Source organism: Falsiroseomonas tokyonensis (assembly GCF_019024325.1).
GTDB classification, from domain to species: Bacteria; Pseudomonadota; Alphaproteobacteria; order Acetobacterales; family Acetobacteraceae; genus Falsiroseomonas; species Falsiroseomonas tokyonensis.
Map to the genome: position 1 here is coordinate 1 of NZ_JAFNJS010000006.1, position 111,237 is coordinate 111,237.

Here is a 111,237-nt window from a genome sequence, read left to right on the forward strand (position 1 = left end):
TTGTCAGTGGTTGATGCCGTCCAAGCGCCCAATGCCGGACCAGGCGGGAAATCGAAGCTGGGTTTTGAGACAGGGCGGAGAGGGTGTTCACCGCGCGACGCGCGCCGCTGGCGAAGGCTGCGGAACCTTGGCTCTCTCCACTGCCAGGCCATCTCAGCGTTTCCCGTTTCCCGTTTCCCCCCTTTAGGGGGGGGGAAACACGGGAAACACGGAAACACCCGCATGAGCGTTTCCGGAAAACGGTCGGGAAACGGTCAGGAAACGCGGGAAACGCTTGGCCTGCGGCGGCTTCGCGGGCGGTCATGTCAGCCATGCCCATTCCCGGGTGAAACCGGCCAAAGACTTGGCTTTCAGCGCCTCCAACGCCTTGTGCTCGCGGGTCTGTCCGCGCCGCTCGATAGCGTTTCCCGGATCGGAAACGCCTTCGCGCAACTCGTCTGGGCGATACCAGGCGGCCTGCATGAGGGCCGCGCGCAGGGCCGGGCGCTTGACCGCGGCCACGCGAGGCATCCCTGGGACGGGAATGACGTGCTCCACATCGTCGCCAGCAACCACGTCTCGAAGCGCCCGCAGCAGCAGCCCGTTTGCATCGGACAGCCGGCGCTCGGCGTCGCGCGACTTGCCAGGCGCCACCGCCCCGCCACCCTCAACCGCGAGGCAGGTGGTGATGGCCGAGCCATCCGGCCGCTTGCCGATCTCCACCACCCGCAGGTCGAAGGCCAGGTCCGCGCCGTCCGCATCGTCCTTCGCGTAATCGACACGCGCGCCGCCCTTGGCGACCTTCACCACCAGATCGGCGGCGCCCAGCAATGCGCCCGATCCGCGCGGCGTCTTGGAGCTCTCGTCCTTCGCGCCGTGGTGGATGACGGCGACATGCGCGCCAGTTTCCTCGCGCAACACGTCCATGGCGGCGATGAACCCGCCCATGTCCATTGCGGCATCTTCGTTGCCGGCGCCAAAGGTGCGGGCCAAGGTGTCCACAACAACAAGGTCAGCCCGGTGCGCTTTCGCCGCGGCGATCACCTCCGCCAGGTCGGTGCTCGGCGGGCCGAGCTCCATGCGCTGTGCGATCACGGCGAAGGCGTCGCCCGCGTCGCCCATTTCGTCGTGCAGGGCGCGCAGCCGGTTGCCTATGCCGCCCTCGCCCTCGGCCGCCAGGTAGAGCACGCGCAGGGGGCGAGGGACGGCCCGGCCCCACATGCCCACGCCCAGCGCCAGCCCATAGGCCAGGCGCAGCAGCAGGAAGGATTTGCCGCACTTCGGTTGGCCCCAATGGACGGACAGCTCGCGCGGCGCCAGCAGCCCGTCCAGCAGGTAGGACCGCGGCGGCGCGTCCATGAGCGTGCGGGCCGACAGCACCCGGAGGCGCTTGCCAGGCCGCATCGCCGGCCCGTTCACCCGCGCGAGGATCGCGTCAACCGTCATGCGCTGCGCTCCGCTTCGACGCGGTGGTCGCGCACCAGGGCCATGATCTCGGCCGCGGCCAGATGCACCGGCATGTCAAAGCGCCAGGCCCACAGCTCATGCAGCCCGGTCCCGGCCGCTGTTCCATCCGCGGTGGACCATTTCCAGGTTTCGGCGTTCAGGTTGACGGTGCTGGGTTCGCCAATCGCGCGCAGCGCGTAACAGGGCGGGTCAACGAAAACGCGGGTCGCGGCGTTGAACATCTCGGCGAGAATGTCGGCCGCGCATGGCGCCAGCGCCGCGTCGGATGCGTAGAACCGTGCATGCTCGGCCCGCCAGGTCGCGCGCCGCGCCATGAAGCTGCGACCTCGCGTCACCGCCTCTTGCGAGGGGGAGCACAGGCCGGCGGTGCGGACCACGCGCAGTGCGGGCCGGGCCATCATCGGCTGCCCTCGCGCTTCGCCGGCTCGGCAAAGACCAGCGTGTGGCTATGGTCGCCCTCGGCGCCCTCGCGCTTCGGCAGGATCGTGACCTTCACCCCGCCCAGCCGGCCGGTCAGGTATTCCGTGCCGCGGTCCGACACCTTCCGCCACAGGCGGCAGGCTTCCAGCAGGCCGGAGTTCTGGAAATGGGTGGGGCCAGCCATCGCGGCGCGTCCTGCCGGGCCTGCGGTCAGGCGGCCTCACGCGCGGGCGGCAGGCTGTCGGCGTAGCGCCGGATGGATGCCATGGTGATCGGCGTCCGGCGCCCCATCCGGCGGGCATCAAGGCGCCCTTGGCGCACAAGCTCCCACAGCTTCGTCATGCCGCAGTTCAGGATTTTCGCTGCAATCTTCGGCTGAACGAAGATCGGCTCAGGGATTGGCAGTTGCTGTTCCATGGTGCCTCGTCTCGCCGCCCAATGCGGCTGCTGACGCACCGTGAAGAACCGAGCCGAACGAAGGAACGCAGAATGGCGACCGGTCCGACGATCCTGCCAAGCAAAAATGCACCCTATCGGCGCAACGCATTACCCAACGAAGCGTGGGGCAATCCGCTCCGGACACGACGCGAGAGAACACTGGCGCCCGTCGCGATACCAGCGGAGGGGGCAGTCAGGCTTTGCATTAGGCGGGCAGTGATCCGCATCGCCGCTGCCAAGCCTCCCCAGTGCCATTATCGCTCGCCGCGCATCTGCTCTCGCGAGCCACAGCGCGGCTGCATGGTAGGCAGGCATCTTCCGCCACAAGCGCACTGCCTCCCGGGTGACATCGGCCGGGCCGGCAATCCGGTGGATAGGGGCAAACGTGATGCGATATGCGACCGGAAAGCCATCCAGCCGGAGCGCTCCGAAGCGGACCTCGGCCTCCACTCCACGCCTCTGTTGTTCCGTCAGAAATTCCCACGGATCGTCACCGGCTTGCCATGTCAGCTTGCGCGGTCGCCCCCTCGGGGCGCCTGTCTTACGTCTCGGCATTGCACGCGCCTCCGCGCGTCTCCGATGAATAGCGGCGAGGCTGCGCGGTCGGAGGTCCGCGCGGGCTGGCCGGCCCTGCCCCGCCGAATGTCATCCTACCCGGCGGCGGCGGCTTCCGTCACTGGTTGACGCAGCGCCACCACCGCGGCCGGCGCCCTGGCGCAATGCTCGGCCCATGCATCCATCAGCACCCGCCGTTTCTGGAGCAAGTCGCCGCGCGCATAGGACGCTTCCACCTTGTCGCCCAGCTTGTGGGCCAGCGCCGCCTCCATGACCGCGTGCGGCGTGCTGGTCGCCTCTCCGGCCCAATCCCGGAACGTGCTGCGGAAGCCATGGGCCGTAATGGGGTCACCAGTGGTCGCGTCCTGCCAGCGGTGCCGCGTCTCCCCGCCATCGCCTTCCTCCGCAGGGTTCATGCGCCGCAGCAGCATCAACAGCGCCATCTGCGAAAGCGGCTCGCCCGGTTTGTCGCCGGGAAACACAGGGCTGCCCTTCCCACCGGCCTGTTCCTGCATCCGCTCCAGCACTGACACCGCGGCATCACTCAGGGGCACGCGATGCGGGCGCCGGCCCTTCATCCGCTCTGCCGGGATGGCCCACACGCGCCCCGCCAGGTCGATCTCGTGCCACCGCGCGCCTAGCGTCTCACCGGTGCGGGTGGCGGTCAGGGCCAGGAACTCCAGCGCCCGCGCTGCGGTGGCGTCGCGCTGGCGCAGCGCGGCCATGAAGGCGCCCATCTGCCCCCATGGCAGCGCGGGGTGGTGACCGTAGCCGGCGGCGCGCTTGAGCGCAGCAGACTTTGGCAGCAGCGTCCGCAAGGCCTCGTCTATGTCGGCGGCGCTGGCGCCGTTCGGGCGCTCGCCGGCCGCCGTGGCGTAGCGCAGCACTGCCAGCACCCGCATCTTCACCCGTGCCGCCGTCTCCGGCTTGGTGGCCCAGATCGGCCGCAGGACGCGCAGAATGTCGGCGGTGCCCAACGTCCCCACCGGCAGGTCCCCGATGACCGGGTAGGCGTAGGTCGCCAGCGTGTTGCGCCATTGCTGCCGGTGCTTCGGGTTGGACCATTCGGCCTCCTTCTCGGCCAGCATCGTCTCCGCGACCGTGCGGAATGTCGTCGGGGCGGCTGCGGCAGCCTTGGCGGCCTCGGCGGCGACCCGCTCCGCCTCGCGCTCGGCGTCGAGGGGATCGATCCCCTGTCGCAACATGTTCCGCAGGGCCGCAGCTCGCAGGCGCGCATCCGCCAGCGTCACGCCGGCTTTCCCTTCCTCCAGGGCCACGGCGCCCAGACCCATCTCCCGCATCTTCCCGCCAGGCGGTGTGTAGCGGAACAGCCAGAACCGGACCTTGGCGGAGCGCACCAGCAGATACAGCCCGTTGCCGTCGCCGTAGCGCCCCGGCGGCTTCGCCTTGATCCCCGCGACCGTCAACGGTTCCGCTCGCCTCGGCATCCTGCGCCCTCCGTAGAATGGGGGGCGATGCTCGCCCCGCGCCAATCCGTCCCCTAATCATGGGCGCGCTCGGCCACGTATTCAAGCGAACGGTAGCGATACGGATGCGCTCTATGTTGCGGGTCTTATTGACAGAAATTCGGGCGCCTCTCGCATAGGGCCGGCTCGCCACGAACGGCAGCGAATAGGGGGTATGGCGGCCACCCCATCCGCCACGCGCCTGGGGAGCTCGCGGATCGCCCACCGCTCGACGCTGGCGAGGCGCCCCCTTCCCTCGGCTCGAACGGCAGTCCCGGAAGCCTCCCGCCTCCGCGCGTAAGAATATGTCGCGGGAGCGCCGCGCGGCGCCATTCGCCGCCACCTGTAGGGCATTGGGCAATACCTCGGTGCTAGAGTTCCAGCGCAGCGCGCTTGGAGGCCATCGGGTTCTGGAACCGGCACTTGAAGGCCGCCGAGCGGCAGACCTCCGCACAATCGACCGAGGCCGGCGGCGGGGAGGCCGCGCTGCGCGAATCGCCAGACCAGGTGGTCGACGGCGTCGTCACAATCGATGCCCGAAACAACGTCGTCTACATGAACCCGGCTGCGTCGCGGCTGTGGGGATGGAACCCCAGGTGCTGGGGAAGAACGTCTCCATGCTGGTGCCAAGCCTTTCGCTGAGCAGCATCACTCTCTCGAACGGGCAAGCGAATCTACACGGCCATCATCCGCGACATGGACGCCGAGGTCCGGCGCCGCGAGCAGTTCAGGATCCTCTCGCTCGTGGCCAATGAGACGGACAACTCGGTCATCATCACCGACGCGCCGCGGCGCAGGGGGGGCAGATCGAGCGATCCGTCTCCATCCAGGCCAATGTCAACAGGACGAAGCAGGCCTCGCTGACCTTCGATGCTAAACTGCGAACCATCTCCGCCACCAACGTCCTGGCGGAATGGACAAGAGAGGGCGTGCCGATGAACGGCACCGCCCTGGCGCTCTCGACCATCCTGTCCAGGAATGCCGTATCGGCCATCGCGGCTGGCGAGTCCGTGCGGCGGGAAGTCAGCTTCACGGACGAGAGGGGACGGACGTTCTGGCTCGATGCCGTCTTCAGCAGCCAATTGGGCCTGGACGGAAAGCAGGAGAGCATCCTGTTGTGCGGCGCCGACGTGTCCGAGCGCCGGCAGGCCGTCCAGGATACCGAGGCCGCGGTTGGCGAGGCGGTGGAGCCCTTCACGACCGACGTCCGGTGAAGGGCGGCCAGACCCATCACAGCGACCGCGGGTCGCAATATGTCAGCATTCGGTACACGGAACGGCTGCTCGACGCCGGGATCGAGCCGTCCGTCGGGGGCGTCGGTGATTCCTACGACAACGCACGGGCCGAGACGGTGATCGGACTGTTCAAGACCGAGGTCATCCGCCGCCGCGGCCCGTGGCGGTCGTTGGAAGCCGTTGACTGCGCCACCCTCAAGTGGGTGGCCTAGTTCAACAGCCACCGCCTCCGCGAGCCCATCGGAAACGTCCCTGCCGCCGAAGCCGAGGCGCGTTACCATGCTGCGGGGGATGCACCAGCCCTGGGCCGCATAATCCAAACAGGCCAGCCTGCGGCCGACCCGGGGCGGTTCACCTCCGTCACCGTCCTACTGCGGCGCCTCGCCCGCTCCGTCTGAGTTCAGAGTTAGACACTTAGGCTCGGGTGAGGGCCGCTTGACCGCGCGGGGACGAACCTGTCTTCGGACCTCTTCGACGCTCGTACGGGGCAAGGGCCAGCTGCCTGCCGTGCGGCGCGGGCGCAATTCTCCTGGCCGAGCAAAAGGCAAAGGGACCAACGTGAGCAGGTCGCCGGGAAGTCAGCCAGACAGGCGAAATTTCTTGCGTGACTACAGACCACTCTGCCTATTGTCATCTCGACCTGCTTCCGAAGCGATCCGGCTTGCAGCAAGGGGTCTGGTGAACGATGGGATTCTGTCTCGCAGATTTTCATCCCCTGCTACCGTCCGAGCAGGAGATCATCGCCTCGCTTCGCAGCGGCGACTTCGACAGGCTCGGCAACGAGGCTGCCGGATCTTTGCCGGAGGTGAAGGATGCGAAGCGGGCGGTTCGCGCCGATCTTCTGCGGTTCCTGCTGCTCGGTGGCGAGGCGGGTGCGCGGCCCCATGAGAAGGGTATCCGAGTCCAGGGCGCGTGGGTTACCGGTACGCTCGATTTGGAAGGCTGCCGCATTCCCCGCGATATAGGGTTGAAGAAATGCCGCTTCGACGCCGCGCCGATCCTGCGTTCCGCAATACTCGACAGCGTATTCCTGGACGGCTCGATCCTGCCGGGCCTCCGCGCCGAACGGGTCGAGGCACGTGGAACGATCTCCCTGCGCGGCGCAGTGATTGCCGGCGAGGTGCTGGTGGAGGGAGGGCGTATCGGCGGCAACCTGGACTGCAACGGAATCGTTATCGATGCGACGGGGGATCACGCCATCCAGGCCGAGGATCTCGATGCGAGCAGCGTCCTGCTGCGCGGCGCCGTCATCACCGGAAGCATTCGCCTGTCAGGGGCAAGGCTCTCGGGAGACCTGGACGCTTTCAATCTTCGTGTTACCAGCGACGACAAGCCGGCAATCGATGCCGGCGCTGTCGAGACACGCGGTGATGTGGTGCTGCGGGCCGCGCGCGTCGAGGGCACGCTGCGCCTCGTCAGCGCCAGGATCGGCAGCGACCTCATCCTGCAGAACGCCCTACTGAGCAATCCTGCAAAGGTGGCGCTGGAGCTCAACAACACCGTGGTGATCGGTGTCTTTTTGTTGAACGGGAGGGCCAAGGTCTCAGGCGTGCTCGACCTGACCGGTGCCACGATCGGCACAATCCACGACGCCATCGCGGCGTGGCCGACAGCGGGCGATCTGCTGCTGAACCGCTGCCAGTACCAGGCAATTGTCGAAGGACCCGTTGATGCCGGGACCCGCATCGGCTGGCTGGCGCTGCAGGATCCGCAGCGATGGGGCGAGGATTTCTGGCCGCAGCCCTATGAGCAGCTGGCCAAGGTCTTCCGCGACCTCGGCCATGACGAGGATGCCCGCCGCGTTCTCATCGCCAAGGAGCGACTGCAGCGCAGTGCCCGGCGCCGGCGAGCGCCGAATCGCGCCTTGCGCTTCCTGCTCGGCGTCACCGATGGAGTTCTGGCCGTCACCTTGCTGTACGGGCGGCAGCCCCTGCTCGTCTTTGCCTGGCTGTTCTTCTTCTGGCTGATGGGCGTCGGCGCGTTCCAGCATGCCGAACGCATCCGGGCGATCATGCCGAACAGCCCGGTGGTGCTGCGCTCGCTGGAATGGACTCTATGCGGACTGGGTCACAGCGAGGCCCGCTTTCTCATCACGACTCGTCAGGAGATGAACGGGCTGGCGGCAGCGGGGCAGACGCAGCTCGACTGCTTCAAGGATCAGTTCGAGGCGTCCGGCTATCCCGCCTTCAACCCGTGGATGTTCTCGCTGGAGACGCTGTTTCCCGTTCTGGAGGTTGGCCAGAAGGCATATTGGCGGCCCGATTCATCGCAGCGCGGTGGCGCCGTGGTGATGGCCTTCTTCTACTTCCAGTCGCTGATCGGCTGGGCACTCAGCCTGCTCGCCGTCGCCGGCTTCTCCGGCCTGGTCAAGTCGCGCTGACCCAGCCTTGTTCGCCGGCGACGCGGGCCCGTAGGACACCGCGCTCCTTGGGGGCCGCCTCAGCGCTGCGCACGGCCCGCCTGGACACCCTCCTCGAAGGCCCGGTCACGCGCGCGGACGTGACGGTCGTAGACGAAGCCACCGCCGGCGCCGAGCCCGGCGCCGATCGCCGCGCCAAGCCCCGCATTTCCCGAGAAGGAGCCGATCAGTGCTCCAGCGCCGGCTCCGGCCAGGCCACCGGTCATGGTGCGCTGCGTGCTGGAATCGAGATCGGCGCAAGCCGTGAGGCCGAGGAGCGCGGCGGCGCCCAGCGCCAGGGGAAGCTTGCGGATCATCGTGGGCTCCTTCGTGAGGCGGGTTGCGGGACCGCGGGCGTCGGGCAGGGATAGGCTGCGGTGGCCCACCGCATCACGCCGTCGATCGCACGATCCCCCGCGTACTGCGGATTGGCGCGCGACCAGGCGACGAAGGCCGCCTGCGCCTGCTCCACCGTGGGCGTCGCTTCGCCGAGGCAGAAGATTGGCGTAAGGCCGCCGCGCGCAGTGCTGGCCTCGTGATACTGCCCGGCACCGACGAGGAAGCCACGACAATAGGCGACGGCCACCGCATCGGACGATGCGCAGAGTTCGGTCAGCGGGCCGGTTTGAACCGGCCCTGTCTGCGCGGCGCCAGCCCCTGCGACGGCTGACGCCAGCAGCAATCCCGCGGTCAAGCTCTTCATCGAAACCAGGTCCCCCGTCCCCCCAACGCTTGCCGTGGGCGGCGCGGCCACACTTCGCCGCATCACGCCCGCCGGCACATCGGCGGCATGTCGCGCGACTATGCCTGGCGTCCCTGTCGCAGCACTCAGAAACGTACCGCAAGACTGACCGATCCGAATTGCGATCCCTCGCGCTGCGTCTCGAACTCCTTGCTGCGCATCGTATAGGTGAAGGTGAGGCGCGCGCGTGGGAACAGCACCGCGAAGCCGAGGCTGGCATCACCGACCAGCACCTCGCGATCCACGCTGCGGCTGTCCCGCCAGGTGTTGCCATCCAGCGTGATGTCGCGGGCGACAGCCCTGCCCTCGATGGCCGCGAAGCCGTACCAGCCCAAGCGCTCATTCGGCAGGAAGAACACCGATCCGACCGAGACCGGCCGGGCGCGCGGTGGGCCGAAATCCGCATCCAGCTCCGTGCCGACGCGCAGCATCAGCCCTGCGGCGGCATAGGTCTGCACATTGCCGAGGCTCGCTGCAAGGCTCGGCACGAACCCATACTGAAGCCCGCTCGCGCCAAGTGGCTGGTTGAGCCGCCACTGCCGGTTCAGTACCAGGTTGAGGCCGGGCTCATCCTTGATCTGCGCGTCCCAGCCCAGGGCACGTTCGATGTTGAACAGATCATGCGTGTTGTTCTGCACCTGCTCGCCCAACGCGGCCGGCCCGACCATGCCAAGCTGCAACTCGAGGCTGCCGAACTCCCGAGGCGTGTAGGAGATCAACGTCACCGCACCATAGAGCCAGCCGGCATAGGGCCGATCGTCGGGATCAGGGTTGCGCGCCCGCGTGTCCTCCGGCGTGAACTTCTTCTGCCCGAAGGCGAGGCCCCAGCGGGCGGTGCCACCGGACGGGAACAGCAGTGAGGTACCCTCCGTCAGCCCCGCCAACCAGTCCGGCGGATTGTAGGATGGCGAGCCCCAGGCGAAGAGGAAGCCGTTCGTGTAGTAGCGATCCCGGCCCGAGAAGGTGTCGTTCTCGAGCAGGAAGACATAGGTGCCTGCCGGGTCGGCCGGGCGCGTCGGCGGCATCTGGGCCGCGGCCGGCAGGGCGACCACCGCAGCCGCAATGTGAAGGCCTGCCGGTGCGAAGCGTGCCATCGTTCAGAAGCGCCAGACGAGGGGAACGATGAAGACGCCCACGATGAAGAACCAGATCATCATCGGCAGGCCGAACTTCCAGTACTCGCCGAAGGCGTAGCCACCGGGCCGCATGACCATCAGGTTGGTCGGCGTGGCGATTGGTGTCAGGAAGGCGGCGGCGGCGGCCACCGCGATCGTCATCAGCACCGGCAATGGGGAGACGTCCATCGCGCTTGCAGCGGCGACGCCGACCGGAATGATGATCAGCGCGGTGGCCGTGTTGCTGATCAACTGGCCGAGCACCGCGGTCAGGATGAACAGTCCCGCGAGCAGAATGGTGGGGCTGCCGCCGGCGGCCATGGCCACCAGCCCGTCCGCCATCATCTCCGCAGCCCCGGTCTGCACCATGGCGGTAGACAGCGGCATCATCGCAGCCACCAGGATCACGGTGGTCCAGTCGATCACGCGGTAGCATTGCTCCACAGTCAGGATGCGCATCAGCACCAGTGCGAAGATGCCCAGAATGCCGGCAACCGCGGCCGGCAGCAGGCCGGTTGCGAGGAAGAAGACCATCGCGGCAAGCACGCCGATCGCACCCCAGGCCCCGATGCCGAGCGGCACGGCCTGACGGCGCACGAGTTCCGGCGAATTCACCACCAGCACCTGCGGATCCGCGAGGCGGACGTCGAGCGCCTTCCAGCTGCCCTGCAGCAGCATGGTGTCGCCCGCCTGCAGCGTCACCGGCTCCACCCCGGCATCCACGCCGCCACGCTGGATGGCGATGACGACAAGGTCGCCACTCTCGGTCACCATGCCCTGGAAGGCGGTCTGGCCGATCATCTCCGAGCGCGGCGGGATCATCACCTCGGCCAAGCCCGAGCTGCGGTTGAACAGGCTGTCGCGGAGTTCGACGTCACTATTCTCAAGCCAGAAGGCAAGGTGATGGGATGCTGCAAGCCGCGCCGCCTCCTCGCCATCGCCGGAGACCAGCAGGAAGTCGCCCTCTGCCAAGGTCTCGCGCTGCAGGCGCTCACCGCTCTCGCCATCATGGATCGCGACGAGGCGAAGGCCCTGCCAGGACGGCGCGTCGAGGGCCGTGGGTGGCTGGCCGACAAGTGGCGAGGTGGTGCGCAGGCGCAGCCGGAACAGGCCCTTCTGCAGACCGTACTGCTCGACCAGCGTGGTGGCATGACGGCCGAAATCCACGCTCATCGTTTCACCGGCGCGGTGCGGCAGAAGCCTCTCGCCGAACAGCACAGTGATCGCGATCGTGCCCAGCAGCAGGGGAATGCCGATGATGGTGAATTCGAAGAAGCCGATGGCACGCATCCCGGCATCGGCCGCCGCCTCGCTGACCAGGACGTTCACAGGCGTGCCGGTCAGCGCAAGCATCGAGCCGGCATGCGCCGAGAAGACCAGCGGCATCAGCAACTGCGACGGATTGCGCCGCAGCCGCAGCGCCATCACCATCACCACCGGCAGCAGCGCCGCAACCGCGCCGTTAACGCTGATCAGTGCGGTCAGCAGTGCCACCAGCAGGGCGATCAGCACCAGCAGCCTCGTGCGACTTTCCTCGCCGGCGCCGCGAATCAGCATCTGTCCGGCCCAGGCAGTCACCCCGGTGCGGTCCAGCGCGGCGCTGATGACGAACAGCGTGGCGATGAACATCACCGCCGGATCACCGAAGCCTGACAGGGCCTGATTCAACGTGACCAGCCCGGTCGCGTAGAGCGCGAGCCCGACGCCCATCGCCACGATGATGACCGGAATGCGGTTCCAGACGAAGAGGATGATGGCGGCCAGGATGATGGCCGCCATCAATGCGATGTCACTCATCGTCTACAGGCCCCACGGCAGGCCGAGGAGGTACCAGGCCGCCAACAGCATGGTCCAGACCACGGAGATGGCGATGACATAGGGCAGCATCAGCGCGATCACCGTGCCAACGCCGGCGTCCTTCTGATACCTGATTGCGAAGGTCACGATCATGGCGAAATAGGCGTTGAGCGGCGTGATGGAGTTCATCGGGCTATCGCCGACGCGATAGGCCGCCAGCACCGTCACCGGCTCAACGCCGAGCTGCATCAGCAGCGGCACGAAGACCGGCGCGAAGATAGCCCATTTCGCGACGGCAGCGGTGATGATGAGGTCGATGCCGAAGACGGCGATGACGAAGCCGACCAACAGCACCACGGTCGGCATGTTGAGCCCGCCGAGAAACTCGGCCAGGGAAACCGCCGCCAGCGTCGCCATGTTCGAGTAATTGAAGATGGCGATGAACTGGCTGATCACCAGAAGCAGCAGGATTAGCCCCGCCAGCGACCCGATGGATTTCTGGATTGCGGCGATCGCCTCTCCCGCGCTGCTCATGGTGCCCGCCGCGCGGCCGTAGGCGATACCGCAGACCAGGAAGATCAGCGCGATGGAGACGATCAGGCTGCCCATGAAGGGCGAAGCCCCGATGATGGCGCCGGTTTCCGGATTGCGCAGCGGAGCGCCGGGCGGCAGCACCAGCAACCCGATGAGCACCATCACGCCGATGAAGCCCAGGCCCGCGGCGCGCAGGCCCTTGTACTCGTCGTCCGACAGCACGTTCTCGCCCGGGACGTGGTAGTCGCCCACATAGGCGCCGAGGCGTGGCTCGATCACATACTCCGTCACCACCCCGATCAGCACCGTCAGCATGGCGACGGAGGCGATGGAGAACCAGACGTTCGACGCCAGGTCGATCGAGACATTCGGGTTCACCAGCCGCGCCGCATCGTTGGTGATCTCCGTCAGAATACCGTCGACGGGCACGATCAGGACATTCACCATGAAGGCCGAGGCGACGGCGGCGAAGCCCATGGAAAGGCCGGCCAGCGGATGCCGCCCGACACTGAGGAAGGCCGCCGCGGCAAGCGGGATCAGCACGAGGTATCCGGCATCGGCGGCAATGGAGGAGACGATGCCGACGAAGACAAGGATGTAGGTCAACGCCTTGGGCGGAGCGACGATCACCAGCTTGCGGATCAGCGCCTTGACCAGGCCGGCTTCCTCCGCAACGCCGACACCGACCATCGCCACGATGATGACGCCGACCGCGTTGAAGCCCATGAAGTTCGGCACCACCCCGGTGAACATGAAGCGGAGGCCGTCGATTGTCAGCAGGCTGCGTGCGGCCGTGGTCGCTGGCTCGATGTCACCCGTTGCGGGATTGTAGGCCTGGTAGGTGACCCGCGCGCCGAAGGCCGTCAGCAGCGCCGACAGGATCACCACGAAGACGATCAGGTAGACGAAGATCATCACCGGATGCGGCACGCGGTTGCCAATGCGCTCGACCGTGTCGAGCAGGCGCTGCATCACGGTCTTGTCCTCGAGCGTCGCCGGCGGCGGATGGATCGCGCTCATGACGACAATGCTCCCAGGATGCGCGCCCAGGACCGGATGCCCTTCTGGAAGCTGACCAGGTTGTATTTCTCGTTCGGGCTGTGGATGCGGTCATCCTCCAGCCCGAAGCCCGCCAGCACGACATCCATGCCGAGCGACGTCTTCAGCATATGCGTCACCGGTATGGAACCGCCGGAGCCGATGAACACCGCGGGCTTGCCCCATTCGTCGCTCAGTGCCTTGCGCGCCTTCGCGAAGGCTGGGTCCGTATCGGGGAAGCGGATCGCACGGCCAGAGCCGTGCTCGATGAACTCCGCGCGGCAATCAGCCGGCAGACGGGCGCGGACATGCGCGCGGAATGCCTCGCGGATCCTGTGCGGGTCCTGGTCGAACACCAGGCGGAAGGAGATCTTGGCGGAGGCCTGGGCGGGAATGACGGTCTTGAAGCCTTCGCCCTGGTAGCCACCGCCCATGCCGTTGATCTCGCAGGACGGGCGCGACCAGACCATCTCCAACGCGTCGCGGCCCTTCTCGCCGGCCGGCACGGACAGCCCGACGACACCCAGGAACTTCTCAGCCGTGAAGCCGAGCGTGCCCCATTGCTCACGCAGTTGCCCGGGCAGTTCCGGAACGCCGTCGTAGAAGCCAGGCAACGTGATGCGGCCCTGGTCGTCGTAGAGCTCCGCTAGGATCCTCGCGAGAATGCGGTTGGGGTTGGCTGCGGCCATGCCGTAGAAGCCCGAATGCAGGTCGCGATCGGCGCCGTGGATGATCACCTCCTCGCCGCACAGGCCGCGCAGCATGGTGACGATCGCCGGTGTCGTCGCATCCCACATGTTGGTGTCGCAGATCAGCCCGATATCGGCCTTCAGCTCGTCCTGATTGGCATGGAGAAAGCCCGGCAGGTTGACACCGCCGGATTCCTCCTCGCCTTCCAGCAGGATCGTCAGCGGGATCGGCAGCTTTCCCGTCACCGCCTTCCAGGCGCGACAGGCCTCGACGAAGGTCATCAGCTGCCCCTTGTCATCGGCGCTCCCCCGGCCGCGGATCACCTTCGTGCCGTCGGCCTGCGTCTCGACCACCGGATCAAATGGGTCGCGGTCCCACAGGTCCAGCGGGTCCACCGGCTGAACGTCGTAATGGCCGTAGAACAGCGCCGAGGGTCCGCTGGCGTTGCGGTCATGGGCGACGACGATCGGGTGCCCGGGCGTGGATCGCGCCGCAGCATCGAACCCGATCGAGCGAAGATCCGCGGCGTGCCATTCCGCATTCGCGGCGCAGTCGCCGGCGAAGGCGGGGTCCGTGGAGATGGATTTGATGCGCAGCACCGCGAACAGCCGTTCCTGGGCGCCGTCCATATCCCGGTCGATCTTCTCCAGCACGCGGTCGAGTTCGCTCATGGGTTTCCTGCCTGCCGTTGTGGCGGTCGGGCGCGCATGTCGCTGCACCAGGTCCTGCCGGTATAGCCATGTTAGAGACGGGCGCTGCGCGGTCCCACGGCGGCGCGTCCCGCCTCTGTGCACTCCGTCCGCTGCACCGGAACCTTGGCGCTCATGCCGCGCCGCGCTCGGCCTCCACGCCGCCGAGTGCCGTGCGCAGCATGTCTTCCTTCGTCTCGTCGAAGGAGCTGCTCATGATGCGCCCACCCATACCCTGCAGCCCCGCCATGACGCGGTCCGCCGTCATCTTCCGCACCAGCAGGAACAGCGCGGCCTCACCCGATTGCAGCGTCTGCGCCACTTCCTTCATGAAGGTGTCGTTGATGCCGACATCGCTCAACCCGCCGGCAACGGCACCCGTCGCCGCGCCAAGCGCGGCGCCTGCCAGCGGGTTGAGGAACAGCAGACCGATCAGCGAGCCCCAGAGCGCGCCGCTCGCCGCACCCGCTGCCGTCGGCTGCAGGATCTGGTTGAGCTTGATGCCACCATCGGGGCGCCGCAGCGCGACGGCGGCATCGCCGACCGCAATCAGGTATTCGCGCTGCATGGTCAGCACGCGCGAACGCGCCTCCTCCGCCTGCGCTTCGGTCGGGAAGGCGATGACGAGCAGGTCTGCCATGTGAATGCTCCTGTCGATGGCATGCGGGCGAAGGTGACCGCGGCGCGGTGAGAGGGGGGCACCCCGCGCCGCGGGCGGGCTCTACTCGGCGGCCGTAAGGTTCGCCGGGTTGAGCCGCGCTGTGCGCAGCGCGCCGCCGGGCGTCCTGTGGACGACCGTGGACTTCGGGATGTCCACCGCGACCACTTCGGCCGCCGGCAGCCGCAGCTGCAGATTGGTCAGCAGGATGGTCTCCGGCACGCCGCGTGGCGTCTTGGCGCCGGTTGCGCGGCACGCGACCTCAGCGCGCTCGCATTCGCGCGCGGGTTGCGCCACGGCGGCTGCAGCCAGGGCGATGCCAAGGCCGGCATCGGGTGTGATGGGGCGCGCCGCCCGCAAAGATTTCAGAGACATCATCTATACTCCCACGGGCCCGGACAGGGCCCTGCGGCCCGCGTCGCAAGCGGTACCAAGGCGCGTGGCGCAAGGGATGGGCGCGGCGTCCCCGCGCTGAACCTCGCGTTCCTTGGCGCGCGAGGAAGCTGGAACGCCCGGCGGCTTCGCGATAAGCCAGGGGCAGGCGCTGGCGAGAGTGAACCGCAGATATGCCCGACCCTGGCGCGACCGATCTGCGAGATCCGGTCCGGGGCGACGGTCCCGGCGCCGAACGGGCGGGGCGCTTCTCGGTGGATACGCGCGACCTGCCGCCGGCGATCCGCCTGGATGCATGGCGCGCCTTCTGGCAACCAGCGGTGCATGTGACGGCGAGGTGCGACGGTGCCGAGGGCTTCATCGGCCAGGCCACGCTGCGCCCGCTCGGCCGATACGTCCTGCTGGACATGCAGGCGGCACCCCCCAGCTATCGCAGGCCGCGCAGCCAGGGCCTACGGGATGGGCTGGACCATTGGGTGGTGGCGTTGCACATCGGCGAGGCGGAGCGCCCGACCGCGGCGATCTGGCTCGGCTCGCTTTCGCAGGGAATCGGGCTGCGCGATCTCGGCGGCCGATGGCTCGCCGTGTTCATCCAGCCGCAGTGCCTGCCGCAGCTCGCCTCAGCCTTCGCGGCGCCGCGCGCGGTGCCGGTGCTGAGCCCGGCGGCACGCATGCTGGCCGGAATGCTGCCGCGCATCACAGCCTCCGCGGACCAGTTCGCGGCCCGGGAGGCACCGCGCCTGGAAGCCGCGCTGTCCTCCATGCTCGCGGCATGCCTGCTCGACGATGAGATGCAGCCGACCTCCAACCGCCTGCAGCTCGCGGCCGCAAGGCGGGCGCGGGTGATCGCGCTCGTGGACGCCGCGCTGGGCGATCCGGAGCTGTCGCCGGCAAAGCTGGTGCGGCAAACCGGCATCTCACGCTCCGAGTTGTATCGCTGCTTTGCGCCGACCGGCGGCATCTCTCGCGTCATCCAGTTGCGCCGGCTGCGCCGGGCCTATGCCGAACTGGCGCGCGCAGATGGGCCGAGTTCGATCAGCCTGATCAAGGACGCGGTCGGGTTCATCGACGCCTCCAGCTTCGCCCGCGCCTTCCGCCGCGAATTCGGCTGCACCCCGCGTGAGGTGCTGGCCCGCCGCCCGCCGCCCGCAGCGCATCCCTGCCCCGGCCTGGCCGCAGCCCTCAGCCCTCGTTGACGGCCAGGACAGGGCTCGGTTCCGGCGCTGCGCCACGCCGCTCCAGCGCCGTCACATACAGCGCCGGCAGCACGATCAGCGTCAGCAGGGTGGCCACCAGCAGCCCCCCCATGATGGCGAAGGCCATCGGCCCCCAGAACACCGTCGGCGCGATCGGGATCAGGCCCAGCACGGTGGAAAGCGCCGTCAGCATCATCGGCCGCAGGCGCGACGTGGCGGCCGCCAGCACCGCATCCCGCAGGGCCATGCCATCGGCCCGGTCCTGGTCGATCTGCACGATCAGGATGACGCCGTTCTTGGCGATCATGCCCAGCAGGGCAAGGATGCCGAGGATGGCGACGAAGCCGAGCGGCCGGTTGAACACCAGCAGCGCCAGCACCACGCCGATCAAGCCGAGCGGCAGAATCGCGACCACCAGGGCAAGCCGCGCGAAGCTCTGCAACTGGAACATCAGCACGGTCAGCATCACGACGATCATGACCGGCACCACGGCGATGACGGAGTCGCGGCTCTTGGCGCTTTCCTCCGCAATGCCGCCGATCTCGATCCGGGTGCCGGCGGGCAGCCTCGCGTTGATCGCGGCGATGCGCGGCGTCACCTCCGCCACCACCGTCTCGGGCAGCACGCCGGGGCGCACATCTGCCTGCACGGTCAGGGCGGCAACACGGTCGCGGCGCCAGATCAGCGGATATTCCTGGCCGTGCTCGAAGGTGGCGAACTGGCCGAGGGCGACGGTGCGGCCTCCGGGGATCGGCACCTGCATGGTCTCCAGCGTATCCAGCGAGAGCCGCTCCGCGGCATTGGCACGTGCCCGCACGCTGACCAGGTAGATGTCGTCGCGGATCTGGGTGATGACCGTGCCGGTGATGGCTGCGTTCAAGGTGCCGGCGATCGCGGCCGAGGACAGGCCGAGCTGGCGCGCCTGTTCCTGATCCACGACGACGCGCAGCTGCCGGGCCGGCTCGATCCAGTCGAAGCTCACATTGCGCGTCCCGGCGCTGGCGGCCATTTCCTGCGCCACCTCCAGCGCCACAGCGCGGATGGTCTCGATGTCAGGGCCGACCACGCGGTATTGCACCGGCCAGCCGACCGGGGGCCCGAGCTCGAGTGGCGATACGCGGGCGATGGCTGTCGGGAACTGCTCGGCCAGCAGGGCTTCCAGCCGGCGCTGCAGCGCTTCGCGCACCTCCGGGTCCTTCGCCACCACGACGGCCTGGGCGAAGAAAGGATTCGGCAGCTGCGCATTCAATGGCAGGTAGAAGCGGATCGCGCCGCGGCCGACATAGCTGCTCCAACGCGCCACGTCCGGGTCCTTCGCCAGCGCCGCATCCAGCCGCTCCACCGCTGTCAGGCTGGCATGGATCGAGGCGTTCTGGGGCAGCGTCAGGTCCACCAGCAGCTCCGGCCTGTCGGAGGAAGGGAAGAACTGCTGCGGCACGAAGCGCAGGCCATAGAGCGAGGCGAGGAAGGCCGCGATGGCGACGGCGATGGTCACCCAGCGCAGCCGGATAGCCATGGTCAGGAAGGCCGCATAGCCGCGCAGCAAGGCGCCAGGCGGCGCTGCCGCCACGCCGGCCGCCTGCTTCGGCGCCTTCAGGATGGCCATGCCGAGCAGCGGCGCGAACATTACCGCGACAAGCCAGGAGACGACCAGCGCCAGGCCGACCACGGCGAAGATGGAAAAGGTGTACTCGCCCGCCGAACTGGCGGCGAAGCCGATCGGGATGAATCCCGCGATCGTCACCAGCGTGCCGGTCAGCATCGGTGCCGCCAGCGTGTTGTAGGCGAAGGTGGCCGCCTGCGCCTTGCCGTCGCCGAGCGAAAGCCGCCGGATCATGGCGTCGATGGTGGTCATCGCGTCATCGACCAGCAGGGTCAGAGCGATGATCAGCGCGCCGAGCGAGATGCGCTGCAGGTCGATGCCGGCCAGCAGCATCAGCGGGAAGACGATGGCAAGGGTCAGCGGGATGGAAAGCGCCACCACCGCGCCGGCCCGCATACCCAGCGCGACGAAGCTGACGGCCATGATGATCAGGATGGCTTGCCACAGGCTTTCCGTGAATTCGCCGATCGCGGTGTCCACCGTCTGGGCCTGATCCGCCACCAGGTAGGGCTCGATGCCGATGGGCAGGTCGGCCTGGATTGCCTGCATCTCGCGCCGCAGGTTTTCGCCCAGCGCCAGGATGTCGCCCCCCGTGCCCATTGCGATGGCGAGGCCTATGGCGGGCTGTCCGTTCACCCGGAACATCGGTTGCGGCGGATCGGCATAGGCGCGGCGGATTTCCGCGATATCGGTCAGCCGCACCAGGCGGTCGCCGGCGACGAAGGAAATCTTGGCAAGGTCCGCCTCGTCCTGGAAGGCACCGGAGACGCGCACCGAAAGCCTCTCGTCGCCGGTCTGCACCAGGCCGGCCGGCTGCACCGCATTCTGCGCCTGCAGCGCGGCGATCAACGACGGGTAGTTCAACCCAAGCCCGGCGAGCCGCTCCAGCGAGAATTCGACGAACACGACCTCATCCTGCGCGCCGAGGATCTCGACCTTGGTGACGTCCGGCACGCGCAGCAGGCGCGAGCGGATGGCCTCGACGTAGTCGCGCAACTCGCGTTGACTGAAGCCGTCTGCTGTGAAGCCGAAGATGATGCCGAAGGTGTCGCCGAAATCATCGTTGAAGCCGGGGCCGACCACGCCCTGCGGCAGGGTATGGCGCATGTCGCCGATGCGCTTGCGCACCTCGTACCACATGTCCGGCACCACCTCCGGCGGGGTGGAGCCTTTCAGCTCCACGAAGATCGTGGTCTGCCCCGCGACGGTGTAGCTGCGCAGCCGGTCGAGATTGGGAGTCTCCTGCAGGGTCCGCTCCAGCCGCTCCGTCACCTGGGCCAGCGTCTCCTCGATGGTGGCGCCGGGCCAAGCGGCCTGCACCACCATGGTGCGGAAGGTGAAGGCCGGGTCCTCGTTCCGGCCGAGGCGGAAGAACACGATGCTACCGGCGATGACGGCGACCAGCATGAAGTAGGCGAGAAGCTGCGGCCGCCGGATCGACCACTCGGACAGGTTCGGCCCGATCATGGTTGGACGTCCAGCAGCCGGACCTGCTGCCCAGGGCGCAGGACCTGCACGCCGGCGGTCACGACGACATCACCGGCTGCCAATCCCGAGCCGATGATGGCGCGTGCCGGGTCATGCCGCAAGATCTCCACGGGGCGCAGCGCGACCGTCCTGGTTGCCGTGTCTACCACCCATACGGCAGCGGCACTGCCCTGGCGGGTCAGGGCGCTGGCCGGGATGGCGTAGCCCGCTCCGCCCTGCAGTTGCATCCGGCCGGTGACGGTGGAACCAAGCCGCAGCCCGGCGGGCGGATCCTCCAGCCCGATGCGCACGCGGAAGGTGCCGGTCACCGGGTCGGCGCTGGGCGAGACTTCCCGCACGCGACCGGTCGCGCGGGTGACGGGGTCGAGCGTCAGCGCCACGGCGACGATCACCCCCGGCGGCGCGCGGTCCATGACCGCGGGCGGCACGTCGAACACCGCGTCCAGGCCATCCTGCCGGGCAAGGCGCACGATCATACGGCCGGGCGCCACCACCTCGCCCGCCTCCGCGCCGCGGGCGGTGACGGTTCCGGGCGCATCGGCCAGCAACTCGGAATAGCTCAGCCGGTTCTCGGCGATGTTCACCTGCGCCTGCGCCGAATCCACCGCACTGCGCGCGGTCTGCCGCTGCTGCGCCGCCTGGTCGTAGCGTTGCCTGGTGCCGAAGCCGCTGCGCAGCAATTCACGCGCACGATCGTAGTTCGCCTCCGTCTCCACCAGCTGCGCCTGCGCGGCCACCAGGGCCGCGCGCGCGGCGCGCAGCCCGTTCTCCTCGTTGGTGCGGTCAAGGCGGGCAATCACTTGCCCCGCCGTCACGCGGTCGCCAACATTCACCAGCCGCTCAATCATGCGCCCATCGATGCGAAATCCGAGATTGACCTCAGTCTGCGCCTGGATGGTGCCGGTCAGGCTGACGGTGGTGCTGTCGCCGCGCGATTCGACCGTGACAACGCGGACCGGCCGCGGATCGGGCGCGGCGGGCGGCGGCGCCTCGCCGCAGGCGGCCAGTGCCGCGAAGGCGAGCAACAGGCAGGGCCGCTTCGCCTCATCCGAGACACTCGACATGCTCGAAATCCCTGCACTGGTGGGAAGGGGAAAGCTAACGATCCGTCCGCCTTCCTTGATCAGCGGCACGTCCCGGCCATGCGCACTACGTCCCGAAGCCACGCCCGCGCGACCGCACGCGATGCCTAGACACCCGCGGGCATTGCATCCAGGTCGAGCGAGGATCGCACGCCAAGGGCTCGCGCATGGTCACGCAGGAATTCCCGATCCGCCACCCTGCAGGGCAAGGTCCACGAATGCGGGATCACGTCGAGGCATCACGCCCTCCGGCGCTCGGTGGTCACCGCGGCCCAGCCGGGACAACCCGCACAGAGGCCTGCGCGAGCCGACGCAGCAGGCGCAGGCGGCGCAGGATCGGGCGGCGGTCATGCAGCAGCATCTCGACCGGCTTCCACATCGCCACCCAGCCGAGGATACCGATGCTTTCGCGTGCGATGCGGGTCAGGGGCCGTTCGGGAAAGTCGGCGACGAGCAGCCAGGCGGTGGTCAGGCAGGCGGCGAGGATCGCCAAGCCGATGGCGAGGCTACGCCGCGCATCGGAAAGGTGCTCCTTCGCCGAGCGCTCCTGCGCCTCCGCTAGCAGGCCGAAATGCGTTGCGAGCGCATCACCCAGCCGCGCCTTGTCGGCACGGCCCATGGCATCGGGCGGCAGGCGCACGGTGACACGGAGTGGCACCTCCGTGGGCTGGCGGCGCGCCCATTCGATGATCTCGCTTTCCGCCGCAGCGCGAAGGCAGCCGGGATGCAGCGGCCAGGCGGCATCCACGGCGACCAGTTGCCCAATATCCATCAGGTCCAGGTCGAGATTCGAACCGGCGAGAGATGCGGCCGGCCTGGCGGTCGATAACGCGGTCATAACGACATCGGACATGACGCCCCCGGCTCCAGGATCCACCGACCTTAGGCCCGCGCCCGATGATGTTCATTATCCCGCCGTCCCGCCGCTTGCCCGCACGTCTCCGGAAGAACGCAAGTGCAAATACCCGACCCGCATCGGGCAAAAAACGCAGCCGAATAATTTATCGCGAAGTCCGAACCGTCTCAATAAACAATATATCACGACGAAGTTTCTTGTTGCGGAAGCGGGCAGTCCCCATTTAATGGACAGGCGAATGTTCATTGGTGGCGCCGATGTTTACAATAATTTCCGGCCAGCAGCAGTGTATTTTTCAACTTAAAGGTGATCCTCCAGTAGCAGGAAATGCGAGGCCTCGCCTGCTGAAGCCGCCGCGCCAGCCCGCGCGGAACCCGCCGGCGCGCCTTCAGTGCGACGCCTGGCGTGACATGAAGCTGGAGCTGGTCGATCCTGGCGCGCCCCGGCCCCTTCCCGATCGCTACAAAGTAAGCGCCGTCACCTTTCGCTTTGGTGGGCTGTCGCTGCCCGCGGCGGAGCCACCGGCCGAAACCTGCCAGCGCCCGGCAGGCAACCTGCGGCGCGACAGCAAGTGGTCCGGTCCGCTCGTGCTGCACACGCTGGGGCATCCTTGCGACGCGGCGCCCGCCCCTTCTGGCTCGCAAAATTTGCACCCGCCGCGCGAGGAGCTGCCCTCCACCCTCGTCTCCGAAGTAACGGGCTGCCAGGTTCTGGATACGCCGAGCGGACTTCTCCTACGGGATTACCTTCTGCTGCTGGCGGACCAGCTTCCCCGCATGACGATCGCGGATGGACTGCGTTTGGCGGAAGCCACCAGGGCCATGATCGCCCTTGCGGCAGCAGAAAGCCCGGCGCGGCGGGATGCGGCAGCGGCGCCCCTCGGGGCTGTGCAGCTGGCGCAGGTGCACAGCTTCATTCGCGCCAATCTCGGCTCGGCCAGGCTCGGGCCGATGCGGATTTGCCAGGTGGTCGGCATCGCGCGCTCGCAACTCTACCGGCTGTTCGAACCCTATGGCGGCGTGGCGCTGTTCATCCAGCGGGAGCGTCTAGACGCGGCCTACCGGGCGCTGACCGACCCGAGCGATACGCGCAGCATCGGCGAGATCGCAGAGGCGAGCGGGCTGTTCGATGCTTCGAGCTTCAGCCGCATGTTCCGCCGGGCCTTCGGCATTCGGCCGCGCGAGCTTCGCATGGCGCAGAGGATGCGCACGCTAGCACCCGCTCCCTGGCCGCCCGCTACAGGCTGAACCCGAAGACAGTCGCCAGGTGGCGCCGTCCTGAACGAGGTAGAGGAGGCGATTGTCGTCGAAGTCCGCCGGCGTACCCTGCTGCCACTCGACGACGTCCTGGCTGCCTCCGCGAAACCATCCCGACACTATCCCGCAGCGCCCTCCATCGCTGCCTCTTGCGGCACGGCATCTCCCGCCTGCCGCAAGCTGAGGAGAAGGCCTCGAAGCGCAAGCGCTTCGCCGAGACGATGATCGGCTATGTCCACATCGACGTCTGCGAGTTGCGCCTGGCTGAAGGCAAGCTCTTCATGTTCCTAACCATCGACCGGGTTTCGAAGTTCGTCCACGTCGCCTTCCTGGACGCCAACACCAAAATGAACGGCGCCGCCTTCTTGCGCGACGTCGTCGAGGCCTTGCCCCTACCGGATCCACACCGTGCTGAAAGACAATGGCGTGGCCTTCGCCAACCTGCCGAAGTACCGCAACGGGCCTACCGCACGCTGGATGGGCCACATCTTCTATCGCATCTGCCGCGAGCACGGCATCGAGCACCGCCTGACCAAACCCGGCCATCCTTGGACGAATGGCAAGGCAGAGAGGATGAATCGCACGGTCAGGGACGCCATGATCAAAGCCTTCCACGATCCCAGCCTTAATTCTCTGAAGGCGCACCTGCTCGTCTTCGTCCAGACCTACAACTTCGCCAAGCACCATAAAGCAATCAGGGGGCGCACCCACTTCCAGGCCGTCCGCGACGCCTGGGCCAGGAATCCATCCCTCTTCAAAATCAACCCGCGCCGCCTCATCCCGGGACCAAACACCTAGGACCGCAAGCATGGTGCGACCGGCGGCTGAATGCGGCGTTGGTGTCGTCCGAAGGGCCATCGGTGCGACCGGGGGGCGAGCATGTCGACCGACATGTCTATGCTGCGCGCGGCGTTGCAGCCGGCGGCCCTGAATGGCCGCCAGCGCATCAGCAGCCCCGGCACGTGCGTCCGTCCTATCCGCGTGCAGGTGGCACGGACCCTGCCCGCATCGCGACAGGCAAAAGCACTAGCGGATCAGCGGCGCGTCGATGGCGTGGATCACGCCGTTGGAGCACGGGATATCGGCGCGGGTGACGCGTGCCATCCTCTCGCCACCCACCAACACCGACAGCACGCCATTCTCCTGGCGGAGCTGCAGCGGCGTGCCGGCGTCCGTCATCAGCTCGCCGGCCCGGCCGAGCGCCGCGCTGTCATGGCGCCCCTGCACCACATGCGCCCGAAACGCGGCCGGTGCGAGAACCGGATCAGCCTCGCGATTCCCGTCCACCATGGGAAACAGCCGATCGATGATGACGCTGCGTGCCCCACCCGCCAGCGCATCATTGGTCGGCGCGAAGATGGTGATGGCATGGGCATTGCGAACATCGGCGACGGCATGAGCGCGGATCACACCGCTGATGAAGCGGGAGAACTCGTTCATTCCTGCAAGGACGTCGACACAGTTCCGCTGCTGCGCCGAGGCGCCCGGTGCGCTGACGGCGCCAATGGCAACAGCGATCGCAGAAAATGCGGCGAGGCGCAGTCTTGAGGATCGGAAGGTCATGGCATTCTCTCCTTGTGACGGGCCGAAGCCCCGCAGCGGGTTGGCGAGGGCCTCGGCCCCGATCGCCAGTCACGAACCTACGGCGGCGCTCCGGCGCGTGGTATGGGCGTGGGTCTCAGGCCTATGCCAACTGTCCCATCATCGGCCGGCGCACCCCCTGGCCAGGGGCCGAGCCGCGCGCGACAGCCTGCCTTCACGCGTCAGAGCCTGCGCCGTGTTGGAACATCCGGTGCATCGGACGGATGCGACGCCCATCACACGCCTGGCGCGGATCACTAGTCTTCCCGGCACGCGCCTGAGGAGCTTTCGATGGGACAGAGTTGTGCACCTCCCGCAGCTCGGTTTGCCGATGCGCGGCCATCATCCTTCTCGCCAGGGCGGGATCGGCGGAACGGGACAAGGCCTCGCGCCGCGAGGCTTGCTCTGCTGGTTGCAGCCGTGCTGGCCTTCGAATCCCCTGCCAGGGCGCAGACCGATCTCACGCCGCAGGCGATGCCGCCACCTTCGACAGCCGGCGGCGAATGGCGCGTCTCGGTTGGCGCGGGCGCCCTGCTTTCGCCTGACTATCTGGGTTCCGACAGCCACACCCTTTCGCCGCTCCTCAGCCCTGATATCAGCTGGCGGCAGGACACGCTGTTCCTATCCCTGCGCGATGGCCTGGGTGCCACGCTGCTGCGCCACGGTCCTGTCTCCATGGGCGTCGTGCTGAGGCCCCGCTTCGGGCGCGACCAGGACGACAACGATGCCTTGCGCGGCATGGGCGACATCCGCCCTGCCGGCGAGGGCGGCCTTTTCATGCGCTATGCCAACCCGAACTGGCGCGGCGCGCTGGAGCTGCGCCAGGGCTTCGGCGGCCATTCGGGTCTCGTCGCCGATGCCCGGCTCGACCGGGTGCTGCGCCTGCGACCGGATCTCATCCTGAATGCCGGCCCGCGGTTGAGTTGGGGCAGCGAGGATTTTGCCGAAACCTATTTCGGCGTCGATGCGGAGCAATCCAGGCGCAGCGGCCATCAGCGCTTCGCGCCGCAGGATTACTGGTTCGCAGGCGTTGCCGCGAGCCTGACCCTGCAGCTCGATACCCGCTGGAGCCTGACGGCGTTCGGGGAGGTCGGACAGATCCTGGGTGCCGCCGCCGACAGCCCGCTCGTCGATGGCCGCGGCAGCGCAACCCAGGCGCTGTTCGGCTTGACCCTCAACTGGCAGTTCCTGCCGTAACGCCGCCGCGCTGCGTCAGCGCCGCACATTCCAGAAGAGCGGCGGCCCACGCAGCACGCCCGTCAGCGATCGGCGGTAGGCGGTTGGCAGGAAGTACTGGCCGAGCGGAAGATAGGGCACCTCGGCAAAGGCCAGGCGCTGCATCTCGGCTGCGATGACCCGCTGCGCGGCAAGGTCGCCGGCGTCGAGCCATGCGTCGGCAAGCGCCTCCATGCGCGGAATGGAAGGCCATCCGAACCAGGCTCGCTCGCCGCTGCCCCGGACCAGCTGGTGAATGCCCGGATGCAGCAGGTCGAGCGTCGCGAAACCGGTGTAGAAGCAGGACCAGCCGCCGCGCTCGACAGGCTCGCGGCTGGCGCGCCGCTGCACCACGGCGGCCCAGTCCGTTGCGACATGGTCGAGGTTGAGCCCCAGGCGGCGGAACAGCTCGGCACCCACCTCACCCGCCGCCCTGCCCGCTGGAAAATCCGTCGAGACCAGCGAGACCACGCGCTCGCCGCGATAGCCGGCCTGGCGGATGGCCTCGCGGGCGCCTGCGATGTCACGCGGTGCGCGGATCGCCTCCATGCCTGCATCGCTCGCGAGCGTCGTGCCTGGCGGCCAGATGCCGACGCCATCCTGCCATGCGCCGGGCTCGGTGCCCGCAACCGCATTCATGAAGTCCGCCTGGTTCACCGCGCTCAGCACGGCGCGACGGATCGCCGGGTTGTCGAAGGGTGGATGCAGATGGTTCAGCCGGCAGATACTGACGCTGCCGAGTTGTGGCGTCGTCTCGATCATCAGGTCGCGGCTGCGGCGCAATACCGGCAGCAGATCGAAGTCGGGCCGCTCGACCCAGTCCACCTCACCGCGCAACAGCGCCGCCGCCGCGGTGGATGGGTCCGGGATGGTGTGCCACTCGACGCGGTCAAAATGCACGACCTTCGGCCCAGCCGTCCACTCCGGCGTTCCGCCCTCACGCGGGAGGTATCCGGCAAAGCGTTCGTAAACGGCGCGCGAGCCGACCACCCACTGGTCGCCGCGAAACCGAAAGGGGCCCGAGCCGACCACCTCCGCGACCACGCGCGAGGGCTCGGTCAGTGCAAGACGCTCGGGCATGATGGCGCAGATCGGTGACGCCAGCTTGCCAAGCGCATCGAGCATCGGCGCGAAGGGGCGGGAGAGGCGGATCACGAAGCTGCGGTCGTCGGTCGCCGCGATATCGTCCGTTCGCGCCGCCAGGAGTTGGCCCAGCGGGTCGCGCTGCGACCAGCGCCGGATCGAGGCAACGCAGTCCCGCGCGCGGACCGGTTCGCCGTCGTGGAACAGCAGGCCCTCGCGCAATCGGAAGGTCCAGCGCCGGCCCTCATTCTCGACCAGATGCTGCTCGACCATCTGCGGCGACGGCTTCAACGAAGCGTCGAGGCCATAGAGGGTATCGTAGACCATCAACGCATGGTTGCGCACGACATAGGCCGTGGTGAACAGCGGATCGAGCACCGCGAGGTCCGCCTGCGGCACGAAGCGCAGGCTTCGCGCGGTCGCGCCATGCACCGGGATGGCCGGCGCGGACAATGTCGTGGTTGCCGCGATGGCGGCCAGCAGGTGTCTGCGACTGGGCACGAAGTTGCTCCATCGATGTCAGGCGGCCGATCGGGTCCGATGCACAGCCATGCAGCCGGCAAGCAGCGTGGCGGAACACCGTGCCTTCACGTCGTCAGTGCCGGCGCCATGACCTCCAGTCGGGGACGGTGCTCAGGCGGCGCGACGCGCCGCAGTGCACCAGGTGCGTAGCCGAACTCCCTTCGGAAGGCGCGGCTGAAGGTCGTTGGCTCGAGGAAGCCGAGTTCCTCGCTGATCACCTGGATTGTGCGGCTATCGGTGGGATCGGCGATCGCCCGATGCGCCTGGCGCAGCCGCTCCCGCTGGATGTCGCGCACCACGCCGCCAACCGGCTCGAACAGGCGATAGAGGCGGGAACGCGAAATACCCACCAGCCGACACAGGAATTCGGGTGTGAGATCCGGTGACCGAAGGTGCTGGCGGATGATGGCGCGCACACGGGCCAGCCGCGCTGCCCGCACCACCGCGTCATCCACGAGCCCCGGCGTTGTGGCGGCCGAGACCGCCGCGCTCACCAGCGCCCGCGTTGCTTCAACGGCGCGCGGAATCTCGGCCTCCCGCATATTCGGCAATTCGGCGGCGATCCGCTGCAGGAAGCCGCCCAGGATACGGCCGGACGCAGAGGCAAGCGGCGCAACGCGGCAGCGTTCGATCGCCGGAGCGAGTTCGGGGCAGCTGTCGCGCGGCATGACGAGGCAAAGCCATTCGCCGCCGAAAAGCTCCGTCTCGAACGGCTCGCCGAGCGAGAGGATGACCGGTACGAGTGGCGGAACGGTGAGGCGGCTATCGCCGCCGCGCACGCCATGCATGCCCCGCGTCGCGACGCAGACAAGCCAGTCATCAAGAAGGTCGCGGCTGATCTGCGCGGCCGAGCGGCGATAGCGCGCGGCATGCGTGTCCACCCGGTAGAGCGCGAAACTGCCGAGCTTCCAGATGCCGTTGCCTGTTTCACCGTGCCCTGCGGGCGCGAGGTCTTCCAGCACCCCGGCCAGAGCCACTGCCGAAGTGCCATTCGCGGGCATGCCGGCATATCGCCTGTCGCGGCAGTCGTGCGGTTCCAACTCGATAGTTCGGGGAATGCCGTGCCCGGCAATCCGCTGCGGCCGCATCATCATGGTCTCCACCATGTCCACCTCCGCCATGCATCGCCGTACGGCGCAGCCGACCGGCACGCCACCATAAGCCAGGCCGCGCGCCGATGATCAGGAGCGATAGGCTGGGCACAGTCCTGGGACGCTCGGCACAAGGCGGAACGGTGCGCGTGTCGCGGCTGGCATATGCAGCGCAATGCGGGGACTCCGAACCCATCGCCGCGCAGTCGGCCATCGCTAGAGTGCGGGCGGCAGGCGTTGCTCCGCGCCGCATCGGCGGGCTCGCCGGCACCAGTGAAGGAGACGACTTCAACGGTTTTAACCCAGAGGAGAAGACCGCATGACGACGAACCTGCGACGCACATTGCAACGCCCGATGCTCGCGGCTGCCGCGCTTGCATCCGTGGCGGCGATGCCATTCCCGTCCCTGGCGCAGACCTCGATGGGCTCGCGCGAATTCCAGCAGGCCGAGCTCAGCGAATTGTCCCCCGCCCTTCGCAGCGAGGTGGAGCGGCGTGTCGCCCAGGCGCCAGGCAACACGCCACGCGGCGTCCTGGAGTCGATGCTGCTCAACGAACTCCAGATCCGCGAACCCGCCAGCCGGATCGTCGGGCTCGACCTGGGTCGCGGCGTGGTCGTGATCCAGCAGCCGTCCGGCGCGATGAAGGCCTACACCTTCAACAAGCAGGAGGGTCTGCGGGTCATCGGCGAGGTTTCGCTGGCCCGTTGACCGCGGCCGCTTCGCATCAGGTGAGGTGGCGGGCGCCAGGCAGGGAATTCCTGGCGCCCCGGACTTTCGGGACGACGAGCATGCGCTTGGGTCAAGGGAACCGCTTCTTTCCGCCCGGGCGGCCGCACGGCCCGGACGCGGTGCATGCCGTGCCTGCGCGCCCGGCCGCGATGGCGCAGGATCTGGTGCTGCCTGTCCACCGCGCCCTCCCGCCCCTGGCCGCGAGACCGCCAGGCATCGGGCCCGGCGCACCATCCCGGCCGGAGCAGGCCGGCGTCGTCCTCGCAGGCCGGCAGCCATGAGGCGTCCACGCCTGTTCATCATCTCGGTCGGTGGCGCGGAGACCGGAATGCCGCCGGAGGAGCTTGGCGCGGCACTGGGTTCCGTAGTCTTGCCGGCGACCGTCCCGGCCTTCGCCGCCATCGCGGATGTGGATTCATTCGCATTGTTGCACGTGCCGAGCGCTTCGCTCTCACCCGCCCATCTCGTGGACGTCGCGCAGCGGATCGAGGACGCGCTGTCCACGGGCTGCGACGGCGCGGTGGTGATTCATGGCGCGGACACCATCGAGGAATCGGCCTTCATCCTCGACCTTCTGATAGGCAGAGAGAACCCGGTCGTGGTCGCCGCCATGTGCTGCGGTGGCAATGGGCTCGCCGCGCGTCAGGCGGCGCGGCTGGCAGTCGCTGTCGCCGTGGCGGCCGCGCCCGAAGCCCGTGGCCTGGGCACGATGGTGGTGGCGAAGGATGAGATCCATGCCGCGCGCTTCGCCCAGCTTTCACACGTTCGGCAGGGCGCTGCATTCGTCTCCCCGCTGGCCGGGCCAATCGGCCTCATCGTCGAGGGACGCCCGCGATTCTGGGCGCGTGTATCGCGCCTGCCGTGCTTTCCGGCCTATGACGGGCCGCCTCGCCAGGTGGCCCTGCTGCGCTGGACGATGGGTGACGATGGGCGCTGGCTCAGGTCACTGCCGATGCTCGGCTATGCCGGCGCGGTCATCGAGGGCATGGGCGAAGGCAATGTGCCGATGGAGGCCATGCGACCGCTCGGCGAACTCGCAGCGCGCATGCCGGTGGTGCTCGCCTCACGTTCCACGACCGGGCTCGTCGTGGCGCGCGGGCGGCCCCGCGCGGATCTCGACCTGCTCCGCCTGGGCCTGATACCGGCAGGATGGCTGTCCGGGCTCAAGGCGCGCCTGCTGCTAGGCGTCGCGTTGCGCGGTGGCACCGGACACGCCGCGGCTGCCGCCGCCTTCGCGCATTACCAGTGACGGCGCACGCCGCAGTCCCGCAGCACGCCAGGCTGGCGCCATGGCAGGCAGGAAGCACGCCATGGTGATCGACCACGCGATGCGCACGATGATCGGCCTCTGCACGGCGATCCTGGTCGCAGCGGCACTGCGTGCCGCGGATGCGGTCTTCGTGCCCATCGCCGTCGCGCTCTTCGTCACCGCCATTTTGCGGCCGGTGCAGCGCGGCATTCGGTCCCGGGCCGGCGCGGCCGTTGCGGCACTGGCCACCATGGTCCTGGCGTTGGTCACCCTGGGCGTGCTCGCGCTGCTCAGCGCCTGGGCCTTTGGCAGGGTCGGCCAATGGATCATCGTCAATGCCGCCACGCTGCAGGCGCTCTACGCGCAGAAGGTCGCGCTGCTGCAGGACGCCGGCGTACCGTCGGAAACCCTGTCCGGCATGTTCGACATGCGCCTGATGGTGCGCCTGGCCCAGCAGGTCACCTCCCAGTTGCAAGGCATATTGAGCTTCACCGTGGTCACCCTGGTCTTCGTCATCCTCGCGCTGCTCGAAGTGGACGTCGCGCGCCGGCAGCTTGAGGCGCTGCGCGGTTCACCCGGCGCCGCCGCGCTGCTGCGCGCCGCAACACGAACCGGCACGAAGCTGCGTGCCTATATGGCCGTCCGCACCGTCATGAGCATCCTCACCGGCCTTGCCGTCTGGGCCTTCGCGAGCGCGATGGGTCTCGAACTGGCAGAGGAATGGGGTCTCATCGCCTTCGTGCTGAACTACATCCCCTTCATCGGGCCGTTCGTGGCCACGGTATTACCCGCGGCCTTCGCGGCGCTGCAGTTCGGCACCTGGCAGGTGGCCGCCACCGTCTTCGCCGCGCTGCAGGTGATCCAGTTCCTCTCGGGCAGCTATATCGAGCCGCGGCTGGCAGGGAGGCGGCTTGCGGTCTCGCCCTTCCTTGTGCTTGTCGCCGTGTTCCTTGTCGCGTTCCTGTGGGGCATCATTGGCGCTCTGGTCGGCGTCCCAATCCTGATAGCAATCCTGTGCATCTGCGAGGAATTCGAGCAGAGCCGCTGGGCTGCGCGGCTGCTGTCGGGCCTCGATGCCGATACCGCGGTGCCACCAGCGCCTCGCGAGGCCGGTTCGGCATAATTCAGCCGCTGCGCAGCATCATGCCGGGCGTCCCGCGACTTTGCCCGGCATCCCCGCCGGTGCCGCCAAGTAATCTTCGCGGTTTCCCAGAGAACCCGGAAGCGTAAGGGTTCTGCCGCGACCAAAGCTTCCTTCACAATCCTTACAGCGCGGGCAAACCTTGCCACATTCCTGTTATTGGGAGGAAGGATTCAAATAATGCTTTCAGCACCTCTCAACGAAGTTGCAGATCGTGTTCTAGCGCGGGAGATCATGGACGCAGCGGATGCGCCCGCTGCTCCGGCCGTTGCCAGGCCACCTGGGCGTCCCGGCTCTGGCGACAGCGATCAGGACATGGGCACGCCGGCCGGACCCGACGATGCGCGGGCCACAGCCCGCCCCAGACAACCGCTGACCTTCTCCACCCTGGACCTGCCGCCGGGGCAGCAATTCGACGCCTGGCAGGCTACCAGCGCCGGCACCATGGAGGTGATGCCCCTGGCCGATCCGGCCGCCGGCTTCCCCGCAGAGCGGGCGCTTTGGGCGCTTGGTCCCCTGGCGCTCATGACGATGCGGGCCCCGGCCGCTCGGCTTGTGCGCACGGCCGCTGCAGCTCGCCGAACTTTGCTGGACCATTGGATGATCAACGTCGCGCTGCGCGGCGAACGGCGGATATGCAACGACGTGACGAGCTCGACCATCCCTGCCGGCGTGGCAAGCATCGGTTCGATGAACGACGTCATGGAATCGGATCGAACGGACATCGACTGGCTCTGCCTGTTTCTGCCACGTGATCTTGCGCCCGAGATCGCCACGGCGCTGAGCGCCTCCCGCGGCAGTCCGCTCGATACCTCCATGGGTCGCATCCTCGCTTCCTTTCTCGTCCAACTCGCAGCCGAGGTGCCGTCGCTTGGCGAGGCAGAGCAGGCGCGGGTCGTCGAATCCGCCCGCGCAATTGTCGCGGCATCCATCGCACCGTCGGCCGAGGCAATGGCCGCCGCGCATGCGCAGATCGACCTCGTGCAACTCTCGCGCGTCAAGGTCATCATCCGGCAGCATCTGCGTTCCGCCATCCTTACCGCGGAACGCCTCAGCCGCCTGGCGGGCGTCTCACGCTCACAGCTCTATCGACTGTTCGAGCACCAGGGCGGTGTCGCGCATTACATCCAGTCGGAGCGGCTGCGGGCGGCATGCCGTGCGCTGGCAGCACCAGGGGGCGAGCGCGACATCTCGGCGATCGCAGAGGATGTCGGGTTCTTCGATCCCTCGGCCTTCAGCCGGTCGTTCCGGCGGGAGTTCGGATTGGCGCCGCGCGAGTTCCGGGCCGCGGCCCTGGCGGGGCAGGCGGTTGTGCTGCGGCGGGACCCCATGAAGCCAGCCACCACCGACCTCGCGGATTTTCTCGCCCGGCTGTAGCAGCCCGTGAGGTCAGAACCTGGCGATGCCGAAGGCGACCAGGCGGTTGGCAATGCCGTGCCCGACGCCGCCCGCCCCTACCGCCTGCGCGCCATCCTCCAGGTCGCGACGGCTGAAGAAGTACTCGGGCCCTAGGTGGAGCCAGCCGAAGGGTTGTCGGCTTGTCCTCCGGGCGGCGAAGGGACTCCAGCCCAGGTTCGCGATCGCCTGCTGCATCTCGCGGTTCAGTGAAAGCGCTCTGCTTGAGCCGGGCGCGAAGCCGACACCGCTCGGAAAATCCTGCCGCGCAAAGGCATAGGAGAGCGTGCTGCGCAGCGTGTCGCTCCAGAAGCGGCGATAGCCGAGGGTGCCGCCATAGCTCGGCACCAACTCCAGGCTGTAGCCGGTGCCGCCCGTCGCGGAGATGTCCGTCAGGGCCGCCTGGCCGAGGTACTGCCGGCGAAGTAGCGTCCGATGCCTTCGCCGTAGTGACACATCAGCAGTAGCTCGTCGCTCCCGAAGGACGTCATCCAGCGGCCGAGCGGCAGTCGCGCATGCGCGGCAAGTCCCCAGCCAATACTGCTCTCGGACCCGCCCGGACCAAGCACGGTGCCGTCCGCATCCAGCGCCAACCGACGCACCAGGCCGCGCAGCACATACTCCTCCGGCCCGTCGCCCCAGGTCACGCGCGCCAGCAGATCCGGCGCCCGGTCGAATACGAGGCTCGCGCCGCCATCGAGGCGTATGGGGCTGAAGATCGGCCCGCCCTGCATCGTGACGTCGCCATATGGCGCTTCGAGCGAAGCCTGCACCGTCCGGTTCGGGCCAAAGCGCCGCGGTGCGCGCAACTGCGCCTGACGGATGAAGGATTGGTTCGGGTTGGTGGCGGCGTGATAGGCCTCGATCAGCCCTGCGTTCCAGAGGCTGTTGGCCTGCCCTTCGAGGAAGCTCCAGTCGCCCTGCGATGGTTCCGCGAAGGCCACGCGCAGGCGCAGGGCGAGATCGCCACCCTGGGAGATCTCACCGCGGAAAGCCGCCTCCACCGTGGTGTCGAGCCGCCCCCAGCTGGTTTCGGTGCGCGTGTCGAAGCCGATGCGCGAATTGCGCGCGGTGACGCCGAAGCCACCGTTCTGGCGGGCCGCGGCGCTGCCGGTCAGCGGGATGCCCTGGACCGAGGCCGCATCCGTCGCATTGCGCCCGTTGAAGTCGGCCTAGCCGGTCAGACGGATGAAGCCTTAGGAGCCGGACGGAGGTTTCGGTATTCGGCACGCGCATCGCAAGCCCGTCGAGGCTGCCGCGCAGGGCCGGGTCAACCTCGGCGCGCACCACCTCCGGCGTTCGTCGTTGCGGCACGACGACGACCGCCGCGACGGAGGGCGCGGCACGAACGGCTGGCTGCACGGGCGCGGGCGCGCGCGCCGCAGGCCGGGGCGGGCTGCGTTCGAGCTGGTTCACCCGCTGCTGCAACGCCTCTATGCGGCGGATGAGTTCCGCGACATCGGGCTGTTGCGCCGCCACCGGCGTGACGAAGGCAAGGGTCAGGGCGCCGCCGCTTTCCAGATGCGCATCGCGCCAACTCCACCAACCATGCTGCGCAAGCATCGGAAGACGTGGCCAGAACTGGAAGCACGCCGTGTCTCGTCCGCTCGCCGGCTGTTCCGCGCGGCGCGTCGGTCTCAGCGAACCGCGCTGCGTGCTGGCAGCACGGCCTCGGCGGCGATCGCCTGCCCGATCCGCTCGGCCAGATAGGGGAAGAAGGGGTTGGAGGAGAGTCGGAGCAGCGCATCCGGTGCGATGGCCAGCACGCCGCGTTCGCCGCGTGGCGCGATGGCACCGAGTTGCACGCCGAAATCCTCCTCCGCGTCGGGCTCGAGGCCATACAGGCCATCCGTCACCGGGAAGGGCAGCGCGACATGGGAAAGCGAATACACCGCGCGCGGCCAGGCAAGCCCGATCGGCCGTACCTGCTCCTCCGTGGCGCCGGCCTCGATCGCTCGCTCCACAACCTCGGCGTGCTGCGGGCCCGCATTGGTGACGACGACGCTGCGCCAGGCGCGGGTAGCCGGCGGCAGCAGACGGTCCAGCACCGTCTCCGTCGCTGTCGTCAGCAGGGGCCCGATCTTGGCGTTGCGGTTGATGTCGAACAGCACCAGTTCGCTGCCCTGCAAGGGCAACTGATCGTAGAGCGCCGTGATGACCGCACGCGTGCTGACGGTGAAATCGACCACCGACTGAAAGGTCAGGATCGGCGGCAACGCGGCGAGGCGGCCCGGCGCGGCCAGGCGCCGCATCTGCCCCTGCAGTTCCATGGTCAGCCGATGCGACTGCCGCGCACCGTTGACGGGGAAGGAGTTGTACTTGAAGGGGATGAACTCCGGCACGATGCCGAGCCAGGCGGCCTTGGCAAAGCGCGGCAGGAGGGCCGGCAGCGCCGTCAGCCCGGCGAAGCGGGCAAAGGCGGTAATACCGATCATGGGAGAGATCAGCACGAGCCGGTCCGGAGCGGCTGTCGTGCCATGTTCGACAGCATCGAGCGCATATTTCAGCGCCAGCGCGCCGCCATTCGAGAAGCCGATAAGATGCAAGGGCATGTCGGGGCGAACGCGCGCACGGGCCTCGCGCATGGCGAGACGCGTGGCGGCCAGCCAATCCTCCCACGTCACCCGCGTGAGCGCCGCCGGCACCGTGCCGTGTGCTGGCAGCCGGATACCGATCGCAATCCAGCCGCGCTGGCGGTAGAGGTTGGCGATATGGCGCAGGCTATACGGCGAGTCCGTAAGGCCGTGCAGCAGGACGACGGCGCCCCGCGCCTCGCCTTCGGGCTCCATGACGAAGGAGCGGTTCCAGTCCCGCGCGAAGAGCGCCGGATGCAGCGGGCTGCCCGCGAAGTAGCGGTTGGCCGGAATATGGTCTGCCGGCTCCAATGCCGCGGTCACCTCCGTGCGTACCGTGGCGAAGGCCGCCGCCTCGGCGGTGAGGTAGCCAGTCCAGTCGGCGGCATCGATCTCCGCGGCGCGCAGTTCCTCCGGCACGACAAGGTGCCAGGGCGCAAGCTGCGGGCCCTGCCGGATGTCCCACACGCGCAGGGCCAGCAGCGCGACAACCAGCGTAGCCCCGAGAAGCACGATCCGCCGCGGCAGGCGCCGCACCCAGTTCGGCATGTTCATCACCCGCTCCTACGGCGATGCCCCACCGCACGCGCCAGGACGTGCGGTCATCGCGCCGCGGCCAGGCCCAGCTGCCCGGCGGTCGAGGTGGTGGCGAGCGGTGGCGCCGTGGCCCAGGCCGTTCCGCTCATGCCCGTGGCACGGCCGTATTCGAATAGCGCCTTCATGAATTCGGGGTCGAAGGGGCCGCTGCGAGGCGCCCTGAAGTCCGTGCCGATATACGCCACGCGGAAGCCCAGCCCATCGCGCAGCGCGGTCAAGTAGATCCGGTTGATGTCGTTGATGCCGCTGAAGTGTAGCAGCGTGGAGGCCGATCGGCCGGTGATGCTCATCACTCCGCGGGCGACGGTTGCGCCCTCCAGGTCGATGCGACCGTTCCGCACAACATGAATCACGCGTCTGCGCTGACCCGATCCGGCCCGGTCGATGTCGCGCAGCTGCATGGATGGCGGGTAGAAGAAGACCTGTACCGAGGCGCCACCATCGACATGCATCTCCTGAAACATACGACCTTCATGCTCGATGTTGACCAGCACGGGCGGGAAGGCACCGGGAATGGAGGCTGACGCCAGCAGGATGCGGCGAAACAGATCCAATGCGCCTGGATGCCCGCTGGCCGCGATTGCGCCAATATTCCACACCACCGGGCGTTGCAGGTCGAGATTCGTGGTGCCGATCAGCAGCAGCCGCCCCCGCCGATATTCACGGGCAATCGCGCGCAGCATGGCCTCGTCGGCATGACGCTCGATCAGGCTGTAAAGCGGCGATGTATCGGCAACCGCTTCGCCGAAGACGAGGGAGAAGGCTGTGGCAAGCCAGCCGCCGAGGCGCAGCACATCGGCCCGGGCGGCCGGGGTGAAGACCTCGCGGAGTGGTGCGTCGAAGGCGGGGCCGAGGAATGCGAAGGGCGCTATCAACGCACCAGCCGAAATGCCGGTGACGACGGTGAACTCGGGCCGATTGCCGGCCTGCGTCCAGCCATTCAGGAGTCCAGCACCGAAGGCGCCGTTGTCGCCGCCGCCGGACAAAGCAAGGAAATGCACCTCCGATGGGCTGTCGCGCTGTGGCCCCTGCGCCGCCCTGCCCAGCTGCGCCATCAGCGCGCCCTCGCGGTTGAGCGCATAGGGCGGACCATCCGGCCAGAAGCGAGCATTGGAAACGCCGAGCACCGGCAGGTCCGTCGCCAAGCTGGATGGTGGCGGATCGAGCCGCACGATGCTCGCACAGCCACTCAGGAGGCTGGCAGCCAGAAGCAACACGACGGCAAGCGCCATGCCGACCGTGCGGTCTGGTTGGCTGCGGTGATGGGCAATCGGTGAAGCGGACATCAGGTCGGCGCAATCGCATTGCGATTGGCGCGGCGCTGCTTTGTCGGGACCGTAGACGCTTTGGAGAAGATCACGTTCGTTCCTTCAAGGCTGATGTCGGCGGGCTTGCCTCGAACGTGGCGCGCACCGGCGGCAAAGCGCATTTCATGAACTTCTGGCCGTGACATTGGCGGATAGACCGGTCCTTCTTCGCCTCTGAGGTCGGAGACTTAGGGAACGAGGCTTGCTTGCACAATTGACATCAGGTGCCAGCATTGTGGCGCACGTCCCAGTTGCCACGAAGGCGTCGCCGTACCGGTCGGCGCGCATCCCTGTGTCGCTCATAGGGGGCTCAATGGAACGTGTTGTGAGAGCACTCGCCTCAGCGCCCGGCGGAAGGCGTAGCCAGGCACCACCTCGCCCCAGGCGCGACGCCGGCTCTGGCCGATGGCGGCGTTTTGCGGCCCAACATCCTGTACCGCCAGATCCATTCCGAAGCTACGAACCAGAAATGGGTGGCGGACTTCACCTACGTCTGGACTACCGGGGGCTGGCTCTATGTCGCCGTTGTCATCGACCTCCTCTCCCGCGGCGTCGTCGGTAACTCTTCACCCTCCCGAAGCAAGTCCAGTCCACGCCGCGCATGAGCCTCAGAATCTCCCCCTGCCCTTGCTGCCGCCAGGAGTGCACAGACACGATCAGCCGCGTCTCGCTGTCGGTAGAAAGCCAGACCTGGGTCGAGGCGTAGTGGTTCGCCTCCGTGAGAGGCACGGTCGCGTCGCCCCGACCGACCGCATCCGCCACACGAGGTCGCCCTCGCGCGTAACCCGGCACATCTCCCTGCGGGCACTGTCGTCATACCCGCCGGGCCAAGCCCCTTCCGCGGGGGCGCCGCGTCAGTACGCCCTGACCACCGCCGCGCCGGGCGCCGCATGCAGCCGACCAGCATGCGCGGAAAATCCGCCCAATGACGTTTCCGCACATTCGGTCATTCCGGTGCGTTTTGTCGCGCTGGATTTCGGTCACTGGCATGCGTCCGGACGCGAAGTACATGGCGAAGACGCCGACGATCCAGCCAGCCGCCGTCTCGACCGCGAAGGACCACCGGGCGCGGAAACCGTGCCGTTCTGCCAGCCATTGCCAGGGGGCCCATCGCGGGTCCTCCCGGACATCGGGGCTGATGACAGGCTGTCCCGTGAAGGCGCTAAGGCCGCAGCCCGGCGCATCGGCCCCAATCTGGAAAAACGGGGCGCATTTGGCGCAGGGTGCGAATATGCCGACGACATGCCGAAGCGCGCCGCGGGCGCGGTCGGCCACGTAGAAGGCGCATCGCATCCCGTCGGCGATCTGCTGGGTCTCGCTGCGGCCCAGGACCTCGGGCACGGCATCCAGCGGGGCGCCGTTGACGGTGGCCTGGAACGCGTTCTTCTGGCTGCTCAGGACCGTTTCCCGCTCGCGCAGGTCCTGCTCGGCGCGCCGGCGTGCTTTCGCGCGGAGATCAAGCCCGAAAGCACCGCACAGGCGGCTGGCGCGTTGCTGCGCGAGATCCGAGATGCGCGGGCCGCTTGTCGGCCCGATCGCCTGGTTAACGGCACAAATCCGGAGCTAGATCGCCACGACGCTTAGCTATCCAGTCCATCGCGGGCCAGACCAACCTGCTCGCCCTGAACGCCACGATCGAGGCGGCGCGGGCCGGCGAGGCGGGCAAGGGCTTCGCCGTGGTCGCGCAGGAGGTTAAGGCGCTCGCCAAGCGCGCGAAGGATGCGGCGCAGGAGATCGAGACGCTGATCCGCGAGACCACGAGCCACATCGGCGACGTGTCCAGGACCATGAAGCGGCTCACCGGGGATCGCAGGGGCGGCTGGGCGCGCCGCTCCGACACGCCTTGCGACGACGTCCGTTGCGGACAGCCAGTCTGCCGCGCCGCAGGCCAGGGGATCGAGCGCCAGCCGCCCTTCAGCCCCTCCCTCAGCCCCTTCGGGCCCAGGCGAAGACCGCGAAGCCGGCGCAGATCGCCGCGGCGAAGAAGGCCAGGCCATGCGGCGTCGCCTGCATCGCCAGGCCCGCGGCCACCGGGCCGATGAAGGCGCCGAGGCCCCACATCAGACCCATGGCCGCATAGATGCCGATCAGCTCCGGCCCCTGGAAGCGGCTGCCGACCACGGCCAGCATCAGCGTATAGATGCCGACGAAGGCGCCGCCCCAGACGAACAGCAGGCCATAGGTTGCGGCCGCGCTGCCCAGCGCCAGCGGCCAGACCAGCGCGCCGAGGGCGGCCAGCGCGGCCAGGGCCATCACCAGCGTCATGCGGTCCATCTTGTCGCCCAGCCAGCCGATCGGCAGTTGCAGCAGGATGGCGCCGATCATCATCACCGACATCAGCTGCGTCGCCTCGGTCTGCGACCAGCCGAGGCTGACGGCATAGAGCGCCAGGAAGGACAGGCCCGCGGTCTCGATCGCCGCATTCAGCACCACGGCGGCAATCGCCACGGGCGCCATGCGCATGAAGCGCAGCGGGCTGCCCGGCGCCGGTTCCTCGAAGGCCGGGGCGCGGACGCGCGGCGAGGCGATGAAGGCCGCCGCCGCCAGCGTGATGGCGCTGCCGACGAGATAGGGCGCGAAGCCCGCGCTGCCGATCAGCGACAGGATCAGCGGCCCCGAGGCAAAGCCCACCGACAGCGCCGCGGTATAGGCCGCCATGGCGCGCGCGCGCGTCGCCTCCGTGCTCAGGCTGTTGGTCCAGGTCTCGGACAGCACGAACAGCACCTCGGCGCAGAGGCCGAGCAGCAGGCGCAGCAGGAACCAGATCCAAAGCAGCGGCAGCGCCGGAAAGGCGGCCAGCGCGGCGGCGGCCAGCGCCAGGGCGCCGATGATGAGGCGGCGCAGGCCGAAGCGGGCGACGCTGCGCGGCAGCAGCATCGCCGCCAGCAGCACGCCCACCGCATGCATCGCGGCATTGGCGCCGATCATCGCCTCGCCATGGCCCTGTTCGGCCAGGTTCAGGGCGATCAGCGCAGCGCTCAGGCTATAGGTCAGGCCGAACATGGCGGCGGTGGCGATCACCGCGGCGCGCGCCGCGAGGCTGCCGGGCTGGACCGCGGTGCTCATGCCGCCGCCGCGCCCGGGCGGGTGCCGTCGCCTCGGCGCGCCAGGCTCCAGCGACCGGGATCGGCCCGCAGTCTTGCCGGGGCGGCCCATGCCGGGCAGGCCAAGGCGCGCGGCCCGGACGGCAGGAATGACAGCTGAAGCATGATGCAGTCCTGGGCCGGGGCGATCTCGAACGGGCGGCGAAGGATAAGCGCGGCGCGCCAGGGCCGAAACTGCCCGGCGAGGCCCGCGATGCCGAGGGCGTGACCGTGGCGCCCTTGCCCCCTGCGGTCACACCCCCATTTACCATCCAGATGGATGGTGGATGGATGGCGTGAGCGAGGTTTCACGAGGCCGCGGGGCGCCCGATTCGGAAAAGATCACCATCAACCTGGGCTATGTGGATCTCGGCCACATCGACCTGCTGGTGCAGGACGGATTCTATTCCAACCGCACCGACTTCATCCGCACCGCCATCCGCAACCAGGTGGAACGCCATGCGGAGGTGGCGCGCAGCGCCGTGCGTCGCCGCAGCCTGGATCTTGGCCTGCGCCACTACACCCGCGCCGACCTCGAGGCCGCACGGGAAGAGGGGCGGATGATCGAGATCCGCGTGCTCGGCCTGGCCAGCATCGCGCCCGACGTCACCCCGGAACTGGCGCGTGCCAGCATCGCCCATGTCTCCGTCCTCGGCGTGTTGCAGGCGAGCGCCGCGGTCCGCGCCGCGCTCGCCGACCGCACCGCCTGACCTGAAAGTATCCTCCCATGTTCCGCATGATACCCCCCGGCCTGGCCGAGGCCGCGCGACTGACCCGCCAGGGTCGGCTGAAGGAAGCCACCGCTTTGCTGCAGGGCAGCCTGGCCGGCACCAGGCCGAAGCCGACGCCGGCCCGCCCCGCGACGCGGGGCCGCATCTTCGAGGTCGATCCCGCAACCGGCGACGCCACCCCGCCCGGCCGCGCCGGCTTCTTCAGCCGAGCCCAGGGCCGCCCCCGTCCTGCCCCGCCACTGGCCATGCCGGAGGGTGCGCGCTTCCTGCGCGGCGGCTTCGGCGCGGCGCAAGGCGAACGCGCCTGGCGGCTCTATATCCCCGCCAGCCTGCCAGCCGGGCCGGTGCCGCTGCTGGTCATGCTGCATGGCTGCACCCAGACGCCGGAGGATTTCGCCGCCGGCACGCGGATGAATGCGCTGGCCGAGGCCGAGCCGCGCCTGGTGCTCTATCCGGAGCAGTCGGGCACGGCCAATGCGCAGCGCTGCTGGAACTGGTTCCAGCCGGGCGACCAGCGGCGTGACCAGGGGGAGCCGGCGCTGATCGCCGGCATGGTGCGGCAGGTGATGCGCGACCATGCGGTGGATCCGCGGCGCGTGCATGTCGCGGGGCTTTCCGCCGGCGGCGCGGCCGCGGCCATCATGGGGGAAAGCTATCCCGAGCTTTTCGCTGCCGTCGGCGTGCATTCCGGCCTGGCCTGCGGGGCGGCGCAGAACCTGCCCTCCGCGCTGGCGGCCATGCGCCAGGGCGGCGGCACAAGCACTGTCCTGGCGACGGCGCGGCCCACCATCGTCTTCCACGCCGACCAGGACCGGACCGTGCACCCGGTGAATGGCGACCAGGTGATGGCGCGCGCCGGCGCGGCCGGGCTGCGGGCGGAGGTCGAGCGCGGCCAGGTGCCCGGCGGCCATGCCTTCACCCGTACCCGCCACAGCGACACGGCCGGGCGGGTGATGCTGGAGCAATGGCTGGTGCATGGCGGCGGCCATGCCTGGTCGGGCGGCGATGCGGCCGGCAGCTACACCGACCCGCTGGGTCCCGATGCCTCCCGCGCCATGCTCGATTTCTTTCGCCGGCACGGCTGACCAGCGCGTCATCCGTGTTTGGAACAAAACCAGAATATGATACGATGCGAGTCCCTGAGAGGTGAAAGATCATGGCTGCACGCAAGCAGCGACCGGCGCGGCCGGTCGATGCCGCGATCACCCGGCTGCTGGCGCTTGCCGGCAAGGGTGCCGTCCCCGGCCGCATGGCGCGGGAGGTCGAGCTGATCGCCGGCGAATGGCGCGCCGCGCCGGAGGCGGATGTGCTCGAGATCCGGGAGCGGCTGGATGAGCTGCGGGAGCAGCTGACGGCGGGCGTCGGGCATGCCGAGGAGCAGGTCGCGGACCTCGATTCCAGCGAGCCGGGCGCCATGAAGCAGGCCGGGGCCATGCTGGCGGCGCTGGTCGCCACGCGGGATGCAACGACGCGCGCGCTGGGCGAGCTTTAGCCGCTTTTGGCTCACGCGTATGTGAAAGATGGCGCAAAGCCCGAAGACATTCCCGGGCTTTGCGCGACCCTGCGCAGGCATCCGGAAAATCTCACCGGCTTAGACTCGGTTTGATGCCATTTCGATTGAGTACCCGGCCGGATCCCGCTGAAGTTTTGTGGATTGCCTACAATCGGCGGTGGTGGCCGGTCTGACCGCGGACCTTCGGACCCGCCGCCATCACAACACTGCGCGGCCGCGAGTCCTCCATCCATCGGCGCAACCGTGAGTAGACGCCATCCCGGCCGGCGCCTAGGTTCCGCGCATGGAGCCGACTCCCTCCCAGATCCGCCGCAGGCGCCTGATCCGCACCGCCGCCCTGACTGCGGCGGTGTTCGGGCTTGCAGCGCTGGCCATGGGTCTCGGTGATGTCGTCAGCGCGGCGCTGGACCCACCCTCCCCGGTCCGGCCCTACGATCCGTTGCCGCGCTGGTAGGGCTTTTCCTGCTTCGCCTGGCCGTCGGGCTGGGTGGCTGCGTGCCGGTCTTTGCAGGGCTGGCGGGCGTGGTGCTGGGTCCAGGCATGCTGGGTCCGGGCATGCTCGCGGGCGGCGCGCCGGGCCTGGATGCGGCCGGCGACAGCCATTTCCGCTACCTCTCCGGCCTGCTCCTGGGCATCGGCCTCGGCTTCTGGAGCACCATCCCCGCTCTGCCCCGCCGCGGCGCCCGGTTCCGGCTGCTGACCGCGATCGTGGTGCTCGGCGGGCTGGCGCGCCTGGCCGCCCTGCCGCTGCAGGGCTGGCCCGGCTGGCCGATGGTGGCGGCGCTGGGGATGGAGCTGGTGGTGACGCCTCTGCTCTGCCTGTTTCAGGCCCGTTTCGCTGCGCCGCAGCGGGACTGAAATCTCGGATATCGGCCGGCAACAGGACCATGGGATAGCCACGCTCGCAACCGGAGCGGTTCCCATGACACCCAGCAACATCGCGCATATCGAACACAGCTTCCGCCTCGTCGCCCCCCAGGCCGAGGCCGCCGCCGCCGGCTTCTACCGGCGCCTGTTCGAACTGGACCCCAGCCTGCGCCCGCTGTTCCAGCACACGGACATCGTGGCGCAGGGCCGCAAGCTGATGCAGGCGCTGGGCTTCGTCGTGGCCAATCTGAAGGTGCCGGACCAGCTGCTGCCCGTGGTGGCGGCCATGGGCGCGCGCCACGCCGGCTATGGGGTGCAGGAGGCGCACTACCCCCTCGTCGGCGCCGCCCTGATCGAGACGCTGGAGGGCGCGCTGGGCGAAGGCTTCACGCCGGAGGTGCGGCAGGCCTGGACCGCTGCCTATGGCCTGCTGGCCGAGGTGATGATCAAGGCCGCCCGGCCGCCCGGTTCACCGCTGCAAGCGGCGGCCTGACTCCACCGGGGCGGCGGTGCTATGATCCCAGGGTGAATATCCTCGCCCCGCCCCGCGCCCGCCTGCAGATCGAGGTCGTCTACGACCTCGTCTGTCCCTGGTGCTTCCTCGGCACGCGCCGGCTGCGGCGGACCTTGCGGGCAAGGCCGGATATCTTGGCGGAAATCGCCTGGCGCCCCTTCCTGCTGAACCCGGATATCGCCCCCGGCGGCGTGCCGCGGCAGGACTATGTCATCCGCAAGTTCGGCGGCGAGGACCGTGCCCGCCGCCTGCACGCCACCATCGCCGAACTGGGCCGCGGCGAGGGGCTGGGCTTCCAGTTCGACCGCATCCGCCGCATCCCCCCCTCCCTCGATGCGCATCGCCTGGTCCGGCTGGCGGACCGGCATGGGCTGGCGGCGGAGGCGGTGGATTCGCTCTTCCAGGCCTATTTCTGCGAAGGCCTCGATATCGGCGATCCATCGGTGCTGGTGGGCATCGCCGGCGGCCTCGGCATGGACCCCGCCGCGACCCGCCGCCTGCTGGCGGGCAGCGCGGAGGCCGAGGCGGTGCATGCGGACAATCTTCGCGCCCATCGCCTGGGCATCAACGGCGTACCCTGCTTCGTGGTGCAGGGGCGGCACGCCATCGCCGGCGCGCAGGAACCGGAGGTGATCGAGCGGCTGCTGGACGTGGCCGTGGTGGAAGGCTGACGCCCGCTACCGCTTCCACCGGCCGGGGAAGGGAATCGGCCTGGTGCTGGCATTGCTCGGCGCCGCCGGGATGGTCTGCGGGCGGAAGACGGTCTTCTTGAAGGCGGGGCCGGTCTTGGGCGCCGGGCCCTTCGGCGCGGGCGGCTTCGGCGGCGGCGCGGCGGACTTCGGCACCCGGCCCTGCGCCACCTCCGCCAGCGTGCTCAGCAATTCGCGGGCCGCGCGCATGCGCGCCTCGTAGGGCATCTCCTGCGCCCAGGCGAGCTTCTGGTCCGGCCGCAGGCGGGCGGTGCCCTGGTTCTGGGTGGCCCATTCGATCAGGCCGGGCGGATTGGGGAATCGGTTGCCGCGGAAGGACAGCACGATGCCCTTCGGCCCGACATCCAGCTTCTCCACGCCGACCTGCCGGCACAGCGCCTTCAGCCACACCACCTGCAGCAGCGTCTCGGCTTCCGGCGGCAGTTTGCCGAAGCGATCGGCGAGCTCCGCCGCCATGGCCTCGATCTCCGCCTCGGTCTGCAGGCTGCCGATGCGGCGGTACAGGCCGAGCCGCACCGGCAGGTCGCGCACATAGGATTCGGGCAGCATCACCGGCAGGCCGAGATTGATCTGCGGCGTCCAGTCCCGATCCTCCCGCGCATCCTCGCGCGCGCCGGACTTCAGGTTCTGGACCGCATCCTCCAGCATCTGCTGGTAGAGCTCGATGCCGACCTCCCGGATATGGCCGGACTGTTCGTCGCCCAGCAGGTTGCCGGCGCCGCGGATATCCAGGTCGTGGCTGGCGAGCGTGAAGCCGGCGCCGAGATTGTCCAGGGTCTGCATCACCTCCAGCCGCTTCTCGGCGGCGGCGGAGAGGCGGTGGGTCTGCGGCCAGGTGAGATAGGCATAGCCGCGCAGCTTGCCGCGGCCGACGCGGCCGCGCAGCTGGTACAGGCCGGCCAAGCCGAACATGTCCGCGCGGTGGATGATCAGCGTATTCACCGCCGGCATATCAAGGCCGGATTCCACGATATTGGTGGACAGCAGGATGTCGTATTTCTGGTCGCCGAACTCCGTCATCACGCGCTCGAGCTCGGTCGGCGCGAGCCGCCCATGGGCCTCGGCGATGCGCGCCTCGGGCACGATCTCCGCCAGCCTTTCGCGCAGCCGCGGCAGGTCTTCCAGCCGCGGGCAGACGCAGAACACCTGACCGCCGCGGAAACGCTCGCGCAGGATGGCCTCGCGGATCACCACGCTGTCCCAGGGGGTGATGAAGGTGCGCACGGCCAGGCGGTCCACCGGCGGCGTCGCGATCACGCTCATCTCCCGCACGCCGGTCAGCGCCAGCTGCAGGGTGCGCGGGATGGGTGTGGCCGTCAGCGTCAGCACATGGACGTCGGCCTTGAACTGCTTCAGCCGTTCCTTGTGGGCGACGCCGAAATGCTGCTCCTCATCGACGATGACGAGGCCCAGATCGGCGAATTCGATGCCCTTGGCCAGCAGCGCATGGGTGCCGACGACGATGTTGATGGTGCCGTCCTTCACCCCGTCGCGCACCGCCTGCGCGTCCTTCGCATTCACCATGCGGGACAGCTGCGCGACCTTGATCGGCAGGCCCTCGAAGCGCGTGGAGAAGACGCGGAAATGCTGGCGGGCGAGCAGCGTGGTCGGCACCACCACGGCCACCTGGTTGCCGGACATGGCCACCGCAAAGGCGGCACGCAGCGCGACCTCCGTCTTGCCGAAGCCGACATCGCCGCAGATCAGGCGATCCATCGGCCGGCCGGCGGCTAGGTCCTCCAGCACATCGGCGATGGCGCGCTGCTGGTCTTCCGTTTCCGCGAAGGGGAAGCGGGCGCAGAATTCGTCCCAGGCGCCTTCGGGCGGGACGGCCGCCGGCGCGTCGCGGGTCTGGCGCTCGGCGGCAATGCGGATGAGCTGCGCCGCCATATCGGCGATGCGGTTCTTCGCCTTGGCCTTGCGGGCCTGCCAGGTGCTGCCGCCGAGCTTGTCGAGCGCCACGCCCGCGGCGTCCGAGCCGAAGCGGGACAGAACCTCGATGTTCTCGACGGGCAGGAACAGCTTGTCGCCGCCGTCATAGATCAGCCGCAGGCATTCATGCGGCGCCTCGCCGATGCGGATCGTCTCCAGCCCATCATAGCGGCCGATGCCGTGGTCCTGGTGCACCACCAGGTCGCCCTGGGCAATTTCCGTCGCATCGGCGATGAACTGGTCGGCGCGCTTGCGGCGGCGCGGCGGGCGGGCGATGCGCTCGCCCAGCAGGTCCTGCTCGCAGACCAGCGCCAGGCCGTCGCTGTGCTTGTCGGACGGCGCCACGAAACCGCGCTCGATGCCGACGATGGCAAGCGCCACCGTGCCCAGCTTCAGTTTCTGGACATCAAGAAAGTGCTCGACCGGCTCGGCGGGAACATTGTTCTCCCGCAGCAGGTTGCCGAGGCGCTCGCGCGACCCGCGCGTCCAGGCCGCCAGCACCGGGCGCAGGTTGCGCTTGGCCAGGGCCGCGGCGTGTTCGCCATAGGCCGCGAAAACGTTGCGGCCTTCCGCGCGCACATCGTTGAACAGCCTGCCGAGCCGCCCGCCGGCATCGATCCCCGGGGCATGGTCCGGCTTATCGAAGGGCGAGAAGGCGAAGACCCGCGCCTCCTCCAGCATCTCGATCCAGCCGTCATGGTCGATATAGAGGCGGTCCGGCGGTGCGGGGCGATAGGGCACCTCGCCTTCGCGGGTCGGCATGCGCCGCGCCTCGTAGTGGTCGACCACCATTTCCAGCCGCGCGGCCAGCGCGTCCTCGGTCTGGTGGTCCAGGGAGACCGAGACCCCCTCCCCCAGATGGTCGATCAGGGTCTCCATATGCTCGTGGAACAGCCCGGCCCAGTGTTCCATGCCGGGATGGCGGCGGCCGGCGGAGACGCTGACATAAAGCGGATCCTCCCCCGCCGCGGCGCCGAACAGCTCGCGGTAGCCGGAGCGGAAGCGGCTGATCGAGGCGGGGTCGAGGAACACCTCCCCCACCGGGCGCAGCACCAGCGCATCCACCTTCTCCCCGCTCCGCTGGGTGGCGGGCTCGAAGGCGCGCAGGTCGTCGATCTCGTCGCCGAAGAAGTCGAGGCGGACCGGTTCGCCCTGGCCGGAGGGGAACAGGTCCACGATGCCGCCGCGCACCGCGTATTCGCCATGCTCCATGACGGAGCCGGTGCGGTGGTAGCCATTGGCTTCGAGGAATTCGGTCAGCGCCTCCGGCTTCACCCGCCCGCCGCGCTTCAGCGCCAGCGTGGCGCCCAGGAAGGCGGCGCGCGGCGGCACCTTCTGCACCAGGGCATTGATGGTGGTCAGCAGGATGCGCGGGGCCTGGGCGGGCTCGGCCAGGCGGGTCAGCGTCGCGACGCGTTCCGAGACGATCTCGGGGTTGGGCGAGACGCGGTCATAGGGCAGGCAGTCCCAGGCCGGGAAGCGCAGCACCTCCACATGCGGGGCGAAGAAGGCCAGCGCCTCCGCCATCCGGGCCATGCGGGCGTCGTCGCGGCAGACATGCAGCACCGGGCCGGAGGATTCGGCCCGCCGGCGGGCCAGCAGCAGCGCGTCGAAACCTTCCGGCGCGCCATGGACGGTGAGGATCTTCATCGCAGATGCGGCGGCAGCCCGGCGCCGGATTCATTGCACTCGACCAGCATGCGGGCGAGCAAGGGGCTCGCCACCTCGGCCGGGATGGGCCGGCGCTGCATCAGCCAGTCGGCCAGGTCCACATCCGGCAGCTCCAGGATCTGTTCCAGCTCATCCAGCTCGGCCTCCGTGAAGGTCGCGATATGGCGGGCGACGAAGGCGCCGACCATCAGGTCGGTCTCCTTGGTGCCGCGGTGCCAGGCGCGGAAGTTCAGGCGGCGGCGACGGGGGGAGAGGTCGGGGGCGGAATCGGTCAGCTTGAGGCTCTCGGCGAATGGGGCAATTCGGGTTAGCACCCGGACCGTCCATATAGAGGCCCATGGGAATCCTGTCAGCAACCGGCCCGAACTTTGCCCAGCCTGCGCCCGCTGATGTGACGCCCCTGCTGGCGCCGCTGGCCGGGCTGCCGGGCGTGGGCAAGACGCTGGCGGCCCTGCTGGCCGAGGCGGCGGGGGGCGATCGCGTCCTCGACCTGCTGCTGCACCTGCCGGAGCGGGTGGTGATCCGCCGCAAGGCGGCCACGCCCGCCGAGGCACCGCTGGACCAGGATTGCGTGCTGCAGGTGGTGGCTCTGGCGCACCGCGCCGCGCGCTCCGGCCGCAGCTTCCGCCCCTTCGTCGAGGTCCGCGCCGAATCGGGTGGGCGGCCCCTGGTGCTGCGCTTCATGAACGGGCGCCTGCCCTGGATCACAAAACTGCTGCCGGTGGGCGAGACGCGGTATCTCGCGGGCCGGGTGCAGACCGAGGGCGCCAACGGCTTCGCCATGATGAACCCCATGGTGGCGGCGCAGGAATCGGAGCTGCCGCTGGTGGAGCCGGTCTGGCCCATGGTGCGCGGCCTAACACCGAAGCGCATCGCCGCCGCCATGGACCAGGCGCTGGCCGTGCTGCCGGATTTTCCCGAATGGGCCGACCCGCCCCTGGTCGCCCAGGAAGCCTGGCCGGGCTTTGCCGCCGCCATCCGCTGCCTGCAAAGGCCCAGCGGCCCCCTGCCCGCTTTGCCGCGCCGGCGCCTGGCCTATGACGAGCTGCTCGCCCACCAGGTGGCGGTGGCGCTGGTGCGGCGGCGGCAGCGGGAACGCGCGGGGCGGGCGATGAAGGGCACCGGCGCCCTGGCGGCCAAGGCGCTGGCCGCCTTCGGCCACCCACCCACCCCCGGCCAGGCCCAGGCCCTGGCGGAAATCTCGGCCGACATGGCCAGCCCCCGCCGGATGCTGCGCCTGGTGCAGGGCGATGTGGGCTCGGGCAAGACGCTGGTGGCGGTGCTCGCCATGCTCCAGGCGGTCGAATCCGGCGCCCAGGCCGCGCTGATGGCGCCCACCGAGCTGCTCGCCCGCCAGCATCTGCGGACGCTGGAAAAGCTCTGCATCCCCGCCGGGGTGCAGGTGGAGCTGCTGACCGGCAGCGTGAAGGGCGCGGCCCGCAAGCGGGTGCTGCGGGGGCTGGCGGATGGCATGGTGCAGGTGGTGGTCGGCACCCATGCCCTGTTCCAGGAGGCGGTGGTCTTCCGCGACCTCGGCCTGTCGGTGGTGGATGAGCAGCACCGCTTCGGCATCGGCCAGCGGCTGATGCTGGCCCAGAAGGGCCGGGACGCCGACATGCTGGTGATGACGGCGACGCCCATCCCCCGCACCCTGCTGCTGACCCAATGGGGCGAAATGGCAGTCTCCCGCCTCGAAGGCAAACCTGCCGGCCGCCAGCCCATCGCGACGCGCATCGTCAGCCAGGACCGGCTGCCGGAGGTGATCGACCGGCTGGGCGAGGCCATCGCCCGCGGCGAGCGCGCCTATTGGGTGGTGCGCGCCATCACCGGCGGCGAGCGCGACGATTCGGTCGCCGCCGAGGACCGCTTTGCCGAATTGGCCGCGCGCTTCCCCGGCAAGGTCGGCATGGCGCATGGCGTCCAGGATCTGGCGGTCCGCGAATCGGCGCTGGCCGATTTCGCCGCCGGCCGCACCCAGCTTCTGGTCGCCACCACGGTCATCGAGGTGGGCGTGGACGTGCCGGACGCCACCATCATGCTGATCGAGCAGGCGGAACGGTTCGGCCTCGCCGCCCTGCACCAGCTGCGCGGCCGCGTCGGGCGCGGGTCGAAACCCTCCTCCTGCCTGCTGGTGCATTCCCCCGCCCTGGGCGAGGCCGAGAAGCGCCGGCTGCTGGTGCTGCGGGATACCGAGGACGGTTTCCGGATCGCCGAGGAGGATCTCCTCACCCGCGGCGGCGGCGAGGCCTTGGGCGCCCGCCAATCCGGCCTGCCGGGTGCCCGCCTGCTGGACCCGAAGGAGGAGGCGGAGGAGATCGCCCGCCTCACCCACCTGGCCCATCAGGACGCCGCGGTGCTGCTGCACCGGGACCCGGAGCTGGCCACCCCGCGCGGCCAGGCGGCGCTGGGCCTGCTGGCGCTGTTCGGGCATGACACGACGCTGGCGACCCTGGACGCGGGATAGCCGCGCCGCCTCAGGCGCTGCGGACCTGTTCGAGAAAGCGCTCGACCTGCACGCGCAGGGTCCTGGCCACCCCGTCCACCTCCTGCACCGCGGTGAAGACGGTATCGGCGGCGAGGCCGGTGCGCTGGCTGTCATTCGCCACCAGGCTGATGGTGCCCGTGACCTGCTGCGTGCTGGTCGCGGCGAGCTGCACGCTGCGGGCAATTTCCTGCGTCGCCGCGCTCTGCTGCTCCACCGCCGCGGCGATCGCGCTGGCGGAGCCGTCGATGCCCATGATGCCCTGCGCGATGGAGCGCGTGGCCTGCACCGCGGCCTGGGTGGCGGTGCCGATCTCATGCACCAGCGCGGCGATGCCATCCGTGGCCTTGGCGGTTTCCACCGCCAGGCTCTTCACCTCGCTGGCCACCACGGCAAAGCCCTTGCCGGCCTCGCCCGCCCGCGCCGCCTCGATGGTCGCGTTCAGCGCGAGGAGGTTGGTCTGCCCGGCGATGCGGCGGATCAGCCCCACCACCTCCCCGATCCGGTCCGCGGCGCCGGCCAGCTCCTGCACCACGCCCTCCGTCCGCTCGGCCTCGGCGCTCACCTGGCGCGCTTCCTGGGCCGAGCCCTGCACGCGCACCGTGATCTCGCGGATCGAGGCGCCGAGCTGTTCCGTGGCGGCGGCCACCGTGTTCACGCTGCCCAGCGCCGTCTCCGCGCTGCTGGCCGCACTTGTGGCCTGTTCGCCGCTGCGGCCGGCCTGGTCGCGCATCTCCCCCGCCGCCCCCTGCAGCCGCGCGCCCGCACCGCCGAGATCCTGCAGCGCGCCGGCTACCCCGGCCTCGAAGCCGCGGCAGAGCCTGGCCACGCTTTCCGCCCGCTCCAGCTGCGCCTTTTCCTGGCTGGCGCGCTCGGCACGCAGCGCCTCGGCCCGGGCCGCGCCCTCGCGGAGCGCCTCCAGCGCCTCCGCCATGCTGCGCAGCTCATCCGGCTGGCGCGGCAGGGGCACCGGGGTGGCGAGGTCGCCGGCGACGAGCCGGCCGACGGCAAGGTTCAGCGCGCCCACCGGACGGGCCAGGCGGCGCAGCAGCACCAGCATGGCGAGCAGGCTGAGCGCGAGCGTCAGGGCCAGCATGGTTCCGGCGGCAAGCATGCCGTGCCAGGCCACTTCCTCCTGCGCCTCCGCATTCGCCACCGCCTCATCCAGCGCGGCGGTGCCGATGGCCACGATGGCGGCGAAAGGCGCATTGCATTGGTGCGTCCAGTCGCTGGCCGGCATCACCGGCCGGTTGCTGCCATCCAGCCGCGCCACCGCATCGCGGATCACGCCACTGGCCTGGTCCATCTGGCTGATGCCAGCGCCCAGCGCCTGGCGCAGCGCCGGGCTCGCGCCCGGCCGCGCTAGAAGCCCCTCCAGCGCCTCCCGCCCCGAGTTCGCGATCTGCCGCACCCGCGCCCATTCCGCCTGGGCCGTGGCGTCCAGCGGGCGGGAGGTGGCGATGAAGGGGCGCAGCAGCGAGCATTGCTGGCCGAAGCCGGAGCGCATCTCCCAGGCCTGCTGGCGCACCATCACCAGCTCCGCCGCCAGGGGGCCGGTCATGCGCATCCGGGCGCTGACCATCTGGCTGAGGTCGTTCACCGCATCGCCCACATTGCGCTGCGCCTGGGACAGGGCAGCCAGCGTCCGCACATCCCGTTCCGCCCGGGGGCGGGCATAGAGCGTCTCCAGCACTGGCATCTGCGGGGCGACCTTGGCCAGCGCCTCCTGCAGCGCGCGCAGCGGTGCGGCCAGGGTGGGGTCGGCCTGCCGGGCCACCGCCTCCAGCGTCTGGCGGGTGGTGGCATCGACCTCCCGCAGCATCGCCTCGATACGGGGTTTCGGATTGTCCTCGGTCAGCATCGCCGTCTGGATGAAGGAGGTGGGGCTGCGCTGCGCCTGGGCGAGTGCGAACAGCATGCGGTCCAGTTCCGCCACGCTGCGCGAATCCCGCGCGGTGGCCAGGGCCGTGACGCTCTGCTGCAGCTGCAGGCCCGCCATGCCCAGCACGGCCAGCAAGGGCACGGCGAAGAGAAGCCCCAGGAGCTTGACCACCGATCGGCGCATGGCGTGCATGGGGCTGGGTCCTTCAGCTTCGACCCGGTGGAGTTACCGCCAACCCATGAATCCGCAGGTAACGGCCCGGCGCCGTTCGCGGCGCCGGCCCGCGGGGGGCTTGCATCCCTCCCCCTGCCTCCTTAATCGCCGCGCTGTGTAAAACCGGGGGGTGCCGGCATTGACCGCGCTGATCGAGATCGAGCGCCTGACGAAACGCTTCGGGGCCTTCACGGCCGTGGATGACGTGACGTTCTCCGTCGCCCGCGGCGAAGTGCTGGGCTTCCTCGGCCCGAATGGTGCCGGTAAGTCCACCACCATGCGCATGCTGGCCGGCTTCATGACGCCCACCTCCGGCACCGCCCGCATCTGCGGCGAGGATGTGGTGGACCGCCCCGTGCCGGCGAAGCGGCACCTGGGCTTCCTGCCGGAAGGCGCGCCGACCTATCCCGAGATGACCGTCACCGGCTTTCTGCAGTTCTGTGGCCGCGCGCGGGGCTTCCATGGCTCCGCGCTGGGGGATCGCGTGGCGCATGCCATGGCCATGACCCAGCTCGAGGGCGTCCGCCTGCAGCCGGTGGAGACATTGTCCAAGGGCTTCAAGCGGCGCGTCGGCCTGGCCGCAGCCCTGCTGCACGACCCGGCGGTGCTGGTGCTGGACGAGCCGACCGATGGCCTCGACCCGAACCAGAAGCACGAGGTCCGCAACCTGATCCTCTCCATGGCGCCGACCAAGGCCATCGTGATTTCCACGCATATTCTCGAGGAAGTGGCCGCCGTCTGCACCCGCGCCGTGGTCATCGCGCGCGGCCGCGTGGTGGCGGATGCGACGCCGGCGGAACTCGCCGCCAAGGGCCCGAGCATGGACGCCGTCTTCCGCGCGCTCACCATGCCTGAATCGGAGGCCGCGTGATGGGTGGCATGGTCACCGTCTTCCGCCGCGAACTGGCGGGCTATTTCGCCACGCCCGTGGCCTATGTCTTCATCGTCATCTTCCTGGTGATGGCCGGCGCGCTGACCTTCACGCTGGGCAACTTTTTCGCCCGCGGCCAGGCGGATCTGCAGCCCTTCTTCACCTTCGTGCCCTGGCTGTTCCTGTTCCTGGTCCCCGCGCTGACCATGCGGCTCTGGGCCGAGGAACGCCGCCTCGGCACCATCGAATTGCTGCTGACCCTGCCGCTGGCGCAGTGGGAGGCGGTGGTGGGAAAATTCCTCGCCGCCTGGGCCTTCTGCGCCATCGCCCTGGCGCTGACCTTCCCGCTGGTCATCACGGTGAACCTGCTCGGCAACCCCGATAACGGCGTGATCCTGACCGGCTATCTCGGCTGCCTGATGGTGGCCGGGGCCTTCCTCGCCGTCGGCGCGGCAATCTCGGCGCTGACGAAGAACCAGGTCATCGCCTTCGTCCTCGCCGTCGCCGCGTGCTTCTTCCTGACCGCGGCCGGCAGCCCGGTGGTGACGGAGTTCCTGTCGCAACGCATCCCGCAGCTGGCCGACCTGGCGCGGGCCATCAGCATCACGGAGCGGCTGGGCGGCTTCACCCGCGGCGTGATCTCGGCGCGGGATGTCGTGTTCTTCGCCTCCTTCATGGCCTTCTTCCTCTTCGCGAACACCATCGCGATCGACCAGCGGAAGGCGGATTGAGCCCCATGAGCACCACCACTTCCCCTGTCGCAAAGCCCCAGGGCAAGCGCGGCCTGTCCGCACTGCTTGCGCTGGCGCTGGCCGCCGTGCTGCTGGTCGGCGTGAACATGCTGGCCGACCGGCTGCTGTCCCGCGCCCGCATCGACCTGACGCAGAACCGCCTCTACACGCTGTCCGAAGGCACGCGGCAGGTGCTGCAGGGTCTACATGACCCGGTCACCTTCCGCGTCTTCTATTCCCGCCGCCTCGGCGCCGCGATCCCGCTCTATGGCGCCTATGCCGAACGCGTCCGCGCGATGCTGGAGGAATATGCCGCCGTCTCCGGCGGCAAGGTGCGGCTGGAATTCTACGACCCGGAGCCCTTCAGCGAGACCGAGGACCGCGCCATGGCGCTCGGCATCCAGGGCGTGCCGGTGGATCAGTCCGGCGAGCAGGTCTATTTCGGCCTGGCCGGCGTGAATCTCCTCGACGATGAGCGGACCATTCCCTTCTTCCAGCCGGATCGCGAACGCTTCCTGGAATACGACCTGACGCGGATGGTGTGGGAGCTTTCCAATCCCACGCGGCCGGTGCTGGGCGTCATCTCCTCCCTGCCGCTGAACGGCGATCCGCGGGCGATGATGATGCGCCAGCCCGGCGTGGGTCAGCCCTTCGTGGTGATGAACCAGCTGCGCAACTTCTACACGGTGCGCGACGTGGCGATCGACGCGCAGGTGATCGAGCCCGATGTGCAGGTGCTGCTGGTGGCGCATGCCCAGAACCTGTCGGAGGCGACGCTCTACGCCATCGACCAGTTCGTGATGCGCGGCGGGCGGCTGATCGCGCTGACGGACCCGCATAGCGAAAGCCAGGCCTCCCGCCCCTCTCCCGGCCAGCGGCCGGCGACGGACACCTCCTCCTCCCTGTCGCGGCTGCTGAATGCCTGGGGCGTGGAGGCGCCTTCGGACAAGGTGGTGCTGGACCTGCGCGGCGCCTGGCGCGTGCGGGCCGATCCGCGCGACCGGGTGCAGGCGGTGGACTACGTGGCCTGGTACAACGTGCCGACCGATGGGCTGAACCGCACGGAGGTCGCCACCGCCGAGCTGCAGCAGGTCACCGTCGCCTCCGCCGGCGAGGTGCGGCGGCGCGAGGGATCGACGGTGGAATTCACCCCGCTGGTCACCAGCAGCACGCGGTCCATGCTGGTGGACGCCGCCGCAGTGCGGACGGACCCCAGCCCGACGCGCCTGCTGTCGGATTTCCGTCCCGACGACACCAGCCGCACCATCGTGGCCCGCATCCGCGGCCCGCTGACCAGCGCCTTCCCGGCGCCGCCGGCGGTGCCCGAGGGCGCCGAGCGCCCGGCCGATTTCCCGGCCCATCGCGCCAGCACGGAAGGCCCGGCGAACCTCATCGTCGGCAACGACGCCGATATCCTGGAGGACCGCTTCTGGGTCCGCACCCAGGACTTCTTCGGCCAGCAGGTGGCGACGCCGATCAGCGACAACGGCGCCTTCCTGATCAACCTGGCCGACAGCATGGCGGGCGGCGAGGCGCTGGTCTCGCTGCGCTCCCGCGGCGAATCGCTGCGCCCCTTCGCCCTGGTGGACGACATCCGCCGCGACGCCGAGGCCCAGTTTCGTCAAACCGAACGAGGCCTGACGGAGCGGCTTGAAGCGACCGAGCGCCGCCTGCGCGAGCTGCGCCAGGGCGGCGGGCAAGGCCAGGCCAATGCCGTCATCACGCCGGAGCAGCGCGCCGAGATCGACGCGGCGCGCGCCGAGATCGTCCGCACCCGTGGCCAGCTGCGCCAGGTGCAGCTGGAACTGCGGCGCGATATCGAGCGGCTGGAGACCTGGCTGCGACTGGCGAATATCGCGCTGGTCCCGGCGCTGCTGACGGTCTTCGCCATCGGCCTCGGAATTTTCCGAGCGCGTCGCCGTGCGGGAGCGCGCGCATGAAGCGCCGCACGCTCCTCGCCCTCGGCGGCACGGCGGCCGCCGCGGTCGGCGCCGCCATCCTGCTGACGCCGGATCGCGCCGCCCCGCCGCCGCCCTCGGCCAGCGACCTGGCCTTCCCCAACCTGGCGCCGCGACTGGCCAATGCCGCGACCATCGAGGTGAAGCGCCATGACGGCACGCTGCTGGTCCGCCGCGCTGGCGAGGCCTGGGTGCTGCCGGCCAAGGCCGACTATCCTGTGCGGCCGGAAAGGGTGCGCGAATTGCTGGTGGGCCTGACCGAGCTGCGCCTGACCGAGCCGCGCACCGCGAACCCCGAAATGCTGGACCGGCTGGGCCTCGAAGATCCCACGCGGCCCGCCGCCACCTCCTCCCTGCTCCGCGTGCTGGATGCCCAGGGCGCGGCGATCGCGGAGCTGGTGGTGGGACGGCGCCGGGTGCGGGTGCAGGGCAATGTACCGGAATCCGTCTATGTCCGCCGCCCGTCCGAGAACCAGGCCTGGCTGGCGGAGGGACGGCTGCCGCTGGATGCGGACCCGAACCTCTGGATCGACCGCGACCTGGCCAATATCCCGCGCGACCGGGTGCGTGGCGTCAACATCCATCGCCAGAACGAGCCGCCGCTGATCCTGCGCCGCGGCGCCGATACCGACGCACCGCTCGCGGTGGTGGAGCCCACCGAGACGCCGGCGCTGGACGAGATCAGCCTGGACGAGGTGGCGCGCGGCTTCGAGTTCCTGACCTTCCTGGATGTCCGCAAGGCCACGGAGATTCCCGGCGAGCGGCTCGGCGAAGGCCGCTTCGAGCTCACCGACAATCTCCGCATCACCGTCACCGCGCACAAGGATGGCGAGACGCTCTGGGCGACGCTGGCGGCGGAGGGCGACGAGGAGGCGGATCGCCTGAACGCCCGCTGGCGCGGCTGGGCCTATCAGCTCGGCCAGTGGAAGGAGAAGGCCTTCGTGCCGCGGCTGGAGGATCTGCGGAAGCAGGAGGCCAGCGCCCCCGCCCCCGCCGCGCCGGGCGCCGACGCCCCCGCCACCGTCACGCCGACCGAGACCCCCGACCCGCCAGCCGCCGCCGCGCCGCAGTGAGCGAAAATCCCCGCGAATACCCGACCCGCCCCTGGGTCGGCATCGGCGTGGTGCTGCTGCGCGGGGAGGAGGTGCTGCTGATCCGCCGCGGCCGCCCGCCGCGCATGGGCGAATGGTCCCTGCCCGGCGGCGGCCAGCGCCTGGGCGAGACCGCCGAGGCCTGCGCCCGCCGCGAATTGCTGGAGGAAACGGGGGTGGAGGCCGGGCCGCTGGAACTGGTGGCGGTGGTCGATGCCATCACCCCGGGCGAGGCCGGCCGCGGCCCGCGCTTCCACTACACCATCATCGACTTCGCCGGCCGCTGGCTGGCCGGCCAGGCCCGCGCCGGCGGCGACGTGTCCGAGGTCGCCTGGGCCCCGCTGGATGCGCTGGCGCCCTTCCGCCTATGGCCGGAGGCCCTGCGCGTCATCGCCCTGGCTCGCCAGCGCGTCCCGCAGGAAGCCGGCCGGCCCGGCGCCGCCGGCTGACGCCCGTGCCTATCGCCGCCGCGCCAGCCCGGCCAGCAGCAGCAGGGCGCCCAGCGCCGCCGGCACCAGCCAGGACGGCGCCTCCAGCACCGGCAGGAAGACCCAGTCCCACAGTTCGGGCGCGATGCGACGCTGCACCCCGGCCTGCAGCGTATTGAGGAAGGCGGGCCAGAGGCGGAAGATCACCGCCCCCAGCGGCGTCCCGCCTCCGAACCACAAGGCCAGCGCGGCGCCGCCGACCAGCGCCACCAGGCCGAGCGTCTTCAGGCCCAGAGCCTCTCGCTCTGCAGGTTGCTGTAGAGGCCCGCGACGAAGTCGCCATAGCCGTTGAACAGCTTGGTCGGCACGCGCTCATTGCTGCCGATCAGCCGCTCCGTCGCCTGGGACCAGCGCGGATGCGGGACCTGCGGATTCACGTTGGCCCAGAAGCCGTATTCGCTGGCCTGCAGCGTTTCCCAGAAGGAGACGGGGCGCTGGTCGGTCAGGGTGATGCGAGCGATCGACTTGCCGGACTTGAAGCCATATTTCCACGGGAATACCACGCGGAAGGGCCCGCCATTCTGCGGCGGCAGCGGGCGGCCGAACAGGCCCACGGGCATGAAGGTCAGCTCGTTGCCGGCTTCCTCGATGGTGCAGCCCTCGATATGTGGCCAGGGGTACCAGGACTGGCGCAGGCCGGGCATCACCTCGGGCTTCTGGGCGGTTTCGAAGCGCACGAACTTGGCCGAACCCAGCGGCTTCACGATGTCGAGCAGCTTCGAGAGCTGGAAGCCGGTCCAGGGCACGGTCATGCCCCAGGCCTCGACGCAGCGCAGGCGATAGACGCGCTCCTCCAGCCCGATGCGGCGGATCAGGTCGTCCACGTCGAATTCGCCGGGGCTTTCGACCATGCCCTCCACCTTCACGGTCCAGGGCCGTGTCGGCATCTTCAGCGCGCTGGTCCAGATGCCCTTGTCGCTGCCGAATTCGTAGAAGTTATTGAAGGTCACGGCATCGCGCTCGGGCGAGATCGCGCGCTCGGCCGGGTAGCGCGTGTTGCGCATGGCCGGCGGCAGGTCCGGCAGCTCGGCCGGCAGGCGGGTCCAGGGGTCGGCGGGTTCGCTGCGGCGCCAGAACTGGGCCTTCGCGACGGTGGGCGCGAGCATGGCGCCGGCACCGGCGGCGGCCATCAGGGCGCGGCGGTTCAGCACCAGGTGTTCGGGGGTCGCCTGGCTTTCCGGGATCTCCCAGCCGCGCGGTCGCTTGATCAGCATGGTGGTCTCCGCCTTGGGTCGTCTCTACAGCTTCGGTCGACCCAGCCTTCCGTCAAGGACGGGGCAGGATCGCGGTGGGTGGCAAATCCGGTCGCGTCTCGATGCGGAAGGCGCGATAGCGCTCCGCCTCGATGCCACGCCGGGCACGGACCAAAGGCCCATCCTCGCGCTCGACGAGCTCGGCTCCGGGCCAGTCGGGCGCGCTATCCCGTCTTTCGCTCTGCACCAGCAGGCCGGTTACGCCGGGGACGGGGCGCGGCAGGTTAAAAAGCGCCCATCGGGGATTCAGTGCCAGCACGGGGATGCCGGGCGGCAGGTGCAGCGCGAGTTCCGCCGCCAGGCCATATTCCTCGGCCGCGACAAAACCGGCGCCGATCCGCCGGCGCTCGGCCTCCACCGCCTGCGCCAGCTCCGGCCAGCCGCCGAGGCGCGCCAGCGTCGGGTCCTGGCGACGGCCGAGCGGCAGCGGCGCGAAGGCGGCCTGGAGATAGACCGCGAGCGCCAGGACGAAGCCCAGGATCACCGCCGGCCGCCGCAGCCGGGCGAGGCGCGGGGTGAGGAAGGCCGCCGCGGCGATGCAGGCGGCCGGATACAGGATGGCGGGCCAATTGCCCTGCACGCGGCTGCCGGTCGCCTGCCACAGGAACAGCGCCGCGCCCGGCAGCACCAGCGCCGCCAGCAGCGCGGCCGCCGCATCGCCCCGCCAACGCCGCGCCGCCACCGCCACGCCCACCACGCACAGCAGGAAGACCAGCGGCGTGGCGAGGCCGATCTGCCCGCCCACAAGCTCGCCGAGGTAGCGCAGGGTGAAGCCGGCCTCATCCGTTCCGGCGCGGCCGCCCTGCTTCGCGAAGGAAGCCCAGCCGTTCCGCGCGTTCCACAGCACCACCGGCAGGAAGACCAGGCACGCCAGCGCACCGCCGGCATAGAGCCGCCAGTCCCGCCACCAGCGCCAGGCGTCGCGGCTGGCCAGCAGCCAGATCACCACGCCCGCGCCGAGCAGAACGGCCGTGTATTTGGAAAACAGCGCAAGTCCTGCCAGCACCCCGAAGGCCAGCCACCAGCGCCCATCCTGCGACGCATGCAGCCGCGCCAGCGCCCAGAGTGCCGCGGTCCAGAAGACCAGCAGCGGCAGGTCCGGCGTGATGAGGATGCCGCCGACGCCCACCAGCAGCGTCGCGTTGAACAGCGCCGCCGCCCAGACGCCCGGCCGCCTGTCTGGAAACAGCGCATCCGCCGCTCGCGCCAAAAGGACGGAGGCCACGGCGATGGCGATCGGCCCCACCAGCCGGATACCGAAGGCGTTCTCGCCCGCCAGCAGCGTGCCCGCGCGGATGAACCAGGCGACCATCGGCGGATGGTCGAGATAGCCGCCCTGCAGGCTGCGCGACCAGACCCAGTAATAGGCCTCGTCCGGCGCCAGCGGCACGAAGGCCGCGACCACCAGCCGCAGCGCCGTCACCGCCAGCAGCAGAGCCAGCGGCATCACCGGGCGCGCCACACCAGGGTGGAGGACACGGCGTAGTTCCAGACCACGGTGATCAGCGCCCCCGCCGCCCCCGCCATGCCCCAGGCCAGCGCGCCATCCCGCACCAGCAGCCCGGCGATGCCCACATTGGCCGCGGCGCCGATGCCGCAGACCAGGTAGAAGATGGCCAGCCCCCGCCACAGCGCAGCGCCGCGCAGCCGCGCATCCCGATAGGTGATGCGGTTGTTCAGCACGAAATTCGCCGTCATCGCCACCAAGGTGGCGCCCCATTGCGCCGCCTGGAAGCCCAGCGGCCCGACCAGCAGCGCCAGCGCCGCCATATGCACCAGCAGGCCGAGCGCGCCGACCGTGGCGAAGGACAGGAAGCGCAGCGGCACGACGCCGCCCGTCGCCTTGTCCAGCAGCAGGCCGGCGAATTCCAGAAGCACCGTGGCGTCGAGCTTGCTTTCGCCGGCCAGGCGCGAGCGGAAGCTGTAGGGCACTTCCGCCACCGTCAGCTTCCGGCGGGCCGAGAGCAGGATATCCAGCAGGATCTTGAAGCCCCGCCCGGTGAGCTTCGGCGCCACCTCCTCCACCAGGTCCCGTCGCACCAGGAAGAAGCCGCTCATCGGATCGGCCACCGGCACCGGCAGCAGCAGCCGCGCCAGCTTCGCCCCGCCATCCGAGAGTGCGCCACGCGCGGCGGAAAATCCGCCCTCGGCCGCGCCGCCCGCCACATGCCGGCTGCCGATGGCGATATCCGCCCCCTGCTCCACCGCCGCCAGCAGCGCCGGCAGGATGGTCTCGTCATGCTGCAGGTCGCCATCCATCACCGCGACGAAGGGTGCGGAGACGGAAAGGAACCCTTCCATGCAGGCGGAGGCCAGGCCGCGCCGGCCGATGCGGCGGATGCAGCGGATGCGCGGATCCACCGCAGCGATGGCGCGCGCCGCCGCCGCCGTGCCATCCGGGCTGTCGTCGTCGACGAAGACCGCTTCCCAGGCGAGGCCCGCAAGCGCCGCGTCCAACCGGGCGACCAGGGGGGCGACATTCGCGGCCTCGCGGAAGACCGGGATGATGACGGACAGGTGGGCGGGCGGATGCGCGTTCACCCGCGCCGTCTAGCCTGCCGCCCCCGGCGCCGCCAGCTTCCGGCATCCCGCCCGGATCCTCCCCTGGATCGGGCCCGGGGCGTCCCCCGCGAATCTCCCGGTATTTGTCTTTCAATGCAGAGAAAATTAATGTCTGATGCTACCTGCAGTTGCCAAAGATTAAATGTTGCCACCCTGGAGAGAAGCGAGACCAGCCTTGTCGTCCGCCGCTTTGCCTGCGAACGAGGACGAACGCCTCCAGGCGCTGCATGCCACCGGCATCCTCGATACCCCGCCCGATGCGCGTTTCGATGCCTTCGCCCGGTTGGCGGCGCATCTCTGCGGCACGCCGATGGCCTTCGTTTCGTTGATCGATACAGATCGTCAATGGTTCAAGGCAGCCATCGGCCTGGATCTGCGGGAAACGCCGCGCAGCACCGCCTTCTGCGCCCATGCCATCCTGCAACCCGACCGCGTGATGGTGGTCGAGGATGCGTCGCAGGATCCCTGCTTCCGCGATAACCCGGTGGTCAGCGGCCCGCCGCATCTGCGCTTCTACGCCGGCGCCCCGATCATCGACCGCGAGGGCCATGCGCTCGGCACCCTCGCGGTGGCGGACCACGCGCCGCGCAGCCTTTCCCCCGCCACCGCCCGGGCCCTGTCCGACATCGCCCAGGGCGTCGCTGCCGCCATCGAGCTGCGCAGCAGCCTCGATCTCGCCCGGTCCGCGGCGCTGCGCGACCCGCTGACCGGCCTCGGCAACCGGCCCCTGTTCGAGCAGCGGCTGGAGGAGGCGATTGCCCGGGCGCGGGGGCCGGAGGGCCATGCATTCGCCGTCTTCTGCCTGGACCTCGATCGCTTCAAGGCGGTGAACGATCTGCTAGGCCATGCCGGCGGCGATGCCCTGCTGCGGGAAGCGGCGCGGCGGCTCACCGCCTCGGTCCGCACGACGGATACGGTGGCACGCCTCGGCGGCGACGAATTCGCCGTCATCCTCTCCGGCCCCGTGACGCATCAGGAGGCCGAGGCGCTGGCGGTGCGGCTGATCGAGGCGCTGAGCGCGCCCTTCGAATATGACGGACAGCCGGTGCCGATCCGCACCTCCGTCGGCTATGCGCTGGCGCCGGCCGATGGGCTGGATTCTGATGCGCTGATGCGGCGCGCCGACAATGCGCTCTACGCCGCGAAGAACCAGGGCCGCGGCCGGCAGATGCGCTTCGACCCGGCGATGGAGGGCCAGCTCGCCGGCCGCCAGGCGCTGGAGCGGGACCTGCGCGCGGCGCTGGCCCATGGCGCCTTCCGCTTCGAATGGCAGCCGGTGGCGGATGCCAATACCGGCCGCATCGTCAGCTGCGAGGCGCTGCTGCGCTGGGACAGGCCGGGCCACGGCCCGGTCTCCCCTTCCGTCTTCGTGCCGATCGCGGAATCCTGCGGCCTGGGCGGCATGCTGGACGAATGGGTGCTGCGGGAGGGTTGCCGCCTGGCCGCCGCCTGGCCGCAGCCGCTGAAGGTGGCGCTGAACGTCTCCGCCTCCCGCTTCCATCTCGGCGGGCTGGCCGGGCTGGTCGCCAGCATGCTGCGCGATTCCGGCCTGGCGCCGGACCGGCTGGAGCTGGAGGTCACCGAGGGCACGCTGATCAAGGACGAGGCGGCGGCCGCGGTGACGATCGAGGAGCTGCACGTGCTGGGCGTGCGGGTGGCGCTCGATGATTTCGGCACCGGCTATTCCTCGCTCGGCTATCTGCATGCGCTGCCGCTCGACAAGGTGAAGCTGGACCGGTCCTTCATCCGCGACATCGATGGCAGCGAGCGGGCACGCAATGTCATCCGCGCCGTGCTGCAGCTGTGCCGCGGCCTCGGCATCAAGGCCTGCGCGGAGGGGGTGGAGACCGAGTCGCAGCTGGATTTCCTGCGCGCCGAGGGCTGCGACCTGATCCAGGGCTATCTGATCGGCCGCCCCGCCGCCGACCCGCCCCTCGCCACGCCCGAGCCACCGGCACAGGGCGGCTGGAAGCTGGCGGCGCGACCCGAAATCGCACCCGTCGCGCCACGGCTTGCCTCGCGCAACAGCCGCTGGGGCCGTGGCGTGCGGCGCCGCTGGGCCGGCTTCGCCCTGCTGGCCATGCTGCCCATGCTGGTCGTGTCCTCCTGGCTTTTCGAAACAGAGAGCAACGACCGCATCGCCGCCGCCGAGACCCAGTCACTGAGCGTCGCGACCCAGGGGGCGCGGGAGGTGGTGGCGCGGATCGACCAGGCGCGCATCCTGCTGACGGCCCTGGGCCGGGTACCGGAGGTGACGGCCGCCTTCCAGGGCGGCGATGCGGCGCCCTGCGGCGCCTTGCTGCGGGAGATCGCGGCCACCGCGCCCTGGCAGCATTCCCTGGCGGTGATCGCGCCCGATGGCAGCCTGCGCTGCACCAGCCGCGCCCCGGCCCTGGCCAATTACGCCGGGATTCCGCAATTCCAGGCGGTGCTGCGCAGCCGGCAGGAGGTCTTCTCCGACCTGCGGGAGCCGGCACAGGGCGGCACGCCGGCGGTCTTCCTGATGGTGCCGGTGCTGGCCGAGGATGGCAGCGTCCAGGCGGTGATGAGCGCCGGCCTGGATCCGAACTGGCTGATGCGCAGCATCGCCCACAGCGCACCGCCAGGCTTCCGAGTCGCCGTGGTCGACAGCGCCGGCCGGCTGGTGGCGCTGTACCGCCCGGACCAGGCCGCCGAGACCGCGCCTGGGGGCGAGCCGGGGGCCCAGGCGGGTGCCCAGTCGGGCGCCCAGCCGGGGCGCGATGTCAGCCGCCACCCGGCGGTGGTGGCCGCGCTGTCCGGGAATGCGCCCGGCGTGCTGCGGGCGCAGATGTTCGACGGCGTGCCGGGCATCTTCGCCTTCGCGCCGCTGGGCACCAGCGGGGCCCGGGTGATCGTCGGCATCGACGAGGAGCGCCTGCTGGCCCCGGTGCATCGGCGCCGCCAGCTTTCCTACCTGCTGCTGGGACTGGGCAGCCTGGTGCTGCTGGGCCTGGTGCTGGTGCTGGGCGAGGTGATGGTGCTGCGGCCGATTCGCCGGCTGGGCCATACCGTGGACCGGCTGGCCGATGGCGACCTTTCGGCGCGCGTCGGGCTCGACATGCGCATCGCCACGCCGGAACTGTCGGCGCTGGCCAGCCGGTTGGACCATATGTCCGGACGCCTGGCCTCGGCGCTGGAGACGGCGCGCGCGGCGAGCGCGGTGAAATCCCGCTTCCTCTCGGCCGCGAGCCATGAGCTGCGCACGCCGCTGAACGGCATCCTGGGCTGGGCGCAGCTGCTGCTGCGCGACAAGTCGCTGGCGCCCGACCATCGGGAACAGGTGAAGACCATCGCGGAGGCCGGCGAGCACCTGGCCAGTGTGGTGGGACGCCTGCTGGAAATCAGCACCATCGAGGCCGGGCGCGCCGAGGCACCACGGCTGGAGCCCACCGATGCGGCAGCCCTGGCGCGGTCCTGCATCGACCTGCTGCGGCCGGGCGCGGACCAGAAGGGGCTGTCGCTGCGGCTGGAAGTGGCCGCGGATGTGCCGCGGCTGGTGATGATGGACCGCGCGCGGGTGCGGCAGATCCTGCTGAACCTGCTGGGCAATGCGGTGAAGTTCACCGAGGCCGGCGGCGTCACGCTGCGCCTGTCCAAGCCGCTGGATGGCCGCCTGCGCTTCGATGTCTGCGACACCGGCCCGGGCGTCTCCCCGCTGCTGAACGGGCGGCTGTTCCAGGATTTCGTCCGCTATGACCCGCGCGGCACCGGGGCGGCGGGCTCCGGCCTCGGCCTTGCCGTCTCGGCGCGCTTCGCGGCGCTGCTGGGCGGGCAGATCGAATACGAGCCGGCGCCGGGCGGGCGGGGCAGCGTCTTCTGGCTGGAACTACCGGCCCTGGCCGTGGCGGACGAAGGCGCAGGGCCCGGCCCGGCTTCCGGCGCCCGGCCGGCCGCGCCGCTGGTGCTGCAAGGCCTGCTGCAGCCCATGCCCGCCAATGCGGTGCCGCTCGCGCCGCCTGCGCCCGCGCCGCCCCCGGCCGCGCCAGGATCCCGCCGCCGGCTGCGCATCCTGGCCGCCGACGATGTGGCGGCCAATCGCCTGCTGCTGCGCGCGACGCTGGAGGCCGTGGGCCACAGCGTGGAGCTGGTGGCCGATGGCGGAGAGGCGGTGGAGGCCGTGGCCCGCGCGCCCGGCAGCTACGACGTGGTGCTGATGGATGTGCAGATGCCGGGCATGGACGGGCTGGAAGCCACCCGCCGCATCCGCGCCCTGCCTGGCCAGATCGGCCGGCTGCCGATCCTGGCCGTCACCGCCGGCGCCTTCCGAGAGGATATCGCGGCCTGCCACGCGGCCGGCATGGATGGGCATGTGGAAAAGCCGATCCGCGTGGCGACGCTGGAGCAGGCCCTGGCCGAGGCGGTGGGCGCCACCCCGGAACTGGCGCGCCGCGCCTCGGCCTGAGGCGCGGCGGCTGCTCATCCTCGCGGCGCCGGGATGCGGCGCGGCGCCAGGCGCAGTAGCAGCCATCCGACCAGGCCTGCGGTGAGCGAGCCCATCAGGATGCCGATCTTCACCTGGTCCTGCAGCAGCGGGGACTGGGCGAAGGCCAGCAGGCCGATGAACAGGCTCATGGTGAAGCCGATGCCGCAGAGCAGCGCGATGCCGAGCAGCTGCGTCCAGCTTGCCCCCATCGGCAGCTCCGCCCAGCCCAGGCGAATGGTCAGCGCGGCGAAGCCGAAGACGCCGATCAGCTTGCCCACGACCAGCCCCAGGGCGACGCCCAGGGTCAGGTTGCTGCCGAGCGTCGCGAGGGTCACGCCCTCGAAGCTGACGCCGGCATTGGCGAAGCCGAAGATCGGGATGACCAGGAAGGCGACCAGGCCGTGCATGCCATGTTCCAGCCGGTGCAGCGGCGATTCCGCCACGCGGTCCGGCGCCGCCGGGGCGGGGCGTAGCGGGATGGTGAAGGCCAGCAGCACGCCCGCCACGGTGGCATGCACGCCGGAGCGCAGCACCAGCAGCCACAGCACAGCGCCGAGCAGCAGGTAGGGCCACAGCTTCAGCACGCCGGCCCGGTTCATGGCATAGAGCCCGGCCAGCACCGCCACCGCCAGGCCCAGGTCGAGCATGGACAGCGCGCCGCTGTAGAAGACCGCGATGATGGCCACCGCCCCCAGGTCGTCGATGATCGCCAGCGCCGTCAGAAAGACCTTGAGCGAGGTCGGCACGCGCGAGCCCAGCAGCGAGAGCACGCCGAGCGCGAAGGCGATGTCGGTCGCCGCCGGGATCGCCCAGCCGCGCGAGGCCTCGGGGTCGGCGCCGTTGAAGGCCAGGAAGATCAGCGCCGGCACCACCATGCCGCCCAGCGCCGCGATGCCCGGCAGCGCGCGGCGCGACCAGGAGGAGAGCTGGCCGTCCAGCACCTCCCGCTTGATCTCGAGGCCGACCAGCAGGAAGAAGATCGCCATCAGCCCGTCATTGATCCAGTGCAGCAGCGACAGCGGGCCGATGTAGCTCGACAGCGCGCCGAAATAGGCCGGCGCCAGGGGCGAATTGGCCACCACCAGCGCCAGCAGCGCGGTTCCCATCAGCACCAGCCCGCCCGAGGCCTCATTGGCCATGAACTCCCGCAGCAGGGAGATGGGGCGTGTCCCTCGGCGGGAAGCTTGGTCGGCCATGCGGATGAAAGTCCTTCTGTTCCTCGAAGCGCCCAGGCGGCCTGATGATGGCGGTGCCGCGGCCCCTGCCGGTCCGGCACGCACTACCGCCCGCCCCCCCTGGCGGAAAGCCGCGCGTTCCTTGCCCCTGCATTAACGCCAGATGGAGAGATTGCAACCTAAAGCGGCGTGGGCTTGCACCGAAAGCGGCGGGGGCTTGTGCCGCAAGCGGCGGGGGCTTGCGCCACGAGGGGGCGGCCGGCCCGCATGATTGACAGGCAGGGGGCGTGGGCGAAGACTCCCGGACGCTCAAGGAGGAGGCCAGGACATGGCTCTGACACTCGAAGCCTTCGCCGCGCAGTGCAAGGCCGCTTTGCAGGACACGCCCGGCACGCCGGGCCGCGAGAAGGTCTGCGCCCTGGTGCGGGAGGCCTTGAAGGACGCGGATTTCGTCGCCGCCCAGATCCCCGAGGGCACGCCGGAGCGCCAGGTGCTCTATGAGGATCCGGAGCTCGGATTCACGCTGCTGGCGCATGCCTATGCCGGCGCCAAGACCAGCGGCCCGCATGACCACGGCCCCAGCTGGGCCATCTATGGCCAGGCCGCGGGCGAGACGGTGATGAGCGACTTCGACTGCATCAGCCGGCCGGATGGGCTGAAATCCGGCAAGGCGCTGCGGGTGCGCGACTATACGCTGCGCCCGGGCGATGCGCATCTCTATGAGCCGGGCGTGATCCATGCCCCCCGCCGCGACGGCCCGACCCGCCTGCTGCGGATCGAGGGGATGAACATGGATCGCGTGAAGCGCCTTCCCTATACCGAGGTCCAGGCCGCCGAGGCCTGACGGCGGCGCCCGGCTCTCCGGGCGAACCGGGGCGCCCTTTCCGTGTTCTGGCCGGTGCCATGACCCGGAGGAGGACGCCCATGCGGACCACCAGCCTGTGCCTCGGCGCGCTGCTCGGCGCGCATCTGCTGCTCGCCCCGGCCGCCTCCCAGGCCCAATCCCCGGCCCCGTTGACCTATGCCCAGCCCCTGGCGCCGGAGGCGGTGACGCGGGTGCAGGAGAAGCTGCGGGAGGCCGGCGCCTATTCCGGCCGCCCGGATGGCGTCTGGGGCCCCAGCAGCCAGGCGGCGCTGGAGCGCTTCCAGCAGAACCGCGGGCTGCAGGCCACTGGCCAGTTGAACCAGGCCACCGCCACCCTGCTCGGGCTGAACCCGGCCGAGCTGGTCGCCACCGGCCCCGGCGCGGTTTCCGCCCCTGCCCCGGCCGCCGCCCAGACCCAGGTGCTGAGCGAGGCGGCGGTGCGGAATGTCCAGGGCCGGCTGCGTGCCCTGGGCTTCTACCGTGGCGAGCAGGACGGCATCTGGGGGCCCAGCACCCAGGCGGCGATCGAGCGCTTCCAGCAGGGCGCCGGCCTGCAGGCGACCGGGCAGCTGACGCCGGTGACCGCCGCGGCGCTCGGGCTCGATCCCAACAACCTGGCGGCGCCGCCGCGCTGAAGCGGCTGACGCAGCGGCGCGACGCCAGCCCAGGACGAAACCTGCATGCGGGCGCGGCTGAAACCAAACCAGGCTCTCCGCCGCCCGTTCAGGATGCATCCAACCGGGAAGGGTGCCGAAAATGCTCAAATGGGCCGTGATATTCGCCGTCGTGGCGCTGGTGCTCGCCGTGCTGGGGTTCGGGGGGCTGGCCGGCGCGGCCATCGAGATCGCCAAGCTGCTGTTCTGGCTGGCCATCATCATCGCCGTGATCCTCTTCGTGCTTGGCTTCACCGTCTACAAGAAGGTGACCTGAGCCGAACAAGGCGCCGGGCTGCATCACCGCAGCCCCATCGGGACTGGCTGCTGCGCCAGTCGCGTGCCGGTCCAGCCCCGGCACGAAGCGCCTTGAACCAATCCGCCGCCTGGTCGTTCAGGCTTCGGATGCAGCCGTGCGGAAGGCGCCCTCGGCGGTGACGGAGGACGCGAAGATCGAGACACGGCGGCAACCCATGCCCCTGGCGGAAAGAACGGGCCGCATCCTCGCCGCCTTCGGCGAGCGGATGGAGCTGGGTTCCGTCATCCTGCTGCTGCTGGTGGCGGGCAGCGCCTGGGGCTTCGTCGAACTTGCCGATGCCGTGTTCGAAGGCGAGACCGCGGCGATCGATCGCGCGCTGTTGCTCGCCCTGCGCTCCCGCGCCGATCCGGCCGACCCGCTTGGGCCCGGCTGGCTGGTCGAGATGGGGCGGGATGTCACGGCGCTGGGCGGCGTGGCCGTATTGGTGCTGGTGACGCTGGCCGTCACCGTCTTCATGGCGCTGCGCCGGCTGTGGCATGCGGCGGGGTTTCTCCTGGCCGCGGTGGGCAGCGGCATCCTGGTCAGCGTCGTGCTGAAGGCCGCCTTCGAGCGTCCCCGCCCGGACCTCGTGCCGCATGGTTCCTACGTCGCCACGGCGAGCTTCCCGAGCGGCCATTCCATGATGGCGGCCGTTGTCTACCTGACGCTCGGCGTGCTGCTCGCGCGGGTGGAGCCGGACGGGCGCGTGAAGGTCTTCGTGCTCGGCTGCGCCGCGCTGCTGACCCTGCTGGTGGGCGTCAGCCGGGTCTATCTCGGCGTGCATTGGCCGACCGATGTGCTGGCAGGCTGGACCGTCGGCGCGGGCTGGGCGCTGCTGTTCTGGCTGATGGCAAGGGCGCTGCAGCGCCGCGGCCAGATCGAGACCGATACGGGCCATTAGCCTCGCGCTCAGCCTTCCAGCAGGAAGGGCAGGCTGGCGTCCCGCAGCGCCTCGGGATGCGAATAGTTCATGCCATGCGCCGCGCCGGGGACGAAGACGAGGCGCGCCCGCGGCATCAGCCGGGCCATGCGCTCGGCCCAGCCGCGCGGCACCAGGTAGTCCCGGGCGCCGACGACGATCAGGCTGGGTGCCGCAACGCCCGGCAGCCCCGCCGCCATGCGATAGCGGCTCATGTGCAGGAAGGTCCGGAGGTAGCGCCACAAGCCGGTCCGCGCATATTCGGCCAAAGCGAGCGGCAGAAGCGAAGGCCGCTCGTACAGCGAGGTCAGCAGGAACTGCGCCACCTGCCGTGGCGCGGAGGCATGTTCCGGATCCGGCGTCGGCCCCTGCAGCACGAGCCGCGCCACGAGGTCCGGCCGCTGCAGCGCCAGCTCCACCAGCACCTCGCAGCCGAGCGAATTGCCGACCAGCATGGCACGCCGGATGCCCATGGCATCCATCCAGCCCGCCAGCGCCAGCGCCATGCCCGGCACGGTGAGGGTCCGGTCCGGGTCGCCGCTGCGCCCGAATCCGGGCAGGTCTGGCGCGGCCACCGCGAAATCGCGGGAAAGGCAGCGCGCCAGCGGGGCCATGTAGCGGCTGGACATGCCGAGGCCATGGACCAGCACCACCGGCAGGCGCCCTGCCCCCTGTGCCGGCCCCGGCGCGACCAGCGCATGCAGCGGGACGCCCCGCACCAGGCTCCAGCGGCTGGAGAGCCGATTCGGCCCAAACCCCTGCGGCAGGACACGGCGCGCAGCCTGGCGCCCCAGCAGGAAGCCGGCGAGGCAACCCACGACCGCAAGCCCCGTCCAGACGGGCTGCCCCGGCAGGATCCCGCGCGGCTTCACGTCAAAGGGCCGCCGGGGCTTCGATTGATCTGCTGTTCTTTCGGCGAGATCCGGTGCCGGACGGAACTGGTGAGCCCGGTGGGACTCGAACCCACGACCCCATGATTAAAAGTCACGTGCTCTACCGGCTGAGCTACGGGCTCGGGGCGCGGCCCGGAGGGGGCCGCGCGGAGGCGTGTTAGGCGTCGGCAGCCGGGGTGCTGTCAACCCCTTCGCCGCCCGCGGCGGGCCCTTCGCCGCCCGCTTCCGGCGCCGCGGCGCCGGCCAGGCGCATGGACTTGATGCGGTCCGGATCGCGCGCGATGCCGTTCGGCCCCTGGCCGCGCTTGATTTTGTCGACCAGCTCCATGCCATCCACCACCCGGCCCCAGATGGTGTACTGGCCATCCAGGCTCGGCGCCGGCGCGAACATGATGAAGAACTGGCTGTTGGCGCTGTTCGGGTTGTTGGTGCGCGCCATGCCGCAGGTGCCGCGCAGGAACTTCGCCTTGGCGGGCGGGCTGAACTCGGCCGGCAGGTCCGGATGCTCGGACCCGCCGGTGCCGGTGCCGGTCGGGTCGCCGCCCTGGGCCATGAAGCCTTCGATCACGCGATGGAAGGGCGTGTTGTCGTAGAAGCCGGCGCTGGCCAGGGCCTTGATCCGCTCCACATGGGCGGGGGCCAGGTCGGGCAGCAGTTCGATCGTCACCGTGCCGCTCGAAAGCTCCAGCAGCAGGGTGTTCTCGGGCGCGATGGAAGCGCTCATGGGTCTCGATCCTTCCGTATGTCTTCTTAGCGTCGCGAGAGAGAAGCGGCCTCAGCGCACGTCGGCGGCAACGCGCATGGCGCGAATGCGGTCCGCCGGCGGCGGCACCATGCCGGAGGGCCCCTGCCCACGCTTGATCTTGTCCACCGCCTCCATCCCCGCCACCACGCGGCCCCAGATGGTGTACTGGCCATCCAGGTTGGGCGCCGGCGCGAACATGATGAAGAACTGGCTATTGGCGCTGTTCGGGTTGCTGGTGCGCGCCATGCCGCAGGTGCCGCGCAGGAAGCGGGCGCGGTTGGCTGGCGTGAACTCGGCGGGCAGGTCGGGCAGGTCGGACCCACCCGTGCCGGTGCCCGTGGGGTCGCCGCCCTGGGCCATGAAGCCCTCGATCACGCGGTGGAAGGGCGTGTTGTCGTAGAAGTTGCGGCGCGCCAGCACCTTGATGCGCTCCACATGGCGCGGCGCCAGGTCCGGCAGCAGCTGGATGGTCACGCGGCCATCCTTCAGCTCCATGAACAGCGTGTTCTCGGGGTCCGTCGGCGTCTGCGCCTGCGCCAGGCCCGCGCCGAGGAAGGGCGTGGCGACGCCGGCGCCGAGCAGGCTGCGGCGGAGCATCTTGGGTCCGGTCATTCGGCGGCATCCTTGCGATGGCGCACGCGCGCCAGCGTGCGTTCCAGGGTCAGCTTCGGCACGAAGGAGGTGACGTCGCCCCCGAGGGTGGCGACCTCCTTCACAAAGCGGGAGGAGATGAACTGGTTCGTTTCGCTGGCCATCAGGAAGACGGTTTCGACATCCGGCGCCAGGCGGTGGTTCATGCCCGCCATCTGGAATTCGTAGTCGAAGTCGGACACCGCCCGCAGCCCGCGGATGATCATCCGCGCACTGGACTGCCGCGCGAACTCCACCAGCAGGCCGGTGAAGGGCACCACGACGATCTCGCTGCCCACCTCGGCCGCAATCATATCCGTCTCCGCCCGCACCAGCTCCACCCGCTCATCCAGCGAAAACAGCGGGCCCTTGCCGGAATTGATGGCGACGCCCACCACCAGCCGGTCCACCAGCCGCGCGGCGCGGGCGATGACGTCCAGATGGCCGTTGGTCACCGGGTCGAAGGTGCCCGGATAGATGCCGATGCGCTTCTCAGACATCCGCGCCGCCCTCCGTCTCCGGCGTTGCATCGGGTTCGGCCAGCGATTCCGGCGCATCCACCGCCGCCTCCACCTGCGCCTCGACCTCCTCCACCACCGGGAAGCAGGAGGTCACGCGCTCCGTCTCGCCCAGGCGCAGCAGCGTCACGCCCATGGCGCTGCGGCCGGTGACGCGGATCTGGTCGGCCGGCAGGCGGATCAGGCGCCCGCCATCGGTCACCAGCATCACGCCATCGCCCGGGCGGACGGAGAAGGTGGCCACCACCTCCCGCCCCGTGCGCGGGCCGAGGGTGATATTGGTGATGCCCTGACCACCGCGGCCGGTGACGCGGTACTCGTAGGCGCTCGTGCGCTTGCCGAAGCCGCGATCGGTGACCACCAGCAGGATCTGCTCCAGGCGGTCGAGCTCGGACAGGCGATCCGCCGAGACCGGCCCGGCATCGGCATTGCCTTCCTCGGCCTCCTCGGCCGTGGCGCTGGCCGCGGCCTCGGCTTCCGGCGCCACATCCTCCCCGGCCGCGCGGCGGCGCTGGGCGCTGTGGCGCAGGAAGGCGGCGCGCTCATCCGGCGAGGCGTCGACATGCGTCAGCACGGCCAGCGAGATCACCTCGTCCTTGTTCAGCAGGCGGATGCCGCGCACGCCGCTGGAATCGCGGCCGGCGAAGACGCGCAGCTGATCCGATTCCGCCTGGAAGCGGATGCAGCGGCCGTTGCGGGTCGCCAGCATCACATCGTCGCCCTCGCGGCAGGTGGCGACACCGATCAGGCTGTCGCCCTCGTCCAGCTTCATGGCGATCAGGCCCATGGCGCGGACATTCTTGAAGTCGGAGAGCTTGTTGCGGCGGACATTGCCCTGGGCGGTGGCGAAGACCAGGTGCAGGTTCTCCCACAGCCCTTCGTCCTGCGGCAGCGGCAGCACCGCCGTCACCTGCTCGCCATCCTGCAGCTGCAGCACCTGGCGCAGGCTGCGGCCACGCCCAGTCGCGCCGCCTTCCGGCAGCTGCCAGATCTTCTCGCGGAAGGCGATGCCGCGCGAGGTGAAGAACAGCACCCATTGATGGGTATGCGCGACGAAGCTGCGGACGACGATGTCATCCTCCCGCGTCGCCGCGCCGGAGCGGCCGCGGCCGCCGCGGTTCTGGCTGCGGAAGACGTCGAGGCCGGTGCGCTTCACATAGCCATCGCGCGTCAGGGTCACCACCATGGTGCCCGGCTCGATCAGGCTCTCGTCGTCCTGGTCGGCGATGCCGTCGACGATGTCGGTCATTCGCGGCACGGCGATCTGTGCCCGCACCGCCACCAGCTCCTGCGCCATCAGCTCCATGCGCCGGGGGCGGGAGGAGAGGATGTCCAGCAGCTCCTTGATGGTGCCGGCGACCTCCGACAGCTCGGAGTTGATCTTCTCCCGCTCCAGCCCGGTCAGGCGGCTGAGCGTCAGCGCCAGGATGCCGCGCGCCTGCTCCTCGGTCAGGCGGACCGTGCTGGCCTCGCTGATCGTGTTGCGCACGTCATCGACCAGCTCCAGCAGCGGCACCACATCGGCGGCCGGCCAGTCCCGCGCCATCAGCTCGGCGCGCGCGGTCGCGGCATCGGGCGCGGCGCGGATCAGGCGGATCACCTCGTCGATATTGGCCACCGCGATGGCCAAGCCGATCAGCTGGTGGCCACGGTCGCGCGCCTTGGCCAGGCGGAAGCGCGAGCGGCGCAGGATCACCTCTTCCCGGAACTTCAGGAAGGCCATCAGCGCGTCGCGCAGCCCCATCAGCCGCGGACGCCCTTCGTCCAGCGCCACGAAATTCACGCCGAAGGAGGTCTGCAACTGGGTGAAGCGGTAGAGCTGGTTCAGCACCACCTCCGGCGTCGCATCCTTCTTCAGCTCGACGACGATGCGCAGCCCGTCGCGGTCGCTCTCGTCGCGCAGGTCGGAAATGCCTTCCACCGCCTTGGCGCGCACCAGCTCCGCGATCTTCTCGATCAGGGTGGACTTGTTGACCTGGTACGGGATTTCCGTGACCACGATCATCGACCGCCCGCCGCGCATCTCCTCGATCGTCGCGCGGGCGCGCAGCGGGATGGAGCCGCGGCCGGTCTCAAAGGCGCTGCGGATGCCGGCGCGGCCGAGGATCAGCCCGCCGGTCGGAAAGTCCGGCCCCGGGATGATTTTCATTAATTCATCGAGGCTGGTGTTCGGCTCTTCGATGAGTTTCAGGGCCGCGTCGATCACCTCGCCCGGATTGTGCGTCGGGATGTTGGTCGCCATGCCGACGGCGATGCCCTGCGCGCCATTGACCAGCAGGTTCGGGAAGGCGGCCGGCAGGACGCGCGGCTCGCTTTCGGTTTCGTCGTAGTTCGGCTGGAAGTCGACCGTATCCTCGTCGATCCCCTCCAGCAGGGCGGAGGCGGCGCGGGCCAGGCGGACTTCCGTGTAGCGCATCTGCGCCGGCGGATCGCCGTCCATCGAGCCGAAATTGCCCTGGCCATCGATCAGCGGCACGCGCATGGAGAAGTACTGCGCCATCCGCACGGTCGCGTCGTAGATCGAAGCGTCGCCATGCGGATGGTACTTGCCCATCACGTCGCCGACCACGCGGGCCGATTTGCGATGCGGCTTGTCTGCCACATAGCCGGATTCATGCATGGCATAGAGGATGCGGCGATGCACCGGCTTCAGCCCGTCCCGCGCATCCGGCAGGGCGCGCGCGACGATGACCGACATGGCGTAGTCCAGGTAGGACCGGCGCATCTCCGCCTCGAGCCCGACCGGTTCGATCTCATTCGGCCCGGGGGTGGGGTCGCCCGGCGGCGGTGACGTGTCGCTCAACGCGGATTCCTCATCGATGGCCCCTGCGCGGCAGGGCCGGGCAAAGGCAGCGCCAGACGTGGCGGGGCCGGCGCGGGTGGATTAGGCAATTCCTGGCCCTGGCGGAAGGGGTGCAACCGCCGGGAGGCCAGCGATTCCGGGCCCATGCCGGGCCCGCCACCGTGCGCGGGCCGCGTTTCGCATCCGCCGGTCCTGGCTTAGCATGAATGGCGAAGGGCCGCATGCGGCGGCGGAAGGGGTGGCGATGCGGCAGGCGGGCGGATCCAGGGCATGACCCTGCCCTATATCGACCAGCTCCTCGGCCAATTGGCCCGCGGCAACCCGGCGCTGGAGCGCAGCTTCGGCCGCCATATCCACTGGGGCTACTGGCCCAACCCGGCCGCCGCCCGCCCCGATTCGCCCGAGGATTACGGCCGCGCCGCGGAACGGCTGAGCCTTGAACTGCTGGACCTAGCCGAGATCCGCCCCGGAATGCGGGTGCTGGATGCCGGCTGCGGCTTCGGCGGCACCATAGCGACGCTGGAGGAGCGGGTGGAGCGGCTGGACCTGGTCGGGCTGAACATCGATCCGCGCCAGTTGCAACGCGCCGCCCGCCTGGCGGCGCCGCGCCCGGACAGCCGCATCGGCTTCGTCGCGGCCGATGCCTGCACACTGCCCTTCGCCGATGCCAGCTTCGACCGCGTCCTGGCGGTGGAATGCATCTTCCACTTCCCCTCCCGCCGCGCCTTCCTGGCCGAGGTCCGGCGCGTGCTGCGGCCGGGCGGCGTGCTGGTGCTGTCGGATTTCGTCCCCTCCCCGTTCTTCGCGCCCTTCGGGCGGCTGCCGAAGCTGAAGGCGCTGCAGCGGATCAATGTGCTGGGGGAATGCGATACCTCCTGCACCGCTTCCGGCTATCGCCGGCTGGCGGCGCTGGCCGGGCTGCGGGTGGCGACGCTGCGCGACATCACCCGCCATACCCTGCCCACCTATGCCTTCCTGAAGTATCTGGCGCGGCACCATGGCGGCAGCCGGCTGGTGGCGGGATTCAGCGGGCCGCTGATCGGGCTGCTGGATTTCTATGGCCGCAGCGGATTGCTGAAATACAGCCTGCTGCGCTTCGACCGCAGCTGAACGGAAGGCTGGCCCGGAGGGCGTGGACCGCGGATCAGCCGGCCAGGTCAGCCATGCGCATGGGCGTGATGGTCGCCGCCCAGGCCGAAGCCCGGATGTTCCATCTTCCAGGCTTCCAGCAGCGGTCGGTCATCCTGGTCCCAGGGGTGGAAGTCCCGCCGGAAGTAATCGTAGTAGGCCCTGGCCGCGACGCCGCCGAAGATCACGCGCAGCGAGGTTCCGCCGCCCCCGCCCCCGCCCCCGCCTGGCCCCGCCGGGCCGGCACCACGCCGCCGCATCGCCTTGATCCGCATCACCATCAGCCCGGCCAGTAGCCCGCCGCCGCCGAAGAAGGTGACCATCCCCATCGCCGCGCAGCGATGCAGCCAGGCCCAGAAGCCCGATCCGAAGATGTGGTCATAGACGTCGAAGCAGACGGCCTTGTGCTCGATCTCCTCCGCCGCATGCCAGAGCCAGAGATTGGCGAAATCGGGGTCGACGCCCTCCCGGTACAGGGTGCGCTTGGCCAGCAGCCGTTCGGCCAGCATGGCGGTGAAATGTTCCATGGCGCAGGTCATGGCGAGCTGCGTGGAGCGCGGCAGGACCGCCTTGCTGAGGCCGAGCAGGAAGCGCGCCAGCGACTCCAGCTCCGCCCCCGGCACCTTCGCCTCCTGCAAGGCCCGGTTGGAGCGGGCGTGTTCGCGGGAATGCATCGCTTCCTGGTGGATGAAGCGGTCCGCTGCATCCCGCAGCACCGGATCGGTGATGCGGTCGCGGTAATGCGCCACGGAGCGGCAGAAGAAGGCCTCGCCCACCGGGAACAGGAAGGAGATGGCGTTCAGCCCGGTCTCGTTCACCCGCGGCAGCTTGGTCCAGCCGCGCGCGCGAGCGGAATCATAGGTCAGCCGCACGCGGCGCCGGATGATCTCGATCGGCGTCTGGCGGGGGTGCGAGGTCGGAGGAATCACGTAAAAGAGATTACGTGACCCTCCGTCTTGCATCAAGCGAAAGTCCTGTATTTGGGACTACCGTATTGCGCCGTATTCTGCGCGACTGAAGATGGTTATCTGAGACGATGTCTCAGAAGGGAATATCGTCGTCCAGGTCGCTGCCGCCCTTGGGAGGCGCGCTACGGCCGCCGCCGCCAGACCGCGCGCCGCCGCCGCTATTGTCCCAGCCGCCGCCGCCCGAGCGGGCCGGGGCCGAGGCGCGGCTACCGCCGCCGCCGCCATAGCCCCCGCCGCCGCCACCGCCGCCATAGCCGCCCGTATCCCCCTCGCCCGGATCGGCACCGCCGCCGGCGCGGCCGCCCAGCAGCGCGATCTCGCCGCGGAACTGGCGCAGCACGATCTCGGTGGAATAGCGGTCCTGGCCCGCCTGGTCCTGCCACTTCCGGGTCTCGAGCTGGCCCTCGACATAGACCTCGGAGCCCTTCTTCAGGTACTTCTCCGCGATCTCGCCCAGCTTCTCATTGAAGATGGCGACCGAATGCCATTCGGTCCGCTCCTGCTGGTTGCCCTCGCGGTCCTTGAAGCGTTCGGAGGTTGCCAGGCGCAGGTTCACCACCCGGCCGCCATTCTGGAAATTCCGCACTTCCGGGTCGCGGCCGAGCCGGCCCACCAGGATAACTTTGTTGACACCGGCCATGGCCGCAATTCCCTCGATCTCAACCGCCGAGCCTAGCCGGAAGGTGAAGGCCCTGCCAGTCGCAGCAGCCCTGCACCGGCCGCACCTCGCAAAACCTCTTCCCGGACCACCTATATGGTGGCAGATTAACCAGAACACATTGTGAACGCCAGCCCGTTCCGCGGGACCGGCGTCCCCTCGAAAATCGGTGGACCATCCATGAGCGGCCAGATCCGCGTCCGCGGCGCGCGGGAGCACAACCTCAAGAACATCGACATCGATATTCCGCGGGATACGCTGACGGTGGTCACCGGCCTGTCCGGCTCCGGCAAATCGTCGCTCGCCTTCGACACGATCTATGCCGAGGGCCAGCGCCGCTATGTCGAGTCGCTGTCCGCCTATGCGCGGCAGTTCCTGCAGCTGATGCAGAAGCCGGATGTGGACAGCATCGAGGGCCTGTCCCCGGCGATTTCCATCGAGCAGAAGACCACCAGCCACAATCCGCGCTCCACCGTCGGCACGGTGACGGAAATACACGACTATATGCGCCTGCTCTGGGCGCGCGTCGGCGTGCCCTATTCGCCGGCCACCGGCCTGCCGATTGAGGCGCAGACGGTCTCCCAGATGGTCGATCGCATCATGGCGATGCCGGAGGGCACGCGGCTGCTGCTGCTGGCGCCGGTGGCCAAGGGCAAGAAGGGCGAGTTCAAGAAGGATTTCCTCGAATTCCAGCGGCGCGGCTTCGAGCGGGTGAAGGTGAACGGCACGCTGCACCAGATCGCGGAGGTGCCGAACCTCAACAAGAAGCTGAAGCACGATATCGAGGTGGTGGTGGACCGCATCGTGGTCCGCGAGGGTATCGAGGCGCGCCTGGCGGACAGCCTGGAGACGGCGCTGGGCCTGGCGGATGGGGTGGCTTACGCGGAGCCCGCCGATGGCGGCGAGCGCACCGTCTTCAGCCAGAAATTCGCCTGCCCGGTCTCCGGCTTCACCATCGAGGAAATCGAGCCGCGGCTCTTCTCCTTCAACAGCCCGCAGGGCGCCTGCCCGACCTGCGACGGCCTCGGCACCCAGAACTTCTTCGACCCGCAGCTGGTGGTGCCGGATGACACCAAGTCGCTGAAGGATGGCGCGGTGCAGCCCTGGGCCGGCGCGCAGTCGCCCTATTACGACCAGACGCTGGAAAGCCTGGCGCGGCACTACAAGGTCTCCATGACCACGCAATGGGGCGACCTGACCAAGGCGTTTCGCCAGGTGGTCATGCACGGCACCGGCAGCGAAGTCGTGACCTTGAAGTACAAGGACGGGCTGCGCGCCTATGACGTGAAGAAGGCCTTCGAGGGCGTCATCCCGAACCTCGAACGCCGCTACCGCGAGACCGACAATCCCTGGGTGCGCGAGGATCTCTCCCGCTACCAAGCCTCACGCCCCTGCCCCGTCTGCAACGGCCATCGCCTGAAGCCGGAGGCGCTGTCGGTGAAGATCGCCGGCGAGCATATCGGCATGGTCAACGACCTCTCGATCATCAAGTCCCGCAAATGGTTCGCGGGGGTGATGCCGACGCTGACGCCGCAGCGGCAGGAGATCGCGCGCCGCATCCTGCGCGAGATCGAGGAACGGCTGCAGTTCCTGGTCGATGTGGGGCTGGATTACCTCAGCCTCGGCCGGTCCTCCGCGACGCTCTCGGGCGGGGAATCGCAGCGCATCCGGCTCGCCTCGCAGATCGGGTCGGGCCTCACCGGCGTGCTCTATGTGCTAGACGAACCCAGCATCGGCCTGCACCAGCGCGACAACGAACGCCTGCTGAAGACGCTTCGGCGGCTGCGCGACATCGGCAATACGGTGCTGGTGGTCGAGCATGACGAGGATGCGATCCGCAGCGCCGACCACCTGATCGATATCGGCCCCGCCGCCGGCAAGGGCGGCGGCCGCATCATCGCGCAGGGCACGCCGGCGGAGGTGGAGGCGAATCCCGAGAGCGTCACCGGCCAGTATCTGTCCGGCAAGCGCCGCATCCCGATGCCGGAGATGCGCCGTGCCATCGATCCGAAGCGCATGGTTCGCGTCGTGGGCGCGCGCGGCAACAACCTGAAGGATGTGACGGCGGAGATTCCGCTCGGCACCTTCTGCTGCATCGCCGGTGTTTCGGGCGGCGGCAAGTCCACGCTGATCATCGAGACGCTGTTCAAGGCGGCCTCGCGTCGCCTGATGGGCAGCGGCGAGGTGCCGGCGCCGCATGAGCGGATCGAGGGGCTGGAACATCTCGACAAGATCATCGACATCGACCAGTCGCCGATCGGCCGCACGCCGCGATCGAACCCCGCCACCTATACGGGGCTGTTTGCGCCGATCCGTGACTGGTTCAGCGAACTTCCCGATTCCCGCGCGCGCGGCTACGCCCCCGGTCGCTTCAGCTTCAACGTCAAGGGCGGCCGCTGCGAGGCCTGCCAGGGCGACGGCGTGCTGAAGATCGAGATGCATTTCCTACCCGACGTCTACGTCACCTGCGACACCTGCAAGGGCAAGCGCTACAACCGCGAGACGCTGGAAGTGAAGTTCCGCGGCAAATCCATCGCGGATGTGCTGGACATGACGGTGGATGAGGGCGCGGAGTTCTTCTCCGCCGTGCCCGCCATCCGCGACAAGCTGGTGGTGCTGCGCGATGTCGGCCTCGGCTATATCCATCTCGGGCAGCAGGCCACCACGCTGAGCGGCGGCGAGGCGCAACGCATCAAGCTGTCCAAGGAGCTCTCGCGCCGCGCCACCGGCCGCACGCTCTATATCCTCGACGAGCCCACGACGGGGCTGCATTTCGAGGACGTCCGAAAACTGCTGGAAGTGCTGCATGCGCTGGTCGCGCAGGGCAACACGGTCGTCGTGATCGAGCACAATCTGGAGGTCATCAAGACCGCCGACTGGGTGCTGGACCTCGGGCCGGAGGGTGGCGAGGGCGGTGGCCGCATCGTCGCCAAGGGCACGCCGGAACAGGTGGCCGCAGAGCCCGAAAGCCATACCGGCCGCTTCCTCGGCCCCATCCTGGCCCGCGAGGGCGAGGTGCAGGCGCCGGTCGTGGTGAAGAAGCGCAAGCGGGCGTGAGGCGCCTCACCATCGCTTGAGAGGCGCCGGCGGGGTCACGACCCTGCCGCATTCCCGGACTTGGAAGGGGTGACGCAGACTGTGAGGTGCCCCATGCCTTTCGCCCGACGCACGACGCTGCTCGCCTTGCCCGCCCTGCTCCTCGCCCGCCCCGGCTGGGCACAGGCGCGGTTGGATGAGCTGCGCGGCCGGCTGACCGAGGACACGGCCGAGAGCTTCGGCCGCTTCGTCTCAGACCATCTGGACCAGACCATCTCGCTCCGCCTCGCCGTCGCGGCGGGGCTGGCCACGGAAGATGCGGGCCGCCTGCGCCTCAGCCTCGACCGGCCGGAGCGGATGCAGATCACCTTCTTCGGCGGATACGCCGCCCAGGCGGCGGCGGTGGCGGTGGATTCGGTCTACCGCGTGCGCAGCGACGGGATGCAGATGGGCATCCTGATCTATGGGCTGGACCCGCTGCCGGAGGCGGAAGCCCGCCAGGCGCGGCAATCGGTGCGGCCGATCATGCTGGGCTGAACTTGCGGGTGGCGGCTGGCGGCGGCGGCCCGCTGCACGCCCCGACCGTGATCGCCTATCTGCTGCGGCCGGAGCTGTTCGGCGTCCGGCCTGCGCATGTGGCGGTGGAACTGTCCGGTCAGCACAGCTTCGGCCAGACGGTCGGCGACTTCTCCGGCACCACGGGCAAGCCGCCCAATGCCACGGTGCTGAACCGGCTGGACGCGCCGGGATTCTCCGACCTGCTGTGGGAAAGGCTGGCGCGCAGCTAGCTCAGCCCGGCCGGAAGCCGATCCGGGCGAAGGCCGCCCGGCCGGCCTCCGTGCCGAACAGCGCCAGCAGGCGTCGCGCCTCCGGCCCGTCCTGCACCACGGCGGCGCGATAGATGGTCCAGAGCTGCAATGCGTCCGGCAGCAGTCCCACCAACTGCACGCCAGGGCGGTCGATGATCTCGGTGGCCTGGCTGAAGGCCAGCGCGACTTCGCCGCGGCTGGCCATCTCCACCCCCTCCACGCCGAAGCGGACCAGCCGCAGTTTGGGGGCCAGTGCCTCTGTCAGCCCCAGCCGCGCGATCACCGCCGCCACATGGCGCCCGGCGGTGGCCCCGCGGGCGGGGTCGGCATAGGCGATGCTCTCTGCCGCCAGAAGCGCGGCCCGGAAGGCCTCGGGGGTTGCGATATCCGGCACGGGACGGCCCGCCGGGGCGCCCAACGCCACGCCGGTGCGGCCGATCTCCACCACGCCATCCGCCGGCACCAGCCCCCGCGCAGACAGCGCCGCGATGGCCTCCGCGCTGAGCAGCGTGAACTGCGGCCGCTCGCCCCCCAGGATGCGGTCGCGCAGCGCGCCCACCGTGTCGAAGGCCGCCGCCGGTGCGCCGGCGCCGAGCGGCGCCAGAACCTCCTCCACCGCGTGCTTCACCGCGCCGGCGGCGAAGATGGGCGGCGTGGCGGGCTGCGCCCGGGCGGCGGCGGCCGCCATCACGAGGGGCAGGCCCAGAAACAGGCGGCGTGACGGCATGGCGCGGCTCCTCCCCGGTCTTTCCGGGATCGTGACATGCCTAAAGCCTGCCGCGAAAGCCTGCCCAAATGATTGCGATCCGATCCCCCAGGCCGCGCGGCGCAGGAATCGGCAGGCCCGCCGCCAGCCGGGCCAGGTCGCGCGCCGCCAGCACCACGGGCAGCGCGGCCGGCAGGGCCTGGCGCGGCAGGTCTTCCGCACGCGCCTTGGCCAGTTGCGCGGAGCCCTCCTCGGCCAAGGCCCGGCGCAGCGGCTCGGCGGTCGCGGGCTCGGCGATCACGCCCTCCTGGCTCAGCCCGGCCTCCGCCAGCGCATCCTGCGGCAACAGGCAGCGGCCCTGGGTGGCATGCGCCGGCACGCTGCGCAGGACGCCCGCTAGGCCCTGCAGCGCGCCCAGCCGCTGCAGCACCGGCAGCGCGGCATCCGCGACACCCAGCAGCCGCCCGGCCGCCACCGCGAAGCCGCCCGGCCCGGCGCGCAGATAGGCGCCAAAGGCCTCCCGCGTCGGGATGCCCTCGGGCTCTGCCTCCGCCTCCCGCGCATCGATCAGGGCGGAGAGTGCGGCTGCATCCAGCGCGCCCTCGGTGATCGCCTGGTGCAGCGGGCCGGCCACCTCATGCCGGCGGGCTGGGCGGCCGTCGGCGGCCTCGGCCACCGCGTCGCGCCACCATTGCAGGCGGATCAGGGTGGCGATCGGCGTGCTCGTCACCTCCCTTGCCCGGGCCAGTTCGTGGTTGAAGGCGATCAGGGCGAACAAGGCCTCCCGCCGCGTCGCGGGGGCGAACAGCGCGGCGAGGTAGCGGTCCGGGTCATGCTGCCGCACGAAGGCGCCGAGCGGGGAAAGCGGGTGGCTGGCCATGCCGCCTGATGACGGTCCGCGGCGCGACCCGCAAGTGCGGTTGACGGTCCCCGAGGCCACGCCTAGGTCTTTCACCGGTCGCGGGGACCACCCCGCAAGCTGGCCAAAGCCCCCAAACGGGAGAGACCCCATGCCCTTTACCCTGCCGCCCCTGCCCTATTCGACCTCCGCCCTCGCCGCCCAGGGCATGTGCCAGGAGACGCTGGAGCTGCACCACGGCAAGCACCACAACGCCTATGTCACGGCGCTGAACGGGCTGATCGAGTCCAAGGGCCTGGCCGGCAAGTCGCTGGAGACCATCGTGGCCGAGGCCGGCAAGGCCGGCGCCGATGGCCTGCCGGTGTTGAACCAGGCCGGCCAGCATTGGAACCATGCGCTGTTCTGGCAGGTGATGTCGCCGAACGGCGGCGGGGACAAGCTGCCGGGCAAGCTCGCCGCGAAGATCGACAGCGACCTCGGCGGCCTGGCCGCCTTCAAGGAGGCCTTCAAGCAGGCCGGCGTGACGCAGTTCGGTAGCGGCTGGGCCTGGCTGATCATCGGCACCGACGGCAAGCTGAAGGTGACGAAGACCCCGAACGGCTCCAACCCTGTCGCCACCGGCGAGGGCACGCCGATTCTCGGCTGCGACGTCTGGGAGCACGCCTATTACCTGGACTTCCGCAACGTGCGCCCGAACTACCTCGACAACTTCCTGAACAAGCTGGTCGATTGGGAAGTGGTCGCCGGCCTGATGGACAAGGGCGGCCTGACCACCGGCCAGACGGCCTGAACCTTCCGCCAAGCGGAAACGACGAAGGCGCCGGGGGGCAACCCCGGCGCCTTTTTCATGTCCGCCGAGGCGGCGCGCGTTAGCTCTTCACGTCATTCGCCGGCGCCGGCGGCTTCACTACGCTGGCGATGGTGCCGCGCACGACGGTCACGCGGACGTTCGGCGAAAGCTCCACCTCCACCTCGTCGCTGTCGTCGCGCACCTTGGTGACGGTGCCGACCAGGCCGCCGCCGGTAATGATCTTGTCGTTGCGCTTCAGCCCGCCGAGCATGGTGCGGTGCTCCTTCATCTTCTTCTGCTGCGGGCGGATCAGCAGGAAGTAGAAGACGGCGAAGATCAGGATCAGCGGCAGCAGCTGCATGACGACGGCGCCGGTGCCACCGGCGGCATCCTGGGCATAGGCAGGCGAGATGAACATGATCGGGTCCGGCTTTCCTGGAGGGGGTCGGCGCCCCAGGCTTGCGGGGCATCGGCCCGCAACCTAGCTTCCGCGACCTTTCCGTCAATACATGATCCGGGTGCCCCTGCCCTTGTCCGACCCCCATGCCCTGCTGCCCACCCTGACCCGGATCGCCGAGGCGCTGGAGCGCCTGGCCCCGCCGGCCCTGGCCAAGCCCGACCTTGGCGCGGCGGATGCCTTCGTCTGGCACCCCGGCCCGCCGGCGCGGCTGGACCCGGTGCCGCGAGTTTCCGCCGTCAACATCACGCTGCTGCAGGGGGTGGAGCGGCAGAAGGCGCTGGTGCTGGAGAATACGCTGCGCTTCGCCCGCGGCCTGCCCGCCAACAACGCCATGCTCTGGGGCGCTCGCGGCATGGGCAAGTCGAGCCTGGTGAAGGCCGCCCATGCCCAGGCCAATGCCGAGGCGCCCGGCGCCCTGGCTCTGATCGAGATCCAGCGAGAGGATATCCGCACCCTGCCTGAGCTGCTGAACATCCTGCGGGCCGGTGATCGCCGCTGTCTGGTCTTCTGCGACGACCTGTCCTTCGAGCGGGAGGATGCCGACTACAAAGCGCTGAAATCCGTGCTCGATGGCGGCATCGAGGGCCGGCCGGCCAATGTCCTGTTCTACGCGACCTCCAACCGCCGCCACCTGATGGCGCGGGACATGATCGAGAACGAGCGCAGCACCGCCATCAACCCCGGCGAGGCGATCGAGGAGAAGGTCTCGCTGTCCGACCGCTTCGGCCTCTGGATCGGCTTCCACAACTGCGACCAGGACACCTTCTTCGCCATGGTCGAGGGCTATGCCGCCAGCTTCGGCCTGCCCGCTACCACAGACGAACTGCGCCGCGCGGCGGTGGAATGGAGCGTGACTCGCGGCGCCCGGTCCGGCCGCGTCGCCTGGCAATTCGTGCAGGACATGGCAGGGCGGCTGGGGGTGAAGACCGGGGCCTGAGGTCCCAAGATTGCAGAAACGGCGCGCTGGGTGACGCGGGTGTGAATTCGCGGACGCAAATGCGCATCCGCCTTGCCCCTGCCGCCCGCCTGCCGCGAAGCTGCGCCCGCCACAGCGAAGCCGCCATCCCGGTGGAAGCCGCCTGCGGCTTTCCCGAGGAGCACTGCCTTGTTCGCCATCCTGCTCGCGCCGCTGAACGCCTTCTGCGGCCTGGTCGCCCGCAACACGAAGCTGTCTCTCATCGCGGGCCTGGTGCTGGGCGTGCTGGCCGTCCTGACGCATCACGAGGCCTGGGCCTCGGTCATGGCGATGTTCGTCGGCTTCGTGCTGATCTGGATGAGCGAGGTCACCAATCCGCATCGCGCCGAGCAGGGCACCGTCGCCGGCGACTGATCCAGGCCAGGGTCAACGGGCGCCCAGCCGCGGGCGCCCGCCCCGGTCAGCCGGGGGCCAGCCGCGCCAGGCCGCCCAGATAGGGGCGGAGAACCTCGGGGATGGTGACGCTGCCATCCTCCTCCTGATGCGTCTCCAGCACCGCGATCAGCGCGCGGCCCACGGCCACGCCGCTGCCGTTCAGCGTATGCAGGAATTCCGTGCCCTTGCCCGCCGCCGGCCGGAAGCGCGCATCCATGCGCCGCGCCTGGAAATCCCGGCAATTGGAGCAGGAGGAAATCTCCCGCCAGGCCTGCTGGCCGGGCAGCCAGACCTCCAGGTCATAGGTCTTGGCCGCGCCGAAGCCGGTATCGCCGGAAGCCAGCACCATGCGGCGCCAGACCAGGCCGAGCTCCGTCAGCACCCGCTCGGCGCAGGCCGTCATCCGCTCATGCTCGGCTTCCGACTGCTCCGGCAGGGTGATGGAGACCAGTTCCACCTTGGGGAACTGGTGCTGGCGCAGCATGCCGCGGGTATCGCGCCCGGCGGAGCCGGCTTCCGAGCGGAAGCAGGGCGAGAGCGCGGTCAGCCGCATCGGCAGCGCCGATTCCGCAAGAATCTCGCCACGGACAAAGTTGGTCAGCGGCACCTCCGCCGTCGGGATCAGCCAGCGGCCATCCGTGGTGGCGAAAAGGTCCTCCTTGAACTTCGGCAGCTGGCCGGTGCCGTACATGGTGGCGTCGTTCACCAGCAAGGGCACGCTGGCCTCGGTATAGCCGTGCTCCTCCACATGCAGGTTCAGCATCCACTGGCCGAGCGCGCGTTCCAGCCGCGCCAGCTTCCCACGCAGCACGGTGAAGCGGGCGCCGGCCAACTTGGCGGCGGTGGCGAAATCCATGCCGAAGGCCTCGCCCAGCTCGAAATGCTGGCGCGGGGTGAAGGCGTAGTTGCGCGGGCTGCCATGGGTGTGCAGCACCACATTGGCGCTCTCATCCGCGCCGTCGGGCACGTCGCCGGCCAGCAGGTTGGGCAGGGCTGCCAGCAGCGCGTCCCGCGCCGCCTCATGCGCCTCCGGCGTCGCGGCGGCGGCGGCATCCATGGCGGCCTTCACCTCGGCCTTCAGCCGCTCGGCCAGCGCCGTGTCGCCGGCCTTCATGGCGGCGCCGATCTGGCGGGACAGCTCGTTGCGCGTGGTCTGGGCGGCCTGCACCAGGCGCACCGCCTCGATCCGCAGGTCGTCGAGGCGCAGCGCCTCCGCCGCCGCCGGCGGCAGGGATCGCCGCGCCAGCGCCGCGTCGAAGGCCTCGGGATTGGCGCGAACCGCCTTGATGTCGTGCATGGAAAGGGGACCTGAGCGCGTGGTGTGGCGCTCAGCGGCTAGGCCAGAGTGGCGGGCCCGTCAATCGAGCCGGCCGCCTCAGACCTCCTCGGCCGCCTTCTTCTTCCGCCCCATCCAGACGGCGGCGAGGATCGAGATCTCGTAGAGCAGGATCAGCGGCACGGCGAGGCCGATCTGGCTGATGATATCGGGCGGGGTAATGATGGCGGCCACCACGAACATGCCGACGATGGCGTAGCGACGGCCCTTGCGCAGCCCCTCGACGCTGACGATGCCGACGCGCGCCAGCAGGGTCAGCAGCACCGGCAGCTGGAAGGCGATGCCGAAGGCCAGGATCATGTGCATGACCAGCGAGAGGTATTCACTGACCTTCGCCTCCAGCTGGATCGGCACCGTCCCCGCCTCGGCCGGCGTCTCGAAGCTGATGAAGAAGCTCCAGGCCAGGGGGAAGATGAAGTAATAGGCCAGCGCCGCGCCCAGGACGAAGAGGAAGGGCGAGACCACCAGGAAGGGGGTGATCGCGTTCTTCTCGCTCTTGTAGAGGCCGGGCGCGATGAACAGCCAGAGCTGCGTCGCCCACATCGGAAAGCTGAAGAAGGTGGCGCCGAAGAAGGCGACCTTCAGGTAGGTGAAGAAGGCCTCATACAGCGCGGTGAAGATCATCCGCCGCTCGCCCATGCCCTGCGCCTGCAGGATGTCCGCCAGCGGCGCGGCCAGGAAGCCGTAGATCTGCCGGGAGAAGTAATAGCAGACGGCAAAGGCGATGATGAAGGCGCCGACAGACCACAGGAGCCGCGTGCGCAGCTCCATCAGATGCTCGATCAACGGCATCGGCTTGTCGTTGATTTCGTCGTTCGGATCACGCGGCACGGTGGGGGGATCCGTATGTCAGGAGGCGGAGGCGCCAGACGGCGGCAGGGAGGGCGGCGCGGGCGGCGGCACGAAGGCCGGCGGGGCGGGCGGCGGGGCAGGCTGGCTGGCCGCCAGGGGCGCCGGCGGCGGCGTGGCGCCCGGCGGGATGAAGGCGGGCGGCACCACGGTCGGCACGGGCGGCCCGGCCTCGACCACCGGCGCCCCGGCCTGCACGGGCGGCGGCGTCACCGTCGCACCATGCGCGGGGTCTGGCGCGAAGGCATCGCGCAGCGGGTTGCCGATCGGGTCCTCGGTGAAGGTCTTGCGGATCGAGCCGTCCTTGTCGAATTCCTTCTCGACGATATCGCGCACGTTGAAGCTGCGGATCTCGTTGATCTGGTTGCGGACGTCCTCGAGCTTCGCCTCGCGCACGACCTCATCCACCTGGCCCTGGAATTCCCCGGCCATGCGACGCAGCTTCTGGATTCCCTTGGCGATGCTGCGCACGGCATCGGGCAGGTCCTTGGGGCCGATGACGACCACAGCGACCACGGCAATCAGCGCCAGTTCGGTCCAATCGAGACCCAGCATGAATCCTCATCCCCGACCCAGCGGGGCCCATCCGTTAGCAGGATCGCCGCCCCCCGCCAATCCAAGCGGCCGCCGGCACGACCCCTATCTAGGGAGCCTCGGGCGGGAATACGAAGGCCCGCTCAGGGTCCATCGCCACCGCCACGCGATCACCCCGGCTGAGCCAGGCACCCGGCGGCAGCCTGGCATGCAGGTGCAGCAGGCCCCCCTGCCCGTCCGCCACCGCCAGATGCACCAGGGTGGTGGCGCCGAGCAGGCGGCAGGCCTCCACCTCCGCGCTGGTTCCGCTGTTGGAATCCGCCGGCAGCACGCGCAGGCCTTCCGGCCGCAGCAGCACCTCCACGGCGCCGCCCTCGGCCACCGGGGCCGGTTCCCGCGGTTTCGTCGCTCCGATCGGGGTTTCGGCCAGGCCGTCCCGCATACGCCCCGGCAGGCGGTTCACCTCGCCCAGGAAAGTCGCCACGAAGCGGGTCATGGGCGCGAGGTAGAGGGCGGAGGGCGGGCCGAGCTGCTCGATCCGGCCCTCATTCATCAGGGCGATGCGGTCGGCCATGAACATCGCCTCCTCCGCATCATGCGTCACGATCAGGGTCGCGATGCCGGCTTCCTGCAGGACATGCAGCGTATCGTCGCGCACCTGTTCGCGCAGCCGGGCGTCGAGGCTGGCGAAAGCTTCATCCAGCAGCAACACGGCCGGACGCGGCGCCAGCGCCCGGGCGAGCGCCACGCGCTGCTGCTGCCCGCCCGAGAGCATATGCGGCCAGGCGGTGGCGAAGGCTTCCAGCCCGACCCGGGCCAGCGCATCCATGATGCGCCACTTGCGCTGGCCGCGCGGCACGGCGCGCAGGCCGAAGGCGACGTTCTCCTCCACCGTCAAATGGGGAAACAGCGCATAGTCCTGGAAGACGAAGCCGACGCCGCGCGCCTCCGGCGGCGTCTCCCGCCCCGGCTCGGCGATCAGCCGGCCATCGAGGGTGATGCGCCCCCGTTGCAGCGGCTCCAGCCCCGAGGCCAGGCGCAGCAGCGTGGTCTTGCCGCAGCCGGAGGGGCCGAGCAGGCACAGGATCTCGCCTGGCCCCACCTCCAGGTCCAGCTCGCGCAGCACCATCCCGCGCTCCGGATAGTGGTGGGAGACGCCTTCGAAGCGGATGCTCAAGGGGGGGTCTCGTCCCCGGCTGGCGCGGACGGGTCCTCGGCGGGCGGCGCCAGCACCCGCAGCCCATCGAGCAGCGGCGCGGTCTCGCCGCTCACCAGCTCCTCCCGCCGCGGCAGGTCGCGCAGCGACTTCAGCCCGAACTGCTCCAGGAAGCGGGAGGTGGTGCCCCAGAGGGTCGGGCGGCCCGGCACCTCCTTGTGCCCGCGCGGCGCCACCAGCCCGTGTTCCAGCAGGGATTCGAGGGTGGACTGGGCCATGCTGGCGCCGCGGATCTCCTCGATCTCGGCCCGCGTCACCGGCTGGTGCCAGGCGATGACGGCCAGCGCCTCCATGGCCGCGCGCGGCAGGCGGCGCGGCACCTCCACCACGCGGGTCAGCGCGGCGGCGAGGTCCGGCGCGGTGCGCAGCACGAAGCCGCCGGCGGTCTCCACCAGCACCACGCCGCGGCCATCCAGCGCCAGGCCGAGTTCGCGCAGCACCGTGGCGGCGTCCTCGCCTTCGGCCAGCAGGGATTGCAGCCGGGCGGGCGTCACGGGGCGGTCGGAGGCAAACAGCAACGCCTCCGCCAGCCGCAGCGCGGCGGCGCTGACGGCGGGTTCCTCCGGCGCTGCCTCGGGCAGGTCGTCAGGCGGCTTGGACATCTTCCGCCTTCCCGGCCGGCTCCGCCTTGCGCAGCAGGATCGGGCCGAAAGCGCGGTCCTGGCGCAGGTCAAGCCCGCCGCCCCGCGCCATCTCCAGGCTGGCGATCAGCGTGCTGGCCAGGGCGGCGCGGCGTTCCACCGTATCCAGCTCCGTCCCTTCCGGCAGGAAACGCTGCAGCACGGCCCAGCTCGGCATGTCGCCCAGCAGCTGGGAAAGGCGGCCCAGTGCCTCCTGCACGCTCCAAAGTTTGCGCGGCTTCGGCCGATAGGGGCGCAGCGCGAGCGCCCGGCGGCGGCCGGCCACATAGGCCTGGCAGAGGGCGGAAAGGTCCGCGCGCAGGCCGGAGCGGTCCTCCACCGTCAGGTTCTCCGGCGCGCCGCGGCCGAAGACGTCGCGGCCGAGCTGCGGACGCTGGCCGAGCCAGGCGGCGCCGGCGCGCATTGCCTCCAGCTCCGCCAGGCGATCGGTCAAGCGGCTGGCCAGGGCCTCGGGGTCTTCCTCCGGCCCGGCTTCCTCCTTCGGCAGCAAAAGGCGGGACTTCAGCCAGGCGAGCCAGGCGGCCATCACCAGCCATTCGGCCTGCAGTTCCAGCCGCATGCCGCGCGCCTGCTCGATCACCGCCAGGTACTGGTCGACCAGGGCGACGATGGAAATGCCGGCCAGGTCCAGCTTCTGGGCGCGCGCCAGGTCCAGCAGCAGGTCCAGCGGACCTTCGTAGCCATCGAGCCTGAGGTGCAGCACCGGATCGGTCACATCACCCCTCCTGGGGATCCCCCTTGGGCCCCGCCATGACCGGTGAGGACGAAGATCGCCTCCAGCACCGGCAGTGCCACGGATTGCATCAGCATCCGCAGGGGATCGAATCCGGGCACCAGATAGGGAACCAGGAACACCAGCCCGATGACAATGAAAAGCCCGAACCGCTCCAGGCTGGCCACGGCGCGCGCCGCGGGGGCCGGCAGGATGCCCACCAGGATGCGCCCGCCATCCAGCGGCGGGATGGGCAGCAGGTTGAAGCAGGCGAGAATCACGTTGTAGAGCATGGACAGAGCGATGAAGCGCAGCAGCCAGTCCAGCAGGTCATCCGGCAGCACGCCCACCGTCGCCGTCGCCAGATGCGCCAGCAGGCCGAAGCCGATCGCCAGGGCGAAGTTGATGGCCGGCCCCGCGGCGGCGACCAGCACCATGCCCCAGCGCGGGTCGCGCAGCCGCCAGATATCCACCGGCACAGGCTTGGCCCAGCCGAACATCGCCTCCACCCGCCCGATGGTCAGAAGCTGGGTGACCAGCAGCAGGCCGGGCAGCAGGATGGTGCCCACCGGGTCCACATGCCGCAGCGGGTTCAGGCTGACCCGGCCGAGCAGCCAGGCGGTGTCATCGCCCAGCGCGCGGGCCGCATAGCCATGCGCCGCCTCATGCAGGGTGATGGCGAGGATGGCCGCCAGCGCGACCGCCGCGATCTCGGCGATCACGCTAAGGCGGGCCGGGTGACAAAGGATCGGGTGGCGAGCAGACGATCGCGGATCTGGGCCAGCAGGTCGGGCTCCACCACGCGGCGGGCGGCCAGCATGGCATCCCGCGCCGCCTGCATGCGCCGTGCGCCGGAATCGGCCAGCGGCGGGCAGGCTTCAAGCAGCGCCGCGGTCTCGGCCAGCACGCCGGTGCAATGCAGCGCCAGGTCGCAGCCCGCGGCCATGGTGGCGCCGGCCAGGTCGTTGGACAGGCCCGCCATGGCGCCCATGGCCAGGTCGTCCGAGACCAGCACGCCGTCGAAGCCGATCTCGCCGCGGATCACGTCCCGGATCAGCCCGGGCGAGAGCGTCGCCGGCAGCGCCGGATCCAGCGCGGTGTAGAGGATATGCGCCGTCATGGCCCAGAGCCCCGCCCCGCCATCGGCGGCGGAGAGCGCACGGAAGGGCGCGATGTCGGCGGCAAGCCGGGCGCGGTCCGCGGTGACGCGGGGCAGCGAATCATGGCTGTCCACCTCCGCCCGCCCATGGCCGGGGATATGCTTGATGACCGGGATGCAGCCTGCCTGCTGCAGGCCGCGCACCCAGGCAGCGCCGAGGCGGGCCACCTCCGCCGGATCGGCCGAGAAGGCGCGGTCGCCGATCACCCCATGCGCGCCGGGCAGCCGCAGGTCCAGCACCGGGGCGCAGACCACGTCGAGGCCGAGCACGGCGCATTCCATGCCGAGCAGCGTGGCATTCGCCTCCGCCGCCATGGCGGGCGCATCCTCGAACAGGGCCGCGGCGGGGAAGTCCGGCCAGTGCGGCGGGCGCAGCCGGGCAACACGGCCGCCTTCCTGGTCCACCAGGATCGGCGCCGCCTCCCCCAGCTCCTGCCGCAGCGCGGCGGTCAGGGCGGTGACCTGGGCGGGGCTTTCCACATTGCGCCGGAACAGGATGGCGCCGGCCGGCCGATGGCGGCGGAACAGCGCCGCCTCCTCCGCCGACAGGGTCGTGCCGGCGATGCCGATGATGGCGGCCTTGGGAGTCATGCCCGGCTCAGCGAACCGGGATGCAGGCGAAGCTGCGCGCGCGCAGCGCCTCGCAGAACTGCCGGGCGCTGTCCTGGTCGGCGAAGCCCGCGGTGCGCAGGCGGAACAGCGGGGGTTGCCCGTCCCGTTCCAGGCGCTGCACCACGGGGCTACGGCCCTCGAACAACTCGGGGGCGCGGCGGGAAAGGCGCTCGAATTCGGAACGCGCCCCTTCTTCGCTGCCCACGGCGGCCAGTTGCACCATCACCCGGCCATTCGGAACGGGGCGCGGCACGGCCGGCGCGGCGACAGTCTGCGCCGGCTCCGGCGCCGCGCTGCGGGCCACGGCGGGTTCCGCCACCGGGGCTTCCGCCGCCGCGCCGCGGGGCGCGCTGCGGGAGGCCACCGGCTGGGCCGGCGGGGGCTGAACCGGCGCCACCACCGGCGGCGGGGCCACGGCGGCGCGCAGCAGGTCGATATTCGGCGCCTCCGGCTCCGGCACCATCCCGCCGGGGCGCACGGCCTGGGCGTTAGCCTGGCGATTGGCCGGGCGTTCCAGCACCAGCGCGTTCTGGTTGGGCACGCGCAGCCCGCCCGGATCGTCCGGGCGCACCTTGAAGGGACGCGGATCGGCCTCCACCACCGGAACGCCGCCACCGCCCGAGCTCTGGAAGGCCCAGTAGCCCCCCGCCCCCACCGCGACCACCGCCACCATGCCGCCCGCCACCGCCAGCATGCGCCAGGGCACCGCCGGGGTGTCCCGCTGCACGCGATAGGATGGCACCATCATATCGCTCATCGCATCTCCTCGACGGGTTCGACCCCCATCACCGCGAGGCCTGAGCGCAGGACCACCGAAGTGGCGGCCACCAGCGCGAGACGCGCCTGGGTCGCCTCCGGCTCCTCCGCCCGGATGAAGCGCAACGTCGCATCGTCACGCCCCCTGTTCCACAGTACATGAAAGTCGCTGGCCAAGTCTTGGAGAAAGAACGCGATTCGATGCGGCTCCCGCGCCGCAGCGGCGGCCTCCACCGTGCGCGGCCAGACCGCCATGCGGCGGATCAGGGCGAGCTCGGCGGGGTCGGTCAGCGAATCGAGGCTGACCCCGGCCAGATCCGCCTGGGCCGGGTCGCCGGCGGAGCGAAGGACGGAGCGGCAGCGGGCATGGGCGTATTGCACGTAGAAGACCGGGTTTTCCCGCGTCTGCTCGATGACCTTGTTCAGGTCGAATTCCATCTGCGCATCCGCCTTGCGCGTCAGCATGGTGAAGCGGACGGCGTCCTTGCCGACCTCGTCGATCAGGTCGCGCAGCGTGACGTAGGTGCCGGCGCGCTTGGACATGCGGACCGGCTCGCCGTCCTTCATCACATGCACGATCTGGGTCAGCACCACGTCCAGCGAGACCTTGCGGTCCGACAGCGCCGCGACGGCCGCCTGCATGCGCTTCACATAGCCGCCATGGTCGGCGCCCCAGACCTGCACCAGCTGCGGAAAGCCGCGCTCGATTTTTGCTAAATGGTTGGCCACGTCATTGGCGAAGTAGGTGCCGGAACCGTCGGACTTGCGCAGGGGGCGATCCACGTCGTCGCCGTATTGCGTGGCGCGGAACAGCACCTGCGGGCGGGGTTCCCAGTCCTCCGGCGTCTTGCCCTTCGGCGGCTCCAGCACGCCGGTATAGATCAGGTCCTTGGCGGCAAGCGTCGCCTCCGCCTTCTCCAGCCAGCCCTCGGCCACGATGGCGCGCTCGCTGATGAAGACGTCGTGCTGCACGCCCAGCGCCGCCAGGTCCTCGCGGATGGCGGACATCATGGCTTCCACGGTGAAGTCCCGCACCGTATCGAGCCAATGGGTCGCGGCCGCCGGCATGCCGCCCGGCTCGGCCAGCGTGTCCTTGAAGATCTGGCGGAGCGCGATGCCGACGGGCACCAGGTACTCGCCCTTGTACTGCAGCCCGCCCGGGACGGATTGGGCGTAGTCCTCCTCGGTCATCGGCGTGCCGAGGGCCTGGAGGTAGCGCCAGTAGGTGGCATAGGCGAGCGCCAGCACCTGCGCGCCGGCGTCGTTCACGTAGTATTCGCGGGTGACGTCATAGCCCGCCTTGCGCAGCAGCAGCGCCAGCGCGTCGCCCACCACGGCGCCACGGCAATGGCCGACATGCATCGGGCCGGTCGGGTTGGCCGAGACATATTCGACATTCACCGGCCCGCCATCCCGCGCCGGCCCATCGCCATAGGAAGGGCCCGCCGCCAGCACCGCCGGCACCACGCCACGCACAAAACCCTCATCAAGGCGGAGGTTCACGAAGCCCGGCCCGGCCGGCGTCGCCTCCACCACCACGGGCAGTTCGCGCAGCTTCTCGCAGAGCGCCGCTGCCAGCTTGGGCGGCGGCATTTTGGCCTGCTTGGCCACCACCATCGCGCCGTTCGTCGCCATGTCGCCATGCGCCGCGTCCTTCGGCGGCTCCACCAGCACGCGCGCAAAAGCCTCGGGCGGGAGTTCCGGCAGGATCTGCGTCAGGGCGTCGACCACATGGGCGCGCATCGTGGCAAACAGGTCGGCGGTCGGGGTCATGCAGGCGAATCCGGAAACGGAGGTGGGGTTCTAGCCCGGGATGGAGGGATCGGTCAGGCGCCGATGCTCCTCCAGCGCGAAACGGTCGGTCATGCCGGCCAGGTAGTCGCAGACCGCCTGGGCGGCGGCCGCGCTGCCCGCCTCCCCGGCCTTGTCCTGCCACCAGGGCGGCAGCTGGCGCGGCTCGCCATGCAGCAGGGTGAACAGCAGCTGCAGCGCCCGCTTGCACTTCTGGGTGGTGCGATTGACCCGCCAGTGGCGGTACATGCGCTGGAACAGGAAGGCGCGCAGCTCGTTATTCGCCTCCATCATCCCGTCCGAGAACGCCACCACCGGCCGGTCATGCGCGCGGATATCGGCCGCGCTGCCCGGCGCCAGGGCCGCGATGCGGCGGCGGGTCTCGGCCACCGTGTCGTTCACCATGGCGTTGATCACCCGGCGCACCACCTCCGCCACCGCGCGATCGCGCGGCAGGCCGGGATTGGCGCGCAGCGCCTCGGCATGGGCTTCCTGGACCAGAGGCAGGGTCGCGGCCTCCTCCAGCGTAAACAGGCCGGCGCGGATGCCGTCGTCCAGGTCGTGGTTGTTATAGGCGATGTCGTCGGCCAGCGCCGCCACCTGGGCCTCGGCGCTGGAATGGGTGGTGAGTTCCAGCGAGTGTTGCCGGTCGTATTCGACGATATAGGGGCTGGGCCGGCGCAGCGGGCCATTGTGCTTGGCTAGGCCCTCCAGCGTCTCCCAGGTCAGGTTCAGCCCGTCGAAGCCGGCATAGCGTGCTTCCAGGCGGGTCACGGCCTTCAGCGACTGGGCGTTGTGGTCGAAGCCGCCATAGGGCTTCATCATCGCATCCAGCGCATCCTCCCCGCCATGGCCGAAGGGCGGGTGGCCAAGGTCGTGCGCCAGCGCCAGCGCCTCCGCCAGGTCTTCCTCCAGCGCCAGCTCACGAGCGATGGAGCGCGCGATCTGCGCCACCTCCAGGCTATGGGTCAGCCGCGTCCGGAAGTGGTCGCCCTCGTGATAGACAAAAACCTGGGTCTTGTATTGCAGGCGCCGGAAGGCGGTGGCGTGGATGATGCGGTCGCGGTCGCGCTGGAAGGGCGAGCGCGCGCCGCCGCCGGGCTCGGCATGCAGCCGCCCGCGGGAGGTTTCGGCGCGGACCGCCCAGGGGGCCAGCCCGTCCGCAAGCCGCTTCGGATCCATCCCCGCGGGCCTAGCATCCGGCCGGGCCGGCTGGAAGTCTCGCCGCCGCAGCGAAGCCTGGAACTGCGGCCCGCCTCGGCCTATCTTGCCATCATGGACACCATGATCGCGCCGTTCCGCGTCACCCCTCGTGCGGCCGCCCAGGTGGCGGAGATCGCCGCCCGACAGGGCAAGCCTGGCGCCGGCCTGCGCCTGGCGGTGGATGCCGGGGGCTGTTCCGGCTTCCAGTACCGTTTCGACCTGGAGGATGCGCCGGCCGAGGACGACCTGGTGGTGGCCCAGGGCCCCGGCCGCGTCTTCGTCGATCCGGTGAGCCTGGAACTGCTGGCGGGCGCCGAGCTGGATTGGACCGAGGCGTTGATCGGCGCCCATTTCGTGGTGAAGAACCCCCAGGCGGTCAGCGCCTGCGGCTGCGGCACCAGCTTCTCCGTCGGCTGAAGCCCCCGAGGCCGCCGCCCGATCGGGCGCTTGCACGCTCCGGTGGCAGGCTTCATCGTGACCTCGTGAGGGGGGTGCGATGACGCCGGAAGCGCGCGCAACGGCTCGGCGGGGAATGTGAAGCATGGACCCGCATAGCGGCTTGCCTGCCCCGGCTCCGCTCGGCGCCGCCACATCGCAGGGCGAGCCCCGGCTGGACTCGTTGCCCGCACCGCCGGCGCCGCCCGGTTTCGCGGCGCCCCGCACCTTCTGGCCGCTCTGCATCGCCGTGGTCGTGCTGCCGCTCGCGATCGCCGCCGCGGCGGCCTGGGCAAGCTGGGTGGACCTGCACGCGGATGCGGAGGCGCGGCTGACCCACACCGTCGATCTGCTGCATGAACATACGCTGCGGGGGCTGGAAAGCCAGGAAGCCTATCTGACCGCGGTCAATCGCTTCATCATCGACCTGGACTGGCCGGCCATCGCCGCCAGCGCGGATGTGGCGGATTTCCTGGTACAGCTGCGCGACAGTGCGCCCGGCACCAGCGCCATCGGCCTGATCTCCCCGGCCGGCCAGCTGGTGCAGACCTCCAGCTTCGCCTTCCCCATGCGGCCCATCGACCTGTCGCAGCGCGACTATTTCCTGGCGCAGCAGGGCGTCGGCCCGAACGAGGTGACGCCGAAGCTGGGCGCCGCGCTCATCGGCCGCGTCCGCGGGCGCATGGTCTTCCCGCTCAGCCACCCCCGGCGGGACCGCGAGGGGCGGCCCGATGGCGGCGTCATCTGGGCCACCTCCGATATCAGGGCCTTTGCCGCCTTCTATACGAGCATCGTCGTCCACCCCGCCGACTCGGTGCAGCTGATCCGCCGGGACGGCAGCATCCTGGCCAAGCATCCGCCCGATGCGGCGACGGAGGATGCGCGCCTGCGGGGCGCGAAGCTGGCGGTGATCGAGGCGGCCGCACGCCGCGACGGGGTGGCGCTGGCCTATACGCGCGAGGACAGCGCGCTGCCCGCCTCCGACCGGTCCATCCTGCCCGCGCTGCGCGCCGACCGCCTTGTGGCGTCGCGCTGGCTGGACCGCTACGACGTGGCCATCGCCTATGGGCTGAGTCTGGAGCCGCTGCACCGGGCCTGGATTCGCGCCGCCGGCGGGTTCGCCGCTGCGGCCGGCGTGGTAGCGCTGCTGCTTCTGGCGCTGATCCGGCTGGCCCAGCTGGGGATGAAGCGCGAATACGCCGCGCTGATGCGCGCGCGGTCGGAGGCGGAGCGGCGCCTGGAGGCCGAGGTCCTGCTGCATCGCACAGCCCGTATCACCGCGCTCGGCCAGATCGCCGCCGGCGCGGCGCATGACATGAACAACCTGATCCAGAGCGTGCTGGCGGCCTCCCGCCTCATCGAGCGGCGGGCGGAGCAGCCGGAGCAGGTCCGCAGACTGTCCGCCATGCTGCAGGGCACGGCGGCGCGTGGCGGGCGGATCGCCGGCCGCATGCTGGAATACAGCCGGCGGTCATCAACGGGACCGGATAGGGAGGTGGGGGAAAGCCTCGACGTCGCCGTGGTGCTCGGCCGGCTGGAGGAGATGGTGGGCGGTCTGCTCGGCTCCGGCATCCGCCTGGCCTGGTCGGCGGAGCCCAACCTGCCGCCGCTGCAGGCGGATCGGGCGGAGTTCGAGACGGTGCTGCTGAACCTGATCGTCAATGCCCGCGATGCCATGCCCGAGGGCGGCGAGGTGCGCGTGACGGCGGGCCTCGCAGAAAGCGAGCATGGCACGCCGCGGTTGCGCGTGACGGTGGAGGATACCGGCATCGGCATGCCGCTCGAGGTGCTGCGCCGCGCCGGCGAGCCCTTCTTCACCACCAAGGAAGCCGGACGCGGCACCGGCCTCGGCCTGTCCATGGCGCGGCAATTCGCCGAGGGGCTGGGCGGCAGCCTCGGCATCCAGAGCAAGCCTGGCCTCGGCACCCGCGTCAGCCTCTGGCTGCCCGCCTGAGCCTGGGAATTGGGAAGCAGGCCGCGCCGGCCGCCCATACTGGTCATCCGGCCCGCATGCGGGCAGTCTCCGCCGCATGATCCGCCTCGCCAGCTTCAACGTGAACTCCGTCCGCAAGCGGGCGCCGCATATCCTGCGCTTCCTGGCGCGGCAGCAGCCGGACCTGCTGTTCCTGCAGGAGCTTAAGTGCAGGACGGAGGAATTCCCGGCGATGGACTTCACCTCGGCCGGCTACCAGGTGCATGCGGTGGGGCAGACAGGCGGGCGCAACGGCGTGGCCGTGATCGCCCGCATCCCCTTCGAGGTGGTGGCCGAATCCCTGCCCGGCGACGATTCCGATAGCCAGGCCCGCTATATCGAGGTCTCGGCCGCCGGGATGCAGGTGGCGGGCATCTACCTGCCCAATGGCAATTCCGGCGGCGCGGAGGGCTACCTGTACAAGCTGGCCTGGATGGAGCGGCTGCGGCGCCAAGCCCAGGCGCGGCTGGATGCCTTCACGCCCTTCGCCATCCTGGGCGACTTCAATGTCTGCCCCACCGAGCATGACCTGGCGCCCGGCGCCCTGCCGCCGACCGATGCGCTGGTGCGGCCGGAGACGCGGGCCGAATGGCGGGCGCTGGAGCATCTCGGCCTGACCGATGCGCTGCGCGCTCTGCATCCGGCGCCGGAGCGGCTCTATACCTACTGGGACTATGGCTCGGCCTTCGAGCGCAATGCCGGGCTGCGGATCGACCACGCGCTGCTGAGCGCGGAACTCGCCGAGCGGCTTTCGGCCTGCACGGTGGATGTGGATCCGAGGGCGGAGGAACAGCCCTCGGACCATACGCCGCTGGTGGTGGACCTGGCGGATTGATTCCGGCCCGGGCCGGGCGCTGCCGCCGGGCCCGGGATGGGCGGCGTCAGCGCCAGTGGCCGCGGCCGCCGCGATAATGGCCATGGTGGCGGCCGCGGTCCCAGCCGCCATGGTGGCGCGGCGGGCCATAGTAGCGGGGCGGCGGCGCGTAATAGGGGCGGTAGACCGGGCGCGGCGCGTAGTAGCGCGGCGGCGGCGGCGCGTAGTAGGGCTGGGCATAGCCATAGCCGTAGCCATAGCCGCCCACCGGCGTGACATCGGCGGCGACCACGCAGCCGGGCGCGAAGACCAGCGCCGGCAGCAGCAGGAACAGGGCACGGAGGCGGCGCATGGCGGGGTCTCCCCTGCGGCGGGCCGGTTTCGTCCGGGGGCCCTGCCGCTTGATAGGGAGTTAACCCCCCGCCCATGTCCGGGTTCGGGCGCGATCGCGGCGCCGCCAAGGCCGTTTGCGGCGGAGCCGCCTTAAAGCACCTGCGGCGGCGGCGCCTTAAAGCAGTCTGCGGCGGCGGCGCCTTAAACCGCTACTGGTCGGCGTAGATGTGGCCTTCCTCGGCCGCGCCCGGATGCGTCACCGCGCCCTGGGAGGCAGGCCCCACCGTCTGGGCGTATTTCCACAGCGCGCCGGAGGTATAGAGCGTCTTGCGCGGGGTCCAGGCGGCGCGGCGCGCGGCCATCTCGGACTCGGGCAGCATCACGTCGATGGTGCCGGCCTCGGCATCGATGACGATGGGATCGCCATTCTTCAGCAGGGCGATCGGGCCGCCCACCGCCGCCTCCGGCCCCACATGGCCGATGCAGAAGCCGCGCGTGGCGCCGGAGAAGCGGCCATCGGTGATGAGGGCCACCTTGTCGCCCATGCCCTGGCCATAGATGGCGCTGGTGGTCGACAGCATCTCCCGCATCCCCGGGCCGCCCTTCGGGCCCTCGTAGCGGATGATGATGACGTCGCCGGGCTTGTAGGCGCGCATCTCCACCGCCTTGAAGGCATCCTCCTCGCAATCGAAGCACAGCGCCGTGCCCTCGAAGCGCAGGGTCTTCATGCCGGCGATCTTCACGATGGCGCCTTCCGGGGCGAGCGAGCCCTTCAGCGAAACCACGCCGCCGATGGGCGAGATCGGATCGCTGGTCGGGCGCACCACGTCCTGGTCCTTCGGGACGATGACCTCGGCATGGTTCTCGGCCAGCGACTTGCCGGTGACGGTGATGGCGTCGCCGCGCAAGTAGCCGCCTTCCAGCAGCGCCTTGATGATCACCGGTACGCCGCCGATGTTGAACACGTCCTGCGCGACATAGCGGCCGCCGGGCTTGAGGTCCGCGATATGCGGCGTGGCGCGCATGATCTCCGCCACGTCATGCAGGTCGAACTTGATGCCGCATTCATGCGCGATGGCCGGCAGGTGCAACGCGGCGTTGGTGGAACCGCCGGTGGCGCCGACGATGGCGGCCGCGTTGAACAGCGCATCGCGCGTCACGATATCCCGCGGCCGCAGGTTCCTGCGGATCAGTTCCACCACGGCGCGGCCGGATTGCACCGCGTAGAAGTCGCGCGATTCGTCGGGCGCCGGGGCGCCGGCGGAACCCGGCAGGGCCAGGCCGATGACCTCGGAAATGCAGGCCATGGTATTGGCGGTGAACTGGCCGCCGCAGGCGCCGGCGCCCGGGCAGGCATGCTGCTCCAGCTCCAGCAGGTCGGCATCGGACATATTGCCGGCGGCGTGCTGGCCCACCGCCTCGAAGACATCCACCACCGTCACGTCGCGGCCACGGAAGCGGCCCGGGCGGATCGAGCCGCCATACATGAAGACGGAGGGCACGTTCAGCCGCACCATCGCCATCATCACGCCCGGCAGCGACTTGTCGCAGCCGGCCACGCCGACCAGCGCGTCATAGCAATGGCCGCGCATGGTCAGCTCGATGGAATCGGCGATCACGTCGCGGGACGCCAGGGACGACTTCATGGACTGGTGGCCCATGGCGATGCCGTCGGTCACCGTGATGGTGGTGAATTCGCGCGGCGTCGCGCCGGCCTCCTTCACGCCGACCTTCACGGACTGCGCCTGGCGGGACAGCGCGATATTGCAGGGCGCGGCCTCGTTCCAGCAGGTGGCGACGCCGACGAAGGGCTGGTCGATCTCCTCCTGCGTCAGGCCCATGGCGTAGTAGTAGCTGCGATGCGGCGCGCGTTCCGGGCCCACGGTGGTGTGGCGGCTCGGCAGCTTGGACTTGTCCCACTTGGTCATGGTGCGTTTCCCGGCGGTTTGGGATGGGCGTGCCACAGCTTTTCGGGTCCGACCAGGGGAAGATCGTGGTTTCCGGTGATGGGAGCAGGTTAGGCTGCGTTTCCATGCAGCCCGAAGCGGACCCAGCCAGCCCCTCCATGTCCCGTCCGGACTTCTACGCCTGGGCCCTGGCCGAGGATCGCGGGCGGCATGAGTTGGTGGAAGGGCGCGTCCAGGCGATGCCCCGCCGCACCGTGGGCCATGCCCGCACCCGCGCCGCGTGCTGGCGCGCTCTGGCCGAGGCCATCGGCTTGAAAGGGATCGCGGCCGAGGTGCTGATGGGCTCTGCCGTCGAGATCGGTGAGGCGACGGTGCATGTGCCTGATCTGGTGGTCGCGGCCGGACCGCCGCTGCCGGGCGATGCGATCGCCGTGCCGAACCCTGTCGTGGTGGTGGAGATCGCCTCAGTCGGCAGAGTTGATCTGTCGAGAAAGCTTGTCGACTACCTCAGCACCTCCTCGATCCGCCACTACCTGGTCCTGCTGCCGGATACGCGCATCCTGGTGCATCACCGCAGGGCCGAGGACGGCACCATCCAATCGGCCATCCTGCGGGAGGGCTTGCTCACCCTGGACCCGCCCGGCCTGAAGGTCGCGGTGGAGGCGTTGTTTCCGAAGGCCTGAGGCTCACCCCAGCGCCAGCAGGAACCCCACGCCCAGCACCAGCCCGACCACCGCCCCCAGCCCCTGCGCCTGGGCCCGGTTCAGCCGCAGCCCGGCCACCACCCGTCCCGGCAGCACCGCGGCAAACAGCCAGACGGGCACCGAGAACACCACGATGGCCGCCAGCAGCTTCAGCGTGCCGGGTTCCAGCATGCTCAGCCCGCGATCCGGGCCAAGGCCGCGTCCAGCCGCGCCATCTCCGCCTGGAAGGCGGCGAGGCGTTCGCGGTTCTCCTCCACCACCTCCTCCTTCGCCCGCGCCACGAAATCGGCATTCCCGAGCTTGGCCAGCACCTTGCCGGCCTCCGCCTCCGCCTTGGCGCGGGCCTGGCCGAGGCGGGTGCGTTCGGCCGAGAGGTCGATGACATCGGCCAGCGGCAGCATCACCGTCGCCTCCCCCACCACCACCTGCGCCACGCCCTTGGGCACGGCGCCTTCCAGCGGCCGCACCTCGGTGGCACGGGCCATGCGGCGGATCACCTCGATCCAGGCCTCGGCCCGGGCGAGCGTGGTGCCGGAGGCGCCGGAGAGCAGCAGCGGCACGGTGATGGAGGGCGGCACGTTCATCTCGGACCGCACGCCGCGCACTTCGCCGATCAGCTTGACCAGCCAGTCCAGCTCCTCCCGCGCCGCCTCGGCATCGGTCACCGGCACGGCTCCGGGCCATTCGGCGCGGATCAGGGTGCATTCGGCGCCATAGCCGAATTCGGCGTGCAGGGCCTCAGTCATGAAGGGCATGGCCGGGTGCAGCAGTTTGAGAATCGTTCCGAAGACATGCTGGGCGGCGCCCTTCACCTCGTCCTTGGCGGGGCCATCGGGGCCGTTGAGGACGGGCTTGGCGAATTCCAGGAACCAGTCGCAGAAGCTGCCCCAGACGAAGCGGTAGCTTGCGCCGGCATATTCGTCGAACCGGAAGGCCTCCAGCGCCGCCGTGGCCTCCGCCACCGCCCGGTTGGACCCATCCAGGATCCACCGCGCCAGCGGCGTCCTGGCGGATGCCGGATCGAAGGCGGGATCCGCCTTGATCCCGTTCATCTCCAGGAAGCGCGCGGCGTTCCAGATCTTGGTGCCGAAGGACCGGAAATCCTCGACGCGCTTGCGGCCGAGCTTCACGTCGCGGCCGGGGCCGGTGAGCGAGGCGATGGTGAAGCGCAGCGCGTCCGTGCCATAGGCCTCGATCAGCTCCAGGGGGTCCATGACGTTCCCCTTGGACTTCGACATCTTCTGGCCCTTCTCGTCGCGGACCAGGCCGTGGATGTAGACCTTCTGGAAGGGCACCCGGCCATCCATGAAGTGCAGGCCCATCATCATCATCCGGGCGACCCAGAAGAAGATGATGTCGAAGCCCGTCACCAGCACATCGCCCGGATAATACTTTTCCAACTCGGGCGTCTGGTTCGGCCAACCGAGCGTCGAGAAGGGCCAGAGCGCCGAGCTGAACCAGGTGTCCAGCACATCGGGGTCGCGCACCAGCTCCACGTCCCGGCCAAACTTGGCCTTCGCAGCGGCGCGGGCCTCCTCCTCGGTCTTGGCCACAAAAACCTCGCCATCCGGCGCGTACCAGGCGGGGATCTGGTGGCCCCACCAGAGCTGGCGGGACACGCACCAGGGCTGGATGTCGCGCATCCAGGCGAAGAAGGTGTTTTCCCACTGCCTTGGCACAAAGACGGTCTGGCCGGTCTCCACCGCCTTGATCGCCGGCTGCGCCAGCGTCTTGGCGTCGACATACCACTGCATGGTCAGCCGCGGCTCGATCGGCACGCCGGAGCGGTCGCCATGCGGCACCTGGTTCACATGCGGCTCCACCGCCGCCAGCAGTTCCATCTCCTCCAGCTTGGCGACGATCGCCTTCCGGGCGGCGAAGCGGTCCTGGCCTTCCAGGCTGCGGACGAAGGCGTCCTCCGCCCAGGGGCCGGGAATCTCGGCCAGCGTCACCTTGGCATCGGCATCGAGCACGGAGGGGCTGGCCAGGCCGTGCCGCTTGCCGACCTCGAAGTCGTTGAAGTCATGCGCGGGGGTGATCTTCACCGCGCCGGTACCCTTCTCGGGATCGGAATAGGCATCCGCCACGATGGGAATGCGCCGTCCGGTCAGCGGCAGGACCAGGAATTTGCCGACCAGGTCGGCGTAGCGGGCATCCTCGGGATGCACCGCGACGGCCGTATCGCCCAGCATCGTCTCCGGCCGGGTCGTCGCCACGGTGACAAAACGGCCCGGCTCGCCCTCGACCGGATAGCGCAGGTGCCAGATGCTACCCTTCACCTCCCGGCTCTCGACCTCAAGGTCCGAGATCGCGGTCTGGAACACCGGATCCCAGTTCACCAGGCGCTTGTCGCGATACAGCAGGCCCTGGCTGTACAGCGTGACGAAGACTTCGCGGACGGCCTCGGACAGGCCCTCATCCATGGTGAAGCGCTCGCGCGGCCAGTCCAGGCTGGCACCCAGGCGGCGCAGCTGGCGGGTGATGGTGCCGCCGGATTCGCGCTTCCATTCCCAGACATTGGCGAGAAAAGCCTCGCGCCCCATCTCCCGCCGCTTCAGCCCCTGCGAGGCGAGCAGCCGCTCCACCACCATCTGCGTCGCAATGCCCGCATGGTCCGTGCCCGGCTGCCACAGCGCGTCGCGCCCCTGCATCCGCCGGAAGCGGGTCAGGATGTCCTGCACCGTCATGGTCAGCGCGTGGCCGATATGCAGGCTGCCCGTGACATTGGGCGGCGGGATCATGATGGTGAAGGGCTTTTTCGAATTCTCGGGATGCGCCGCGAAGGCGCCGGAATCCTCCCAGCCCTGATACAGGCGGGGTTCGATGGCGGCGTGGTCGAAGGTCTTGTCGAGCATGCGGCATCCCTTCCCCGCCGGCCCGCTTCCGTCAAGGGCCGGCTGGACGCCGCCCGGCCCGCGGCCCATAGGATTCAGCCGGGAATGGAGACGAAGCCATGCACAAGATCGGTCGCCGTCCGCTGCTGGCGGGACTCGCGGGCGCCACCCTCGCCGCCCCTGCCCTGGGTCAGCCGGCCTGGCCGAACGGCCCCATCCGCATCATCGTCCCCTTCCCGCCCGGCGGTTCCGTGGACACCATCACCCGCCTGCTGCAGCCGCGCCTCAGCGCGGAACTCGGCCAGCCGGTGGTGATCGAGAACCGGCCCGGCGCTTCCGGCGCGCTCGGCACCGCCGCCGCCGCGCGTTCAGCGCCGGATGGCAACACCTGGGTGACCGTCTTCGACAGCCACGCGGTGAATCCCTCCTTCATCAGCAATCTCGGCTTCGACGCGAAGCGGGACCTGGTGCCGGTGATGCAGATCGGCGCCGCGCCCATGCTGATCACCACCCACAATTCCCGCCCCTGGCAGAAGCTGGAGGAGGTGATCACGGCGGCCAAGGCGGCGCCGGATACCATCACCTATGGCAGCATCGGCGTCGGCAGCCTCTCGCACCTGACCATGTCCCTGATGCAGCAGCGCGGCGGCTTCAAGATGGTCCATGTGCCCTATCGCGGCGGCGGCCCGATGAGCGCGGCAGCCGCGGCCGGCGAGCTCGACCTGCCGATGGCCAGCAATGCCGGCCTCGGCGGCCAGGTCGGCCAGTCGCTGCGCCCCCTGGCGCAGACCGGCGGCCGCCGCTCGCCCCTGTTCCCGGACCTGCCGACGGTGGCCGAATCCGGCGTGCCGGGCATCGATGCCCAGGCCTGGTGGGCGGTGCTCGGCCGCGCCGGCACGCCGGAGCCGATCCTGCGCCGCTTCCACGCCGCACTGGCCAAGGCGCTGGAGGTGCCGGAGGTGCGTGCCCGGCTGGCGAATCCGATGGGGGTGGAGATCGTCGCCTCGACGCCCGAGGATTTCGGCCGATTCCTCGACACCCAGATGGAGACCTGGGCGGCGGTGATCCGCGACAACAACATCAAGCCGGACTGAAAGCCCGGCCCGGCGGGATCAGGGCGCGGCGCGCCCGATCACGCGCTCGATCTCGACGCGCACCAGCCGCTCCACCAGCGGCGGCAGGTGCTGGTCGAGCCAGGCCTTCAGCAGCGGGCGGATCTCCTCCCGCACCACATCCTCGATCGAGGGGCCGCCCCGGGTGACCGTCGCGGCACGTTCCTCCGCCACGCTGCGCAACAACGTCGCGAGCGTCGCCGTGGTGGCGGCGGCCACCGCCGGGGCGATCAGCCCTTCCGCCGCGGACATCACATTGGCGACCGTCATCGGCGGCTCGGGCTCCGGCGAGGGCGGCGGGCCAGGCGGCGGGGGGGACAGCAGCTCGGGCGCCGCGGCCTGGACCGGCGCGGGCTCCGGTTCCGGCTCCGGCCCGGGCTCGGCTTCCGCTTCCTCCGCCGCCGCAGGCTCCGCCGCCGGCGGGGCGGCGACCAGCATCGCCTCGGTCAGGTCCAGCGGCTCGAACTCGGCATTGGGATCGGTCGGCTTGGCCGCACCCTCCTGCGCCTCGTCCTCGTTCAGGATGCGGCGGATCGAGGCGAGGATGTCATCCATCGCCGGATCATTGCCCGCGCCCGGCCGGCCGGGCTGGCCCGCCCCGCTCATGCCTCAGCGTCCCCGGTCGGCGTAGTCGCCGAAGCCAATCCAGCGGTTCCGCACCTCGCGGTAATAGGCCTCCATGTCATAGATCTGCACCGGCAGGCTGAGGTCCCGCGCGGTGAGCCGCCCGACGGACGCCGCCAGGCTGTGGGACGCCGTGATCACATTGGCCAGGGCGCGCACCAGGCTGACGCGGGCATTCAGCAGTTCCTGCTCCGCATTCAGCACATCGAGCGTGGTGCGGCTGCCGACGATCGCCTCCCGCTGCACGCCGTCCAGCGCGATCTCGGCGGCGCGGATCTGGGCGCGGACGCTGTCCACCTGGGCGCGGGCGGCGTTCAGCGTCTCCCAGGCCGAGGTCGCCTGCTGCGTCGCCTGCCGGCGCTGGTCATCCACCACCTGCCGCGCCTGCTGCGCCGACTGCCGGGCCTGGCGCACCTGAGCATATTCGGCGCCGCCCTGGTACAGCGGCACGGTCAGGTTCGCCGTCACCTGCGTGCCGTTCAGCCGCGTATCAACGGTGGAGGTGGAGTTGTCGTTGCGGAAGGTGGAGCCGGTGACGCTGACCTGCGGCAGCAGGCTGGCGAAGTTCACATCCACCAGGTCGCGCGCCGCGGCCTCGTCGAACAGGGCGGCGACCACGTTCGGATTGTTCTGCCCGGCCAGCGTGCCGGCCTCCGCCGCCGTGGCCAGCGGCACGCGCAGCGGCTGCGGTGCCACCAGCGCGCGCGGCGGCTGGCCGACGAGGCGGGAGAAGGTGGCGCGGGACTGCTGCAGCCGCCCCTCGGCATCGGCGCGGGAGGCGCGGGTGCCGGCCAGGCGGCTTTCCGCCTGGGCCACGTCCGTGCGGGTGATCTCGCCCACCCGGAAGCGCTCATTCGTCGCCTGCAGCTGGCGGGTCAGCACCTGCTCGTTGTTGATATTGAGGCGGACCTCCTCCTGGTCCCGGATCACCGCGACATAGGCGTTCACCGTATCCGACAGCACCTGCTGTTCCGTCGCCAGCAGCCGGGCGCGCTGCGCCAGCACCTGGTTCTCCGCCCGGCGGGTGGAGGCCACGGTGCGGCCGCCGCGATAGATCGGCTGCGTGACGGAGGCCTGGTTCGAGACGATGTCCCGCGACCGCCAGGGGGAGGTGACACGATCGCCCGCATTGGTCGAGGTGGTGGCCTGGCCGACGCCGGTCGCGATCTGCACCGTGGGCCGCCAGCCCGACAGCGCCTGGGGCACATTCTCATCCACCGCGCGCAGCTGGGCGCGGGCGGCCTGCAGCGTTGGGTTGTTGGAATAGGCGAGCGCCAGCGCCTCCTGCAACGACTGGGCGGCGGCTGGGCGGTGGCTGGCCACCAGGGCGGCGGGCGCCATCAGCAGCGCGGAAAGCGCGAAAGCGGGGCGGGAGAAGATCATCGGTCGGCGGCTCCTACTGCCCGCGCGGCGGGGCGGGTGGACCAGCATGCAGTCTTGGTCGCGGTCTTGGTCTCGGCCACAGGCCAGCCACGGCGCCTTGCGCATCCGCCGATGCCAGGGCTCGGCGGCCTCAGCATCAGAAGACGAAGCCCGGCGCCGGCTGGAACTGCGGCAGGGGCAGCGTGGCGCAATCGAAGGCATCCGTCACGCTGAAGCTGCCACCCTGCCGCAGCCCCCAGACGGCGCGGGAGGCCTGGCCGCGCTCGGCGGCGGCCAGCACCGTCACCAGCCGGCCGCCTTCGGCCAGCTGGGCGGCGAGGGACTCGGGCACGGTGGGCACCTGCCCCTCGATCAGGATGGCGTCATAGGGGGCGCCGGCGGCATGGCCCTCGGCCGGGTCGGCCTGCACCAGGGTCACCGCTCCGGCCGGCAGCAGGGCGGACCAGGCGCGCCGGGCGAGGCCCGCCAGCACCGCATCCGATTCGATGGCGACCACGCGCGCGCCGCAGGTGGCGGCGACGGCCGCGGCGTAGCCGGTGCCGGCGCCCAGCACCAGCATGCGGTCGCCCTCACGCAGCCGCAGCAGCTGCAGCAGGCGGGCGATCACCATCGGCTCGATCAGCGCGCGGCCGCCGGGCAGGCGCACATCCTCATCGGCATAGGCCAACGGGGCCAGGTGCGGCGGCAGGAAGGCCTCCCGCGGCAGGCGGCCCATGGCGGCCAGCAGCGCCGGATCCGTCACCTTGTTCGGCCGCAGCTGGCCATCCACCATGAAGCGTCGCGCCGCCGCCATGGCATCCGCCGCATCCGCTGCCGCAGTCTTCGAGGGGGTCGCCGCCGCGCGATCCAGGTCCATCATCGCCGCCTTATCCATGCCGCGCTTATACGGGTCCGCCCGCCGGTGGCCAAGCACCGCTTCGGCGACGCAGCATCGGACCACCACACGGCCAAGACGTTGAGGAAGCCTTGACCGGACGCTTGACCGCCGCCGCGCCCTGCCGGATAGAGGCGCCGCTCCTGGGTGCGGCTCCGCCGCATTTTGGAGTTAGCTTCACGGTGCGGCTCCGCCGCACCTTGGGGCCGCGTGGCAGAGTGGTGATGCAGCGGACTGCAAATCCGTATATGCCGGTTCGATTCCGGCCGCGGCCTTACTTTTCCACCCCATCCTGCAGCTTCTTCTGCAGGGCGGGTTTACCGGGGACCGGGTGCTTGCTATAGCCCGCCCCCTCGGCTGATCCGGCGTGGCGCAGCGGTAGCGCAGCGGACTGTTAATCCGTTGGTCGTTGGTTCGAATCCAACCGCCGGAGCCAATTTTTCTTCAATCACACGATGTCGGGCCTGATAGGCCCGTGCTCGCCTGGGGTGCACCCCGCCGGATCGTGATGGCGCCCGGCGCCACCGCGCCTTGCGGCGGCGCAGGGCCTCCGGCAAGAAACTTCGTCATCGCAACGGGTGCGGATCGCGGGTGGAC

The 111,237-nt window shown here is 69.9% G+C and carries 103 protein-coding genes, 3 tRNA genes and 4 pseudogenes; 46 read left to right on the forward strand and 64 right to left on the reverse strand.

Features of this window, described 5'->3' with window-relative positions:
* Positions 1-300 precede the first annotated feature (300 nt).
* The 5 genes from J3S20_RS19355 to J3S20_RS19375 form a co-directional block, all read right to left on the reverse strand.
* Positions 301-1,425 carry an AAA family ATPase gene (locus J3S20_RS19355; protein ID WP_216838170.1) on the reverse strand — a complete coding sequence of 375 codons (1,125 nt, stop codon included), beginning with the start codon at positions 1,423-1,425 and terminating at the stop codon, positions 301-303.
* Entirely contained in the window at positions 1,422-1,847 is a 426-nt protein-coding gene (locus J3S20_RS19360; protein WP_216838171.1) for a hypothetical protein, read from the reverse strand. The genes J3S20_RS19355 and J3S20_RS19360 overlap by 4 nt, the downstream gene beginning before the upstream one ends.
* Positions 1,844-2,050 (reverse strand): hypothetical protein, encoded by a 207-nt coding sequence (locus J3S20_RS19365; protein ID WP_216838172.1) that lies wholly within the window; start codon positions 2,048-2,050, stop codon positions 1,844-1,846. The genes J3S20_RS19360 and J3S20_RS19365 overlap by 4 nt, the downstream gene beginning before the upstream one ends.
* 26 nt (positions 2,051-2,076) lie before the next feature.
* On the reverse strand, positions 2,077-2,283 hold the full coding sequence (locus J3S20_RS19370; RefSeq protein ID WP_216838173.1) for a helix-turn-helix domain-containing protein: 207 nt from the start codon (positions 2,281-2,283) through the stop codon (positions 2,077-2,079).
* 671 nt (positions 2,284-2,954) lie between these two features.
* Entirely contained in the window at positions 2,955-4,286 is a 1,332-nt protein-coding gene (locus tag J3S20_RS19375) for a tyrosine-type recombinase/integrase (protein WP_246603037.1), read from the reverse strand.
* Between the two features lie 462 nt (positions 4,287-4,748).
* Here J3S20_RS19375 and J3S20_RS19380 point away from each other — a divergent pair, with 462 nt between their 5' ends.
* The 4 genes and pseudogenes from J3S20_RS19380 (at position 4,749) to J3S20_RS19395 (ending at position 7,940) form a co-directional block, all read left to right on the forward strand.
* On the forward strand, positions 4,749-4,967 hold the full coding sequence (locus tag J3S20_RS19380; protein ID WP_216838175.1) for a PAS domain-containing protein: 219 nt from the start codon (positions 4,749-4,751) through the stop codon (positions 4,965-4,967).
* Positions 4,968-5,260: 293 nt separating this feature from the next.
* Positions 5,261-5,539: a hypothetical protein gene (locus tag J3S20_RS19385; protein WP_216838176.1), complete on the forward strand. Its 279-nt coding sequence runs from the start codon at positions 5,261-5,263 to the stop codon at positions 5,537-5,539.
* Positions 5,515-5,958, forward strand: a pseudogene (locus J3S20_RS19390) (integrase core domain-containing protein); the annotation flags it as partial. The gene J3S20_RS19385 and the pseudogene J3S20_RS19390, both read left to right, overlap by 25 nt.
* Positions 5,959-6,245: 287 nt before the next feature.
* Positions 6,246-7,940: a bactofilin family protein gene (locus J3S20_RS19395; RefSeq protein WP_216838177.1), complete on the forward strand. Its 1,695-nt coding sequence runs from the start codon at positions 6,246-6,248 to the stop codon at positions 7,938-7,940.
* A gap of 59 nt (positions 7,941-7,999) precedes the next feature.
* Here J3S20_RS19395 and J3S20_RS30900 read toward each other — a convergent pair whose 3' ends face one another.
* From J3S20_RS30900 to J3S20_RS19435, 8 genes are all read right to left on the reverse strand, one after another.
* Complete coding sequence (locus tag J3S20_RS30900) at positions 8,000-8,275, reverse strand: glycine zipper domain-containing protein (RefSeq protein WP_216838178.1); 276 nt, start codon at positions 8,273-8,275, stop codon at positions 8,000-8,002.
* Positions 8,272-8,661, reverse strand: coding sequence for a Rap1a/Tai family immunity protein (locus J3S20_RS19405; protein WP_216838179.1), 390 nt, complete (start codon positions 8,659-8,661; stop codon positions 8,272-8,274). The genes J3S20_RS30900 and J3S20_RS19405 overlap by 4 nt, the downstream gene beginning before the upstream one ends.
* 125 nt (positions 8,662-8,786) lie before the next feature.
* On the reverse strand, positions 8,787-9,752 hold the full coding sequence (locus J3S20_RS19410) for a lipid A deacylase LpxR family protein (protein ID WP_343215254.1): 966 nt from the start codon (positions 9,750-9,752) through the stop codon (positions 8,787-8,789).
* Between the two features lie 45 nt (positions 9,753-9,797).
* Complete coding sequence (locus tag J3S20_RS19415) at positions 9,798-11,612, reverse strand: SLC13 family permease (RefSeq protein ID WP_216838181.1); 1,815 nt, start codon at positions 11,610-11,612, stop codon at positions 9,798-9,800.
* A gap of 3 nt (positions 11,613-11,615) precedes the next feature.
* Positions 11,616-13,166, reverse strand: a complete 1,551-nt coding sequence (locus J3S20_RS19420; protein WP_216838182.1) for an AbgT family transporter — start codon at positions 13,164-13,166, stop codon at positions 11,616-11,618.
* Positions 13,163-14,545, reverse strand: coding sequence for a M20/M25/M40 family metallo-hydrolase (locus tag J3S20_RS19425; protein ID WP_216838183.1), 1,383 nt, complete (start codon positions 14,543-14,545; stop codon positions 13,163-13,165). The genes J3S20_RS19420 and J3S20_RS19425 overlap by 4 nt, the downstream gene beginning before the upstream one ends.
* Positions 14,546-14,696: 151 nt before the next feature.
* Positions 14,697-15,203 (reverse strand): DUF1269 domain-containing protein, encoded by a 507-nt coding sequence (locus tag J3S20_RS19430; protein WP_216838184.1) that lies wholly within the window; start codon positions 15,201-15,203, stop codon positions 14,697-14,699.
* A gap of 81 nt (positions 15,204-15,284) precedes the next feature.
* Positions 15,285-15,599 (reverse strand): hypothetical protein, encoded by a 315-nt coding sequence (locus J3S20_RS19435; RefSeq protein WP_216838185.1) that lies wholly within the window; start codon positions 15,597-15,599, stop codon positions 15,285-15,287.
* A gap of 188 nt (positions 15,600-15,787) precedes the next feature.
* Here J3S20_RS19435 and J3S20_RS19440 point away from each other — a divergent pair, with 188 nt between their 5' ends.
* Positions 15,788-16,810 (forward strand): helix-turn-helix domain-containing protein, encoded by a 1,023-nt coding sequence (locus J3S20_RS19440; protein WP_216838186.1) that lies wholly within the window; start codon positions 15,788-15,790, stop codon positions 16,808-16,810.
* Here J3S20_RS19440 and J3S20_RS19445 read toward each other — a convergent pair.
* The 3 genes from J3S20_RS19445 to J3S20_RS19455 all read right to left on the reverse strand — a co-directional run bounded on the left by J3S20_RS19445 (position 16,797) and on the right by J3S20_RS19455 (position 21,836).
* Positions 16,797-19,880 carry an efflux RND transporter permease subunit gene (locus J3S20_RS19445; RefSeq protein WP_216838187.1) on the reverse strand — a complete coding sequence of 1,028 codons (3,084 nt, stop codon included), beginning with the start codon at positions 19,878-19,880 and terminating at the stop codon, positions 16,797-16,799. The genes J3S20_RS19440 and J3S20_RS19445 overlap by 14 nt on opposite strands.
* On the reverse strand, positions 19,877-20,965 hold the full coding sequence (locus tag J3S20_RS19450; protein WP_216838188.1) for an efflux RND transporter periplasmic adaptor subunit: 1,089 nt from the start codon (positions 20,963-20,965) through the stop codon (positions 19,877-19,879). The genes J3S20_RS19445 and J3S20_RS19450 overlap by 4 nt, the downstream gene beginning before the upstream one ends.
* Positions 20,966-21,245: 280 nt before the next feature.
* A complete protein-coding gene (locus J3S20_RS19455; RefSeq protein WP_216838189.1) occupies positions 21,246-21,836 on the reverse strand; it encodes a hypothetical protein in 591 nt (196 codons plus the stop codon).
* 953 nt (positions 21,837-22,789) lie between these two features.
* Between J3S20_RS19455 and J3S20_RS30345 the strand changes: the two genes are divergently transcribed.
* Entirely contained in the window at positions 22,790-23,086 is a 297-nt protein-coding gene (locus tag J3S20_RS30345) for a helix-turn-helix domain-containing protein (protein ID WP_246603083.1), read from the forward strand.
* Positions 22,999-23,893 (forward strand): annotated as a pseudogene (locus J3S20_RS30350) (integrase core domain-containing protein); the annotation flags it as partial. The gene J3S20_RS30345 and the pseudogene J3S20_RS30350, both read left to right, overlap by 88 nt.
* Before the next feature lie 228 nt (positions 23,894-24,121).
* Here the strand turns inward: J3S20_RS30350 and J3S20_RS19470 are convergent.
* Positions 24,122-24,535 carry a fasciclin domain-containing protein gene (locus J3S20_RS19470; RefSeq protein WP_216838192.1) on the reverse strand — a complete coding sequence of 138 codons (414 nt, stop codon included), beginning with the start codon at positions 24,533-24,535 and terminating at the stop codon, positions 24,122-24,124.
* A gap of 561 nt (positions 24,536-25,096) precedes the next feature.
* Here J3S20_RS19470 and J3S20_RS19475 point away from each other — a divergent pair.
* The gene (locus J3S20_RS19475; RefSeq protein ID WP_216838193.1) at positions 25,097-25,873 is read left to right on the forward strand and encodes a MipA/OmpV family protein; all 777 of its coding nucleotides are present in this window, start codon (positions 25,097-25,099) and stop codon (positions 25,871-25,873) included.
* Positions 25,874-25,888: 15 nt separating this feature from the next.
* Here the strand turns inward: J3S20_RS19475 and J3S20_RS19480 are convergent, their stop codons facing one another.
* Positions 25,889-27,475 carry an ABC transporter substrate-binding protein gene (locus J3S20_RS19480; protein WP_216838194.1) on the reverse strand — a complete coding sequence of 529 codons (1,587 nt, stop codon included), beginning with the start codon at positions 27,473-27,475 and terminating at the stop codon, positions 25,889-25,891.
* A gap of 86 nt (positions 27,476-27,561) precedes the next feature.
* Entirely contained in the window at positions 27,562-28,617 is a 1,056-nt protein-coding gene (locus J3S20_RS19485) for a helix-turn-helix domain-containing protein (RefSeq protein ID WP_216838195.1), read from the reverse strand.
* Between the two features lie 289 nt (positions 28,618-28,906).
* On the opposite strand from J3S20_RS19485, the gene J3S20_RS19490 reads away from it, so the two are divergent.
* The 4 genes from J3S20_RS19490 (at position 28,907) to J3S20_RS19505 (ending at position 33,084) form a co-directional block, all read left to right on the forward strand.
* Positions 28,907-29,296, forward strand: a complete 390-nt coding sequence (locus J3S20_RS19490; protein WP_216838196.1) for a hypothetical protein — start codon at positions 28,907-28,909, stop codon at positions 29,294-29,296.
* A 298-nt stretch (positions 29,297-29,594) separates the two neighbouring features.
* A complete protein-coding gene (locus J3S20_RS19495) occupies positions 29,595-30,566 on the forward strand; it encodes an asparaginase domain-containing protein (RefSeq protein WP_216838197.1) in 972 nt (323 codons plus the stop codon).
* Positions 30,517-31,689, forward strand: coding sequence for an AI-2E family transporter (locus J3S20_RS19500; RefSeq protein WP_216838198.1), 1,173 nt, complete (start codon positions 30,517-30,519; stop codon positions 31,687-31,689). The genes J3S20_RS19495 and J3S20_RS19500 overlap by 50 nt, the downstream gene beginning before the upstream one ends.
* Positions 31,690-31,941: 252 nt before the next feature.
* Positions 31,942-33,084 carry a helix-turn-helix domain-containing protein gene (locus J3S20_RS19505; RefSeq protein WP_216838199.1) on the forward strand — a complete coding sequence of 381 codons (1,143 nt, stop codon included), beginning with the start codon at positions 31,942-31,944 and terminating at the stop codon, positions 33,082-33,084.
* Between the two features lie 12 nt (positions 33,085-33,096).
* On the opposite strand, the gene J3S20_RS19510 is transcribed toward J3S20_RS19505, so the two are convergent.
* The 6 genes from J3S20_RS19510 to J3S20_RS19535 all read right to left on the reverse strand — a co-directional run bounded on the left by J3S20_RS19510 (position 33,097) and on the right by J3S20_RS19535 (position 37,701).
* The gene (locus tag J3S20_RS19510; protein WP_216838200.1) at positions 33,097-33,450 is read right to left on the reverse strand and encodes a hypothetical protein; all 354 of its coding nucleotides are present in this window, start codon (positions 33,448-33,450) and stop codon (positions 33,097-33,099) included.
* 44 nt (positions 33,451-33,494) lie between these two features.
* A complete protein-coding gene (locus J3S20_RS19515) occupies positions 33,495-34,106 on the reverse strand; it encodes a hypothetical protein (protein WP_216838201.1) in 612 nt (203 codons plus the stop codon).
* A complete protein-coding gene (locus J3S20_RS19520; protein ID WP_216838202.1) occupies positions 34,084-34,665 on the reverse strand; it encodes a hypothetical protein in 582 nt (193 codons plus the stop codon). The genes J3S20_RS19515 and J3S20_RS19520 overlap by 23 nt, the downstream gene beginning before the upstream one ends.
* 74 nt (positions 34,666-34,739) lie before the next feature.
* Complete coding sequence (locus tag J3S20_RS19525) at positions 34,740-36,230, reverse strand: alpha/beta hydrolase (RefSeq protein ID WP_246603038.1); 1,491 nt, start codon at positions 36,228-36,230, stop codon at positions 34,740-34,742.
* A gap of 47 nt (positions 36,231-36,277) precedes the next feature.
* The gene (locus J3S20_RS19530; protein WP_216838203.1) at positions 36,278-37,504 is read right to left on the reverse strand and encodes a patatin-like phospholipase family protein; all 1,227 of its coding nucleotides are present in this window, start codon (positions 37,502-37,504) and stop codon (positions 36,278-36,280) included.
* A gap of 53 nt (positions 37,505-37,557) precedes the next feature.
* Positions 37,558-37,701 carry a hypothetical protein gene (locus J3S20_RS19535; protein ID WP_216838204.1) on the reverse strand — a complete coding sequence of 48 codons (144 nt, stop codon included), beginning with the start codon at positions 37,699-37,701 and terminating at the stop codon, positions 37,558-37,560.
* A 300-nt stretch (positions 37,702-38,001) separates the two neighbouring features.
* Between J3S20_RS19535 and J3S20_RS30355 the strand changes: the two are divergent.
* Positions 38,002-38,157 (forward strand): annotated as a pseudogene (locus tag J3S20_RS30355) (DDE-type integrase/transposase/recombinase); the annotation flags it as partial.
* A 235-nt stretch (positions 38,158-38,392) separates the two neighbouring features.
* Here J3S20_RS30355 and J3S20_RS31265 read toward each other — a convergent pair.
* Entirely contained in the window at positions 38,393-38,872 is a 480-nt protein-coding gene (locus tag J3S20_RS31265) for a GAF domain-containing protein (protein WP_379793696.1), read from the reverse strand.
* A 293-nt stretch (positions 38,873-39,165) separates the two neighbouring features.
* On the opposite strand from J3S20_RS31265, the pseudogene J3S20_RS19550 reads away from it, so the two are divergent.
* Positions 39,166-39,327: pseudogene (locus J3S20_RS19550) on the forward strand (methyl-accepting chemotaxis protein); the annotation flags it as partial.
* 178 nt (positions 39,328-39,505) lie between these two features.
* Here J3S20_RS19550 and J3S20_RS19555 read toward each other — a convergent pair.
* On the reverse strand, positions 39,506-40,645 hold the full coding sequence (locus J3S20_RS19555; protein WP_216838207.1) for an MFS transporter: 1,140 nt from the start codon (positions 40,643-40,645) through the stop codon (positions 39,506-39,508).
* A 313-nt stretch (positions 40,646-40,958) separates the two neighbouring features.
* Here J3S20_RS19555 and J3S20_RS19560 point away from each other — a divergent pair, with 313 nt between their 5' ends.
* The 7 genes from J3S20_RS19560 to J3S20_RS19590 all read left to right on the forward strand — a co-directional run bounded on the left by J3S20_RS19560 (position 40,959) and on the right by J3S20_RS19590 (position 44,958).
* On the forward strand, positions 40,959-41,372 hold the full coding sequence (locus tag J3S20_RS19560) for a CopG family transcriptional regulator (protein ID WP_379793694.1): 414 nt from the start codon (positions 40,959-40,961) through the stop codon (positions 41,370-41,372).
* Between the two features lie 17 nt (positions 41,373-41,389).
* Positions 41,390-42,478: an extracellular catalytic domain type 1 short-chain-length polyhydroxyalkanoate depolymerase gene (locus J3S20_RS19565; RefSeq protein ID WP_216838209.1), complete on the forward strand. Its 1,089-nt coding sequence runs from the start codon at positions 41,390-41,392 to the stop codon at positions 42,476-42,478.
* Between the two features lie 71 nt (positions 42,479-42,549).
* Complete coding sequence (locus J3S20_RS19570; RefSeq protein ID WP_216838210.1) at positions 42,550-42,885, forward strand: hypothetical protein; 336 nt, start codon at positions 42,550-42,552, stop codon at positions 42,883-42,885.
* Between the two features lie 304 nt (positions 42,886-43,189).
* Positions 43,190-43,360 carry a hypothetical protein gene (locus J3S20_RS19575; protein WP_216838211.1) on the forward strand — a complete coding sequence of 57 codons (171 nt, stop codon included), beginning with the start codon at positions 43,190-43,192 and terminating at the stop codon, positions 43,358-43,360.
* 17 nt (positions 43,361-43,377) lie between these two features.
* The gene (locus tag J3S20_RS19580) at positions 43,378-43,764 is read left to right on the forward strand and encodes a DUF4345 domain-containing protein (RefSeq protein WP_281419579.1); all 387 of its coding nucleotides are present in this window, start codon (positions 43,378-43,380) and stop codon (positions 43,762-43,764) included.
* A gap of 64 nt (positions 43,765-43,828) precedes the next feature.
* A complete protein-coding gene (locus J3S20_RS19585; RefSeq protein WP_216838212.1) occupies positions 43,829-44,266 on the forward strand; it encodes a globin family protein in 438 nt (145 codons plus the stop codon).
* A 32-nt stretch (positions 44,267-44,298) separates the two neighbouring features.
* Positions 44,299-44,958, forward strand: a complete 660-nt coding sequence (locus tag J3S20_RS19590) for a DsbA family oxidoreductase (RefSeq protein WP_216838213.1) — start codon at positions 44,299-44,301, stop codon at positions 44,956-44,958.
* A 6-nt stretch (positions 44,959-44,964) separates the two neighbouring features.
* Here the strand turns inward: J3S20_RS19590 and mfd are convergent, their stop codons facing one another.
* A complete protein-coding gene (mfd, locus tag J3S20_RS19595) occupies positions 44,965-48,579 on the reverse strand; it encodes a transcription-repair coupling factor (protein WP_216838214.1) in 3,615 nt (1,204 codons plus the stop codon).
* A complete protein-coding gene (locus J3S20_RS19600) occupies positions 48,576-48,914 on the reverse strand; it encodes an FAD assembly factor SdhE (RefSeq protein WP_343215255.1) in 339 nt (112 codons plus the stop codon). Before J3S20_RS19600 ends, mfd begins: the two co-directional genes overlap by 4 nt.
* Positions 48,915-48,937: 23 nt before the next feature.
* Between J3S20_RS19600 and recG the strand changes: the two genes are divergently transcribed.
* A complete protein-coding gene (gene recG, locus J3S20_RS19605) occupies positions 48,938-51,064 on the forward strand; it encodes an ATP-dependent DNA helicase RecG (protein WP_216838215.1) in 2,127 nt (708 codons plus the stop codon).
* A gap of 10 nt (positions 51,065-51,074) precedes the next feature.
* Here recG and J3S20_RS19610 read toward each other — a convergent pair whose 3' ends face one another.
* On the reverse strand, positions 51,075-53,156 hold the full coding sequence (locus tag J3S20_RS19610) for a methyl-accepting chemotaxis protein (RefSeq protein WP_216838216.1): 2,082 nt from the start codon (positions 53,154-53,156) through the stop codon (positions 51,075-51,077).
* A gap of 151 nt (positions 53,157-53,307) precedes the next feature.
* On the opposite strand from J3S20_RS19610, the gene J3S20_RS19615 reads away from it, so the two are divergent.
* Genes J3S20_RS19615 through J3S20_RS19635 form a run of 5 tightly spaced genes read left to right on the forward strand, consistent with a single transcriptional unit; the run spans position 53,308 to position 58,277 of the window.
* Positions 53,308-54,048, forward strand: a complete 741-nt coding sequence (locus J3S20_RS19615; protein ID WP_343215257.1) for an ABC transporter ATP-binding protein — start codon at positions 53,308-53,310, stop codon at positions 54,046-54,048.
* The gene (locus tag J3S20_RS19620) at positions 54,048-54,779 is read left to right on the forward strand and encodes an ABC transporter permease subunit (protein ID WP_216838217.1); all 732 of its coding nucleotides are present in this window, start codon (positions 54,048-54,050) and stop codon (positions 54,777-54,779) included. Before J3S20_RS19615 ends, J3S20_RS19620 begins: the two co-directional genes overlap by 1 nt.
* Before the next feature lie 5 nt (positions 54,780-54,784).
* Positions 54,785-56,719, forward strand: coding sequence for a Gldg family protein (locus J3S20_RS19625; RefSeq protein WP_216838218.1), 1,935 nt, complete (start codon positions 54,785-54,787; stop codon positions 56,717-56,719).
* Complete coding sequence (locus tag J3S20_RS19630) at positions 56,716-57,810, forward strand: DUF4340 domain-containing protein (protein WP_216838219.1); 1,095 nt, start codon at positions 56,716-56,718, stop codon at positions 57,808-57,810. The genes J3S20_RS19625 and J3S20_RS19630 overlap by 4 nt, the downstream gene beginning before the upstream one ends.
* Positions 57,807-58,277, forward strand: coding sequence for an NUDIX hydrolase (locus J3S20_RS19635; protein WP_343215258.1), 471 nt, complete (start codon positions 57,807-57,809; stop codon positions 58,275-58,277). Before J3S20_RS19630 ends, J3S20_RS19635 begins: the two co-directional genes overlap by 4 nt.
* Positions 58,278-58,286: 9 nt before the next feature.
* Here the strand turns inward: J3S20_RS19635 and J3S20_RS19640 are convergent, their stop codons facing one another.
* Genes J3S20_RS19640 through J3S20_RS19655 form a run of 4 tightly spaced genes read right to left on the reverse strand, consistent with a single transcriptional unit; the run spans position 58,287 to position 62,110 of the window.
* Entirely contained in the window at positions 58,287-58,526 is a 240-nt protein-coding gene (locus tag J3S20_RS19640; RefSeq protein ID WP_216838220.1) for a hypothetical protein, read from the reverse strand.
* A gap of 14 nt (positions 58,527-58,540) precedes the next feature.
* Positions 58,541-59,530 carry a protein-methionine-sulfoxide reductase catalytic subunit MsrP gene (gene msrP, locus J3S20_RS19645; RefSeq protein WP_216838221.1) on the reverse strand — a complete coding sequence of 330 codons (990 nt, stop codon included), beginning with the start codon at positions 59,528-59,530 and terminating at the stop codon, positions 58,541-58,543.
* A 52-nt stretch (positions 59,531-59,582) separates the two neighbouring features.
* A complete protein-coding gene (locus tag J3S20_RS19650) occupies positions 59,583-61,016 on the reverse strand; it encodes a glycosyltransferase family 39 protein (RefSeq protein ID WP_216838222.1) in 1,434 nt (477 codons plus the stop codon).
* A complete protein-coding gene (locus J3S20_RS19655) occupies positions 61,016-62,110 on the reverse strand; it encodes a glycosyltransferase (RefSeq protein ID WP_216838223.1) in 1,095 nt (364 codons plus the stop codon). The genes J3S20_RS19650 and J3S20_RS19655 overlap by 1 nt, the downstream gene beginning before the upstream one ends.
* 211 nt (positions 62,111-62,321) lie before the next feature.
* Between J3S20_RS19655 and J3S20_RS19660 the strand changes: the two genes are divergently transcribed.
* Positions 62,322-66,554 carry an EAL domain-containing protein gene (locus tag J3S20_RS19660; RefSeq protein ID WP_216838224.1) on the forward strand — a complete coding sequence of 1,411 codons (4,233 nt, stop codon included), beginning with the start codon at positions 62,322-62,324 and terminating at the stop codon, positions 66,552-66,554.
* Between the two features lie 14 nt (positions 66,555-66,568).
* Here the strand turns inward: J3S20_RS19660 and nhaA are convergent, their stop codons facing one another.
* Complete coding sequence (nhaA, locus tag J3S20_RS19665; RefSeq protein WP_216838225.1) at positions 66,569-67,771, reverse strand: Na+/H+ antiporter NhaA; 1,203 nt, start codon at positions 67,769-67,771, stop codon at positions 66,569-66,571.
* 307 nt (positions 67,772-68,078) lie between these two features.
* On the opposite strand from nhaA, the gene J3S20_RS19670 reads away from it, so the two are divergent.
* The 4 genes from J3S20_RS19670 to J3S20_RS19685 all read left to right on the forward strand — a co-directional run bounded on the left by J3S20_RS19670 (position 68,079) and on the right by J3S20_RS19685 (position 70,467).
* Positions 68,079-68,594, forward strand: a complete 516-nt coding sequence (locus J3S20_RS19670) for a cupin domain-containing protein (protein ID WP_216838226.1) — start codon at positions 68,079-68,081, stop codon at positions 68,592-68,594.
* A gap of 80 nt (positions 68,595-68,674) precedes the next feature.
* Positions 68,675-69,250: a peptidoglycan-binding domain-containing protein gene (locus J3S20_RS19675; RefSeq protein ID WP_216838227.1), complete on the forward strand. Its 576-nt coding sequence runs from the start codon at positions 68,675-68,677 to the stop codon at positions 69,248-69,250.
* Positions 69,251-69,371: 121 nt separating this feature from the next.
* Positions 69,372-69,545, forward strand: coding sequence for a DUF1328 domain-containing protein (locus tag J3S20_RS19680; protein WP_216838228.1), 174 nt, complete (start codon positions 69,372-69,374; stop codon positions 69,543-69,545).
* A 136-nt stretch (positions 69,546-69,681) separates the two neighbouring features.
* A complete protein-coding gene (locus tag J3S20_RS19685; protein ID WP_343215259.1) occupies positions 69,682-70,467 on the forward strand; it encodes a phosphatase PAP2 family protein in 786 nt (261 codons plus the stop codon).
* Positions 70,468-70,475: 8 nt separating this feature from the next.
* On the opposite strand, the gene J3S20_RS19690 is transcribed toward J3S20_RS19685, so the two are convergent.
* From J3S20_RS19690 to gyrA, 6 genes are all read right to left on the reverse strand, one after another.
* Positions 70,476-71,357, reverse strand: a complete 882-nt coding sequence (locus J3S20_RS19690; protein WP_216838229.1) for an alpha/beta fold hydrolase — start codon at positions 71,355-71,357, stop codon at positions 70,476-70,478.
* 67 nt (positions 71,358-71,424) lie between these two features.
* Positions 71,425-71,500: transfer RNA gene (locus tag J3S20_RS19695), tRNA-Lys, on the reverse strand.
* A 35-nt stretch (positions 71,501-71,535) separates the two neighbouring features.
* The gene (locus J3S20_RS19700) at positions 71,536-72,102 is read right to left on the reverse strand and encodes a peptidylprolyl isomerase (RefSeq protein ID WP_216838230.1); all 567 of its coding nucleotides are present in this window, start codon (positions 72,100-72,102) and stop codon (positions 71,536-71,538) included.
* 51 nt (positions 72,103-72,153) lie between these two features.
* Entirely contained in the window at positions 72,154-72,618 is a 465-nt protein-coding gene (locus J3S20_RS19705; RefSeq protein ID WP_456305705.1) for a peptidylprolyl isomerase, read from the reverse strand.
* Between the two features lie 113 nt (positions 72,619-72,731).
* Positions 72,732-73,253 (reverse strand): pantetheine-phosphate adenylyltransferase, encoded by a 522-nt coding sequence (coaD, locus tag J3S20_RS19710; protein WP_216838231.1) that lies wholly within the window; start codon positions 73,251-73,253, stop codon positions 72,732-72,734.
* Positions 73,246-75,996 carry a DNA gyrase subunit A gene (gene gyrA, locus J3S20_RS19715; RefSeq protein WP_246603104.1) on the reverse strand — a complete coding sequence of 917 codons (2,751 nt, stop codon included), beginning with the start codon at positions 75,994-75,996 and terminating at the stop codon, positions 73,246-73,248. The genes coaD and gyrA overlap by 8 nt, the downstream gene beginning before the upstream one ends.
* Positions 75,997-76,344: 348 nt before the next feature.
* On the opposite strand from gyrA, the gene J3S20_RS19720 reads away from it, so the two are divergent.
* Positions 76,345-77,184, forward strand: a complete 840-nt coding sequence (locus tag J3S20_RS19720) for a class I SAM-dependent methyltransferase (protein WP_216838233.1) — start codon at positions 76,345-76,347, stop codon at positions 77,182-77,184.
* Between the two features lie 47 nt (positions 77,185-77,231).
* Here the strand turns inward: J3S20_RS19720 and J3S20_RS19725 are convergent, their stop codons facing one another.
* On the reverse strand, positions 77,232-78,131 hold the full coding sequence (locus J3S20_RS19725; RefSeq protein WP_216838234.1) for a metal-dependent hydrolase: 900 nt from the start codon (positions 78,129-78,131) through the stop codon (positions 77,232-77,234).
* A gap of 112 nt (positions 78,132-78,243) precedes the next feature.
* Positions 78,244-78,810: a single-stranded DNA-binding protein gene (locus tag J3S20_RS19730; RefSeq protein WP_216838235.1), complete on the reverse strand. Its 567-nt coding sequence runs from the start codon at positions 78,808-78,810 to the stop codon at positions 78,244-78,246.
* Between the two features lie 198 nt (positions 78,811-79,008).
* On the opposite strand from J3S20_RS19730, the gene uvrA reads away from it, so the two are divergent.
* The 3 genes from uvrA (at position 79,009) to J3S20_RS19745 (ending at position 82,652) form a co-directional block, all read left to right on the forward strand.
* A complete protein-coding gene (gene uvrA / locus J3S20_RS19735) occupies positions 79,009-81,885 on the forward strand; it encodes an excinuclease ABC subunit UvrA (RefSeq protein ID WP_216838236.1) in 2,877 nt (958 codons plus the stop codon).
* A 93-nt stretch (positions 81,886-81,978) separates the two neighbouring features.
* Entirely contained in the window at positions 81,979-82,401 is a 423-nt protein-coding gene (locus J3S20_RS19740; protein ID WP_216838237.1) for a hypothetical protein, read from the forward strand.
* Between the two features lie 8 nt (positions 82,402-82,409).
* Complete coding sequence (locus tag J3S20_RS19745; RefSeq protein WP_216838238.1) at positions 82,410-82,652, forward strand: nucleoside hydrolase; 243 nt, start codon at positions 82,410-82,412, stop codon at positions 82,650-82,652.
* A gap of 1 nt (position 82,653) precedes the next feature.
* Here the strand turns inward: J3S20_RS19745 and J3S20_RS19750 are convergent, their stop codons facing one another.
* Together J3S20_RS19750 and J3S20_RS19755 are read right to left on the reverse strand one after the other, a co-directional pair.
* Positions 82,654-83,400, reverse strand: coding sequence for a molybdate ABC transporter substrate-binding protein (locus J3S20_RS19750; RefSeq protein ID WP_216838239.1), 747 nt, complete (start codon positions 83,398-83,400; stop codon positions 82,654-82,656).
* Between the two features lie 40 nt (positions 83,401-83,440).
* Positions 83,441-84,259: a squalene/phytoene synthase family protein gene (locus tag J3S20_RS19755; RefSeq protein ID WP_216838240.1), complete on the reverse strand. Its 819-nt coding sequence runs from the start codon at positions 84,257-84,259 to the stop codon at positions 83,441-83,443.
* A 130-nt stretch (positions 84,260-84,389) separates the two neighbouring features.
* Here J3S20_RS19755 and J3S20_RS19760 point away from each other — a divergent pair, with 130 nt between their 5' ends.
* The gene (locus J3S20_RS19760; RefSeq protein ID WP_216838241.1) at positions 84,390-85,028 is read left to right on the forward strand and encodes a superoxide dismutase; all 639 of its coding nucleotides are present in this window, start codon (positions 84,390-84,392) and stop codon (positions 85,026-85,028) included.
* A 79-nt stretch (positions 85,029-85,107) separates the two neighbouring features.
* Here the strand turns inward: J3S20_RS19760 and yajC are convergent, their stop codons facing one another.
* Entirely contained in the window at positions 85,108-85,446 is a 339-nt protein-coding gene (gene yajC / locus J3S20_RS19765; protein WP_216838242.1) for a preprotein translocase subunit YajC, read from the reverse strand.
* Positions 85,447-85,537: 91 nt separating this feature from the next.
* Here yajC and J3S20_RS19770 point away from each other — a divergent pair, with 91 nt between their 5' ends.
* Together J3S20_RS19770 and J3S20_RS19775 are read left to right on the forward strand one after the other, a co-directional pair.
* Positions 85,538-86,425: an ATP-binding protein gene (locus tag J3S20_RS19770; RefSeq protein WP_216838243.1), complete on the forward strand. Its 888-nt coding sequence runs from the start codon at positions 85,538-85,540 to the stop codon at positions 86,423-86,425.
* Positions 86,426-86,593: 168 nt separating this feature from the next.
* Positions 86,594-86,818 carry a hypothetical protein gene (locus J3S20_RS19775; protein ID WP_216838244.1) on the forward strand — a complete coding sequence of 75 codons (225 nt, stop codon included), beginning with the start codon at positions 86,594-86,596 and terminating at the stop codon, positions 86,816-86,818.
* Between the two features lie 46 nt (positions 86,819-86,864).
* Here J3S20_RS19775 and serS read toward each other — a convergent pair whose 3' ends face one another.
* From serS to J3S20_RS19830, 11 genes are all read right to left on the reverse strand, one after another.
* Entirely contained in the window at positions 86,865-88,136 is a 1,272-nt protein-coding gene (gene serS, locus J3S20_RS19780) for a serine--tRNA ligase (RefSeq protein WP_216838245.1), read from the reverse strand.
* Between the two features lie 78 nt (positions 88,137-88,214).
* Positions 88,215-88,967, reverse strand: a complete 753-nt coding sequence (gene tatC, locus J3S20_RS19785; protein ID WP_216838556.1) for a twin-arginine translocase subunit TatC — start codon at positions 88,965-88,967, stop codon at positions 88,215-88,217.
* A gap of 57 nt (positions 88,968-89,024) precedes the next feature.
* Positions 89,025-89,579, reverse strand: coding sequence for a Sec-independent protein translocase protein TatB (gene tatB / locus J3S20_RS19790; protein ID WP_216838246.1), 555 nt, complete (start codon positions 89,577-89,579; stop codon positions 89,025-89,027).
* 88 nt (positions 89,580-89,667) lie between these two features.
* The gene (locus J3S20_RS19795; RefSeq protein ID WP_246603046.1) at positions 89,668-90,735 is read right to left on the reverse strand and encodes an ABC transporter ATP-binding protein; all 1,068 of its coding nucleotides are present in this window, start codon (positions 90,733-90,735) and stop codon (positions 89,668-89,670) included.
* Positions 90,732-91,376 carry an SMC-Scp complex subunit ScpB gene (gene scpB, locus J3S20_RS19800; protein WP_216838247.1) on the reverse strand — a complete coding sequence of 215 codons (645 nt, stop codon included), beginning with the start codon at positions 91,374-91,376 and terminating at the stop codon, positions 90,732-90,734. The genes J3S20_RS19795 and scpB overlap by 4 nt, the downstream gene beginning before the upstream one ends.
* On the reverse strand, positions 91,360-92,130 hold the full coding sequence (locus J3S20_RS19805) for a segregation and condensation protein A (protein WP_216838248.1): 771 nt from the start codon (positions 92,128-92,130) through the stop codon (positions 91,360-91,362). Before J3S20_RS19805 ends, scpB begins: the two co-directional genes overlap by 17 nt.
* A complete protein-coding gene (locus tag J3S20_RS19810) occupies positions 92,127-92,849 on the reverse strand; it encodes a site-2 protease family protein (protein WP_216838249.1) in 723 nt (240 codons plus the stop codon). The genes J3S20_RS19805 and J3S20_RS19810 overlap by 4 nt, the downstream gene beginning before the upstream one ends.
* On the reverse strand, positions 92,846-93,877 hold the full coding sequence (gene nagZ, locus J3S20_RS19815) for a beta-N-acetylhexosaminidase (protein WP_216838250.1): 1,032 nt from the start codon (positions 93,875-93,877) through the stop codon (positions 92,846-92,848). The genes J3S20_RS19810 and nagZ overlap by 4 nt, the downstream gene beginning before the upstream one ends.
* 7 nt (positions 93,878-93,884) lie before the next feature.
* Complete coding sequence (locus J3S20_RS19820) at positions 93,885-94,655, reverse strand: SPOR domain-containing protein (RefSeq protein WP_216838251.1); 771 nt, start codon at positions 94,653-94,655, stop codon at positions 93,885-93,887.
* The gene (gene argS / locus J3S20_RS19825; RefSeq protein WP_216838252.1) at positions 94,652-96,427 is read right to left on the reverse strand and encodes an arginine--tRNA ligase; all 1,776 of its coding nucleotides are present in this window, start codon (positions 96,425-96,427) and stop codon (positions 94,652-94,654) included. The genes J3S20_RS19820 and argS overlap by 4 nt, the downstream gene beginning before the upstream one ends.
* A gap of 30 nt (positions 96,428-96,457) precedes the next feature.
* Positions 96,458-97,627, reverse strand: coding sequence for a deoxyguanosinetriphosphate triphosphohydrolase (locus J3S20_RS19830; RefSeq protein ID WP_216838253.1), 1,170 nt, complete (start codon positions 97,625-97,627; stop codon positions 96,458-96,460).
* A 93-nt stretch (positions 97,628-97,720) separates the two neighbouring features.
* Between J3S20_RS19830 and J3S20_RS19835 the strand changes: the two genes are divergently transcribed.
* The 3 genes from J3S20_RS19835 (at position 97,721) to J3S20_RS19845 (ending at position 100,890) form a co-directional block, all read left to right on the forward strand.
* Positions 97,721-98,065, forward strand: coding sequence for a HesB/IscA family protein (locus J3S20_RS19835; protein ID WP_216838254.1), 345 nt, complete (start codon positions 97,721-97,723; stop codon positions 98,063-98,065).
* Positions 98,066-98,189: 124 nt separating this feature from the next.
* Positions 98,190-100,037: an ATP-binding protein gene (locus J3S20_RS19840; RefSeq protein ID WP_216838255.1), complete on the forward strand. Its 1,848-nt coding sequence runs from the start codon at positions 98,190-98,192 to the stop codon at positions 100,035-100,037.
* A 79-nt stretch (positions 100,038-100,116) separates the two neighbouring features.
* The gene (locus J3S20_RS19845) at positions 100,117-100,890 is read left to right on the forward strand and encodes an exodeoxyribonuclease III (RefSeq protein WP_216838558.1); all 774 of its coding nucleotides are present in this window, start codon (positions 100,117-100,119) and stop codon (positions 100,888-100,890) included.
* A 46-nt stretch (positions 100,891-100,936) separates the two neighbouring features.
* On the opposite strand, the gene J3S20_RS19850 is transcribed toward J3S20_RS19845, so the two are convergent.
* Together J3S20_RS19850 and ilvD are read right to left on the reverse strand one after the other, a co-directional pair.
* On the reverse strand, positions 100,937-101,221 hold the full coding sequence (locus J3S20_RS19850; RefSeq protein WP_216838256.1) for a hypothetical protein: 285 nt from the start codon (positions 101,219-101,221) through the stop codon (positions 100,937-100,939).
* A 190-nt stretch (positions 101,222-101,411) separates the two neighbouring features.
* Complete coding sequence (gene ilvD / locus J3S20_RS19855; protein ID WP_216838257.1) at positions 101,412-103,130, reverse strand: dihydroxy-acid dehydratase; 1,719 nt, start codon at positions 103,128-103,130, stop codon at positions 101,412-101,414.
* A gap of 137 nt (positions 103,131-103,267) precedes the next feature.
* Here ilvD and J3S20_RS19860 point away from each other — a divergent pair, with 137 nt between their 5' ends.
* On the forward strand, positions 103,268-103,792 hold the full coding sequence (locus J3S20_RS19860; protein WP_216838258.1) for a Uma2 family endonuclease: 525 nt from the start codon (positions 103,268-103,270) through the stop codon (positions 103,790-103,792).
* Between the two features lie 3 nt (positions 103,793-103,795).
* Here the strand turns inward: J3S20_RS19860 and J3S20_RS19865 are convergent, their stop codons facing one another.
* On the reverse strand, positions 103,796-103,984 hold the full coding sequence (locus J3S20_RS19865; RefSeq protein WP_216838259.1) for a hypothetical protein: 189 nt from the start codon (positions 103,982-103,984) through the stop codon (positions 103,796-103,798).
* Positions 103,985-103,986: 2 nt separating this feature from the next.
* Complete coding sequence (locus tag J3S20_RS19870; protein ID WP_216838260.1) at positions 103,987-106,668, reverse strand: valine--tRNA ligase; 2,682 nt, start codon at positions 106,666-106,668, stop codon at positions 103,987-103,989.
* Between the two features lie 98 nt (positions 106,669-106,766).
* Between J3S20_RS19870 and J3S20_RS19875 the strand changes: the two genes are divergently transcribed.
* Positions 106,767-107,741, forward strand: a complete 975-nt coding sequence (locus J3S20_RS19875) for a tripartite tricarboxylate transporter substrate binding protein (RefSeq protein WP_216838261.1) — start codon at positions 106,767-106,769, stop codon at positions 107,739-107,741.
* Positions 107,742-107,759: 18 nt separating this feature from the next.
* Here J3S20_RS19875 and J3S20_RS30905 read toward each other — a convergent pair whose 3' ends face one another.
* From J3S20_RS30905 to J3S20_RS19890, 3 genes are all read right to left on the reverse strand, one after another.
* A complete protein-coding gene (locus tag J3S20_RS30905; protein WP_281419575.1) occupies positions 107,760-108,365 on the reverse strand; it encodes a DUF2497 domain-containing protein in 606 nt (201 codons plus the stop codon).
* Positions 108,366-108,368: 3 nt separating this feature from the next.
* On the reverse strand, positions 108,369-109,766 hold the full coding sequence (locus J3S20_RS19885; protein ID WP_216838262.1) for a TolC family outer membrane protein: 1,398 nt from the start codon (positions 109,764-109,766) through the stop codon (positions 108,369-108,371).
* Between the two features lie 136 nt (positions 109,767-109,902).
* Positions 109,903-110,640: a protein-L-isoaspartate O-methyltransferase family protein gene (locus J3S20_RS19890; protein WP_246603049.1), complete on the reverse strand. Its 738-nt coding sequence runs from the start codon at positions 110,638-110,640 to the stop codon at positions 109,903-109,905.
* A 204-nt stretch (positions 110,641-110,844) separates the two neighbouring features.
* Here J3S20_RS19890 and J3S20_RS19895 point away from each other — a divergent pair.
* Both J3S20_RS19895 and J3S20_RS19900 read left to right on the forward strand, forming a co-directional pair.
* Positions 110,845-110,915: transfer RNA gene (locus J3S20_RS19895), tRNA-Cys, on the forward strand.
* An 86-nt stretch (positions 110,916-111,001) separates the two neighbouring features.
* A tRNA-Asn gene (locus tag J3S20_RS19900) sits at positions 111,002-111,076 on the forward strand.
* The last annotated feature ends 161 nt before the right edge of the window (positions 111,077-111,237 follow it).

Excerpts from the sequence above, each read along its gene's own strand:
- J3S20_RS19355 (WP_216838170.1), bottom strand. The coding sequence starts at position 1,425 with ATGACGGTTGACGCGATCCTCGCGCGGGTGAACGGGCCGGCGATGCGG.
- J3S20_RS19360 (WP_216838171.1), bottom strand. The coding sequence starts at position 1,847 with ATGATGGCCCGGCCCGCACTGCGCGTGGTCCGCACCGCCGGCCTGTGC.
- J3S20_RS19365 (WP_216838172.1), bottom strand. The coding sequence starts at position 2,050 with ATGGCTGGCCCCACCCATTTCCAGAACTCCGGCCTGCTGGAAGCCTGC.
- J3S20_RS19370 (WP_216838173.1), bottom strand. The coding sequence starts at position 2,283 with ATGGAACAGCAACTGCCAATCCCTGAGCCGATCTTCGTTCAGCCGAAG.
- J3S20_RS19385 (WP_216838176.1), top strand. The coding sequence starts at position 5,261 with ATGAACGGCACCGCCCTGGCGCTCTCGACCATCCTGTCCAGGAATGCC.
- J3S20_RS19395 (WP_216838177.1), top strand. The coding sequence starts at position 6,246 with ATGGGATTCTGTCTCGCAGATTTTCATCCCCTGCTACCGTCCGAGCAG.
- J3S20_RS30900 (WP_216838178.1), bottom strand. The coding sequence starts at position 8,275 with ATGATCCGCAAGCTTCCCCTGGCGCTGGGCGCCGCCGCGCTCCTCGGC.
- J3S20_RS19405 (WP_216838179.1), bottom strand. The coding sequence starts at position 8,661 with ATGAAGAGCTTGACCGCGGGATTGCTGCTGGCGTCAGCCGTCGCAGGG.
- J3S20_RS19415 (WP_216838181.1), bottom strand. The coding sequence starts at position 11,612 with ATGAGTGACATCGCATTGATGGCGGCCATCATCCTGGCCGCCATCATC.
- J3S20_RS19420 (WP_216838182.1), bottom strand. The coding sequence starts at position 13,166 with ATGAGCGCGATCCATCCGCCGCCGGCGACGCTCGAGGACAAGACCGTG.
- J3S20_RS19425 (WP_216838183.1), bottom strand. The coding sequence starts at position 14,545 with ATGAGCGAACTCGACCGCGTGCTGGAGAAGATCGACCGGGATATGGAC.
- J3S20_RS19430 (WP_216838184.1), bottom strand. The coding sequence starts at position 15,203 with ATGGCAGACCTGCTCGTCATCGCCTTCCCGACCGAAGCGCAGGCGGAG.
- J3S20_RS19435 (WP_216838185.1), bottom strand. The coding sequence starts at position 15,599 with ATGATGTCTCTGAAATCTTTGCGGGCGGCGCGCCCCATCACACCCGAT.
- J3S20_RS19440 (WP_216838186.1), top strand. The coding sequence starts at position 15,788 with ATGCCCGACCCTGGCGCGACCGATCTGCGAGATCCGGTCCGGGGCGAC.
- J3S20_RS19445 (WP_216838187.1), bottom strand. The coding sequence starts at position 19,880 with ATGATCGGGCCGAACCTGTCCGAGTGGTCGATCCGGCGGCCGCAGCTT.
- J3S20_RS19450 (WP_216838188.1), bottom strand. The coding sequence starts at position 20,965 with ATGTCGAGTGTCTCGGATGAGGCGAAGCGGCCCTGCCTGTTGCTCGCC.
- J3S20_RS19455 (WP_216838189.1), bottom strand. The coding sequence starts at position 21,836 with ATGTCCGATGTCGTTATGACCGCGTTATCGACCGCCAGGCCGGCCGCA.
- J3S20_RS30345 (WP_246603083.1), top strand. The coding sequence starts at position 22,790 with ATGCGGATTTGCCAGGTGGTCGGCATCGCGCGCTCGCAACTCTACCGG.
- J3S20_RS19470 (WP_216838192.1), bottom strand. The coding sequence starts at position 24,535 with ATGAACGAGTTCTCCCGCTTCATCAGCGGTGTGATCCGCGCTCATGCC.
- J3S20_RS19485 (WP_216838195.1), bottom strand. The coding sequence starts at position 28,617 with ATGGCGGAGGTGGACATGGTGGAGACCATGATGATGCGGCCGCAGCGG.
- J3S20_RS19490 (WP_216838196.1), top strand. The coding sequence starts at position 28,907 with ATGACGACGAACCTGCGACGCACATTGCAACGCCCGATGCTCGCGGCT.
- J3S20_RS19495 (WP_216838197.1), top strand. The coding sequence starts at position 29,595 with ATGAGGCGTCCACGCCTGTTCATCATCTCGGTCGGTGGCGCGGAGACC.
- J3S20_RS19505 (WP_216838199.1), top strand. The coding sequence starts at position 31,942 with ATGGACGCAGCGGATGCGCCCGCTGCTCCGGCCGTTGCCAGGCCACCT.
- J3S20_RS19520 (WP_216838202.1), bottom strand. The coding sequence starts at position 34,665 with ATGCTTGCGCAGCATGGTTGGTGGAGTTGGCGCGATGCGCATCTGGAA.
- J3S20_RS19525 (WP_246603038.1), bottom strand. The coding sequence starts at position 36,230 with ATGAACATGCCGAACTGGGTGCGGCGCCTGCCGCGGCGGATCGTGCTT.
- J3S20_RS19530 (WP_216838203.1), bottom strand. The coding sequence starts at position 37,504 with ATGGCGCTTGCCGTCGTGTTGCTTCTGGCTGCCAGCCTCCTGAGTGGC.
- J3S20_RS19535 (WP_216838204.1), bottom strand. The coding sequence starts at position 37,701 with ATGCGCTTTGCCGCCGGTGCGCGCCACGTTCGAGGCAAGCCCGCCGAC.
- J3S20_RS31265 (WP_379793696.1), bottom strand. The coding sequence starts at position 38,872 with ATGCGATGCGCCTTCTACGTGGCCGACCGCGCCCGCGGCGCGCTTCGG.
- J3S20_RS19555 (WP_216838207.1), bottom strand. The coding sequence starts at position 40,645 with ATGAGCACCGCGGTCCAGCCCGGCAGCCTCGCGGCGCGCGCCGCGGTG.
- J3S20_RS19565 (WP_216838209.1), top strand. The coding sequence starts at position 41,390 with ATGTTCCGCATGATACCCCCCGGCCTGGCCGAGGCCGCGCGACTGACC.
- J3S20_RS19570 (WP_216838210.1), top strand. The coding sequence starts at position 42,550 with ATGGCTGCACGCAAGCAGCGACCGGCGCGGCCGGTCGATGCCGCGATC.
- J3S20_RS19575 (WP_216838211.1), top strand. The coding sequence starts at position 43,190 with ATGGAGCCGACTCCCTCCCAGATCCGCCGCAGGCGCCTGATCCGCACC.
- J3S20_RS19585 (WP_216838212.1), top strand. The coding sequence starts at position 43,829 with ATGACACCCAGCAACATCGCGCATATCGAACACAGCTTCCGCCTCGTC.
- mfd (WP_216838214.1), bottom strand. The coding sequence starts at position 48,579 with ATGAAGATCCTCACCGTCCATGGCGCGCCGGAAGGTTTCGACGCGCTG.
- recG (WP_216838215.1), top strand. The coding sequence starts at position 48,938 with ATGGGAATCCTGTCAGCAACCGGCCCGAACTTTGCCCAGCCTGCGCCC.
- J3S20_RS19610 (WP_216838216.1), bottom strand. The coding sequence starts at position 53,156 with ATGCACGCCATGCGCCGATCGGTGGTCAAGCTCCTGGGGCTTCTCTTC.
- J3S20_RS19620 (WP_216838217.1), top strand. The coding sequence starts at position 54,048 with ATGGGTGGCATGGTCACCGTCTTCCGCCGCGAACTGGCGGGCTATTTC.
- J3S20_RS19625 (WP_216838218.1), top strand. The coding sequence starts at position 54,785 with ATGAGCACCACCACTTCCCCTGTCGCAAAGCCCCAGGGCAAGCGCGGC.
- J3S20_RS19630 (WP_216838219.1), top strand. The coding sequence starts at position 56,716 with ATGAAGCGCCGCACGCTCCTCGCCCTCGGCGGCACGGCGGCCGCCGCG.
- msrP (WP_216838221.1), bottom strand. The coding sequence starts at position 59,530 with ATGCTGATCAAGCGACCGCGCGGCTGGGAGATCCCGGAAAGCCAGGCG.
- J3S20_RS19650 (WP_216838222.1), bottom strand. The coding sequence starts at position 61,016 with ATGCCGCTGGCTCTGCTGCTGGCGGTGACGGCGCTGCGGCTGGTGGTC.
- nhaA (WP_216838225.1), bottom strand. The coding sequence starts at position 67,771 with ATGGCCGACCAAGCTTCCCGCCGAGGGACACGCCCCATCTCCCTGCTG.
- J3S20_RS19670 (WP_216838226.1), top strand. The coding sequence starts at position 68,079 with ATGGCTCTGACACTCGAAGCCTTCGCCGCGCAGTGCAAGGCCGCTTTG.
- J3S20_RS19675 (WP_216838227.1), top strand. The coding sequence starts at position 68,675 with ATGCGGACCACCAGCCTGTGCCTCGGCGCGCTGCTCGGCGCGCATCTG.
- J3S20_RS19680 (WP_216838228.1), top strand. The coding sequence starts at position 69,372 with ATGCTCAAATGGGCCGTGATATTCGCCGTCGTGGCGCTGGTGCTCGCC.
- J3S20_RS19700 (WP_216838230.1), bottom strand. The coding sequence starts at position 72,102 with ATGAGCGCTTCCATCGCGCCCGAGAACACCCTGCTGCTGGAGCTTTCG.
- J3S20_RS19705 (WP_456305705.1), bottom strand. The coding sequence starts at position 72,618 with ATGGAGCTGAAGGATGGCCGCGTGACCATCCAGCTGCTGCCGGACCTG.
- coaD (WP_216838231.1), bottom strand. The coding sequence starts at position 73,253 with ATGTCTGAGAAGCGCATCGGCATCTATCCGGGCACCTTCGACCCGGTG.
- gyrA (WP_246603104.1), bottom strand. The coding sequence starts at position 75,996 with ATGCGCCGGTCCTACCTGGACTACGCCATGTCGGTCATCGTCGCGCGC.
- J3S20_RS19720 (WP_216838233.1), top strand. The coding sequence starts at position 76,345 with ATGACCCTGCCCTATATCGACCAGCTCCTCGGCCAATTGGCCCGCGGC.
- J3S20_RS19730 (WP_216838235.1), bottom strand. The coding sequence starts at position 78,810 with ATGGCCGGTGTCAACAAAGTTATCCTGGTGGGCCGGCTCGGCCGCGAC.
- uvrA (WP_216838236.1), top strand. The coding sequence starts at position 79,009 with ATGAGCGGCCAGATCCGCGTCCGCGGCGCGCGGGAGCACAACCTCAAG.
- J3S20_RS19740 (WP_216838237.1), top strand. The coding sequence starts at position 81,979 with ATGCCTTTCGCCCGACGCACGACGCTGCTCGCCTTGCCCGCCCTGCTC.
- J3S20_RS19750 (WP_216838239.1), bottom strand. The coding sequence starts at position 83,400 with ATGCCGTCACGCCGCCTGTTTCTGGGCCTGCCCCTCGTGATGGCGGCC.
- J3S20_RS19755 (WP_216838240.1), bottom strand. The coding sequence starts at position 84,259 with ATGGCCAGCCACCCGCTTTCCCCGCTCGGCGCCTTCGTGCGGCAGCAT.
- J3S20_RS19760 (WP_216838241.1), top strand. The coding sequence starts at position 84,390 with ATGCCCTTTACCCTGCCGCCCCTGCCCTATTCGACCTCCGCCCTCGCC.
- yajC (WP_216838242.1), bottom strand. The coding sequence starts at position 85,446 with ATGTTCATCTCGCCTGCCTATGCCCAGGATGCCGCCGGTGGCACCGGC.
- J3S20_RS19770 (WP_216838243.1), top strand. The coding sequence starts at position 85,538 with ATGATCCGGGTGCCCCTGCCCTTGTCCGACCCCCATGCCCTGCTGCCC.
- serS (WP_216838245.1), bottom strand. The coding sequence starts at position 88,136 with ATGCACGACATCAAGGCGGTTCGCGCCAATCCCGAGGCCTTCGACGCG.
- tatC (WP_216838556.1), bottom strand. The coding sequence starts at position 88,967 with ATGCCGTTGATCGAGCATCTGATGGAGCTGCGCACGCGGCTCCTGTGG.
- tatB (WP_216838246.1), bottom strand. The coding sequence starts at position 89,579 with ATGCTGGGTCTCGATTGGACCGAACTGGCGCTGATTGCCGTGGTCGCT.
- scpB (WP_216838247.1), bottom strand. The coding sequence starts at position 91,376 with ATGTCCAAGCCGCCTGACGACCTGCCCGAGGCAGCGCCGGAGGAACCC.
- nagZ (WP_216838250.1), bottom strand. The coding sequence starts at position 93,877 with ATGACTCCCAAGGCCGCCATCATCGGCATCGCCGGCACGACCCTGTCG.
- J3S20_RS19820 (WP_216838251.1), bottom strand. The coding sequence starts at position 94,655 with ATGAGCGATATGATGGTGCCATCCTATCGCGTGCAGCGGGACACCCCG.
- argS (WP_216838252.1), bottom strand. The coding sequence starts at position 96,427 with ATGACCCCGACCGCCGACCTGTTTGCCACGATGCGCGCCCATGTGGTC.
- J3S20_RS19830 (WP_216838253.1), bottom strand. The coding sequence starts at position 97,627 with ATGGATCCGAAGCGGCTTGCGGACGGGCTGGCCCCCTGGGCGGTCCGC.
- J3S20_RS19835 (WP_216838254.1), top strand. The coding sequence starts at position 97,721 with ATGGACACCATGATCGCGCCGTTCCGCGTCACCCCTCGTGCGGCCGCC.
- J3S20_RS19840 (WP_216838255.1), top strand. The coding sequence starts at position 98,190 with ATGGACCCGCATAGCGGCTTGCCTGCCCCGGCTCCGCTCGGCGCCGCC.
- J3S20_RS19850 (WP_216838256.1), bottom strand. The coding sequence starts at position 101,221 with ATGCGCCGCCTCCGTGCCCTGTTCCTGCTGCTGCCGGCGCTGGTCTTC.
- ilvD (WP_216838257.1), bottom strand. The coding sequence starts at position 103,130 with ATGACCAAGTGGGACAAGTCCAAGCTGCCGAGCCGCCACACCACCGTG.
- J3S20_RS19860 (WP_216838258.1), top strand. The coding sequence starts at position 103,268 with ATGTCCCGTCCGGACTTCTACGCCTGGGCCCTGGCCGAGGATCGCGGG.
- J3S20_RS19865 (WP_216838259.1), bottom strand. The coding sequence starts at position 103,984 with ATGCTGGAACCCGGCACGCTGAAGCTGCTGGCGGCCATCGTGGTGTTC.
- J3S20_RS19870 (WP_216838260.1), bottom strand. The coding sequence starts at position 106,668 with ATGCTCGACAAGACCTTCGACCACGCCGCCATCGAACCCCGCCTGTAT.
- J3S20_RS19875 (WP_216838261.1), top strand. The coding sequence starts at position 106,767 with ATGCACAAGATCGGTCGCCGTCCGCTGCTGGCGGGACTCGCGGGCGCC.
- J3S20_RS30905 (WP_281419575.1), bottom strand. The coding sequence starts at position 108,365 with ATGAGCGGGGCGGGCCAGCCCGGCCGGCCGGGCGCGGGCAATGATCCG.
- J3S20_RS19885 (WP_216838262.1), bottom strand. The coding sequence starts at position 109,766 with ATGATCTTCTCCCGCCCCGCTTTCGCGCTTTCCGCGCTGCTGATGGCG.
- J3S20_RS19890 (WP_246603049.1), bottom strand. The coding sequence starts at position 110,640 with ATGGATAAGGCGGCGATGATGGACCTGGATCGCGCGGCGGCGACCCCC.